110 protein-coding genes, 1 tRNA gene and 1 other RNA gene (1 of these 112 running past the window's edge) are annotated in these 113277 nt (G+C 60.8%); 48 read left to right on the top strand and 64 right to left on the bottom strand.

What is annotated here, in order from left to right; genetic code table 11:
* On the top strand, positions 1-456 hold the 3' portion of the coding sequence (locus tag BM399_RS04425) for a bactofilin family protein (protein WP_092864715.1). The gene continues 39 nt to the left of window position 1, outside the view; only the last 456 of its 495 coding nucleotides appear in the window; its start codon lies beyond the left edge, outside the window; it ends in the stop codon at positions 454-456.
* Between the two features lie 77 nt (positions 457-533).
* Here BM399_RS04425 and BM399_RS04420 read toward each other — a convergent pair whose 3' ends face one another.
* Positions 534-845 (bottom strand): hypothetical protein, encoded by a 312-nt coding sequence (locus tag BM399_RS04420; protein ID WP_092864712.1) that lies wholly within the window; start codon positions 843-845, stop codon positions 534-536.
* Between the two features lie 182 nt (positions 846-1027).
* Here BM399_RS04420 and BM399_RS04415 point away from each other — a divergent pair, with 182 nt between their 5' ends.
* Positions 1028-1999, top strand: a complete 972-nt coding sequence (locus BM399_RS04415) for a magnesium transporter CorA family protein (protein ID WP_092864709.1) — start codon at positions 1028-1030, stop codon at positions 1997-1999.
* Positions 2000-2001: 2 nt separating this feature from the next.
* On the opposite strand, the gene chrA is transcribed toward BM399_RS04415, so the two are convergent.
* Entirely contained in the window at positions 2002-3330 is a 1329-nt protein-coding gene (gene chrA / locus BM399_RS04410; protein ID WP_092864706.1) for a chromate efflux transporter, read from the bottom strand.
* 615 nt (positions 3331-3945) lie between these two features.
* Here chrA and BM399_RS04405 point away from each other — a divergent pair.
* Together BM399_RS04405 and BM399_RS04400 are read left to right on the top strand one after the other, a co-directional pair.
* Positions 3946-4434, top strand: coding sequence for a septal ring lytic transglycosylase RlpA family protein (locus BM399_RS04405; RefSeq protein WP_092864703.1), 489 nt, complete (start codon positions 3946-3948; stop codon positions 4432-4434).
* 139 nt (positions 4435-4573) lie between these two features.
* The gene (locus tag BM399_RS04400) at positions 4574-5152 is read left to right on the top strand and encodes a septal ring lytic transglycosylase RlpA family protein (protein ID WP_244531062.1); all 579 of its coding nucleotides are present in this window, start codon (positions 4574-4576) and stop codon (positions 5150-5152) included.
* A gap of 40 nt (positions 5153-5192) precedes the next feature.
* On the opposite strand, the gene BM399_RS04395 is transcribed toward BM399_RS04400, so the two are convergent.
* Positions 5193-5591, bottom strand: coding sequence for a lysozyme inhibitor LprI family protein (locus tag BM399_RS04395; RefSeq protein ID WP_092866320.1), 399 nt, complete (start codon positions 5589-5591; stop codon positions 5193-5195).
* A gap of 233 nt (positions 5592-5824) precedes the next feature.
* Here BM399_RS04395 and BM399_RS04390 point away from each other — a divergent pair, with 233 nt between their 5' ends.
* A complete protein-coding gene (locus BM399_RS04390) occupies positions 5825-6622 on the top strand; it encodes a helix-turn-helix domain-containing protein (RefSeq protein ID WP_092866316.1) in 798 nt (265 codons plus the stop codon).
* A 12-nt stretch (positions 6623-6634) separates the two neighbouring features.
* On the opposite strand, the gene BM399_RS04385 is transcribed toward BM399_RS04390, so the two are convergent.
* On the bottom strand, positions 6635-7714 hold the full coding sequence (locus BM399_RS04385; protein WP_092864697.1) for a patatin-like phospholipase family protein: 1080 nt from the start codon (positions 7712-7714) through the stop codon (positions 6635-6637).
* A gap of 347 nt (positions 7715-8061) precedes the next feature.
* On the bottom strand, positions 8062-8967 hold the full coding sequence (locus tag BM399_RS04380) for a metallophosphoesterase family protein (RefSeq protein WP_092864694.1): 906 nt from the start codon (positions 8965-8967) through the stop codon (positions 8062-8064).
* A gap of 48 nt (positions 8968-9015) precedes the next feature.
* Here BM399_RS04380 and BM399_RS21570 point away from each other — a divergent pair, with 48 nt between their 5' ends.
* From BM399_RS21570 to BM399_RS20850, 4 genes are all read left to right on the top strand, one after another.
* Positions 9016-9588, top strand: a complete 573-nt coding sequence (locus BM399_RS21570; RefSeq protein WP_425284053.1) for an NUDIX domain-containing protein — start codon at positions 9016-9018, stop codon at positions 9586-9588.
* A 57-nt stretch (positions 9589-9645) separates the two neighbouring features.
* Positions 9646-10167: a GNAT family N-acetyltransferase gene (locus tag BM399_RS04370; RefSeq protein WP_092864687.1), complete on the top strand. Its 522-nt coding sequence runs from the start codon at positions 9646-9648 to the stop codon at positions 10165-10167.
* A gap of 195 nt (positions 10168-10362) precedes the next feature.
* Positions 10363-12525 carry a DUF1217 domain-containing protein gene (locus tag BM399_RS04365; RefSeq protein ID WP_092864684.1) on the top strand — a complete coding sequence of 721 codons (2163 nt, stop codon included), beginning with the start codon at positions 10363-10365 and terminating at the stop codon, positions 12523-12525.
* 159 nt (positions 12526-12684) lie between these two features.
* Positions 12685-13005 (top strand): hypothetical protein, encoded by a 321-nt coding sequence (locus BM399_RS20850; protein ID WP_143111327.1) that lies wholly within the window; start codon positions 12685-12687, stop codon positions 13003-13005.
* Positions 13006-13076: 71 nt separating this feature from the next.
* On the opposite strand, the gene BM399_RS04360 is transcribed toward BM399_RS20850, so the two are convergent.
* The 11 genes from BM399_RS04360 to glmM form a co-directional block, all read right to left on the bottom strand.
* On the bottom strand, positions 13077-13901 hold the full coding sequence (locus tag BM399_RS04360) for a hypothetical protein (RefSeq protein ID WP_143111326.1): 825 nt from the start codon (positions 13899-13901) through the stop codon (positions 13077-13079).
* A gap of 328 nt (positions 13902-14229) precedes the next feature.
* Complete coding sequence (locus tag BM399_RS04355) at positions 14230-14730, bottom strand: c-type cytochrome (protein ID WP_092866312.1); 501 nt, start codon at positions 14728-14730, stop codon at positions 14230-14232.
* 5 nt (positions 14731-14735) lie between these two features.
* A complete protein-coding gene (locus BM399_RS04350) occupies positions 14736-15548 on the bottom strand; it encodes a quinoprotein dehydrogenase-associated putative ABC transporter substrate-binding protein (RefSeq protein WP_092864678.1) in 813 nt (270 codons plus the stop codon).
* A complete protein-coding gene (locus BM399_RS04345; RefSeq protein WP_092864675.1) occupies positions 15529-17352 on the bottom strand; it encodes a methanol/ethanol family PQQ-dependent dehydrogenase in 1824 nt (607 codons plus the stop codon). The genes BM399_RS04350 and BM399_RS04345 overlap by 20 nt, the downstream gene beginning before the upstream one ends.
* 224 nt (positions 17353-17576) lie before the next feature.
* Complete coding sequence (locus BM399_RS04340; RefSeq protein ID WP_092864672.1) at positions 17577-18374, bottom strand: YdcF family protein; 798 nt, start codon at positions 18372-18374, stop codon at positions 17577-17579.
* 71 nt (positions 18375-18445) lie between these two features.
* On the bottom strand, positions 18446-19735 hold the full coding sequence (locus BM399_RS04335) for an adenylosuccinate synthase (RefSeq protein ID WP_092864669.1): 1290 nt from the start codon (positions 19733-19735) through the stop codon (positions 18446-18448).
* A gap of 98 nt (positions 19736-19833) precedes the next feature.
* Positions 19834-21495, bottom strand: a complete 1662-nt coding sequence (locus tag BM399_RS04330) for a mucoidy inhibitor MuiA family protein (RefSeq protein WP_244531060.1) — start codon at positions 21493-21495, stop codon at positions 19834-19836.
* 179 nt (positions 21496-21674) lie between these two features.
* Positions 21675-22847, bottom strand: a complete 1173-nt coding sequence (locus tag BM399_RS04325) for a phosphoserine transaminase (protein WP_092864663.1) — start codon at positions 22845-22847, stop codon at positions 21675-21677.
* 89 nt (positions 22848-22936) lie between these two features.
* Complete coding sequence (locus BM399_RS04320; RefSeq protein ID WP_092866308.1) at positions 22937-23869, bottom strand: hypothetical protein; 933 nt, start codon at positions 23867-23869, stop codon at positions 22937-22939.
* 284 nt (positions 23870-24153) lie between these two features.
* Positions 24154-24954: an outer membrane protein gene (locus tag BM399_RS04315; RefSeq protein ID WP_092864661.1), complete on the bottom strand. Its 801-nt coding sequence runs from the start codon at positions 24952-24954 to the stop codon at positions 24154-24156.
* A 252-nt stretch (positions 24955-25206) separates the two neighbouring features.
* Positions 25207-26556 (bottom strand): phosphoglucosamine mutase, encoded by a 1350-nt coding sequence (gene glmM / locus BM399_RS04310; protein WP_092864658.1) that lies wholly within the window; start codon positions 26554-26556, stop codon positions 25207-25209.
* Between the two features lie 351 nt (positions 26557-26907).
* Here glmM and BM399_RS04305 point away from each other — a divergent pair, with 351 nt between their 5' ends.
* Genes BM399_RS04305 through BM399_RS04295 form a run of 3 tightly spaced genes read left to right on the top strand, consistent with a single transcriptional unit; the run spans position 26908 to position 29732 of the window.
* Positions 26908-27816, top strand: a complete 909-nt coding sequence (locus BM399_RS04305; RefSeq protein ID WP_092864655.1) for a ParA family protein — start codon at positions 26908-26910, stop codon at positions 27814-27816.
* Positions 27817-27842: 26 nt separating this feature from the next.
* Complete coding sequence (locus tag BM399_RS04300) at positions 27843-28367, top strand: hypothetical protein (protein WP_092864652.1); 525 nt, start codon at positions 27843-27845, stop codon at positions 28365-28367.
* A gap of 33 nt (positions 28368-28400) precedes the next feature.
* Positions 28401-29732: an APC family permease gene (locus BM399_RS04295; protein ID WP_244531059.1), complete on the top strand. Its 1332-nt coding sequence runs from the start codon at positions 28401-28403 to the stop codon at positions 29730-29732.
* A 39-nt stretch (positions 29733-29771) separates the two neighbouring features.
* On the opposite strand, the gene folP is transcribed toward BM399_RS04295, so the two are convergent.
* From folP to BM399_RS04210, 17 genes are all read right to left on the bottom strand, one after another.
* On the bottom strand, positions 29772-30875 hold the full coding sequence (folP, locus tag BM399_RS04290; protein ID WP_092864650.1) for a dihydropteroate synthase: 1104 nt from the start codon (positions 30873-30875) through the stop codon (positions 29772-29774).
* A gap of 80 nt (positions 30876-30955) precedes the next feature.
* Complete coding sequence (ftsH, locus tag BM399_RS04285) at positions 30956-32908, bottom strand: ATP-dependent zinc metalloprotease FtsH (protein ID WP_092864647.1); 1953 nt, start codon at positions 32906-32908, stop codon at positions 30956-30958.
* 151 nt (positions 32909-33059) lie between these two features.
* Positions 33060-34406 (bottom strand): tRNA lysidine(34) synthetase TilS, encoded by a 1347-nt coding sequence (gene tilS / locus BM399_RS04280; RefSeq protein WP_092864644.1) that lies wholly within the window; start codon positions 34404-34406, stop codon positions 33060-33062.
* Between the two features lie 40 nt (positions 34407-34446).
* Complete coding sequence (ybgF, locus tag BM399_RS04275; RefSeq protein WP_244531058.1) at positions 34447-35412, bottom strand: tol-pal system protein YbgF; 966 nt, start codon at positions 35410-35412, stop codon at positions 34447-34449.
* A 179-nt stretch (positions 35413-35591) separates the two neighbouring features.
* Positions 35592-36386, bottom strand: a complete 795-nt coding sequence (locus tag BM399_RS04270; RefSeq protein ID WP_092864638.1) for an OmpA family protein — start codon at positions 36384-36386, stop codon at positions 35592-35594.
* Between the two features lie 188 nt (positions 36387-36574).
* Positions 36575-37096, bottom strand: a complete 522-nt coding sequence (gene pal, locus BM399_RS04265; protein WP_092866301.1) for a peptidoglycan-associated lipoprotein Pal — start codon at positions 37094-37096, stop codon at positions 36575-36577.
* A 1098-nt stretch (positions 37097-38194) separates the two neighbouring features.
* Positions 38195-39532, bottom strand: coding sequence for a Tol-Pal system beta propeller repeat protein TolB (gene tolB, locus BM399_RS04260; RefSeq protein WP_092866298.1), 1338 nt, complete (start codon positions 39530-39532; stop codon positions 38195-38197).
* Between the two features lie 86 nt (positions 39533-39618).
* Positions 39619-40773, bottom strand: a complete 1155-nt coding sequence (gene tolA / locus BM399_RS04255) for a cell envelope integrity protein TolA (protein ID WP_092866294.1) — start codon at positions 40771-40773, stop codon at positions 39619-39621.
* Positions 40774-40966: 193 nt separating this feature from the next.
* Complete coding sequence (gene tolR, locus BM399_RS04250; RefSeq protein WP_092864635.1) at positions 40967-41416, bottom strand: protein TolR; 450 nt, start codon at positions 41414-41416, stop codon at positions 40967-40969.
* 4 nt (positions 41417-41420) lie between these two features.
* On the bottom strand, positions 41421-42137 hold the full coding sequence (tolQ, locus tag BM399_RS04245) for a protein TolQ (protein ID WP_092866291.1): 717 nt from the start codon (positions 42135-42137) through the stop codon (positions 41421-41423).
* Between the two features lie 358 nt (positions 42138-42495).
* Complete coding sequence (locus tag BM399_RS04240) at positions 42496-42987, bottom strand: YbgC/FadM family acyl-CoA thioesterase (protein WP_092864632.1); 492 nt, start codon at positions 42985-42987, stop codon at positions 42496-42498.
* Positions 42984-43928, bottom strand: coding sequence for a metallophosphoesterase (locus BM399_RS04235; protein WP_092864629.1), 945 nt, complete (start codon positions 43926-43928; stop codon positions 42984-42986). The genes BM399_RS04240 and BM399_RS04235 overlap by 4 nt, the downstream gene beginning before the upstream one ends.
* A gap of 121 nt (positions 43929-44049) precedes the next feature.
* Positions 44050-45096 (bottom strand): Holliday junction branch migration DNA helicase RuvB, encoded by a 1047-nt coding sequence (gene ruvB / locus BM399_RS04230; RefSeq protein WP_092864626.1) that lies wholly within the window; start codon positions 45094-45096, stop codon positions 44050-44052.
* 64 nt (positions 45097-45160) lie between these two features.
* A complete protein-coding gene (locus tag BM399_RS04225; protein WP_244531057.1) occupies positions 45161-45565 on the bottom strand; it encodes a hypothetical protein in 405 nt (134 codons plus the stop codon).
* A gap of 62 nt (positions 45566-45627) precedes the next feature.
* Positions 45628-46251: a Holliday junction branch migration protein RuvA gene (ruvA, locus tag BM399_RS04220; protein ID WP_092864619.1), complete on the bottom strand. Its 624-nt coding sequence runs from the start codon at positions 46249-46251 to the stop codon at positions 45628-45630.
* Positions 46248-46775 (bottom strand): crossover junction endodeoxyribonuclease RuvC, encoded by a 528-nt coding sequence (gene ruvC / locus BM399_RS04215; RefSeq protein ID WP_092864616.1) that lies wholly within the window; start codon positions 46773-46775, stop codon positions 46248-46250. The genes ruvA and ruvC overlap by 4 nt, the downstream gene beginning before the upstream one ends.
* On the bottom strand, positions 46772-48877 hold the full coding sequence (locus BM399_RS04210; RefSeq protein WP_092864613.1) for a hypothetical protein: 2106 nt from the start codon (positions 48875-48877) through the stop codon (positions 46772-46774). The genes ruvC and BM399_RS04210 overlap by 4 nt, the downstream gene beginning before the upstream one ends.
* Before the next feature lie 163 nt (positions 48878-49040).
* Between BM399_RS04210 and BM399_RS04205 the strand changes: the two genes are divergently transcribed.
* Complete coding sequence (locus BM399_RS04205) at positions 49041-49358, top strand: hypothetical protein (RefSeq protein WP_092864610.1); 318 nt, start codon at positions 49041-49043, stop codon at positions 49356-49358.
* Between the two features lie 24 nt (positions 49359-49382).
* On the opposite strand, the gene BM399_RS04200 is transcribed toward BM399_RS04205, so the two are convergent.
* The 6 genes from BM399_RS04200 to BM399_RS04175 form a co-directional block, all read right to left on the bottom strand.
* On the bottom strand, positions 49383-50132 hold the full coding sequence (locus tag BM399_RS04200; RefSeq protein ID WP_092864607.1) for a YebC/PmpR family DNA-binding transcriptional regulator: 750 nt from the start codon (positions 50130-50132) through the stop codon (positions 49383-49385).
* 97 nt (positions 50133-50229) lie between these two features.
* The gene (locus BM399_RS04195; protein WP_092864604.1) at positions 50230-51057 is read right to left on the bottom strand and encodes a TIGR00282 family metallophosphoesterase; all 828 of its coding nucleotides are present in this window, start codon (positions 51055-51057) and stop codon (positions 50230-50232) included.
* Positions 51058-51070: 13 nt separating this feature from the next.
* Positions 51071-51646, bottom strand: a complete 576-nt coding sequence (locus BM399_RS04190) for a 5-formyltetrahydrofolate cyclo-ligase (protein WP_092864601.1) — start codon at positions 51644-51646, stop codon at positions 51071-51073.
* 32 nt (positions 51647-51678) lie between these two features.
* A non-coding RNA gene (gene ssrS, locus BM399_RS04185) (6S RNA) lies at positions 51679-51838 on the bottom strand.
* Positions 51839-51935: 97 nt separating this feature from the next.
* Positions 51936-52283, bottom strand: a complete 348-nt coding sequence (locus BM399_RS04180) for a cell division protein ZapA (RefSeq protein ID WP_092864599.1) — start codon at positions 52281-52283, stop codon at positions 51936-51938.
* Between the two features lie 45 nt (positions 52284-52328).
* Positions 52329-52550, bottom strand: coding sequence for a hypothetical protein (locus tag BM399_RS04175; RefSeq protein WP_092864596.1), 222 nt, complete (start codon positions 52548-52550; stop codon positions 52329-52331).
* 279 nt (positions 52551-52829) lie between these two features.
* On the opposite strand from BM399_RS04175, the gene gap reads away from it, so the two are divergent.
* Together gap and BM399_RS04165 are read left to right on the top strand one after the other, a co-directional pair.
* Entirely contained in the window at positions 52830-53840 is a 1011-nt protein-coding gene (gap, locus tag BM399_RS04170) for a type I glyceraldehyde-3-phosphate dehydrogenase (RefSeq protein WP_092864593.1), read from the top strand.
* 76 nt (positions 53841-53916) lie between these two features.
* Positions 53917-54951, top strand: a complete 1035-nt coding sequence (locus BM399_RS04165) for a class I fructose-bisphosphate aldolase (RefSeq protein ID WP_092864590.1) — start codon at positions 53917-53919, stop codon at positions 54949-54951.
* Between the two features lie 80 nt (positions 54952-55031).
* On the opposite strand, the gene BM399_RS04160 is transcribed toward BM399_RS04165, so the two are convergent.
* A complete protein-coding gene (locus tag BM399_RS04160) occupies positions 55032-57371 on the bottom strand; it encodes a L,D-transpeptidase family protein (protein ID WP_092864587.1) in 2340 nt (779 codons plus the stop codon).
* 336 nt (positions 57372-57707) lie between these two features.
* Here BM399_RS04160 and BM399_RS04155 point away from each other — a divergent pair, with 336 nt between their 5' ends.
* The 5 genes from BM399_RS04155 (at position 57708) to BM399_RS04135 (ending at position 62557) form a co-directional block, all read left to right on the top strand.
* Complete coding sequence (locus BM399_RS04155) at positions 57708-58361, top strand: thiamine phosphate synthase (RefSeq protein WP_092864584.1); 654 nt, start codon at positions 57708-57710, stop codon at positions 58359-58361.
* Complete coding sequence (locus BM399_RS04150; protein WP_092864581.1) at positions 58358-59449, top strand: SEL1-like repeat protein; 1092 nt, start codon at positions 58358-58360, stop codon at positions 59447-59449. The genes BM399_RS04155 and BM399_RS04150 overlap by 4 nt, the downstream gene beginning before the upstream one ends.
* 110 nt (positions 59450-59559) lie before the next feature.
* A complete protein-coding gene (locus BM399_RS04145; RefSeq protein WP_092864579.1) occupies positions 59560-60354 on the top strand; it encodes an inositol monophosphatase family protein in 795 nt (264 codons plus the stop codon).
* 118 nt (positions 60355-60472) lie between these two features.
* Positions 60473-61522: a flagellar motor protein MotA gene (locus tag BM399_RS04140; protein ID WP_092864576.1), complete on the top strand. Its 1050-nt coding sequence runs from the start codon at positions 60473-60475 to the stop codon at positions 61520-61522.
* A gap of 6 nt (positions 61523-61528) precedes the next feature.
* The gene (locus BM399_RS04135; RefSeq protein WP_092864573.1) at positions 61529-62557 is read left to right on the top strand and encodes a peptidoglycan -binding protein; all 1029 of its coding nucleotides are present in this window, start codon (positions 61529-61531) and stop codon (positions 62555-62557) included.
* A 200-nt stretch (positions 62558-62757) separates the two neighbouring features.
* Here the strand turns inward: BM399_RS04135 and BM399_RS04130 are convergent, their stop codons facing one another.
* Positions 62758-64581 carry an ABC transporter transmembrane domain-containing protein gene (locus BM399_RS04130; RefSeq protein WP_092864570.1) on the bottom strand — a complete coding sequence of 608 codons (1824 nt, stop codon included), beginning with the start codon at positions 64579-64581 and terminating at the stop codon, positions 62758-62760.
* Positions 64582-64867: 286 nt separating this feature from the next.
* Between BM399_RS04130 and rpmE the strand changes: the two genes are divergently transcribed.
* On the top strand, positions 64868-65092 hold the full coding sequence (gene rpmE, locus BM399_RS04125; protein WP_092864567.1) for a 50S ribosomal protein L31: 225 nt from the start codon (positions 64868-64870) through the stop codon (positions 65090-65092).
* Positions 65093-65178: 86 nt separating this feature from the next.
* Here the strand turns inward: rpmE and rcdA are convergent, their stop codons facing one another.
* Entirely contained in the window at positions 65179-65727 is a 549-nt protein-coding gene (gene rcdA, locus BM399_RS04120; RefSeq protein WP_092864564.1) for a protease adaptor protein RcdA, read from the bottom strand.
* A 381-nt stretch (positions 65728-66108) separates the two neighbouring features.
* Positions 66109-66300, bottom strand: a complete 192-nt coding sequence (locus BM399_RS04115; protein WP_092864561.1) for a DUF1192 domain-containing protein — start codon at positions 66298-66300, stop codon at positions 66109-66111.
* Positions 66301-66446: 146 nt separating this feature from the next.
* Here BM399_RS04115 and BM399_RS04110 point away from each other — a divergent pair, with 146 nt between their 5' ends.
* Positions 66447-67445 carry an NAD(P)H-quinone oxidoreductase gene (locus BM399_RS04110; protein ID WP_244531056.1) on the top strand — a complete coding sequence of 333 codons (999 nt, stop codon included), beginning with the start codon at positions 66447-66449 and terminating at the stop codon, positions 67443-67445.
* Between the two features lie 27 nt (positions 67446-67472).
* On the opposite strand, the gene BM399_RS04105 is transcribed toward BM399_RS04110, so the two are convergent.
* Both BM399_RS04105 and BM399_RS04100 read right to left on the bottom strand, forming a co-directional pair.
* On the bottom strand, positions 67473-68327 hold the full coding sequence (locus tag BM399_RS04105) for a TIGR01459 family HAD-type hydrolase (RefSeq protein WP_092864558.1): 855 nt from the start codon (positions 68325-68327) through the stop codon (positions 67473-67475).
* Between the two features lie 123 nt (positions 68328-68450).
* The gene (locus BM399_RS04100) at positions 68451-70700 is read right to left on the bottom strand and encodes an EAL domain-containing protein (protein ID WP_177228038.1); all 2250 of its coding nucleotides are present in this window, start codon (positions 70698-70700) and stop codon (positions 68451-68453) included.
* A 468-nt stretch (positions 70701-71168) separates the two neighbouring features.
* Here BM399_RS04100 and BM399_RS04095 point away from each other — a divergent pair, with 468 nt between their 5' ends.
* The 7 genes from BM399_RS04095 to BM399_RS04065 all read left to right on the top strand — a co-directional run bounded on the left by BM399_RS04095 (position 71169) and on the right by BM399_RS04065 (position 79308).
* Positions 71169-71912: an SDR family NAD(P)-dependent oxidoreductase gene (locus BM399_RS04095; RefSeq protein ID WP_092864552.1), complete on the top strand. Its 744-nt coding sequence runs from the start codon at positions 71169-71171 to the stop codon at positions 71910-71912.
* Positions 71913-72028: 116 nt separating this feature from the next.
* On the top strand, positions 72029-72934 hold the full coding sequence (locus BM399_RS04090; protein ID WP_092864549.1) for a LysR family transcriptional regulator: 906 nt from the start codon (positions 72029-72031) through the stop codon (positions 72932-72934).
* 204 nt (positions 72935-73138) lie between these two features.
* On the top strand, positions 73139-73669 hold the full coding sequence (locus BM399_RS04085) for an NAD(P)H-dependent oxidoreductase subunit E (protein WP_092864546.1): 531 nt from the start codon (positions 73139-73141) through the stop codon (positions 73667-73669).
* Positions 73666-75231, top strand: a complete 1566-nt coding sequence (locus BM399_RS04080; protein WP_092864543.1) for a formate dehydrogenase beta subunit — start codon at positions 73666-73668, stop codon at positions 75229-75231. The genes BM399_RS04085 and BM399_RS04080 overlap by 4 nt, the downstream gene beginning before the upstream one ends.
* A gap of 54 nt (positions 75232-75285) precedes the next feature.
* Entirely contained in the window at positions 75286-78183 is a 2898-nt protein-coding gene (gene fdhF / locus BM399_RS04075) for a formate dehydrogenase subunit alpha (RefSeq protein ID WP_092866285.1), read from the top strand.
* A gap of 31 nt (positions 78184-78214) precedes the next feature.
* A complete protein-coding gene (gene fdhD / locus BM399_RS04070; RefSeq protein ID WP_092864540.1) occupies positions 78215-79033 on the top strand; it encodes a formate dehydrogenase accessory sulfurtransferase FdhD in 819 nt (272 codons plus the stop codon).
* 32 nt (positions 79034-79065) lie between these two features.
* The gene (locus BM399_RS04065; protein ID WP_177228037.1) at positions 79066-79308 is read left to right on the top strand and encodes a formate dehydrogenase subunit delta; all 243 of its coding nucleotides are present in this window, start codon (positions 79066-79068) and stop codon (positions 79306-79308) included.
* Here BM399_RS04065 and BM399_RS04060 read toward each other — a convergent pair.
* A complete protein-coding gene (locus BM399_RS04060) occupies positions 79305-79790 on the bottom strand; it encodes a cupin domain-containing protein (RefSeq protein WP_092866279.1) in 486 nt (161 codons plus the stop codon). The two genes, BM399_RS04065 and BM399_RS04060, sit on opposite strands and share 4 nt — an antisense overlap.
* Positions 79791-79890: 100 nt before the next feature.
* Positions 79891-81975 carry an elongation factor G gene (locus BM399_RS04055; protein ID WP_092866276.1) on the bottom strand — a complete coding sequence of 695 codons (2085 nt, stop codon included), beginning with the start codon at positions 81973-81975 and terminating at the stop codon, positions 79891-79893.
* 362 nt (positions 81976-82337) lie between these two features.
* Here BM399_RS04055 and BM399_RS04050 point away from each other — a divergent pair, with 362 nt between their 5' ends.
* A complete protein-coding gene (locus tag BM399_RS04050) occupies positions 82338-82586 on the top strand; it encodes a hypothetical protein (protein WP_092864537.1) in 249 nt (82 codons plus the stop codon).
* 91 nt (positions 82587-82677) lie between these two features.
* On the opposite strand, the gene BM399_RS04045 is transcribed toward BM399_RS04050, so the two are convergent.
* Positions 82678-83880: a pyridoxal phosphate-dependent aminotransferase gene (locus BM399_RS04045; protein ID WP_092864534.1), complete on the bottom strand. Its 1203-nt coding sequence runs from the start codon at positions 83878-83880 to the stop codon at positions 82678-82680.
* 304 nt (positions 83881-84184) lie between these two features.
* On the opposite strand from BM399_RS04045, the gene BM399_RS04040 reads away from it, so the two are divergent.
* Entirely contained in the window at positions 84185-84625 is a 441-nt protein-coding gene (locus BM399_RS04040; RefSeq protein WP_092864531.1) for a hypothetical protein, read from the top strand.
* A 111-nt stretch (positions 84626-84736) separates the two neighbouring features.
* A complete protein-coding gene (locus tag BM399_RS04035) occupies positions 84737-85222 on the top strand; it encodes a hypothetical protein (protein ID WP_092864528.1) in 486 nt (161 codons plus the stop codon).
* Between the two features lie 89 nt (positions 85223-85311).
* On the opposite strand, the gene BM399_RS04030 is transcribed toward BM399_RS04035, so the two are convergent.
* Both BM399_RS04030 and BM399_RS04025 read right to left on the bottom strand, forming a co-directional pair.
* Positions 85312-86043 carry an SDR family NAD(P)-dependent oxidoreductase gene (locus BM399_RS04030; protein ID WP_092864525.1) on the bottom strand — a complete coding sequence of 244 codons (732 nt, stop codon included), beginning with the start codon at positions 86041-86043 and terminating at the stop codon, positions 85312-85314.
* Positions 86044-86156: 113 nt separating this feature from the next.
* Complete coding sequence (locus BM399_RS04025; RefSeq protein ID WP_092864522.1) at positions 86157-86384, bottom strand: PsiF family protein; 228 nt, start codon at positions 86382-86384, stop codon at positions 86157-86159.
* 353 nt (positions 86385-86737) lie between these two features.
* Here BM399_RS04025 and uvrB point away from each other — a divergent pair, with 353 nt between their 5' ends.
* The 3 genes from uvrB to BM399_RS04010 all read left to right on the top strand — a co-directional run bounded on the left by uvrB (position 86738) and on the right by BM399_RS04010 (position 90567).
* Entirely contained in the window at positions 86738-89503 is a 2766-nt protein-coding gene (gene uvrB, locus BM399_RS04020) for an excinuclease ABC subunit UvrB (protein ID WP_425284052.1), read from the top strand.
* An 89-nt stretch (positions 89504-89592) separates the two neighbouring features.
* A complete protein-coding gene (locus BM399_RS04015) occupies positions 89593-89886 on the top strand; it encodes a GYD domain-containing protein (RefSeq protein WP_092866273.1) in 294 nt (97 codons plus the stop codon).
* Positions 89887-89988: 102 nt separating this feature from the next.
* Positions 89989-90567, top strand: coding sequence for a type 1 glutamine amidotransferase domain-containing protein (locus BM399_RS04010; RefSeq protein ID WP_092864516.1), 579 nt, complete (start codon positions 89989-89991; stop codon positions 90565-90567).
* 63 nt (positions 90568-90630) lie between these two features.
* On the opposite strand, the gene BM399_RS04005 is transcribed toward BM399_RS04010, so the two are convergent.
* Both BM399_RS04005 and BM399_RS04000 read right to left on the bottom strand, forming a co-directional pair.
* Complete coding sequence (locus tag BM399_RS04005; protein ID WP_143111325.1) at positions 90631-91161, bottom strand: DUF3617 domain-containing protein; 531 nt, start codon at positions 91159-91161, stop codon at positions 90631-90633.
* Positions 91162-91279: 118 nt separating this feature from the next.
* Complete coding sequence (locus BM399_RS04000) at positions 91280-91582, bottom strand: hypothetical protein (protein ID WP_092864510.1); 303 nt, start codon at positions 91580-91582, stop codon at positions 91280-91282.
* A 207-nt stretch (positions 91583-91789) separates the two neighbouring features.
* Here BM399_RS04000 and BM399_RS03995 point away from each other — a divergent pair, with 207 nt between their 5' ends.
* The 3 genes from BM399_RS03995 (at position 91790) to BM399_RS03985 (ending at position 93622) form a co-directional block, all read left to right on the top strand.
* Positions 91790-92236, top strand: coding sequence for an acyl-CoA thioesterase (locus BM399_RS03995; RefSeq protein ID WP_425284051.1), 447 nt, complete (start codon positions 91790-91792; stop codon positions 92234-92236).
* Positions 92237-92254: 18 nt separating this feature from the next.
* Positions 92255-92896, top strand: coding sequence for a SixA phosphatase family protein (locus tag BM399_RS03990; protein WP_143111324.1), 642 nt, complete (start codon positions 92255-92257; stop codon positions 92894-92896).
* A gap of 123 nt (positions 92897-93019) precedes the next feature.
* On the top strand, positions 93020-93622 hold the full coding sequence (locus BM399_RS03985; protein WP_143111323.1) for a histidine phosphatase family protein: 603 nt from the start codon (positions 93020-93022) through the stop codon (positions 93620-93622).
* Positions 93623-93640: 18 nt separating this feature from the next.
* Here the strand turns inward: BM399_RS03985 and BM399_RS03980 are convergent, their stop codons facing one another.
* Positions 93641-94144: a hypothetical protein gene (locus tag BM399_RS03980; protein ID WP_092864504.1), complete on the bottom strand. Its 504-nt coding sequence runs from the start codon at positions 94142-94144 to the stop codon at positions 93641-93643.
* A gap of 281 nt (positions 94145-94425) precedes the next feature.
* Here BM399_RS03980 and BM399_RS03975 point away from each other — a divergent pair, with 281 nt between their 5' ends.
* Together BM399_RS03975 and BM399_RS03970 are read left to right on the top strand one after the other, a co-directional pair.
* Positions 94426-94968 (top strand): hypothetical protein, encoded by a 543-nt coding sequence (locus BM399_RS03975; protein WP_244531054.1) that lies wholly within the window; start codon positions 94426-94428, stop codon positions 94966-94968.
* A gap of 32 nt (positions 94969-95000) precedes the next feature.
* A complete protein-coding gene (locus tag BM399_RS03970) occupies positions 95001-95375 on the top strand; it encodes a hypothetical protein (protein ID WP_092866264.1) in 375 nt (124 codons plus the stop codon).
* Between the two features lie 30 nt (positions 95376-95405).
* On the opposite strand, the gene BM399_RS03965 is transcribed toward BM399_RS03970, so the two are convergent.
* On the bottom strand, positions 95406-96068 hold the full coding sequence (locus BM399_RS03965; RefSeq protein ID WP_092864501.1) for an MBL fold metallo-hydrolase: 663 nt from the start codon (positions 96066-96068) through the stop codon (positions 95406-95408).
* Between the two features lie 189 nt (positions 96069-96257).
* On the opposite strand from BM399_RS03965, the gene BM399_RS03960 reads away from it, so the two are divergent.
* The gene (locus BM399_RS03960) at positions 96258-97604 is read left to right on the top strand and encodes an outer membrane protein (RefSeq protein WP_092864498.1); all 1347 of its coding nucleotides are present in this window, start codon (positions 96258-96260) and stop codon (positions 97602-97604) included.
* 254 nt (positions 97605-97858) lie between these two features.
* Here BM399_RS03960 and ctrA read toward each other — a convergent pair whose 3' ends face one another.
* Entirely contained in the window at positions 97859-98557 is a 699-nt protein-coding gene (gene ctrA / locus BM399_RS03955) for a response regulator transcription factor CtrA (protein WP_045836896.1), read from the bottom strand.
* Between the two features lie 684 nt (positions 98558-99241).
* On the opposite strand from ctrA, the gene BM399_RS03950 reads away from it, so the two are divergent.
* Both BM399_RS03950 and BM399_RS03945 read left to right on the top strand, forming a co-directional pair.
* Complete coding sequence (locus tag BM399_RS03950; protein WP_092864495.1) at positions 99242-99625, top strand: flagellar export protein FliJ; 384 nt, start codon at positions 99242-99244, stop codon at positions 99623-99625.
* Positions 99626-100140: 515 nt separating this feature from the next.
* Complete coding sequence (locus BM399_RS03945; protein ID WP_143111322.1) at positions 100141-100554, top strand: hypothetical protein; 414 nt, start codon at positions 100141-100143, stop codon at positions 100552-100554.
* Positions 100555-100599: 45 nt separating this feature from the next.
* Here BM399_RS03945 and sciP read toward each other — a convergent pair whose 3' ends face one another.
* Positions 100600-100878, bottom strand: a complete 279-nt coding sequence (gene sciP, locus BM399_RS03940) for a CtrA inhibitor SciP (protein WP_045836900.1) — start codon at positions 100876-100878, stop codon at positions 100600-100602.
* 404 nt (positions 100879-101282) lie between these two features.
* Between sciP and mnmA the strand changes: the two genes are divergently transcribed.
* The 3 genes from mnmA (at position 101283) to BM399_RS03925 (ending at position 103511) form a co-directional block, all read left to right on the top strand.
* Positions 101283-102506: a tRNA 2-thiouridine(34) synthase MnmA gene (gene mnmA, locus BM399_RS03935; RefSeq protein WP_092864489.1), complete on the top strand. Its 1224-nt coding sequence runs from the start codon at positions 101283-101285 to the stop codon at positions 102504-102506.
* A gap of 43 nt (positions 102507-102549) precedes the next feature.
* Entirely contained in the window at positions 102550-103287 is a 738-nt protein-coding gene (locus BM399_RS03930; RefSeq protein ID WP_092864486.1) for a class I SAM-dependent methyltransferase, read from the top strand.
* A gap of 147 nt (positions 103288-103434) precedes the next feature.
* A tRNA-Met gene (locus tag BM399_RS03925) sits at positions 103435-103511 on the top strand.
* 195 nt (positions 103512-103706) lie between these two features.
* On the opposite strand, the gene BM399_RS03920 is transcribed toward BM399_RS03925, so the two are convergent.
* From BM399_RS03920 to BM399_RS03905, 4 genes are all read right to left on the bottom strand, one after another.
* Positions 103707-105131 carry a purine-cytosine permease family protein gene (locus BM399_RS03920; protein ID WP_092864483.1) on the bottom strand — a complete coding sequence of 475 codons (1425 nt, stop codon included), beginning with the start codon at positions 105129-105131 and terminating at the stop codon, positions 103707-103709.
* 1 nt (position 105132) lies between these two features.
* Entirely contained in the window at positions 105133-105318 is a 186-nt protein-coding gene (locus tag BM399_RS03915) for a hypothetical protein (protein WP_092864479.1), read from the bottom strand.
* Between the two features lie 135 nt (positions 105319-105453).
* Positions 105454-106410, bottom strand: coding sequence for a PDR/VanB family oxidoreductase (locus tag BM399_RS03910; protein ID WP_092864476.1), 957 nt, complete (start codon positions 106408-106410; stop codon positions 105454-105456).
* Positions 106411-106469: 59 nt separating this feature from the next.
* On the bottom strand, positions 106470-107495 hold the full coding sequence (locus BM399_RS03905; protein WP_092864473.1) for an aromatic ring-hydroxylating oxygenase subunit alpha: 1026 nt from the start codon (positions 107493-107495) through the stop codon (positions 106470-106472).
* 379 nt (positions 107496-107874) lie between these two features.
* Between BM399_RS03905 and BM399_RS03900 the strand changes: the two genes are divergently transcribed.
* Both BM399_RS03900 and BM399_RS03895 read left to right on the top strand, forming a co-directional pair.
* A complete protein-coding gene (locus tag BM399_RS03900) occupies positions 107875-108954 on the top strand; it encodes a GlxA family transcriptional regulator (protein ID WP_177228036.1) in 1080 nt (359 codons plus the stop codon).
* Between the two features lie 45 nt (positions 108955-108999).
* Entirely contained in the window at positions 109000-109884 is an 885-nt protein-coding gene (locus tag BM399_RS03895; RefSeq protein ID WP_143111321.1) for a hypothetical protein, read from the top strand.
* A 54-nt stretch (positions 109885-109938) separates the two neighbouring features.
* Here the strand turns inward: BM399_RS03895 and BM399_RS03890 are convergent, their stop codons facing one another.
* The 4 genes from BM399_RS03890 to arfB form a co-directional block, all read right to left on the bottom strand.
* Positions 109939-110550, bottom strand: a complete 612-nt coding sequence (locus BM399_RS03890) for a class I SAM-dependent DNA methyltransferase (protein ID WP_092864463.1) — start codon at positions 110548-110550, stop codon at positions 109939-109941.
* 49 nt (positions 110551-110599) lie between these two features.
* Positions 110600-111595, bottom strand: a complete 996-nt coding sequence (locus BM399_RS03885) for a glycosyltransferase family 2 protein (RefSeq protein WP_092864460.1) — start codon at positions 111593-111595, stop codon at positions 110600-110602.
* Positions 111596-111655: 60 nt separating this feature from the next.
* A complete protein-coding gene (locus BM399_RS03880) occupies positions 111656-112657 on the bottom strand; it encodes a glycosyltransferase family 2 protein (RefSeq protein ID WP_092864457.1) in 1002 nt (333 codons plus the stop codon).
* Positions 112658-112828: 171 nt separating this feature from the next.
* Positions 112829-113248, bottom strand: a complete 420-nt coding sequence (arfB, locus tag BM399_RS03875; RefSeq protein ID WP_092864454.1) for an alternative ribosome rescue aminoacyl-tRNA hydrolase ArfB — start codon at positions 113246-113248, stop codon at positions 112829-112831.
* Positions 113249-113277: the final 29 nt, after the last annotated feature.

Raw genomic sequence — 113277 nt, 5'->3', positions numbered from 1 at the left:
GAGCCAGTCAAGACACTCACACCGCAACAGCAGCCGATACCACAGATGAAAACTCCGGCTCCGCCGCTTTTCGGCTCCCCGCTTCAGCAGTCGGGATCAGTGATCGACGCACCGACGTCGGTCCTCGGGCAGGACATCACGATTGCCGGTCAGCAGCTCGTTATCAAAACCAAAGGCTCGCTTCTCATTGCCGGACATATCCAGGGCGATGTGCACGGCGAAGCCGTGACGGTCGGCGAAACGGGAAGTGTTGTAGGCACCATCACGGCTCGCACCATCACGGTGCAAGGCGAAGTCAGCGGCGCCCTCAAAGGCACCTCGGTCAACCTCAACGCGACATCGCGTGTCGATGGCGACATCGTCAAGCAGACGCTCTCGATTGACGAAGGCGCGCAATTCGACGGCAGCGTCCGCCGCGCCAAGGACGTTGGCGAGGTCACGCCCGACCTCACCTAAGATCGGGCCCTCATCCGATGCCGGTGATCGTCGCGATTGCAGCGATGATCACCACATCACCGAAATCCTCACTCTCACTAAAAGCGTCCGCGCACCGACGGACTGACCTCGTCGCACGACTCCTTGATGCGGATGTCCTGTCCGATGAACCGGCAAAGGTGTTGCTTGAACAGCGGATCGTTGCGAACCCTGTCGGGCGAAGCCTTGAACCCGTAGTCGTGCGCCACCTGAGCGACGTACTGGTCCTGGCAATACGGCGTCGCCAGCCACCGGCCCTGCACCTGCTGATAACCCTTGTTGCACGCGATCTTCGCCTCCGCAGGAAGCGCCAATCCCACTGATAAGAGCGCGACGCTGCCACCGATCCCGGCGATCCATCGTAGAGCCATGTAGCCTCCTTTGAGACTGAATTGTCACACTTAGAGAGTCTCGCTGCAACAAACCTCATCCACCAAGCTTAGACCTTACGGGATTGTCCGGCGCCGAACGACGTGAAATGGCTGGGCGGCCGATCCAGCCGCCGGGCCGCCGGCAATTGAGAAAGACGCGAATCCAAAAAGGTCGACGCACAATGATCACGGTGTATGACGCAGTTGGCGAGAAATTGGTACCGCGAGGCACATTCGGGGATATCACGACGGCCGTCTGGATCGACCTGATCGACCCGAAGGAAGATGAGGACAAGTTCATCGAGAAGGCGCTCGGCATAGAGGTGCCGACGCGGTCGGAGATGCGCGAGATCGAGGCCTCGAACCGTTTCTATACCGAGAACGGCGCCTACTACATGACGAGCATTATCCTGCACAACAGCGAGCAGGGCGTGCCAATGACGTCCGTCGTCACCTTCATCCTCTTCCGCAACAACCTCGTCACCGTGCGCTACGCCGAACCGCGAGCATTCCCGATTTACATCGCGAGAGCCGCCAAGGGCGATGTCGACTGCGTAACGGGGCCAGGCGTGATGATCGGCCTGTTGGAAATGCTGATCGAACGGGAAGCCGATCTCATCGAGCGCGTCCAGGACGAGGTCGAACGCATGGCGCCACTCGTGTTCGGACAAACCACTGCGAGCCGCAGGCCCCAGAACCGCCGCCTGGACGTCCTTCTCAAATCGGTCGGCAAGGAAGGCGACATAACCTCCAGAGCGCAGGAAAGCGCGATGTCTCTGCATCGGCTCTCGCTCTACTTTGCGAACGCCGCGCGCGAGCGCAAAGACGACACCCGCGTGCTGGCACGGATCGAAGCGGCCAATCACGATATCCTGTCGCTCATGGAGAGCATGCGCTTTCTATCGGCCCGTACGAGCTTTCTGCTCGACGCCACTCTCGGCATGATTTCGACCGAGCAAAACCAGATCATCAAGCTGTTCTCGGTCATGGCGGTCATGCTGATGCCGCCGACTCTGGTCGCATCGATCTACGGCATGAACTTCAAGAACATGCCCGAGCTCGAACAGCCCTGGGGCTATCCGATGGCGCTCTTTCTGATGTTTTTCGCAGCCCTCATCCCCTACCTCTATTTCAAAAGAAAGGGATGGCTCTGACCTCAGCCGAGAAGCGCCAGCAACAGCGAAGCAGCTGCTGAAACGCCGAGCGTCGTCACGATCCCCGCACGCAGCACGAAGAGGAGAAGCGCGGCGAGGATGCCGAGCGTCAACGCCGCGGGATCGAGGCTCGTGATTTCGGGCACCTCGAAACGGAGCGGCCACGCCGCCACCTCGAAACGCGCCCGAAAGAGGACGTGCAGCGAAAACCACAGCGACAGGTTGAAAATCACCCCGACCACCGCCGCCGTAATGGCCGACAACGAAGACTTGAGTTTCGGCGCCGACTTCAACCACTCGACGTAGGGAGCGCCCGCGAACACGTAGAGAAAGCACGGCACGAACGTCGCCCAGAGCGTGACAGCCGCGCCGAGGACACCGAACAGGAGTGATGTCTCCCCGCCGTGCCTGGCCGCTGCGAGAAATCCCACGAACTCCGTGACCAGGATCAACGGACCCGGCGTCGTCTCCGCAAGCCCCAGCCCATCGAGCATCTCGTCCGGCTTCAACCAGCCGTAACCCTCGACCACCTGCTGCGCCATGTAGGCAAGGACCGCATACGCGCCGCCGAAAGTGACGACCGCCAGCTTCGAGAAGAACAGCGCCAGCTGGCTGAGGACGTGATCGAACCCGAACGTCATCGCCACCGCCAACAGCGGCAGCGTCCAGATCGCGAACCAAATGCCGATCACCCTCGCCGTCGAAGCGAGCGGAACCGCCACGGCCGGGACGGGTGATGCCGCCGCACTATCCCTCGCAGGGGCATTGCGCCAGTAGCCGAATAGCCCGGCGGCGAGAATGATCATCGGAAACGGCACGTGGAAAAAGAAAATGGCCGCGAACGAAAAGGCCGCGATCAACCACTCGACGCGTCCCGCCAGCGATCGCCGCGCAATCCTGATCAGCGCCTCGACAACGATGGCAAGGACGGCCGCCTTGATCCCGGTGAACACGGTAACGACGACCGGCACGTTCCCGAACGACGCGTAAAGAGCGGCAAGCGCCAGAATGACCAGCGCGCCCGGCGCGACGAACAACAGGCCCGCAGCCAGCCCGCCGCGTGTCCCGTGCAGTCTCCATCCGGAATACGTCGCGAGTTGCATAGCCTCAGGGCCAGGCAGAAGCGTGCAGAAATTGAGCGCCAGCAAGTAGGTCGCCTCATCGATCCATTTCTTTTGCTCGACGAGCACCCGGTGCATCATGGCGATCTGCCCGGCCGGCCCTCCGAATGACAACAGACCGATCTGCGCAAAGACGCGCAGCGCCTCGCCGAACGATGGATTGGCTGCGGGCTCTATTGGGCGAGCCCGCACTGGTTCGTGGTCGCCCATCTCTGTCTCACGCTCGAAGTCCAGTCCCACGCACAAAAAGCAGCCGAAGCTATACCCGCGACAGGCTCGATCAATGTGAACCCTTCAATGGATCGAGTGGCGAGCAACGGATGACGAGCGCGCCGACCGAAACGTTGAAAATGGCGTATGCAGAGTAACGAAAGCCGCCGCTGCTCTAGAGGATTGAACAGTCGAGATTTTGTGGCGTCACCCCCCTGCCGCGATCTTCGTTCCCTTAACGCGCGTCCAATTCTGCGACCTGGCGTCGCGCAACCTAAAAGTGCACTCAAAATAACTTATAATTTTCCGTAACTTACCGATTATGGTTAAAAGGTGGTATCTGCCATGGGTTGACCTCTTATCCACAGGGTGCTCGTTGTGCCCGGCCAGGACGGGGGGAGACCCCGGTTAGCACGGGCAGCAGGAAGAACTAGGTTCTGGAGTTCTGTAACGGGTCACAGGGGGTCATTCGACTTAAGAGCTACTCTCTCCCAACATTAACGACGGTGCCGCTTCCGAAGCGGTTGCCCCGTGGTCGCCTGGTGGCGTGCCGCGGGCGGGGGAAACCGCTCATTCGACCCGAACCACTGCTGCTCCTTTAACAAGGAGTGAACTATGCGTTCAACGATTGCGATCGCCGCGTTCGCGTTCGCTGGGGTTACGGCAGCAACCGTCCCTGCAATGGCGGCCTCGTCGCACCACAAGGCGACGTACCACAAGACCTCGTACCACAAGGCTTCCAACCAGAAGCACGCCCACGTTTCCGGCCGCAAGGCCACCAAGAAAGTCGCCGCCCGCAAGTCTGTTGGGGGCAGCGGCGGTTCGCACGGCGTCGCATCTTACTACTGGCAGGGCCAGAAGACCGCTTCGGGCGCCCGCTTCAACCCCGAGGGCATGACGGCCGCTCACCGCACGCTTCCGTTCGGAACGCGCGTTCGCGTCACGAACCAGTCGAACGGCCAGTCGGTCGTTGTCACCATCAATGACCGTGGTCCCTTCGTCGGCGGCCGCGTCATCGACCTGTCGCGCGGCGCCGCCCGGCAGATCAACATGACCGGAGCCGGCCTGGCCCGGGTCTCGCTCGAGGTTCTCGGCCGCAGCTGAGCCTGAGCGTTATCTTTGAATAAGCATCGGGAGGCGTTGGGCAACCAGCGCCTCCCGACGTTTTTCCGCCATCCGAATCACCATAGTCCTCGGCGCTAGGGGAGTATCCGGGGGGATGTGCGTGCGCCGAAGCATTTGTTTGGCATGTGTTGCCGTATGGATAGTCGGTCTGGCCTCGCTCGCCGGGGGAACCCCATCGGAAGCCCAATCACTGGCCGAAGATCTGTCGGGCCCGGCAACTAAGGCCGAGGCGAACAGCCATTGGACCACGGTGACGGCTCCAGCCCGCCCAGTGGGCACATTCGATCACTGGCAGGCGAAAATAACGATCGCAAAGCCATCCTTCGCCAGCGCCAAGCAACCTGTTGCCGCCGCAGCGCCGATCGGCGAACAACCTTACGGCCTTCACGGCCCCGACCCGGCCGGAACGGGGCACGCCCTCAAGGGCATCGCGTCTTACTACGGAAAAGGCGAACGAACCGCGACGGGGGAAGCCTTCAACCCGCAAGATATGACCGCCGCACACCGGACGCTCCCCTTCGGCACGCGCGTCCGCGTCACGAGGGTCGATAACGGCGATAGCGTCGTCGTTCGCATCAACGACCGCGGCCCCTTCAAGCCGGGCCGCGTCATCGACCTGTCCACGAAAGCCGCCGAAGACCTCGGCATGACCGGCATGGGCTTAGCGGCTGTCAATCTTGAGGTTCTCGACCGCTAAGCCGGTTCGCTTGGGGAAGTTTGCGCGGGGGGAAGGTCGCTCAGCGCTCACTGCGCCGGTAAGCCTGCTCGAGACGGGATTCCAGCACGCTGATCTGGTCGAGATAAGCGCCCCTGATGCAATCAATGTCCCGGCCGCAGCTATCGCGGGCATCCAGAAACCGGCGCTGGTACATCTTCAAATCGTTGCGCTGATAGCGATTGTCGTACGCCGCCTTCAACTCGGAATATAAAGCGTTCATCCGCTCGTCGAGCCCGGCCAGCCGGTCGCTTCTGCAAATCGTCCGCTCGGACGCCGTACGCGCGCGCTGGCAATCGAATTCCTGTGCGGCTGCCGGGCGAACCGCACCGGCGATGATGGCGAGCGCAAGCAGCGACCCAACCGAAACTGCTGCCGCCAACTTCGAAGTTCCCGACTTGTATATGATTGCTTCCGACATGTGCCCATTTCCTAAGTTTTCGCGCGTCTCTTGGCGCGGGACGCCCACCCCAGCGGTGGACATCCCGACAATGCTGAAACCGGTCTGGAAACGTGAGGCCGTTAAGCGCCACTTGGCGGCAATGGGAGGAAGCCGGGTTATTGCACCCGGATTCCGATTGCGTCTTACCGGAAAAAATCGGTATTTTCCCGCACCGGCGACGTCCGTCGCCCGGCTTCAAAACCAAGCGGCCAATGAAGAAAGCTGTCGCCCAGCCTGCGCCCGCCACCACTCGCCCCGAGGCGCTCGAGCGCATCAAGACGGCAATGGTCGAAAAGAAGCTGACGCAGGCTGAACTGGCCGACGCTGCCGATTGCCATGAAAAAACAATTCAGAATCTCCTCGGCGGACGCTCCGTACGCGATCAAACGCTGTTCGACGTCTGCATGGTTTTGGGCCTCGATTTTCACGGCCTCCGCGACGCCTGGCATGGCGAGTCCGTTGCGCTCGAAAGCGCGGGCGGACCGCTGGAGCTGAGAGGCAACGGCGGCGGTATCGCGCCCATTTATATGGGGGCCTACACGCGCGCCGCCGTCGACCATTACATCGGCAGTTATCTGACGCTCAGACGATCGTTCTCGCTGGCCGACACGATTATCGCCTATCGCACCGATATCGCCTGGGACGCGGAGTGGCCGAGCCTTCTCTTTCAGGAACGCGACCGGCCGGACGCTCCTTACGCCCATCGCGGCCGGCTCTACATCCCGGCCTCGTCGAGTTTCATCCACCTCGTCTCGCTGACCAAGGGCGCGATGCGGATGGTCGTCGTCTCGCAACTCGATCGCGCCGGCGAGATGCGCGGCATCATCACGACGCTGAACAAGCAACGCGCAACCTTCATCCCGGTCGCGACGCCGATACTCTACGCCCAGCGCGAAAACTTCGATGCCGATGCCTTCGGCGAGGTGACGCCGAAGAACCCGGCCTATGGCGAATACAAACGCCTGCTCGATGAAACCATCGCCGAGGGCTACGCGCGCCTCGTAACCTGATCGACCTGAATTCTACTTCTGGCGTTTGCCGCCGACGCCCCGCTTCTGAACCGGCCGCTTGCCGAGAACCGGTGAGCGAAACGTGATGCCCTCGTCGACAGCCGGGAAAAAGTGGTTCGCGAGATTGACGGTTTCGAGCCTTCCAACAGCCGAACGCGCAACCCCCAGCCACTTCTCCGCATAGTCGCGGCCCGCACCATGAAGGTACGTGATGATGTCCCAATCGGGCTTCACGGTCGTCTCTGGATTGAGCGCGCCTGTAACGGGCCCCCCGTCGATCAGGTGAAAACGGTGCCGGCAAATCGGCGCCAGGCGTCCTTTTGCGAGCAGTGGTCCCGATGTCTCGCGCACAGCTGTTATGACTTCGATATCGCGCAGCAGCGGCGCGTTGAACGTAAGACGGTTGGCATGGATCGAAATATCGCGCGCAGTCGTCGGCAACCGATCGTTGGTGCGCGGAGCAACCATGACCAGCAGCGTATCGCCGATCGGACTTTCGCTCGCGAGCGTCACAAGGTCGGGATTTGCCGAGAAGCCGCCGTCCCAATAGGCCGCGCCCTCGATCTCGACGGCATGATGCATCACCGGCAGACAGGCTGACGCGAGCACCGCATCGACCGTGATCTCGTGTTCACGGAAAAGGCGCGCCCGGCCGGTCGCGACATGCGTGGCGGCGATGAGCAGATCGACCGGCGACTTGGCTCGGATCAATTCGAAATCGACATGCTCGGTGAGCAGACGGCGCAGCGGATCGAAGCCGAGCGGATTGAACTCGTAAGGCGACAGCATCGACGCAAGATGCGATGTGCGCACGAGCCCGTTGAGAAATGGATTGAGCCGCGTCAGATCGGGAATGGCGGCGTTGTGGATGGCGTGCCAGATTTTGTACATCTTCTCGCGCGCCTTATCGCGCGAGCCTTCGGCAAGCCCTGCCGCGAGCGCGACCGCATTGACGGCGCCGGCGCTCGTTGCGCTGATCCAGCCGAACTGAAGCGTATCGTCCTCTAACAGACGATCGAGAACGCCCCATGTGAAGGCGCCATGAGCTCCGCCGCCTTGTAAGGCCAGATTGATGTAAGCAGATTTTGGCAAAACCGCATTGCTCCCCGCAGGCCAATAAAACACCAAAGGCCAGCGTGACTCCATATCATTAACGCGCGCGGCAGAGGTATGTCATCGACGCCGCGGCAGAAACGACTGGGCTATCACCAAGCTTAGTCACTAGCGTGTAAATGTTACACTTGCTCGTTGCGCGAATTGCTTGCTCAACGCTTGTGCGATCAGCGCCTGCAATGTGCTCAACGCGTAAGCCTCAACTCGCGAGACTCAGGAATGGTGGTCGCAAATCGAGCTGATGCGTCAGCTTGCAGCACGAACGCCACGAGATTCGAGCGCGTGGCATTTGGCCGCTAAGATGCGAGCAAGCCACATTATCGAAATCATATTCCGGGCGTCAGAACCGTCTCGCTGATTTTTCTGACGGGCGAATCCGGCGCATCGATTCCGCGCACTACGTGGCGGATACGAAGCCCGTTCTCGCTTTTGAAGAACGTGAAGAGGTTATAGCTTGCCAAAGGCTCTTCGCCATATGTGACAGCGGCTGACGCCGACGCGACGCCCACGACCGGAATGGACTTTGTTCGAGATCTGAGCCAATCGACCCGCGTTTTGTGATTGTGGCCGTAAAGCACAAGCTCGGCGTCGCCGCGCTCGAGGAGATGCGCGAAGTGAGCGGCATCGCTCAGCGCGCGCCTGGGCGGAGCCAGATTGGGAAGCGGCGGATGGTGGATGAGCACGACACGGACGATACCCTCTTCGCCGAGAGCCGTAAGCTGCTCGCCGGCAATCTCCAGCTGATGGGCTCCGATCCGCCCGCTGGCGAAGAACGGCGGCGTTTCGACAGCGGAATTCAACCCGATGAGCCCGATCGGACCGACGCGACGCACGAACGGAAACGCCAGCGTATCGTTTTCCCCACCCATATATTCCGCCCACCGAGCGACGCCCGGATCGCCGTACAAGCTCGAATAGATGTCGTGGTTTCCCGGAATGACGGTCACGTCCTCGGGCGAGCCGATGGATCGGAGCCAATCGAGTGCCGCTTCGTATTCCGACGGCAGGCCGAGATTGATGAGATCGCCCGTGATCACGATATGGCCGACGCGAAGCGCCGTAGCATCGGCAATGAGCTTATCGGCAATCTCGCCCTGATGAACGCGACGCCGCTTGCGAAGCCAATTCAAATACCCAAGCACGCGTTTGGCATTCCAATATTGCCATCGGCTCCCGAAAACGGGCGGCAGGTGCACATCGGAAAAGTGCGCGAGCGTGAAAGTCTCGGTCATATTTGGGAATGCGGTAGGTAAGCTGCTGGAAGCACACTGTAGCACACCGTGGTAACTAGCAAATGCCTAGCGCCTACGAGAAAAGCGAACGGCCGCGACGCAAAGGAGAGTTCGACGTTGAGGGAAGATAGATTTCTGCTGGGCCCCCTCGTCGCCCGCGCTTTCCAGCAATACTGGCGATTTACACGCGGCATCTACTTGTCCGTCGAGGCGTGTGTCATAGACGACGCGGGCCGAACGCTGATGGTGCGCCAAGACGAGAACGGGGGCTGGAATCTGCCCGCAACGACCGCCCAGAACGGTGAGACCCTCGAGACGGCGGTCCGGCGCGGCCTGCGCGACATTGCAGGCATCGAGGTTAATGCAAAGCCGGAATTGCGTGGATTTTATGCCGGGATCCGGGACCGCCGGACAGGCCAGATAAGTCCGAGAGGGGAGCGAGGCCAAACGGGATTGTACGTCGTCCGCGATTGGCGGCGGCTTTCGATCCCAAACACTCCGGCGACAAGTACTCCGGCGACAAGCTTCTTCCCGCTCGGCTCCCTCCCCGCCGGCCTCCCGCCAATGACGGCGGAGCGAATTCGTCGCTCGCATGAGGGTCGCACAATTTCCCAAGTATGATAGAAGCCCCGCCTGCCGGACGTTGCCGGCTTCCTCGAGCTGCTTAGAAGTCCGCGCATGTCACCTTCTCTCGTCATTCGTAAAGCACGCCCCGACGATATCGCCGAGATATCGAAGCTGCATGCGCGCGTTTTCGGACCCGGACGCTTCGCGCGCTCCGCCTATCGCGTGCGCGAAGGAAAAGGGCATCTGTCGCGGTTCTGCCTCGTCGCCTCGATCGGCAATGAGATCGTGGCATCGATCCGAACGACGGAGATCACCATCGGAGGCGCCAAAGGCGCCGTCCTGCTCGGGCCCGTCGCAGTCGACGCCGATCACCGGAGCTTTGGTCTGGGCAGTAAGCTGATAACGGCGGGCGTCGAAGCTGCGCGCAGCGGCGGCGCCAAGGTCGTCGTCCTGGTCGGAGATCATCCCTACTACGGCCGCTTCGGCTTCGCAGCCGTGCCGCCCGGCCAGATCGTATTTCCAGGCCCCGTCAATCCGTTCCGCATTCTGGCGCACGAACTGGAACCGGGCGCGCTTGCCAGCTACCGCGGGCTCGTCATTGCAGAGCCGCCCGGCGAAAAGCTAGACTATTAAGCCGGGCGAGCCGCGGCGGTAACGTCATCGTAACCTGGATCTGTCGACCATCTTCCGGGTGGCCTGAGGCGGCTGCCGGTGACGCACGAGTTGTATCTGGTTTTCATGCGGCGCTGATCGCGGGCCTTGGCACGCCGGTTGAGCTGTGAGATTCCTGATACACCAATTCGAGTCGATTGAAGCCGAAAGCTCGCGATGATCTCAACGTATCTCCTCTATCGGACCTACGCCGCGGACTTGCCAAAAACGCTTTCGCGCATTTCGGCCCAGAGCGACGTTTCGAACGCCGCGAAATATTATCAGGCCAACATCGACAAGGTGAAAACGGTCGATGAGTTCCTGAACAATCCGCGCCTTTTCAGCTACGCGATGACGTCATACGGCCTGAGCGATATGACGTACGCCAAGGCCTTCATGAAGAAGGTCCTCACCAGCGACCTGACCGACAGCAAAAGTTTCGTCAATAAGCTCACCGACACGCGATTTTTGGAATTTGCGAAGGCCTTCCAATTTTCGACCGACGGCACGCTCGCGACCCAGCCGACCCTCGCGCAGAATTCCAAGGAAGAAAGCGATACGATCGGCTTGTACACGCAGCAGCAGGTCAACAAGGGCATCGCCGCCTCGACCGAAGCGACGTACTATCAGGCGGCCATCGGCAATATAACATCCGTCGATCAGTTGATGGCGAACCCGCGGCTGCTGAATTTCGCCGTGACCGCCTACGGCTTGAACGCGAACATCACATCGGCCGCAACGATCAGAGCCGTCCTGACGAGCGATCTTTCCGACCCGAATAGCGCCGCCAATACGCTCGGAAGTTCGAACTCGAATTATCAGCTTCTCGCCGCCGCTTTCAATTTTGCAACAGACGGCAGCGTCAACGGAACGGCCCAGTCGAACGACAAGATCATCAACACGGTCTCTCAGTACTTCAACGCAACCGGATCAAGCGCGACCTCTTCCGCAGCGACATTCAAAACGCAGTATTATAATTCTGCCATTTCAAGCGTGACTTCCGTCGACGATTTCTTGGCAAACAGCACACTGTTTGACGTCGCGATGACGTCCGTTGGTCTCAATCCCAACACTCAATCGAAAACGCTGCTGCGCCAGATCCTGACCAGCGATCTCGACGACCCGGGTAGCGTCGCAAATCAGCAGACCAACGCCGTGTTCAAGAAGCTGGCGGCGATGTTCAGCTTCAACACCGACGGGTCGGTCAAAGACGGTGCGGCACAGACATCGGCGCAAGTCAGCAGCCTGTTGGCTTCCTATTCGGCCAATTACAATGCTGCCCAGACAGCATCGAACAACACGGCCACCGCCGCTTACAAGGACGCGGTCGCCGGTATTTCCAGCGTCCAGGATCTGCTGAACAGCTCGGCTTACAACTACATCCTCTCCGCCTACGGGCTGGATCCTCTGAAGACGACGAAATACACGATCACCAAGATCCTGCAGAGCGACCCAAGCGACCCGAACAGCTTCGCGAACCAGTCGCATAACCCCGCCTACATCGCGATGGCGTCGGCGTTCAACTTCGACTCGAACGGCAAGGCCAAGACCGCGGCGGTAGCCCAGACGGATTCGAATTTAACCGCGACCGTCAAACTCTATATGGCGCAATCCGGCACATCGACGACCGCGCTGGATCAGGCCGAGGCCGATAGCAATTACTACGCAACGACCATCGCCACGATCAACAACGTCGATGATCTTCTGAAAGACACCAAGCTCGTGAATTTCATGCTCAGCGCATACGGGCTGAAGGATGCGAAGCTATCGACGAGCGATTTGCGCACCATCCTGACGAGCGATCCGTTGGATCCAAAGAGCTATATCAACAAGACCGTAAATTCTAAGTATCGTCCGCTGGCCGTCGCATTCAACTTCGGAACCGACGGCAAGACCCTCACCGTTCCGGCGGGAGAAGCACAATACCGCAGCCAGATGATAGCGACCACTGACGGCTACCTCCAGCAGACGATGGAAACGCAGGCCGGCGATCAGAGTGACGGTGTCCGCCTCGCGCTTTATTTCCAGCGGAAGGCTTCGGGTATCACCTCACCCTACCAGATTCTAGCCGATAAGGCCCTGGTGCAGTTCGCCCAGACAGCCCTCGGCCTATCCTCGATGATGTCGGCCGCCGATATCGACACCCAGGCGAAGATGATAACCAAGCGGCTCGACCTGGCTGATCTCCAGGACCCGGCGAAATTGAACAAGCTCATCGCTAAGTTCGCGGCGCTCTACGATGCGCAGAATGCCGATACCAGCCAGTCCGCCGTCCTTCAGATCCTCCAAGGAAATTCGAGCTCCAACGGGATCATAACGATTAATCCGATCACGACATAAGTCGCTCCCTCGCCGGTCGCTCTACGCTTTTTGTGCCATTAATGCAGCAGACTGAAGGATCCGGTTAAACGGTCTTTTAGTTGTTGGTCGGCAGGATTAACGTCTGCAGCAGGGAATGCGTCTTCCTCGACGCCGGGCTCCGATGCGAAGGACCACGCGATGAGATCTTTTGCTCTCACCTCACTTGCCACGGCAGCAGCCCTCTTGGCGGCTGGAACCGCTTCAGCCGGCTATCGCTCCCAGTCAGGGCCGCGAACCGCATGCTGCGGCGTCGTATGGGCTCCTGTCGATCGCCGGGGGCCGACGTTCCCGGCCGACGACTTCCTGCTCCCTGACTCGGCGTGGAACGGTCACTCGCCCAGCACCGCCGGCACAGCCGGACCCAACTGGACACTGAGGCAGCCGGTGTTCGGCCCGCCGTTGCCGACGCTGCCGACACCGAGGCGCAGGCCGTACATCATCCTGAACGAGACCGACTGAGCTACCACGCGCGCACACGAAAAAGAGACGTGAGTTCCCTCACGTCTCGAGTACAAGCAAGCGCGTAGCAGTCAGAATGCTCGAAATCGAAATCGCGCCGGAACGTTGGTATCGCGGCTATTGCCGCCACGGACACCGCCGTACCAAGCTGCGCAAAGCCCGATAAGAAGTCCTATCCCGGTCAAAAGCCCCGAAAGCTCCGTCGCCTTCTTCGCCTTGTCGAGCGCGGCAATCGCATCGGTGTAGGCCTGATCTACGCGCGTTTGCGCCTCCGCAATCGGGATGCCCGCCTTCGCCGCAATAATCGAAGAGACGAGGGTACGATCGGCCGGCGCAAGATGCTCGTTACCGAACGATCTCATGAACACCGCCTCGATCGTCTTTTCCTCCTCCGGGGTGAGAAGCTGGACGTTCGTCACCGGCTTTCCTTCCGGCGGCGTCGAGAGCGTAGAAACGATGGCCGACAAAGGGCTCGATGAAGTACTCGAGAACTTTGCGATTGCCGACGATCCGGCATGAAGCGCGGCCGAACCGATCCCCGCTGCGATCAATCCGCCGAACAGGACGCACACACCCCAAGTGACGAGACCCTGAAGCCCATCACGAAATTCAACTTCGTCAGGCGGCACATCGCCGACGCGCGGACGCACGCGAGCAGCCACAAAACCAGCGATCAGGAACGACGCTATCGTCACGATGAGCGCCCAAGCCGCCGCGACGGACAAAGCGAGCCCGCCATACGACTGGCCCGGCCAAGGCGATAGGAGCGAAAGTCCCCCAGCGACGCCAAGCGACATCAAGACGAAGGAGAGTGCCGATCCGGCAACTGCGCCCGCCAAAATACCCCTCCAACTGAGGAACGGGCCCGTTTCGCGCATATCGATAACTTCGACCATCGCGGCATCTCCATCGATCATCTAAAACCCAAAAGGCCCAGAAGAAACGAAATGACCACGATTAATCCGATCAGATAAATGATCTCGTGCACCGCACGTCTCCTCATATAACGCCGGTCTTTCAACACGGCTGGAGGGAGGTTTGTTCCGGAAACGACGCGCGTTTGGAGGCGCCCCCGTGAGCGTTGAACACCGTTCCTGAAATCTTATGCTCGTTTTGCCCACAGGAAGCCGCGCTACGCCTGCGGCATTCCTCTGAAGGAGCCGAGATAACTCAATGGGCTACGCGACAACCCCACATCGGGGACAACGAACGTGGCCGCTCTCTCTACTTCGCCTGTTTGGTATCCGATGCGGTTCCTGGGACGGGAACTGAAAGCGAGCGCACGAACGCCGCGACCTCCCAAACCTGCTCGTCGGGCAGAAATCCGCGGAACGACGGCATCCCGTTCGGCCGCCCCTCACGGATGGACGCCGCAATATTCTCGATCGACCCGCCATAGATCCAGATATTGTCCATCAATGCCGGGCCCATGCCGCCGCCGCCATTGGCATGGCAGCCGACGCAATTCATCGCTGAGTAGAGAGCTTTGCCTTTCTCGATTGCCGCCGGATCCTCCTGCAATTTACGGCCTTCGGCGCTCGTCTGCGCGATAGGCTCTCCGCCTCCGGGCGCAAGTGGAACCAATGAAACTTGCGGCTCGGGATTCGTCGGCTGCTTGTAGGCTGGTTTGTCGTCCGCTGCTCGAGACTCGTACCCCACAAGCAAGATGCCAGCCAGAAGCGCATAGAGAAGCGCAAAGCTCAGATAGGGTAGAAATCGTTTCATCGGAATCACTCCGCCGCTGCGGATTTCTTCATTGCAGAAGTCTGAATGTGATAATCCGCGAGAATATTGCGAATGTCCGCTTGCCGCCTGTCGAGAGAACGATTGATCTCCTCGGCAAGCGCCATATCGGGTTTCCGCACGCCCATCGAAATGGAAAACGTCATGTCCGGAATGTCGCTGATGTGGGTGACGCGTAACGGCGGCGTCTGCCGGGCCGCATAATAATCCGCGACAGGCCCCCACACGACCGAGATATCGACATCGCCACGCGCAATGCCTTCGACGACCGGAAGAAGCGGGTCGGGCTTCGACCAGTCACCAAAGACCATGTATCCTTTGATGCCGTTCGTGATGCCACGGCGCGCCAGCTCCGTCATCGGCGGCGTATTCGCTCCATCGTTGCCGACGAGCTGAACGCCGATGCGTTTACCGCGCAGGCTTGCGTCGTCGAACGACGTTATCGGAGCCGAGGTCCCCGCAGGCTGAACGAACGCGTAACTCGCCGTGTAATAGGGCTTCGTCGGGCGCACGCGTTGAAAATCGACGGGCACACCGGGAACGACATCGCAAAGCCCGGCGCCAAGACCTTTGCGAATGAAACCGCGCCACTCAGGCGTCCAGACGAACGTCGCTGTCGCCCCCATGTCGGCCGCGATCAGCGTCGCGATACGATTTTCGAAGCCTTCGCCACGATCGTTCGAGAACGGCATATTGTTAGGATCGGCACAGAACTTCAATTCGCGCGCGTGTGAGGGAGCGGCCGAAAGAGCCACAGCGCCGATTGCAAGGAGAAACGCTCTATTGAACCGAGAAGACATAGAGCGACCCTCCCTTAGTCGTATGCTCAGGAAGATCTTTCACGGCATTGACGAAGCCGAGCGCGGCGGTGCCATCGCGCTTATCCAATCCGCCGGCGACGATCGCTCCGGCCCAGCCGCCGACACCCGATAGAATGGAGACATATTGCTTGCCGTCGGGCCCCCGCCACGTCGTCGGCTGACCGATGATGCCGGATCCCGTCTTGTACTGCCAGAGGACAGCGCCGGTCTTCGCATCGACGGCTTTGAACCAACCTTCCATCGTTCCATAGAAGACGACGCCGCCTGCAGTCGCGAGCGCGCCGCTCCACACCGGAAATGACTCGTTGATTTTCCAGACCGCCTTACCCGCCTGAACGTCCCACGCCGTCATCTCGCCGCGGTGACCGCCGGGACCGGCCTTCATGTGTACGTCGGCGCCGACGTAAGGCGTGGCCGCGATATAGCCGACGTCTCTCTCGGTAATATCCATGCAAAGATTATTGTGCGGAATATAGAGAAGGCCGGTCTGCTCCGAGAATGACGACGGCTGCCAATCCTTGCCGCCAGGCGGCGCGGGGCAGACATCCTTCGTTTCCTGATCGACCTTCGGCACCTTAGCCTGATTATAAATCAAGCGGCCCGACATCATGTCGACGGTTTGGCTACTGGTGATCGGCACGAACGGAGTTGCCGCCAGAACTTCTCCCTTCTCACGATCGATGATGTAGACGTAGCCATTGCGGTCCGGATGAACGAGGACCTTTCGCTCCTTGCCGTTCCAATTCATATCCAGAAGGATGCATTCGTTGACCGCGTCATAGTCCGAGACGTCGTGCGGGCTGAGCTGATAAAACCAGCGCGCCTGCCCCGTATCGGCATCGCGTGCAAAAATCCCGGCAGTCCAGAGATTGTCTCCTGGACGCATCGACGAATTCCACGGGCCCGGATTGGACGTGCCGTAATAGATCATGTTGAGTTCGGGATCGTAGGAAACCCAACCCCAGACGGTGCCGCCGCCTTGCTCCCACATACCGGGCGGCCACGTCGCGACGCCGAGATCCTTGCCCTGGAATTGCGGATAGAACGAATTGAAACCCGCTCCGATCAAAACATCCTTGTCGGGACCGGTGCTGAAAGCTTTCCACAAAACCTTTCCCGAGCCCTGATCGAGCGCCGCGATCCAGCCGCGTACGCCCATCTCGCCCCCGGAGTCGCCGACGATGACTTTGTCCTTGGCGACGAGCGGCGCCATCGTCATCGTCTCGCCCTGGTTGATGTTGCCCATCTGTGTGCGCCATATCTCGGCGCCCGTGTTGGCATCGACAGCGACGGTATTGCCGTCCAGCGTGTTCAGGAAGAGCCGGCCATTGGCGAAAGACAGGCCGCGATTGACGACGTCGCAACACGCGACGCCCTGCGAAGCGGCGAGTGGATGCGGCTCATATTTCCATTTGAGCGGCGCGCCGGGCTTCGAGAGATCGAGCGCATAGATGATGTTCGGATAGGGAGTGACGACGTAAAGCGTGCTGCCGATGACGATCGGCGCCGATTCTTCACCACGGTCCACACCCATCGAGAAGGTAAACGTCGGTTGAAGCTTCGATACGTTCTCGGTGTTGATGTCGTCGAGCGAGCTGTAGCGTGTCAAACCGGTGTTGGCGCCCGGCATCTGCCACTCGTTTCCGCCTGCTGTCGCAAAGGCCGGAGCTTTGGGTGGCGATATGTTTTGCTGGGCTAAAGTTTGAGCGAATGCGGGAAGCGAACAAATTGCAAAAAGCGGCAAGCTAAAAAATAATAACTTGTACTGCTTGAAATTGTGCATCGGCGTATCCCCAAATATTGGGCGTGGCCGGTGCCGAAAAGAAGAACGCGTAAGCCGCGAAAATTCACACTCACTGCGCAACGGCACCCTTTGAGTGCCACAACCTGTCGTGTCAATTCAGGTTCCAGATCAGATCCTTTTTGCGAAAGGTCACCCGGTCTACCGTTAAGCGGAAGAAAACAACTGTCCGGCGTCCAAGATCCGCAGCTTGCGATCGCGCTCGATCAAGGCCCAGGAAAGAGGGACGCGCTTCGCCCCGACGCCCAATACGCGAGCAATCCAATCCACTCTTTGGCCGCAAGATCTGTGAGCGTCAATCCAGCGGAAATACTGTCGAATGGGCGAACGGCATCCGACCTGCCGCGCGTCCGGAAATCCACCGGATAAGGCACGACATCGAATCCGGCCTTCCGAAAAACCCCGACCGAACGCGGCATATGGAAAGCCGACGTGACGAGAAGCCACTTATCGGATGGTTGGGGATTGACGAGCGCCTTCGTGAACATCGCGTTTTCGTACGTATTCCGCGAGTTGTTCTCGACAACGATGCGGCTTGGCTCGATGCCGGTATCGATGATGTACTTGGCGATGACGGAGCCAATGCCCTCGCCGCCGAACAGAGATCCGCTGCCTCCCGTGAAGATCACCTTCGCATCGGGAAGCGCGTGAGCGAGGCGCACCGTCTCGATCAACCGTTCCGCGGCCTCATTCAGCGCCAAGCCGCCTCGGCTGTCTGTGAGCGCGCCGTCTTCAAAACCACCCAAGAGAATGATGCCGCTGATCTTCTCCTGCGGGACATCCATCACCCGCGGCTGAAATCGCTGCTCCAAGGGCAGGATAAGAATATTCCCGCCGGGCAGGATGCCAAAGAGAACGATGATCCCAAAGCCGAGAGACAGCAAAAACGCGCCCGGCTTCGGACGCTTGAATTGAAGAAAAAGGACCCCGCCGGCGAGCGCCAGGAACGCGAGGCTCGAAGGCTGGATGCAGAAGAAGATGATCTTCGATGCAATGAAAAACACTGCAGTCCCCTAACCCTCGACCGTCGAACCTAGGCCCCGATGCCCTAGGCTCCTCACCTCGCCTCTCAGCCTCAGACGAAAGGATCCTTCATCAGGATCGTGTCGTCACGCTCCGGGCTCGTAGACAGCAGCGTGACCGGGCATTCGATCAGCTCCTCGACGCGGCGAACGTACTTCACGGCCTGCGCCGGAAGATCGGCCCACCGCCGCGCGCCTTGCGTCGATTGCGACCAACCCTCGAAATCCTCATAGATCGGCTCGACGATAGCCTGCGCCGATGAACTCGCCGGCAGGCGATCGATACGCTCACCGTTGAGCTTATAGCCGACGCAGATGCGGATCGTCTCGAAACCGTCGAGAACGTCGAGCTTGGTCAACGCAATGCCGTCGATGCCCGAAACCTTCGCCACCTGACGCACGAGCACGCTGTCGAACCAACCGCAGCGCCGCTTGCGCCCCGTGACGGTGCCGAACTCGCGCCCGCGCTCGCCAATCTTTTCACCGACCGCGTCCAGAAGCTCGGTAGGGAACGGACCCGACCCGACGCGCGTCGTGTAAGCCTTGGCGATCCCGAGCACGTAACCGACGTGACCCGGACCGATGCCGGAGCCCGTCGCCGCTTGCGCCGCAACCGTGTTCGATGACGTGACGAAAGGATAAGTCCCGTGATCGACGTCGAGCAGCGCCCCCTGTGCGCCCTCGAACAGGATGCGCTTGCCCTGCCGCCGTGCCTGATCGAGCAACTCCCACGATACGTCAGAGTACGGCAGAACTTTCGGCGCAATGGCGATCAGCTCCGCCATGAGTTCGTCCTTGACGACTTCGGGCTGGCCGAGGCCGCGGCGAAGCGCGTTATGATGAGCGAGCGCCCGGTCGATCTTTGCTCCAAGCGTCGCGGGCGACGCGAGATCCTGCAGGCGGATCGCACGGCGGCCAACCTTGTCTTCGTAGGCGGGGCCGATGCCGCGCCCTGTGGTGCCGATTTTCTCCGTGCCGGCCGCCGCCTCGCGAACGACATCGAGCTCGCGGTGCAAAGGAAGAATGAGCGTCGCATTCTCGGCGATGCGCAGATTTTCCGGCGTGATCTTGATGCCCTGCTGCGTCAGCCGCGCGATCTCATCCGTCAGCGCCCACGGATCGACGACAACGCCGTTGCCGATAACCGAAAGCTTGTCCGGCCGTACGACACCCGAAGGCAACAGCGAGAGCTTGAATGTCTTGCCGCCGATGACGAGCGTGTGCCCGGCGTTATGACCGCCTTGGAAACGAACCACGACGTCGGCACGCTCCGACAGCCAATCAACGATCTTGCCTTTGCCCTCGTCTCCCCATTGGGCTCCGACCACCACGACGTTTGCCATTAACTTGAACCTTCTCACCTTCTCATGATTTGGCCCCGGCATCGGCCAGGGCCCCGCGGCAAGTCCGCTAGCTTAAACTCAAGATTTGCCCTGCAGCCTCAGGGGCCGTAGGTGATCGACTTCGCCGCCGGCCAGGACACGCGATAGCCGTACTCCAGAATTTTTTCCTCGTCCGGCTCGAGCTTCGCCTGGAACGCGATGATACCGCGCTTGTCGTCGACATTCTGCATCGTGGGCGAAACCCGGCCCGTAAGATCGACCTTGATCTCTTCGTTCTGCGCGACGGGAATACGGTCGAGAATGGTCACGTCCATCGCCCGCTCGTGCATGTTCTTTACATTGACCCGGAAGTTCCGGCTATCGATGTGCGATGTCGAAATGAGCCCGGTCTCGCCGCGCTTCTCTTCCAGCACCGCATGCTTGATCTTCACCTGGTCGTCGATGCCGAAGCCGAGATCATGTTCGCTGCCCGGACTGAGAAGGGGCAAATCGCCGGTGCCGACAAACGTGCCGTCGCGGAACAGATAAACCGTGCCGGGCAACAGGGGCGTGCCCTTGGCGAGCTTCAGCTTCGCGTAAAGGTAGGCGCTGGTATCGACCTTTGGCACGGCGCGGCAGCTCAACGCCGGCTCGATCGCCTCCGACGCGAGAAGCACGCGCTTGGCTTCACCGGTTCCAGCGACGCTCGCCCGCCCGGGAACCTCGAACGTCGCCTCGAACGGCGCGCTTTGCAACTGCGCGACGGTTTCTTCTACACTGACGGCCTCGGGCGCCGCCTCCGCAAGCTCGCCGCCGAGTGCGTCCGCCGCAGCGATATTGCGGTGCTTCGCCATCAGCCGCTGCTCAGGAAAAGGAGGAGGCGCAGCAGCAGCCACCGGTTTCGGTGCCTGTTCGAAATCCACGAATTGCGTTTCGAGGTACGGCGCCGACGAACTGTCGCTCGGCCGCGATGTCGAAAGTTTCAGCGAAACGTTGTCCCAATTTTCTCCCGAACTCTGCGTAATCGCGGCGCGCCGGTCGAGAGATAGTTTCGGCGGTTCCGTTTTCGAACCCGTCACGAGCCGCGCATCGTAAAGGGGCGCCCAATGCGCATCCGGCACCTGATAGCGAACGCTCAAATCTGCTTCGAGAGGCGTTTGCGCAACGACGTGAACGCGCACTTCGGTCTGTTCTGTCCGTGCAGGCGCCAATGCCGCCAGCTGCTTCTCGGCGTCGGAAATCTGCCGGTCGATCTCACGAATTTTCTGCTCGGCATCGAGTGCGAGCTTGCTCGCGTCACCTGTCGCTTGCGCAATGAGCGCCAGAACTTTCGGCCAGTCTTCGAGCGGCGTCGCCGCCGGTGCGGGTTGCGAGGAAGAACGCGCCGGAAGTTGCGCGAGATTGGCGATGAGCTTCTTTTGCGTCTTTGCGGCCTGAGCCTGCGCGTCGACAGTCGTCTTCTGATCTTTGAGCGCCTGGATCGAGTCTTCTAAAATCTTGCGCTGCTTGTCGGCGGCTTCGCTCTCGGCACGCTGCAGAAGTTTCCTCGCCGTATCGACCGAGCCGATGTCGAGCTTGCCCGTCGCCTTGCCTTCGACGCGCACGGAACCCGGCACCGCACGCGCGGGCACGTCGCCGATGACGATCGTATGCTCGCCCCTGTCGATGTGCACCTTGACGATGCGCGTGACCTCGGCACCCGACAGGTACACCGTGACGTCATCGACCACCGACGTCGCCGGGACGTCGGCCGCAAGCGCGCTCAACGGCGTGGCGGCCATGAAAGCTGCCGCAAAGACAAAACGCATCTCGCTGTGACCCTTGGTTGTTTGATAACGATGCCCGGATGAACCGCCCTCGGCGAGGTGCGACCCCGGCCGATTATGGCCGATGCAAAGCGCGATAAAAAGGCATTGACAGGGCCGGAGTTAACCAGAATACGCGGAGGGTTCCAGGGAAATCAGGCCGAGAGCGCCCCCGCGCGAACTTTCGCATACGCCCAATCGAGCCACGGAAGAAGTGCGGCGATATCGTCGGTCTCGACCGTAGTGCCGCACCAGATCCTGAGCCCCGGCGGCATTCCCCGATAAGCGGCGATATCGAAGGCCGCCGCCTCGTCCTCGAGCAGTCGCACCATATCGCGCATGACATCGAGCCGCACGTCCTCCGAAGCCTCGGCAAGCGCGGTCTCGGCAAATCGCATCGCGACGGAGGTATGCGAGCGCGTCCGCGGATCGGCGGCGAGGGCCGCGACCCAGGGCGTCCGGTCGATCCAATCGTAAAGCACCGAAGAACTGGCTTTGCTCCGCGCGGTCGTTCCGGCGATCCCCCCAAGCCCTTCGGCCCACGCGAGCGCATCGAGATAATCTTCGACGCACAGCATCGACGGCGTATTAATCGTCACGCCCTGGAAGACGTCCCAAAGAATCCCGTCATGGTTCGTCAGCCGGAAAAGCTTCGGTATGGGCCAGGCCGGACGATAGGAAACGAGGCGGTCGAGCGCGCGGGGCGACAGGATGAGCATGCCATGCGCACCCTCTCCGCCAAGCGCCTTCTGCCACGAAAAGGTCAGCACGTCGATTTTGCCGACGTCGACGTCTTCCGCAAATAGCGCCGACGTTGCATCGCAAAACACGAGGCCGGCGCGGTCATCGGGGATCCAATTGCCGTCCGGCACCTTCACGCCCGTCGTCGTGCCGTTCCAGGTGAAGAGCACGTCGCGCGAAAAATCCACAACGCTGAGATCGGGAAGATACCCAGGATTGCCTTCGAACGCACGCACATCGGGAAGCTTCAACTCGCCGAACACGTCGCGCAGCCAATTGCGGCCGAACACGTCCCACGCCAGCACATCGGCGCCGCGTTCGCCCAGAAGATTCCACATCGCGAGCTCGAACGCGCCGGTGTCGGAACCTGGAACGATCGCGACCTCATAACCAGGCGGCAGGCTGAGAATGTCCCGCGTCCGGTCGACGGCGAGCTTCAGTCTCTCGCGCCCATCGGCAGAGCGATGCGAACGCCCGACGAGCGCGCCCTCCAATGCATCCGGCCGCCACCCGGGGCGCTTGACGCACGGGCCGGACGAAAAGAATGGTCTTCGCGGTTTGCTCTGTGGCTTTTTGAGTTCGGGCATCGGGGGCTCTTAGCACGAAGGCCGCAAAAGAAAAAAGGCGGTCGCGAACGACCGCCTTTCGGCACCAAGCAACACTTGGGGTGCACGTTCTAATCGAACTTGATACGGATGCCGGACCGGAACTGCTGCAGGACGGCGTCCTTGTAAACGATTTGATTCCCGCCCGAGGCCGACGGAGCGATCGACGAAATCGCGCCCTGTTCCCAAAGCATCTGCCAGCCGTTGTCCCAGATGATGGATTCGGTGAGGTTCGTGGCGACGCCCGCCTGTACGGCCGCAGCAAAATTGATCTGGTTCTTGCTGGTGGCACCCTTCTCCGTCGAAGAGTCCGCTGGAAGCGAGGGATTGCCTGAGCAGGCAGGCGGCGTATACGGGCCATCTATGGAGTTGGACCCACCAATACACGTGGCCGATTCCGAATAGGACCTCTGCAGCCTTCTCCAGGAGAAGCCGCCGCCGCCGCCGATGTAAGGAGTAAACCGGGTTCCGGTGTTGAAATCGTAGATCAGGTTCACGAGGCCGGTCGTTCGCGAAAGTTTCACCGTGTCGGTTCGCGAAATGGAATAGGTGTTTGTATCGATGCCGCCGATTGTAGTGTTGGGCGCCGAGTTCGTAGCGAGATACCCCAGCCTGTAATCATCGGAGATCTGATAGTTGGGCGTGTAATCGATCGCGACTTCGGCCCGCAGAGACGGTGTCAAATAGCGGCCGAACGTCAAACCGAAGATCGGCGACATCGGCAGGTCGCCGCTGTCTTTCGCGAAGTATCCGGGGGTTGAATCGCCCAGATAATCGACATCCGTGTCTTTGACAGACGCGCTTTGCGAGATGTTCCCGCCGAACGTCAACCCGACATACCAATCCGAGTCCGCATCATATGTCGGCACGGGAACGGGAGCCGGAACGGGTATCGCGACCCCGCCGCCCATATCCTTGACGCCGCCCCAGTCCGCGGCCATTGCAGGCGCTGCACTGGCGGCAAGCAGAAAACACGTGGCGATCCACGTCTTCGCAGATTTCATCTTCGATCCCTCAAATCCGGCACGCATGCATATGCGCGCCACTCAAGACTCTGCTCAACGCTACGCTTGCGCTAACCGAGCCCTAGGAGGGAACAGCGGTTTCGGTTGGGTGTCCGTGGGCTCCTCGGGAAGGAGGAGCCCACTACGCTTCACGGGGGAGGACACGCAAACGCGAAACACGCACAACAAACCACACCTTTGGCATTCCGGGCGGAAACAGGCGCTACGCCCCTGTTTCCAATTCTTCTCGGGGGGCGCGCACGACAGGCGCCCCTGACAATTGCTCAGTTCAGGTCGTACCGAAGACCGACGCGAAGCTGGTGAGCGGTAATGTCCTTTAATTTTTCAGTAGACGTCACAGTGTCTGCATCGAACGAAGCCGTTTCCGCTTTGCCGAGGTAGAGGAAGCGATATCCAAAATCGAGGTAGAGCGCGTTGCCCGAGCTGACCGCGACCGGCTCGTCCTTCATGCCGCTGACGTAGGTCGTCTGACCGCCGCGGATGCGCCAGGAGACACCGGCCATTGCCGCTGCCGCGAAGTTATTGGTGGACTTTCCATCAAATTCGGTTGTGCAACCGCACTGCTCGAACGTCCCTGACGACGTCGAATTGTGCGCATAACCGATGCCGGCGCCGATGTACGGAATGAAGCGGCCACCACGGTTGAAATCGTAATAGAGGTTGGCCAGGACGACGGTGCTGCTCAAGTCGAACTTCGAATTGCCGACGAGGTTGCCCGGAGAATAATAAAGCGAGGACTCGGAGGTGGAATCGAAAATATGGTCGACCGTGATATCGCCACGGAAACCGCGTCCGAAATAGCGGCCGATGCCGCCGCCGACGCTCCACGCGCCGTCTTGGCTGGCGTTTCCGACCTCACGGCCGCTGAAGCTCACCGAAGGGGTCGTGAACCAGTTATATCCGCCGTCGGCCCGGATGTACCAGCCAGCCGACGCAGCCGGCATGGCCTCCATGATCGGAGCGTCCTTGAGACTGGTGCCGCCGAGGTCGGCAGCCGACGCACCCAGAGCACTGCCGAGAACGAGTGCCGCGCTGACAACGAGTACATTGCGCGTAAAAAGCATGTGTCTTCCCTTCTGGTGTCGGCTCGGCGCGCGAAGCGGCGGGCCGGTACTAAAACCCATGCCGAATATTACCAATAAGGTTTAAGGGGAGCTTAACCGGCGTCGAAATCTGACACGCCGGAGCACAAGCAAAAGTCCTAACGAGAAGTTAACATGATGCGCGCGCGGATGATCCTGCGCAGCCCGGCGCCACACGCCGAAGCGGTCCTGCCGCCGCGAATTGACCGCCGCTATTTGAAAGAAAAACCGAGCTTACGCCGCCGCTGCCGACTTAACCGCGTCGCAGATATCGCCGACGATGCTCGACACGATCTTCTCGTCGTCACCTTCCGCCATCACACGGATGACAGGCTCCGTGCCCGAAGGCCGAATGACGAGACGGCCATTCTCTCCGAGCTTCGCTTTCGCGCCCTCGATGGCCTTGACGACGCGCGTATCCTCGAGCGGACGCCCGCTGGCATAACGCACGTTTCGCAAAATCTGCGGCAGCGGCTGGAAGCGATTGCAGACTTCCGACACCGTCTTCCCCGTGGCGACGACACACGCCAGAACCTGCAGTGCAGAGACCAATCCGTCGCCCGTCGTCGTGAAATCGGAGAGCACGATGTGCCCCGATTGCTCGCCGCCGACATTGAACCCGTGCTTGCGCATATGCTCGGTGACGTAACGATCCCCGACCGGCGTCCGCGCGAGCGTCAACCCTATGGAGCGCAAATAGCGTTCGAGGCCGAGGTTGCTCATCACCGTCGCAACGATGCCGCCCGCCGTAAGCTTGCCCGTCCGGTGCCAGCTTTCCGCGATCACCGCCATGAGCTGATCGCCGTCGACGATCTCGCCCTTCTCGTCCACGATCACAACGCGGTCGGCGTCGCCGTCGAGCGCGATGCCGATGTCGGCGCGAAGCTCTTTCACCTTCTCGACGAGCGCCTTCGGCGACGTCGAACCGCAATTCAGATTTATGTTGCGGCCGTTAGGCTCGACGCCGATCTTGATGACCTCGGCGCCGAGTTCCCACAGCGCTTCCGGCGCGACCTTGTATCCGGCGCCATTCGCGCAATCGATGACGATGCGCAGACCCGCGAGGCGCAGCTGCTTCGGCATCGTGCGCTTGGCGAATTCGATATACCGCTCCTGCGCGCTCTCGACCCGCGTCGCCCGCCCGATGCGGTCGGCTTCAACAAGCATGGATTTGGAATCGGAATCGATCAGATCCTCGATCTGCTTTTCCATTTCGTCCGACAGCTTGTAGCCGTCCGGATCGAAGAGCTTGATCCCGTTGTCATTGGAAGGATTGTGGGAAGCCGACAGCATCACGCCGAGATCGGCACGCAGCGACCGGGTCAACATGGCGACGGCCGGCGTCGGCATCGGTCCGAGAAGGAACACGTCCATGCCCACGGACGTGAAACCCGACATGAGCGCCGCTTCCAGCATATAGCCGGAAAGCCGCGTGTCCTTGCCGATCACGACGCGGTGGCGATGTGTGCCCGAGCGGAACACGGTTCCGGCCGCCATCCCGACCTTCAACGCAATCTCCGATGTCATCGGATGCGTGTTGGCGAGACCGCGAATGCCGTCCGTCCCGAAATAGCGGCGTACCATGCTAACCTCCCGTCGTGCCGGACCGGCGATTGCGCGCAACTGGCCCAAGTCGACGATCCGAAAAAATATCGGCAAGCACTAGGCGATCGCCTGCGGCGTGCTTCGCCGTCCCCTTAGAGAGCATAGATGCCCGAGCAAACACTACCATTCCATTCCGTTGGTTGAATTGCCGCAAATTTTACACTGGATTCCACTGAGGGTTGCACAGGCGCATCCCATCGTTCCACATTGTGTGCTTTTGAGACCCGTGTTGGACCGGGTCATGGAATCGGCCCATAGGTCGGCTATTGATGTGGCGCGCGCTTCAGGGGCAATGTCATTTTAGCGAGCGCAATCTGAGAGGTATCGATAATGGCAGTCTTTCTAGCGGTCGCTAACCGCAAGGGCGGCGTCGGCAAATCCACTTGCTCGGTGATGCTGGCGCACGGGCTCGCCGTCTACGGTGGCAAGCGCGTCCTGCTGATCGACCTCGACTCTCAGTGCAACGCATCACTGATCCTGATGGGCGGCCAGGGCTGGAACGAAGCCCGCAAGGCCGGCAAGACCATCGCCGACTACTTCTACGACCTCTTCGACGGCATTCCCGCCAACGCTCGCGATTACGTCGCCAAGAACGTCGGCGATGTTTCCCTGGCGAACGGCAAACCGGCCCCGATTTCGCTCGTCCCCGGTTCGCTCCTCCTGGAGGACATCCAGGGCGAGCTCTACCTGAAGCAGGCAAGCCAGAGTAACGTGCCGGAAGTCGTCGCCAACCGCGTCCGCGGCCGCATGGAAAGCCTTATCCGCCGCTTCGAAGGCGACTATGACGTCGTCATTCTCGACTGCGCGCCGGGCCTCTCGTTTGCAGCGCTCGCGGCCCTCAAAACGGCCGACAAAGTCATCGTGCCGTTCCGGCCCGATTACGTCTCGCAGCTCGCCGTCGATCGCGTCGCCATGCTGATCGAGGACATGCGCAATCTCGACGACCTGGCCGCAATGCCGGCTGAGGACAGGCGTTACGTCTGCCTCGCAAACTACGTGCGCAACGACGACCGGGACTATATGATGATCGAGGAAATAAGCCTCGTGCATCCGGTGCTCGAGACATTCCTGCCGCAAAGGAATGGCATCGCCAATGCCTTCGACTACATCGGTCAGTTGCGAACGATCGACGTGAAGTATTCCGATGCCGCAGGCGACGTCAAAGAGCTTCATCAGGAAATCGCCCGCTTGGTCGAAACCGTAGCGGCGAAGAAGAAAGCCACGGTCTCTGTCTCTTAACTGCTGAAGGCGAGAAAACGTCGAACATGAGCAAAGGCAAACAGCTCTGGCCCGGCGACGAAATGGCGACGTTCTTTCGCGCCCACATCCGGCGTGAAACGGCGCTCGAGGGTGAAGCGGCCGAGCGGCTCGCGCTTGCGCTGACGAAAGCGGTAAATCGCATGCTGGTTCGGGAGATGCCCCCCGAACTTCCGCCGGAACTCTCGTCAGAGCTTCCCTCTGAACGTCCATCAGAAACTCTCGAAGAACCCGCCGTCGAGGCCCGGAAGACCAGGAAAGCCACAGCCCCGGCCGAAACGCAGGACCGCCACGACCGCGCCGAGAACTTCAATCCCTACCGCTTCTCCGCGCTTGTCACGCTCTCCAAGCATGGCCGCGAAGGACTGATGACGCGCCTTCAGGAAATCAAATCGGCGGAAAATCTCCGCGCCTTCGCCGAAGCGCAGCACGTTCCCGTCGAGCCGTCCGTGAAGCGGACCGACGACATCCGCAAGGCCATCATCGCAGGCGTCGAGCGTCGCCTTGCCGACCGCAAAGCCGCGGCAAGCTGATAAATCCCTCAAGAATAAAAAGGACGCGACGTGGTGGCCGAAGCGCCGACTGACGCAAAGCAGCCGAGCCTCCGCCGCTCCATTGGAACCACACAGCTGGCGCTCTATGCGCTCGGCAGCATGATCGGGTCCGGCATCTACGGCCTCATCGGCAAAGCGGCCGGCGAAGCTGGGTCTGCCGTCTGGCTGTCCTTTCTCGTCGCCCTCGTCGCGGCACTGCTGACATCGCTCTCCTATGCCTCGCTTGGCTCGCGCTACCCGCGCGCAGGCGGAGCCGCATACGTCACCGACCGCGCATTCCGCCGTCCAAGCCTCAGCTTCACCATCGGCCTCGCGCTTGTCGCATCCGGACTGACGTCGATCGCGACCCAGTCGAAGATCTTCGCGGCGATCCTCGCCGACATGGCGGGCATCGAAGCCTTGCCGCCGGCCGCCATCGCGGCGGGCTTTCTCCTGATCCTCAGCGGCATCGTCTTCCGCGGCATCCGCGAAAGCATGTGGGTCAACGTCGTCTGCACGCTGATGGAGGTATCGGGGCTCCTCCTCGTGATCGCGTCGGGCATGTCCTATTGGGGCACGGTCAGCTACTTCGAAACGCCGCCGGACCGCGCGGACTTCGGACTGCCTCTCATTGTGCTTCAGGCATCCGTGCTCACGTTCTTTGCCTTCATCGGCTTTGAAGATGCCGTCAACGTCGCCGAGGAATGCAGAGATCCCGCGCGCACGATCCCGCGAGGCCTCGTCATCGCGACGCTCGCCGCGGCGGTTCTCTATGTGGCTGTCTCGGTTACGGCCGTGTCGGTCTTGCCGTGGCAGGAACTCGCCGCAGCCCCCAGCCCACTGACGGCCGTCATGCAGCGCACCCTCCCCGATATGCCGGCCGGGCTGATGAGCTTCATCGCGCTCTTCTCAGTGGCGAACACGGCACTCGTCAACTACGTGACCGCATCCCGATTGATCTACGGCATGTCCGGACAGGGGCTTCTGCCGGGCTTCATGGGACGCGTGCACCAGACGCGAAGAACGCCCCACATCGCAATCTGGCTTCTCTTCGCATTGCTGCTGCTCCTGATCATGGTGGGAGACATCGCCGATCTCGCCGCCGCGACCGTCCTGCTGCTGCTCGTCGTGTTCATCTCCGTAAACGCGTCGCTCATCGTGTTGAAGCGCCGGCAAGGCGAAGCGCCGGGGCAATTCGAAATTCCCTTGATCCTGCCGATCGCCGGCATCGTCGTCTGTGCGGGGCTTCTCGTCACCCGCATGGCGAGCACCGATTGGCGCGCCCCGGCCGTCGCGGGCGCGCTACTCGCGGCAATCCTCGGCTTCTACCTCGTCCTTCGAATGATGAAGCTGACAGTCCGATAGCGAGAGGCGCCGCATTCGGCTGCCTCAGTTCAGGGCCGATCAGTCGAGCCCCTTCTCCGTACCCGCCGCGCAAGCGCGCCAAACTTCTATGGCCTGCTTCGTTTCCTTGACGTCGTGAACGCGCACGAACTGCACGCCGGCGGCAATGCCCGCGATGGCGCAAGCCAGCGACCCCGGCACCCGATCCTTCGCATCTTCCACATTGCAGAGCTGACCGATCATCTTCTTCCGGCTGACGCCGAGAAGCAGCGGAACGCCGAGGCCGTGATAGAGCGACAACCCCGCCATCACGGCGACGTTGTGATGAAGGTGCTTGCCGAAGCCTATGCCCGGATCGGCGACGATCTTCGCCTTGGGGATACCGGCAGCGACGCAGGCCTGAATGCGGCCTTCGAGATAATCGAACACATCGAGCACGACGTCATCGTACTGCGGATTTTCGTTCATCGTTTTCGGATCGCCCTGCGCATGCATGAGAACGATCGGCAGTCCGGTTTCGGCCGCAACCTCCAAGGCTTCTGGATCGTGCGTGAACGCCGAGACGTCATTGAGAATATCGGCGCCGGCTGCAGCCGCGCGCCGCATGACCTCGGCCTTCCGCGTATCGACCGAGATCACTGCATCGGTCTTGGCGCGCAGCCCTTCGACAACGGGAATGACCCGGCGCAATTCTTCATCGAGCGCGACCGTATCGGCATTCGGCCGCGTGCTCTCGCCGCCGATGTCGAGAATGTCTGCCCCCTCCTCGACGAGTCTTAGGCCCTGCGCGATCGCGGCCTCGGTCGTCGCGAACTGGCCGCCGTCCGAGAAGCTATCCGGCGTAACATTGACGATGCCCATGATGCGAGGGCGCTCGAGCGATAGCCCGGCGACCCGCGCACGAGGTTCCGATAGCTCTTGAAGGATGTCGGCTGCCGATAGCGCCTCGCGTCCCCAATCGCCGCTGAACGCGTCTCCGAGAATGACCTTCCGCCGTTTCGTTTCAGGCGAAGCACGCGTCAGGACGTCGAGCGCCGCGAACGAAAGCCGGGTCCCCGCGAGCGGCAAGCCCTTCCATTCCGGAACCTCGGCCTCATCGATCGCGCGCCGCGAACTCCGATCCCAGAAAATCGCACTAGGCTGCAGGTAGACTGATCGTTTCATTTCGATTGAATTCCACTCACGAAAAAGCGGCCGCGATACTATCGCGGCCGCCGGGAAATTTGAGGACCATCGTCCAACGATTACTGCGGCTGCGGTTCGGGCTCGATATCGATCCCGCCCTTGGGCTCGCCCCGTGGTCGCGGCGGCTGCCGGCCTGCAGACGGAACAGCCGAACCGGCCGGACCCTTGCTGCCGTCATCGTCCGACGGACGCACGATCTTTTCGCCACGCATGATCCCCTGGCACTCGTCGCCGTTGATCGTCTCGTATTCCATCAGCGCCTGAGCCATCGCCTCGAGTTCGGCCTTGTGCTGCGTCAGCACTTCCCAAGCGATCTTCTCGCCCGTCGTCACAATACGACGGGTTTCCTCGTCGATGAGCCGGGCTGTCTCTTCGCTCATGTTCTTCTGCTGCGTGATCGAATGACCGAGGAACACTTCCTGCTGGTTTTCCGAATAGAGCAGCGGCCCGAGCTTGTCGCTCATGCCCCACTCCGTCACCATCTTCTTGGCGATGTTCGTCGCCTGGCTGATGTCGCTCGAAGCACCCGTATTCAAATGCTCGCGGCCATAGATGATCTGCTCGGCGACACGGCCGCCGAAAGCCATCGCGATCTTGCCTTCGCACCACTGCTTCGAATAGCTGAGGCGATCCCGCTCCGGCAAACTCATCGTTACGCCCAGCGCCCGGCCACGCGGAATGATCGTCACCTTGTGCAGGGGATCGTTGCCCGGCACGACGAGATTGACGATGGCGTGGCCCGCCTCGTGATAGGCAGTCGCGAGTTTCTCTTCCTCGGTCATGGCCATCGTCTTGCGCTCGGCGCCCATCATGACCTTGTCTTTGGAATCCTCGAACTCCGCCTGCGTCACGAGCCGCTTGTTGCGCCGCGCGGCAAGCAGCGCCGCTTCGTTGACGAGGTTCGCGAGATCGGCGCCCGAGAACCCGGGGGTTCCGCGAGCAATGACCTTCGGATCGACGTCGGGAGCAAGCGGCACCTTCTTCATGTGAACGCGCAGAATTCTCTCGCGCCCGACCACATCCGGATTGGGAACGACGATCTGGCGGTCGAAACGGCCAGGCCTGAGCAACGCCGGATCAAGCACGTCGGGACGGTTCGTCGCCGCGATGATGATGATGCCTTCGTTGGCTTCGAAACCATCCATCTCGACGAGCAACTGGTTGAGCGTCTGTTCGCGCTCGTCGTTGCCGCCACCGAGACCGGCGCCGCGATGACGGCCGACGGCATCGATTTCGTCGATGAAGATGATGCAAGGCGCGTTCTTTTTCGCCTGCTCGAACATATCGCGCACGCGGCTCGCACCGACGCCGACGAACATTTCGACGAAGTCGGAGCCCGAGATCGTGAAGAACGGCACATTGGCTTCGCCGGCAACGGCGCGCGCGATCAACGTCTTACCGGTGCCGGGAGGACCGACCAGCAAGCAGCCGCGGGGAATGCGGCCGCCAAGCCGCTGGAATTTCTGCGGGTCGCGAAGGAACTCGACGATCTCCTCGAGATCGGCTTTCGCTTCGTCGACGCCAGCAACGTCCTCGAAGGTGACGCGGCCGTGCCGCTCCGTCAGGAGCTTCGCGCGAGACTTGCCGAAGCCCATTGCTCGGCCGGAGCCCGACTGCATCTGGCGCATGAAGAAGATCCACACGCCGATGAGCAGCAGCATCGGAAACCAGCTCAGAAGAATGCTTGTTATCGACTGCACTTCATCCTCGGCAGGCCGCGCTTTGAACTTCACACCCTTCTCGCGCAGGCGGGTCACGAGGTTCGGGTCTTCCGGAGCGTAAGTCGAGAACGCCGCATCGCTCGAGCTTGCGTCTTTTTTCGTTCCGGTGATGCGGTTGCCCGCGATCACGGCTTCCGACACGTTACCCTTATCGACGGCGTCTAGAAATTCCGAATACTGAATTTCGTTCGACCGGCGGGCCGTGCTCGGGTTGCTGACCAGATTGTAGAGTGCCAGCAATAGGACGAACAACGCCGCCCAGATCGCAAGTTTCTGATAATTCGGGTTCATTGGTTTCCTTGATGGCGCCGTCGGCACCAAAATGGCGCGTGCTCGGTGGCACTGCTGCCCCCAAAGTGAGAGCTTAACATAGGTGGCGGCCCATCTCCGCACAAGTTGTGCGTTTACTCAGGTTCCCACGCGCTACAATACGTCCAAATCCTTAAAATGTACCCGCTGCCAAGGGGGTAAGATTAAATTCGGCGGGGTCGAGCGGCTCGGCTCCCACCAGGGCAAAAGGCGCCAGTGAGGGCGCTGCAACGAATTGTTCTCCCGCCCAAAATGACGGGAGCGCCGCCGACGCGCGCGCGGGCGGCAGCTGGCGGCCGCGAAGCCGCGGCAGGATTGCCCGGTACGCGGCCAGCCCCAATGGTTTGACGGTAATGACAGAGCCCTGCGACCCTCGGTCCCCAGTTTCCGCAGACCAGCGCAGCACAAATCGACTGTCCCAAACTCGGACGGCGCCCGGCCGAAGTTCGATCGCAGTCTGATCGAGGCGGCCAGCCTCCCGCCAGATGCGAATGAACCGCGGCCCCCCCGAGATCATCGCGCCACCTAGTGTTGCAGCAGCCTTCCCGTCCCGTTGCAGGTGCGCCGCCAGGGCCTCGATTTCAGATAGCCTCGGCTCGGGACTATCGCCTCCATAGCGAGCGATGAGGCCCGCCAGCACCTTCTGCCGGAGGTAGGCCGGACCATCGTCGAAGGCTCGCCGGTCGAGCGTCGCGAAGATCTCATTGCCGAACGAAAGCGCAAGCGACGCAATAAAACGCTCCTCGGCATAGACGAGTGCATCGCGAGCGTCGCCAAGGCGGCGCGCCGATGTGGCAAGCGCTTGCGGCGACAGTCCTGCATCGTGGAAATTGGACAACGCCGAACGTACGCGCGTGCGCTCGAAGCGGTCATCGGCGTTCGTCGGGTCTTCGACATAGGCAATGCCGCGCGCGGCGACGGTCGCGACGAGACGCGCTTTTCCAAATCCGAGCAGAGGCCGCGCCAGAATAACCGGAGACGTCTCGGCGATAAGCCTTTCGGTCCGCATGCCTGAAAGGCCATCGATTCCCGCGCCGCGCTGCAGCCGCATGGCAAACGTTTCGGCCTGATCATCGAGATGATGAGCCGTCGCAACCGCAACGCTGCCAGCAGCGAATCCGCGCGCGTGTTCATCCAGAAGACGATAGCGCGCTTCCCGCGCGGCCATCGGCACGCCCGTTTGCGGCTTCACGTCTTCCCAGGTCAAAACGGTATGCGGCAAATCCAGGCGTCGGGCAGCCGCGCCGACCTGTTCGGCCTCGAAACGCGCCTCGGACCGAAGACCATGATCGACGGTCGCAACGGAGATGGACGGCGCCGGCGATTTCGAGCGTGCCCGCCATTCCGCCGCGAGAACCATTAGCGCCATGCTGTCCGGACCGCCGGACACGGCAAGCACGATGTGGCCGAAGCGCGCCAGCCGCTCGAACGCGGCGTCCGCTTCAGCATCGGTGACCGGCAACTGCGAGCCTCGTGTCACGGATATTCAGCTCGGCGGAGAATTCGCGCCCGCCGCTCCTTTATTGGCAGCCGATCCGCTGCCGCTCACTCTGCGCGCGCGACTTCACGTTTTGCGGCGCTGTCGGAAATTTTGATGCGAGCTCGGAAAAAGACGAGCACGCCGCATCTTTTTGTCCAAGCCGGTCGAGCGACATTGCGAGCTTCAAGAGACTGTCAGGCGCCTTCCCGCTTTGCGAATACGTCTGATAGCCCTTCAGGAAGGAGCCCGCCGCCGCCTTGTATTGGCCGCGGACGAAATAAGTTTCGCCGAGCCAGTATTGCGCGTTTCCCGAAAGCGAGTCGTTCGGAAACTTCTTCAAAAAATCGCCGAATGCCGTTTCCGCGGAGCCATAATCGCGCTGAAGCAAATAGCCATACGCCGTCTCGTAAAGCTGCTTCGGATCGCCGCTCGTCTCGCTAGCGGCAGGCAAGGCGGCCGTCGCGACTGGCGCCGGCAATCCACCAACGCCACCGCCGTGGTCGGGCTCGGCCGCTTGTCCATGGCTGTCGAGTAGTCCGCCGATGGCATCGTTGCCGGATGAAACCGTTGTCGATCCGAAGCCATCGACGGTCGCGTCCGCATGATCGGTCGCGCCGGTCTCAGTGCCGCCTTGAATTTCCGAACGGCGCGGTACGCCGCCCATGCTGCGAACCTGATCCGAGAGCTGCTGCACTTGCGCCGAGAGCGCACGAACCTGCGTCTCTAGTCCTTCGATCCGCGCCGGGTCCGCGGAAACGGCCCCGCCGGACGAAGGGAATGGCGCAGCGGTCGAGCCGCCGCCTTTGGCAAGCGATTCCAAAGTTCCGACGACGACCTGCATATCAACGAGTTGCTCTTCGAGAGCTTGAACCCGGGCCTTGAGCCCGGCATCGCCGGAAGAAGCAGCAGCAGTTGCCGCCGCACCGCTTTTCGGCGGGCGCGCGTCGCTCGTTTGCGCCAGCGCTGGAACAACCGTTAGGGCGAACGCCAGCGCTACGATTTGCAATCGCAAGCCACTCCGAAGGATCCCCGCAAGCTTGGCCATTCCCGGCTCTACCCCTAATGTTCGATCGAATGTTAAATCGCTAACGCTGCATGACGCGACGTCCGGAGAAGCTTACCCCAGCACCGTCTGCACCTCCACCTACGCCGGGTCGCAGGACCCATCAACTGGGGAGCGAGGACTCACTGCGAAACCGAATCGGCCGGATCCGCCCGCCGAACGCTTACCGGGCTGACCGAACCTTTCCCGGACGAAGCTGACATTGCTGACTTCGGCCAGCTTCCGTCGAAATGCCATTCCTTGATGAAGACCTCGGCATTCCGGTTCTGCGCCTGACACATCGGACCATCGCAGACAGCCAAACGATCGGCGTCGCCCGCCGCCTTAACCTCGATGCGAGCTTCCGCGATTCCGCCCTCGATAAGCCGGTCACGCACCACCTGGGCACGTTGCAGCGAGAGAATTTCTGTCGCGCTCCGCCCGCCACCGTCGTCGGCCCGGCCAATCACCACGACAGTGAGATCGGGACGAGCCGTCAGCCAGCGTGCCTGACGCTCGATTATGTTGCGCGCTCGCCCGCCCAGGATCGCGCTATTCTCGGCGAAGAACACGCGATCTCCGACATCGAGAAGAAACGCGCGCCGGAACTCGGCCGCCCGCTCGGCGATCCCCGCCTTGATCGCTGCACGTTCTTCCGGAGTGCTCTCGCCGCGATCGAGCGCGGCCAACGCACGCTTTGCCCTTGCCGCTTCGACCGATCCGGGAAAATCGCTGATCACGCGAGCCAGGAGACGGCGGCCCGATTCTTCCGCGTGATCGGAAAGAGCATCCAGCCCGTCTTCGACGAGTTCCGCGGCCGTTTCGCTGTCCGCAGCCTGATCCTGAGCAAACACGCGAGGTGCAACGAGCACAGCCATCAGGCCAAGCACCACACAGAGAACGCCCACCGAAACGTTGGAAGTCCGCAAATTCAACATCGAATACCGGCGCCGCACCAAAGAAAGCCTCGGGCGCGGTTATGGGAGTCCAATTAGGCCAAACTTTGCTGAAACCGCGTTACTCGAAAGCTCTGTGGGAGTGTGGCTCAATTGAGCCAACTCCGGAGCCGCAGCCACGTTCGATGCGCGGCTATGCGCGACGTGGCAGCAGTTCGGCGGGGCGACGGTTAACGCTGGCTAACCACGCCGGCGCTGCCACCACTGTTGAGCACCGTCTGAGCGCGGCGATTCTGCGACCAGCAGGAGATGTCGTTGCAAACCGCGACCGGACGCTCTTTGCCGTACGAGATCGTGCGGATGCGCGCGCCATTCACGCCGTGCTCGGAAAGGTAGTTGCGCACCGTCGTTGCGCGACGGGCGCCGAGCGCGATGTTGTATTCGCGCGTGCCGCGTTCGTCGGCATGGCCTTCGATGGTGATCGTGTATTGCGGGTATTGCGCCAGCCACTGAGACTGCTTCGACAGCGTCTGCGCAGCTTCCGGCGTCAGATCGACTGAGTCGGTCGAGAAGTAGACGAGGTCGCCGACGTTCTGTGTGAAGTCGCGCTGAGAACCGGGCGTCGCGTTGCCATACTTGCTGCTCAACCCGTCAGGCTGCATGTCCTTGTTGGCGCACGCGCCGACAGTCGCGGCAAGAATCGAAACGGCGGCAAGGCGCAGACACCAGCTCCGCGCAAACGTGGCCATCATTTCGCAAATCCCCTTCGTATCGATCTCATCTCTCGCGTGAGTTGCACACGCTTCGTCCGCTGAGAGAGATAGCTGTTTCATTCCCGCATAGAGAATCGTTCAGCCCAAAATATGGCCGATTCCCCTGTTGACCACCCGTCACTCACAAAAGCGCGCTCAGGATGTTCTGGATCCACTGCGATCCCTTCTCTCGTGAACTCTTAGCATCGCGATACGAGGTGTGCGTGCGACTAATTCGGTTTTGAGCAGATTTCTCGACGTTTTCCCGCCCCAAAAGCGCGCGCAAAAATCGCTTGGCTTTCGAGCCTCTGCTGACGGCGATGTAGATTGGAAATCAGTCTTAGACAAATCAGTCTTAGACAAAGTGACCGGTCGAGCAGATCGCCGAACACACCGGCAAAGCTCACCAAGGCACACCTCACGCACCGGAACGCGCCCGAGAACGGCACTCTAAAAAAGCTCAAGACCGAGATGGTGGCGAGGTAGTCGCCAACAACTCGGTCTTGAAGATTAGGATGAAAAACGCAGTACTTTGCAAACAAGAAGCACTTAGCGTGCGACCTGCTCCGAAGCCGCAGGCCCGCCGAGCTTAAGCGGCTGGTGCTCAACTTCTTTCCGGCATGCACCGAGAGCAACAGCTACAAAAACGGTAGCGAGAACAAATGCGCTTTTCATAGGTAGTCTCCTTTGAGACAGAGTACTCGTTATTAACGAGCAACCTGGTCGCTAGCGGTCGGGCCGCCGAGCTTCAAAGGCGTATGCTCAGCCTCACGGCGGCATGCGCCGAGGGCCACAGCGGCAACAACTGCTGACAAAAGGATCAGCCCCTTCACACCCTGCATGGTCATATCTCCTGATACGATTCCGGCAAAAGCCGTACTCTGGGGTACCGGGAGGGCGCGTTCCGATCAAGAACAGAGGCAGCAATTCCCAAGTTTTCCAAGCCAATAGGTGCGAAAATGCAACGGGACTTAGTGGGGAAAAGTCAACACTTTTTGGACTACGGTTAAGATGCGCAACCTATTGATATCGCGTATCTTTGTTTGTCTCGAACAGAGCGTCGTTAATAATTGGACAGCTTCGTTCGTAAATAGGGTGTTAATTCAGAAGCGGTGACCAAGCGGGGTCCGAAGCGAACGCCGGAGTGTCCACCTTTCGCTCGTTGTATCCGGTGATATCGACCGAGAAAATTCTCGGCCCCCCATTGCCCCCCTGCGACTCACGGAAGAACATCAAAACCCGCCCGTTCGGAGCCCAGGTCGGCCCCTCGTTGTGAAAACCTTCCGTGAGGATGCGCTCGCCCGACCCGTCCGGCTTCATGACGCCGATGATGAACTGGCCGCCCGACTGCTTGGTGAACGCTATATAGTCGCCACGCGGCGACCAGACCGGCGTCGAGTAGCTGCCGTCGCCCAGCGAGACCTGACGCTGGTTCGAGCCGTCCGAATTCATGACCCAAAGCCGCTGCGCCCCGGTCCGGTCGCTTTCGAAGACGATCTGGCTGCCGTCCGGCGAGTAGCTCGGGCTCGTATCGATGCCGTCCGACTGCGTGAGTCGGCGCGGCTGCCTGGATCTGAGATCCATTTCGTAAATGCTGGAACGGCCGTCGGGCGTCCCGAGGCTCATGATCACGCGTTGCCCGTCAGGCGAAAAGCGCGGCGCGAAGGTCATGTTGGGAAAGTCGCCGACGAGCTCCCGGCGTCCAGTTTCAAGGTTCATGATGAAAACCTTCGGCTGGTCGCCCGTGTAGGACATGTACGTGATTTCCTGGTTCGTCGGAGAGAACCTCGGCGTCAGCACAAGTTCTTGGCCCTGCGTCAAAAGCCGGACATTGGCGCCGTCCTGATCCATGATCGCGAGACGCTTCACGCGCTTCTCTTTCGGACCCGTTTCATCGACGTAGACGACGCGCGTATCGAAGTAGCCTTTCTCACCCGTCAGCCGTTCATAAACGCTGTCCGCGATGAGGTGGCCGATGCGGCGCCAGTTCCGCGCAGACGTGGAAAAGCGCTGGCCGACGAGCTGCTTTCCGCCCGCAACATCCCAGACCCTGAACTCTGCGCCGACCTTGCCGTCTCCCGCATTGACCACCCGTCCGACGACGAGCGCGTCGGCTTGAATGGAGCGCCAGTCGCCGAAGCGCGGCGCAGCATTGACGTCCCGAACCTGCTCGAGAAACGATTGATGATCGAGCGGCCGGAAGAGCCCCGAACGTTCGAGGTCCGCTTCAACCACGGCGGCGATATTGCTCGCCAGCTCCTGATCGTCGCCAAGAAATGTCGGAATTGCGATCGGGATCGGCGCGATCGTACCTTCCGTCTGCGTGCCTTTGAGCTGCGCCATCGCGGGAGGCGCCAACCCTGGGACGAGCCAGACGCAAGTGGCGACGAGCGTCGCAACGGAAAACAGCCTTTTACGGCGGACTTTCAAGGTCATGAATGGTCTCTCATGCGTCTCAGTGCGATTCGGAATTCCCAAGGCCATGTTTCGCTTCGCGGTCGAATGAAGCAACTTTTGGGCGTTTACAACATTTCACGCGGATCGAAAGTCCAGTCGATGTACTTCCACCCGCCCTCGTACTTGTCCGGAGGCAGGCGGAACGGAGCGCACATCCTGACAGCTCTGAGCGCTGCTTCGGCATAAACTTGCCCCGCCGTGGTCGATGGTGCGGACGTGACGCGCGGCTCACCAACGAGCGTGCCGTCCGCGTTCAGCTCCCAATGAAGCTCGACGACCGGAACCTCGCTGCCGCCGCCCGTACCCGGCGGACGCCAACAGCCGTTGAGCTGCGACTTCAGCATCCCCTTCAGGAGATCCTGCTCGCGCGCGGAAAGAACCGTATCGGAGCCCGTTTGCGTCCCGGCTTCCTTGCCGAAGTTCGTTGCCGTCGAGCTTGAGCCTGCCGCCTGCTGCCCCTTCTTCCGCTTGTCCTTGTCGAGAAGAGCTTTGGGCGTAGCGTCGTCCGGCGACTTCTCGAGCAGAGAAGCGATCTTGCTCGGATCGAACTGCTTCTTGGCGGCTTCGGCTTTCTTCTTGGCCTCTTCCTGTTTCTTCTTCTTGAGTTCGGCAGCCTTCTTCTTCTTGGCCTCTTCTTCGGCTTTCTTCTTGGCTTCGTCTTCAGCCTTTTTCTTGGCTTCGTCCTCGGCCTTTTTCTTCGCCTCCTCGTCAGCCTTCTTCTTGGCTTCCTCGGCCTTCCGCTCTTCGTCAAGCTTCTGTTCCAGAAGCTTTTTTTCGTCAGGCGTCGGCCCCGGAGCAGGCTCCGGCGGCGGCGGTGGTTCCTCGATCTTCTTGGCTATTGGATCAGGCTCGGTCTTCGCCGGCGGTGGTGGCGGCGGAGGCGGAGGCTCGGCAGCTTGAGGCGGCTCGGGCTCCGGTGGCGGCTCGACCTTTGCGACCTGCTCTTCAGCGGGCGGCGGAGGTGGCGGCGGCGGCGCGTTGTTCGGCTTCGCCGTGTCGTTCTTGCTGTCGTCGGGCTTCGGTTTGTCGTTCGCCTTGGTCTCGAGATTTTTCGCGTCCTCAGCTCCCTGCTTCAAGCGCAGGAACTCGGACGGCGTGATGATGTCCGCTGAGATCGCCGGCGTATCTGGTGATATCGGCGGTGCCGTAGGCAACGAAAAGAGCGCCCACCCGAGGAGTGAAGCGTGAAAGAGGAGGGACAGAACGAGTCCGAAGGGCACGGTCAGCACCCACCTTCACTGAAAGACGGCACGTAAGCGCGCACGCAATGGTGGCGAACCGCAGGGCGAACCAGGATACGCGTCGTCGGCTGCGAGCAATTCGACCGACGCATCGGCAGAGCGCTTCGCGTGTTCCTTGGCCGACGCGCATCCTGGTTCGTCATACGTATCGTCCTTTAGAGATTACGAGCGCTTAGGAGCCTCCCTTTTCTCCATTGAGAACGAACGACAGCTTCTTGAACCCGCCTTGGTTGATGCGGCTCATCACCTCCATCACCGTGCCGTAGTTCACGCCCTTGTCGCCGCGCACGAAGATCGTCTCGTCGTAGCCGTTGCCCGCGATTGCCTTGAGTTTCGTCGCCAGGTCGTCGATCGGAACCTGCGAGTCGCCGATGAAGACGTCGCCATTGGCCTTGACCGTTACCGCCACCGGATCCTTCTTCGGAGGCTGGATCTCTTGCCCCTTCGATTCCGGCAAATTGACATCGATGCCCGTCTGCAGAAGCGGCGCCGCAACCATGAAGATGATCAAAAGCACGAGCATCACGTCGACCATCGGCGTGACGTTGATTTCGCTCATCGGCATGTGCCGGCCGCGACGCCGGCGCCCGCTGCCACCGCCCGCTTTGGCGCTCATCCCCATCGGCTTAAGCCCTTACGTCGATCTGGCGAGATACGATCGCCGCGAATTCATCGGAAAAAGCATAGAGACGCTGCGAAATCGCAGCCGAATCGGCCGAGAACTTGTTGTAGAAAATAACTGCCGGAATGGCGGCCATGAGGCCGAGTGCCGTCGCGAACAAGGCTTCCGCGATACCAGGTGCAACAACCGCCAGCGAGGTGTTCTTCGAAACCGCGATCGACTGGAAGCTCGTCATGATGCCCCAGACCGTACCGAACAGGCCGACGAACGGCGCCGTCGAACCAACGGTCGCAAGAAACAGCAAGCGCCGGTCGAGACGTTCCATCTCCCGGCTGATCGTGACGTCCATCACCTTCTCGACGCGCAGCTGAATGCCACCGAGCGCGCGGATGTTGCCTTCGACCGAGCGCTTCCACTCGCGCATCGCGGCAACGAAGAGCGCCGCCATGGTGATCGTCCGCCCGCGCGACAGGTTCGCGTAAAGCTCGTCGAGCGATTGACCCGACCAGAACAATTGCTCGAAGCGGTCGCTCTCGATGCGAGCACGCCGGAAGGCGAGGAGCTTTTCGAAGATGATCGCCCACGACCAGACGGACGCGATGCCAAGCCCCGTCATGATGATTTGGACGGTAAGGCTCGCATGCAAAAACAGTTCGATGAACGAGACGCCGCTCGCTCCGACCGGGGCAACGGCGCTTTGGGCGACATCCGCGGGATTCATTTCACCATCCATGTCGAAGAATTGCGATACCCGTACGGAGCCGCACGGGCCGTTGAATTTCGGCAGCATTGGGACGCGCCCGGCGCGGGCCCGATGAAGTTTGCGTATGACGGCGTAATGACGTCCACCCCGGCAGCAAGCGCCATCGCCCACCACACTCATTCGCATCCAGAGCTTTTGACGCCCAATATGACGAAACGAGGGCTTGATGTAGCCGATGGCAATGACGCATCGTCGTGTTTATCCACGAAAAACGCGGCCATTTACCTCATGATGAGCCATGACGACCGGGGTCACGAATGTCAATCGGCGTGTGGACGCGCTTTGATGGCGCCGGCGAAATATTGCGCGCCGAGACTTACGTCCGGGAATTTTTCGCCCCCGCCGCATGCGCTTGGAAGGCTTCGCGCACAGCGTCGCTCAAGCGGAGCGGCTTCCCTGAAATCGACACGAGCACCACGACGACCTCGGCCGAAACGAGACGCATGCCATCGCGACTGATCGTCTGATCGAGCGTTACGCTGGCCGCGCCAAGCTCCTTGACGCGCGTTTCGACCTCCAGGAGATCGTCCATGCGTCCGGGACGCGCGAAGTCGAAGCTCATCCGCCGAACGACGAAGGCCGCGGGTTCGGTGCTCTCGGAACCGTCGATCAAACGCCGGGCGTCGGTGCCGAGAAGGCGCAGAAAATCGGTGCGGCCGCGTTCCGCGAAGCGCACGTACGAGGCGTGATAGACGAGGCCGCCTGCGTCGGTGTCCTCGAAATAGACGCGAACGGGAAGAATGTGCCGCTGACCGCCCGCATCGCGAACGATGCGCCCGGCAAGATCGGGCCACTGCTCGCGGGTCAAACTTCGCCCCCTTCGGACCCGCCAAGCTCAATGACGACGATTTCGGGCGGAGAGCCGAATCTGATCGGCAACGACGAGCACCCAAGACCGCCCGAGACGATCATGTGCCGCTTGTCCTCGACGATGTGACCGTACGCATAACGTGATCCAAAACGCGACGGCACGATGGGCGCATATCCGAATATCCGAACCTGGCCGCCATGCGTGTGACCGGCGATCGTCAAGGAAACCCGGTTAGAAACCTTCGGAAAGATATCTGGCTCATGCGCCATCAGGATCACCGGAGCGCTGTCCGTCACCTGCCGGAGCGTCGCCGGAAGATCATCGACGCCGTGATAGGCGATTTTGCCCCCTTGCACGAACTCGTCGTATTCTTCGTTTCGCGGCCAGAACGCCCATTGATCGCCGAGACCAGCGAGCCAGAAAGCTTGCCCATCCTTCTCGAGGCGCACGGCATTGTTCTCGTAGACCGGAATGCCGACCACTTGCAGCGCCAATCCGGCAGGCGTCGGGCCCGCGCGTTTTTTCTGCACGTCGCGCGATTCCCACCAGTCGTGGTTGCCGAGAACCGCATGGACGCCAAGCGGCGCCTTGAGCTTACTGAGAACGGTCGCCCAAGCGCCACTGCTCACGGCCCCCGAATATTTCCCGAGCCGATGACCGACGACGTAATCCCCGAGCAGCAGTATGGCGTCCGCACCGAGGCTGTTCGTCTGCTCGACGATGACTTCGAGACGCTCGACCGACATCCAGGGTTCGCAAACGTGAAGGTCCGCGAGCACCGCAAACTTCAGCTTGAGACCCGGCGTCCAGTTGGGAGGCGTCAAGTTGTACGAAGTCACTCTTTCGCGGAAGGCTTCGGCGAGCGCGTAACCGCTGAGCGCCGTCGAGCCGACCCCGGCCACGCCAGTCAACTTCAGCAAATCGCGGCGACTGATCAAACCCGTTTTCCCTCGAACCGTGCAGCGGAAGGACGAAGCCTTCCCTCATCCTGGCCTGAGAATGCTGTCGAATCCGTGAACTTCGCCACCCCAAAGCGGGCCAAGACGGGCGAGAGCGGCGTTAAGTCCCGTCCTCGTCGTCCTCAAAAATAGGCAGTTCCGGCGTGGCCGCGCGCGCGGGCCCGTTAACCCCAAGATGGCGATAAGCCTTGAGCGTCAAAACCCGCCCGCGGGGGGTGCGGCCGATGAACCCTTGCTGCAGAAGAAAGGGCTCCACGATCTCCTCAAGCGCATCCCGAGGCTCGGAAAGCGCCGCGGCCAGCGTTTCGATACCGACCGGCCCGCCTTCGTAGTTGTGAAGGATGCACCCGAGATAGCGGTGATCGAGCGCGTCCAGCCCCTCGCCATCGACCTCGAGCATCGTCAGCGCCCGGTCGGCGACCTCGGCGTTGATGACGACCGCCCCTTCGACCGACGCGAAATCGCGAACGCGGCGAAGAAGACGCCCGGCGATCCGCGGCGTGCCCCGCGAGCGTTTGGCGATTTCACGCGCGCCGTCGGGAGACATCTGCGCGCCGAGCACGCGCGCACCGCGGCCGACGACCAGTTCGAGTTCCGCAATCGAATAGAAGTTGAGGCGGACGGGAATCCCGAAGCGATCCCGCAACGGATTGGTCAGCAGTCCCGCCCGCGTCGTCGCGCCGACGAGCGTGAATTTCGGCAGATCGATGCGCACCGACCGCGCCGCCGGCCCCTCGCCGATCATCAGATCGAGCTGGAAATCCTCCATGGCCGGATAGAGTATTTCTTCGACAGCCGGATTGAGCCGGTGGATTTCGTCGATGAAGAGCACGTCGCGCTCTTCGAGATTGGTCAGGAGCGCCGCGAGATCGCCAGCCTTCGAGATCACCGGCCCCGACGTTGCCCGAAATCCGACGCCGAGTTCCTTCGAAAGGATCTGCGCCAGCGTCGTCTTGCCGAGACCCGGAGGACCGGCAAAGAGCACATGGTCGAGCGCGTCGCCCCGCCCGCGCGCCGCCTTGATGAAAACCCGAAGGTTGGCGCGCGCCTGCTCCTGCCCGACGAATTCGTCGAGCGATTGCGGACGTATCGTCGCCTCGAAGGCGTCGACGTCTTTTCGCGCGCTGCTGACGAGCCTGTCGGTCATGGTTTGTTCGTGAGGCTATTCGCCAGCGCCGTCAAGTCGACCGGCTGACGTCTGAAGCCCGATTTCAGTGTTTGAGAATGCCGATCGTCATCAGCAGCGCCCGCATGCCGATGAAGAGAAGACCCGCGACGAACGCCAGGAAAGGCACGCCCGCACTCGCGTCCAACGGGAAAATGATTGCCGCCGCCATGAACCCGAGAACACCCGCAACCGCCGCCTCGAGCCAGCCGTAAGTGCCGTTCTGCAAAACGAACGGCGTTAAGCCCAGCGCCGAAACCGTCGCCGGAAAAGCGCTCCAGACGAACGCGTCGATCCCGGCCTTGCCAAGGCCTTCGCCGCCACGCGAAGGCAGCAGGAAATCGGTTGCCGGGCTGAGAAGCATCAGCCCGAGATCGATGATGCCCGCAAAGAACGGAACCGCCAGCGAGGTGATCAGCACCATCCAGAGCGCGCGTTGTGTGTTGCTCAAAGTAATGTTTCTCATAATTAGCGAACTGTTCCGATGAAGATTTTGCGGGGCGCGCGCGCGCTCTAGCGAGCCAGTTCCTTGAGACTACGCTTGATGAGCCCAGCCGTATCCGCCGCATCTCCAAGCTCTTTCGAAGCAATGGCGACCGCGGCACTGGCCTGGGCCGGGTTGTAGCCGAGATTGGTCAGCGCCGAGAGGGCTTCCGAGAAGGCCAATCCCGCGGAGGAGCCATTCGGCTGCAGCGTCGCATGGCCGGCCGCCGGGATGGCATGGCCTCCGATCGCCAGCCCCGGCGCCTTGTCCTTCAATTCGGCGACGATGCGCAAAGCGAGCTTCTTGCCGACGCCCGGCGCCTCTTCGACCGCGGCCCAGTTGCCGAGCGCCACCGCGCTCGCGAGATCCTGCGGCGACATGATGCCGAGAACGCTCAACGCGACTTTCGCGCCGACACCCTGGATCGACTGCAGCGTCCGGAACCAGCTCCGCTCGAACTCGCTCTGAAACCCGAAAAGCCGGATCGCATCCTCGCGCACGTGCGTATCGATCGTCAGCGCCACGTCGTCGCCCGGCTTCAAATTGCGCAGCGTCCGCGACGACGCCTGCACTTCGTAGCCGACGCCGTTGACATCGATGAGGACATAGCTTTCGCCGACAGCGTCGACCTTGCCTTTGAGCTTGCCGATCATGTGGAAGCGACCTTGGTTGCAACGGCCGCCAGGCGCTGCCGGCTGACGCGGTGATGCGCGTGCGTGATGGCGATCGCCAGCGCATCGGCTTCATCCGCGCATCCGAACGTCGCCTTCGGCAGGAGAAAGCCGATCATCGCCTGGATCTGTTGCTTTTCAGCGTGTCCCGCGCCGGTCACCGACTTCTTGATCAAATTCGGAGTGTATTCGGCGACGCGCAATCCGAGCCGCGCGGGAGCGAGCAGAACGGCGCCGCGCGCCTGTCCGAGCTTCAACGTCGAACGCGGGTTCTCGTTGACGAAGGTCTCTTCGACCGCGGCTTCCGACGGGCTGAAGCTCTGGATGACGCTCGTCACGGCATCGAAAAGCGCGGAAAGCCGATAGGCGAGATCGTCGTCCTTCGGGGGCGTGATGACGCCGGACGCGACGTACCCGAGCCGGACGCCGTCGCTTTCGACGATGCCCCATCCCGTCCGCCGCAAGCCGGGGTCGATGCCGATAATGCGAATCGTTCGTCCATTCATGCTCTCCGCATAGCACGAACCGCATAGGGCGCCGAAGGCGTCATAGGTGGCGGCGGCAGCGGCGGCGGCTTCGTCGCGTCGGCAACCTTGCCCGTCAGAATGGCGTCGAGGGCCTCGGCAACGGCGGGCTCAGTCCAGTAGCCGGTGTGGCCTCCAATCCCCATCACATGATTGTCGACGCGAAGCCCCGGCGGCGGGTTGATGCGCCCGCCGATGTAATCGTCGACACGATAAAGATTGATCCAGCATTTCAGGCTCGCGGCGATGCCGAGCGGTGCCCCCTTCGATGCCGAGTACTCATGGAAATATTTTTGATAGAGCGTGCCGAGCGGCGAGCCGAACGTCAGCAGCGCCGGCGAAGCGTCGCCCAGTCGCGCGTAATGCGGGCCGTTATCACGCAGGAAATCATACACGATGACCGAGCCCTGGCTGTGCGCCAGGAAGATGACGCCGTCGTATCCCTGGTTCTGCACGAAATGTTCGAGAACGAGGTTGAGCCGCCCCTGGAGTCGCTCGCGCCGCAAATGGCGAAAACGCGAGCGAAATGCTGACGGGATGAAGTACGCGGCCGTCTCCTGCCGCGGCTGATAATGGTGGTCGATGAGATCGCGCGCGACGTTGACGACGTTCGCAATGCGCCGCCCGAAGAAGAACGGAAGCGCCAGCGCAACGACAGCCGCGACCGGAAGAATGTAGCTGCGCAGCGTCACGAAGACGTGGTTGCTGTCGAGATAGGGCTGCACGAACACCAGCGCCATGACGACGATGAACGCCACGATCAGCAGCGCGACCAGAAAGGGATTGAACAGGAGCCTCGGCATGTTCCGCGCCGTGTGCTCGAGATCGGAAAGCCCTCGTCGTGCCCGCAAATGCCTGAGTTCGATCAGAATGCCGCCGCCGATGATGAACAGCATCACGGTCAGCGCGGCAGCCGCAAAGATGAATTTGAAGCGGCCGATCCAGTCGAGTTCGATATTGGGAACCTGCACGAGCTTCGCGACCGCGCTGGTCCTGTCGATTTGATGCGCCTCGATCGCGCGCTCGATGAACGGCTTTGCTTCCTTGAGTGTCGTGATCGTCTCGGCGCGATTGAGGATCGGATAGATCGCGCTGACGACGACCGTCGTCCAGAGCAGGAATTGCATGATCAAAATGGCGATGCTCGTCGAGACGGTCGCCAAGCGCGAGTGATCTCCCGTCTTCAGCGCACGCAAATAAGCGAGGCCGAGCAACGCCGTGGCGAACAGCATCACGCCGCCCCAGATGCGCCAGCCCCAGATGATGACTTTGTAAAGTCCGTTGATGTAGCAAGCCGCCGCCGACGACCCGGCGATTGCGCAATCCACCGCATGCACGCCAGCTCCGCGTTCCGGACCAATCTCGAGATCAGGAACGATTTTAAGCAGCGGCAACAGCACGTCGTAAAACGTCAGCACAAAAACCGCGAGCGCCGCGATGGCGAGCCAGAACACGGTGTCGTACCAAGAGTAATCCTGTTGCCGCGTAATCTTGTAGAAGACGTAGAGCGATCCGACGAACATCATCGCAGTGACGATCAGCACCTGCGATCTCACGTCCACGACGTCGGTCGTCAGAGTTGCGGGCTCGAAAAGAAAAAGACCACAGATCACCGACGTCACGATCGTCAGCGCCGCACTCGGGCCGCGAATGAGCCAGCCGGCGATCCAGAGTATTTTCCTGAGAAGCCACGAGATCGCATCCCGTGACCGGTCGAGCATCGCGTCCACGAGGTGATGAGATTCGAAGATGACGCGGAAGAGCTGCAGCAGCGTGTTCACGCGGCCTTCCTGAACCGTCGTCAGATCGGCCCAGTGCAGTTCAACCGCCTCGATCTCGATGCCGCTGGTGTGCGCCGCGCCCCGGCGAATGACGGGAAATACCGGCGCCGGCGTCCCGATCTCGGGCTCGGCCATCCGGTTGTATTCGTTGGCGGGCGAAACGCTGTAGCCCGGCCGCGTCTGAGCGAGAGTATCGAGAACGGCGTTGACGCAATAACCAGGCTCGGTCTCACCGACGCCATGGACAACGACAAGCCCGACGCGAACACGGCCCCTTCCCCCCGATGGTCCGTCCGCCGCCATTCATTCCCCCGTACGCAGTATGCTGCCCAATCATAATGCCTTTGACGCGATCCGCGATACCCCTCGGAACCCTCCAGGGGCCTCGTCAGAACACGCGATTTCGGCTTAAGTGTTGCCGATTGACCAGCATCCTTCGTAACCAATCCGACTTGATGAGGACGTCATGGACCCGACATTTTCTCATCCGCACTGGATTGTGGCGGGTTTACTGCTGATCCTTGCCGGTTTCTGGTTATTTCGGTGGTCCCGGCGCAACAGCGCGGCAGGCGAAATCGCCGCCGCCACGACTGAAGCTGCCATTAACAAACTTTTGAAAAATCCTCCGGCGAAGGTCCCGGCCGGGGCGCAAAGCCCGGCGAAGAAGCGAGCGGCCGCGAATTTCCGGAACGCCATGGCCCAACTCGCCGGCATCGTCGGCCTGTTGATGCTCATTGCCGGACTTGTCTATGCAGTGTTCGGAATATTCTATCCCGGAGAATAGCGGCAGCGGACGATCGCGTTTCCGTCAAGCCGCCGTCAGCTTCTTCATGACGTCGTCGGAAATTTCGAAGTTGGCGAAGACGTTCTGCACGTCGTCATCGTCTTCGAGCGCCGCCAGCAATTTCATGATGGATTGAGCGTTGTCCTCCTCGACCGGCGTCGTGAGGTTAGGCTTCCAGATCGCTTTGACGCTTTGAGCTTGGCCGAGCTTCTTCTCGAGTTCGGCGGCAACAGTGCCCAATGTCTCGAACCCGCAAGCAATGACGTGACCATTTGCGTCCGACACGACGTCGTCGGCTCCGGCATCGATCGCAGCTTCGAGAACGGTTTCGGCCGAGCCCGCTGCTGCCTTGTACGTGATCTCGCCGACATGATTGAACATATGGCTGACCGCGCCCGTCGCACCGAGGTTGCCGTTGTATTTCGTGAACACACTGCGCACCACGCCACCCGTGCGGTTGCGATTGTCCGTCAACGCCTCGATGATCACAGCGACGCCGCCCGGCGCATAGCCCTCGTAGCGCACCGCCTCGTAGTTCGCGAGATCGCCGCCCTGCGCCTTCTTGATCGCGCGCTCGATATTATCCTTCGGCATGTTCTCGGCCCGCGCTTCCTGAACGGCGAGGCGCAGCCGCGGATTCATATCGGGATCCGGCGTTCCGGACTTGGCGGCGACAGTGATCTCGCGGGCAAGCTTCGCAAAGAGCTTCGAACGCATCGCGTCCTGCTTGCCCTTGCGGTGCATGATGTTCTTGAATTGCGAATGGCCGGCCATGCTCGTGCTCGCTTGACTTGGAAATATGCGCTGATCTTAAGCCCGTCTTTTGCGCAACGGCCGCGCCCCGGTCAAGACATCGGCGGCAAGCTCGTCTTCAGGTGTCCGACCAGAACGCTGGAACGGCCATCTCGAGGTGCGGGCCGAGGCGCAAAGGCCCGGCGTTCACGGCCAAACCCGTTTTGTCATCGATATCGACCGCAAATCCCGAAATTGTTCCGGGTCCGGTGGCCGGCTCGTATCGGCCGCGCGGAATGCGGGTCAAAAACCGGTTGAGCGGCTCCTCGGAATCCATGCCGAGCACCGAGTTGTAGTCACCGCACATGCCCGCGTCCGACATATAGGCCGTACCGCTCGAAAGGATGCGGCCGTCCGCCGTTGGCGTGTGCGTGTGCGTCCCGACGACGACACTGACGCGCCCGTCGAGGAAGATGCCCATCGACTGCTTCTCGCTCGTCGCTTCGGCGTGAAAGTCGACCAGGATCGCGTCCGCGCCGTGCTTCAGCGCGCACGCGGTAATCTCATTGTCGACCGCACGGAACGGGCAGTCGAGCTCGGTCATGAAAACACGCCCCATGGCGTTCACGACGAGAACATCTGCCCCGCTCTTGGCCTTGAGCAAGGTCGCACCCTTGCCCGGCGTTCCCTTGGGGTAATTGAGAGGACGGATCAGCCGGTCGTGACGCTCGATGAAGACCAGAGCGTCCTTCTGATCGAACGAATGATTGCCGAGCGTCACGCAATCGGCGCCGGCATCGATGAGATCGTTGAGGATCGCCTCTGTAATCCCGAAGCCGCCGGCCGAGTTTTCGCCGTTGATCACGACGAAATCCAGTCCATAGCGTTTGATGAGGCCCGGCAATGCATCGCAAACCACCGTTCGGCCAGGGCGACCGACGATATCGCCGAGAAACAAAAGACGCATCAAGGATTCCGGATCAAGGGTCGAGGCAACGTTGCGGGCCTGAAGGCGTCAGAACCCAGTCGAGTTTCTCGTCATAGCTTTCGACCGGCACCGCGTCGACCCTTTGTTCATCGTAGGCGATGCCGACCGCGACGATCGGTTTTAACGCCCGCAATCGCTTGAGCGTCCGGTCGTAGAAACCGCCGCCATAGCCGAGCCGGTAGCCCCGTCCGTCGAATGCCAGGAGCGGCACCAGAACGACGTCCGGGTCGACGGCCGGCTTATCCTCGAGCGGCTCCGCAATCCCCCAGGCCGCTGGCGCCATGGCGTCGCCGGGCGACCACGATCGCATCAGAAGGGGCTTCCCACGGCCTTGCATCACGGGGAGAGCAAGCCGGAACCCTTCGGCCTGCAGCCACGCCATAAGCGGCCCCGGATTGATCTCGTCGCGGATAGCGGCGAAACCCGAGACGACCGCATCGGCCTTGATCCCAAGAAAATCGAGGCCCTGAGCCGCAATCTTGCGGCTCGCCTCCGCTCCGTGACGCTCAAAGGCGTCTTTACGCCGAAGAAACGCTTCGGCCCTCAGCTCTTTCTTTGCGTCTGGCATAGCTTCCGCAGTCAAACGCTCTTTCCGTCGAAATAAGTGCCGCGAAGGCCGTTGGGAACATGATCCCGCGTGGTCCCTACGATTGTAGGTGGGCACCATGTGTCCGAAGCCACGGCTCCGGACAGGGACAGCACCCGTGCGGATCTTATAGGCCCCCGGGTCATTTGTCCCTGACGAGCCCCGCAGCATGACTGATTTAAGTTAGGTGACGGGAAAAATCCAGGGTTACCGCCGGATTGGCTGTCGATTCCCGCTGCTATGGAGGCTGCCACGAGGGATGTACGCCGTACTAGCCTTTGGCGCGCCGCCGCACGGGCTCGAGATCTTCGTCCTCGTGGTCCTCGTCGGCCTCTTCGCCGGATTCGTCCCTGATCGAGCGAATGGCGGCCGATCTGGCAGCCGGCGAGCTGCCTTCGAGCAATTCGTCGACATCCGCCCGCGCGTCGAATAGCTCGTCGGTTACCATCAATGCTGCCATCAAGATTAATCGCTCGTCGCCGATGGCCCCGTGTTCGCGCACGACCGCATCGAGCTTCGAACTCAAATAATCAACGATATCGGTGAGGCGCTGAGCGTCGTGCTCTTCGCACTGGAAGCGATAGGTGCGTTGATTGAAGGTGAACGGGACTTCGGCCATTCTATCCGGCAGCTCCGCCGCTCTCCCCTTGAACGACGCTCACAGTCAACCGCTCTCGTGCAGACTATGAAGCGAATCGAGAACCCAATCAATCCGGTTCAGCGCATCCGCAGTCCGCTGCTCGAGCTCCGCGATCCGTTGCTGCGCGGCCGCGAGTTCAGCCCTGAGGCGCGCGTTCTCCGACCGCAACTCAACGTCGCCAGCCGGTTTGCGGGCCGACTTGACGTCGTCCGCGCGTTTCATCTTAACGGTGTTGCGTTCAGTCATGGCCTCTAATCGCCCTTTCGGGCGACACGATTGACGCATCTATCACCTATGCTTGCCCTCTACGTTACGTGGCGAAGGTAAACGCAGTCAATAAACGAGACCGTGTTGTACCCCGTTGAACGCAAAGATTTGCAGGCGCGGACGTCCCATCGACGGAGCTGAATGATTGACAGCGGCCCATTAAGTGACGTTAAAGACCCGCAATTACTGGCGATAACGGAGATGAGACCTACATCTCATCAACCCCAGCATAAAATCTTACCCGGAGGACCCCCGAGAATGACTGTGAAGGTGGCGATCAACGGTTTCGGCCGCATCGGCCGTAACGTGCTGCGCGCAATCATCGAGAGTGGACGCACGGATATCGAAGTCGTCGCCATCAACGATCTCGGCCCCGTCGAAACGAACGCGCATCTGCTGCGTTACGACAGCGTGCACGGGCGTTTTCCGAAACCGGTAAAGGTCTCAGACGACACGATCGACGCGGGCAGCGGACCGATCAAGGTTACCGCGATCAAGAATCCGGCTGAGCTTCCTCACAAAGCCCTCGGCGTCGACATCGCGTTCGAGTGCACGGGCATCTTCACGTCGAAAGACAAGGCAAAGGCGCACCTCGACGCGGGCGCGAAGCGCGTGCTCGTTTCGGCTCCTGCCGACAACGCCGACCTGACGGTCGTCTACGGCGTCAACGACGACAAGCTGACGAAGGACCATCTGATCGTCTCGAACGCGTCGTGCACGACGAACTGCCTCGCGCCAGTCGTCCACGTGCTCCATAATGCGATCGGTCTTCAGCACGGCTTCATGACGACGATCCATTCCTACACGGGTGACCAGCCGACGCTCGACACCCTGCACAAGGACCTCTATCGCGGCCGCGCTGCAGCGCTGAACATCATCCCGACGACGACCGGCGCCGCCAAAGCCGTCGGCCTCGTCATCCCCGAGCTGAACGGCAAGCTCGACGGCGCGTCCATGCGCGTGCCGACGCCGAACGTTTCGCTGGTCGACTTCAAGTTCGTCGCCAAGCGCAACACGACGGCCGAGGAAGTGAATAACGCCCTCATCGAAGCGTCGCAGTCGAACCGTCTCGCTGGCATCCTGGCGATTACGAGCGACAAGCTGGTCTCGATGGACCTCAATCACGACCCGGCTTCCTCGACGGTGGCGCTCGATCAAACCAAGGTGATCGACGGGAACTTCGTTCGCGTCGTCACGTGGTACGATAACGAATGGGGTTTTTCGAACCGCATGGCCGACACGGCCGTTGCGATGGCGAAGCTGATCTAGCCGAATTCTGACGGGCGCTGCGAACGGCGCCCGTTTTCATGAGTAATCAATTTGAAAGCGGCCTACGGAGGCAAAAATGAGCGAAAGACTTGAAGATATCGCCCGCGCTCTGGTTGCGCCTGGAAAAGGCATTCTCGCTGCCGACGAAAGCACGAGCACGATCAAAAAGCGCTTCGACACGATCAAACTCGCCTCGACCGAGGACAGCCGCCGCGATTACCGCGAGATGTTGTTCCGGGCGACGGAGGGCATGAAGAATTACGTTTCCGGCGTCATCCTCTATGACGAGACGATCCGGCAGAAGGCGAAGGACGGCACGCCGCTCGTCGACATCATGAAGGCGGCCGGATCCATTCCGGGCATCAAGGTCGACGTCGGCGCGAAGCCCCTCGCCGGCCCGACCTCGAAGATCGAGACCGTCACCGAAGGCCTCGATGGCCTGCGCGAACGCTTCGCCGAATATCACAAGCTCGGCGCTCGCTTCGCGAAGTGGCGCGGCGTCATCACCATCGCCGATGGCTTGCCGAGCTGGAACTGCGTCAAGGCCAATGCCCACGCACTCGCGCGCTACGCAGCCCTCGCCCAGGAAGCCGGCATCGTTCCGATCGTCGAGCCTGAGGTGCTGATGGACGGCCCGCATTCGGGTCACGACATCGACGAATGCTATCGCGTGACGGAATGGACGCTCCGCACGGTGTTCCGCGAACTCTACGACGCGCGTGTCCAACTCGAAGGCATCGTACTGAAACCGAACATGGTCATCGCCGGGCAGAAATCAGCGAAGCAGGCGAGCCCCGCCGAAGTCGCCGAAAAGACCATCAAGTGCCTGAAGGAAACGGTGCCGTCAGCCGTCCCGGGAATTGCGTTCCTGTCGGGCGGCCAGTCCGACGAAGCCGCCACCCAGCACCTGTCGCTCATGAATGCTTCGGGTCCGCTGCCCTGGCCGCTGACGTTCTCCTACGGCCGGGCGCTGCAAGCCGCAGCGATCCAGGCGTGGGGCGGCAAGCCGGAAAACGTTGCAGCCGGTCAGCGCGCATTCACGCATCGCGCGAAGATGAATAGCCTTGCCGCTCTCGGCAAATGGAACGCGACGCTGGAGAAGGCGGCCTGATCGCCACCAATCGAAATTTGGCAAACAAAAAAGAGCGGATCGACGATCCGCTCTTTTTTTGTGTCTCGGTCACTACCGGTTTAGTTCAGGAAGATGTTCGAAAGCGCATCCTGAATGGTGCCGCCCGTACTCTTGCCTTGCGGCTTCTGCTGCTTCGCAGACGCGCTCTTCTTCTGATTCTGGTTCTTCTTCGAAGGCGGCGGAGCATCCATCATGCTATCGGAGCCCGCATCGGCACCAACTGTCGCGCCACCCGCATCGTTGGACGCGGTCGGCACGCCGTCGCGCGCACTCGTTTCAGCCGGATCGAAGGCCTCGGGTGCCGTATAGCGAACCGGACGCCCGCGCAGCGCCGACATGATCCGCCCGTCATGACCGTAGAGGTCTGCGTAGCTCAAGAGACGTCCATCGTCATCGACGCGAGCCGTGAAGTAGACGAGATAGACCGGCACTTCCTTTGAAAGCGTAACGCTCGCGCCGCTGTCCCAGAGCTGGCCAACTTTTTCAGGCGAATAACCCTTGTCTTCGGCAAGAAGAACTTCAGCCGTGCGCCGTGGCTCCTCGACGCGCATGCAGCCATGGCTCAAGGCACGATAGCTTTGGGCGAACAGGCCGCGCTCGGGCGTATCGTGCATGTAAACATCGTGCCGGTTCGGGAACCGGAATTTCACGAGGCCAAGCGGATTATCTGCGCCAGGCGGCTGCGTGAAGCTGTACTGGCGGATATCGGCAGTGCTCCAGTTGACCGAATCCGGATCGACCGGCCGGCCGTTGTAGTAGACCTGCAGCTTGTAGGCTTCGAGCACGCGCGCGCCGCCGCTTCCGCCGCCACCGCCGAACAGCTGATCGAAGAAACCGATGCCGGTGCCGCCGCCCGACGCGCTTCTGAGGCGCGGCAGAAGCTCCTTGGACTTGATGCCGTCAGGCATGCCCCAGCTCGGCTTGAAGATCACGAACTGCATGTTCGCTGCCAGCACAGGCGTCGGCCAAGACGGCTGGCCAACAATCATCTTCTGTTTGAGTTCGAGGTGGTTGCCCTTCCAGATTTCACTGGTGAACTCGGGAATGTTGTTCATCACGTAGAGCGGCCCAAGATCCACCGGCAGCCAGCGCCAACGCTCCATATTGGCGATGAGCCGGTCGACGTTCTGCTTGGGATCGGCGCGCTTCGGCTCTCCCGCCTTGTTCAGAGCCGTGCGCACGCGGTCGCTCAAAATGCCGTTGGCCTTGAGACCATTGTCGCGCTGAATGCCACGCACCGCATCGACGAGTTCGTCGTCATAGACGCGCTCGTCCTCTGGATTTGCCGCAGGCATCTTCAAGCGCTGGCGCAAGAGTGCAACCTGATCGTCTTCCGCGCCGGGTTTTAGCTGCTTGCCTTGCGGCAGCTTGACGAGGAGCGCCGGATCGACGGGCTCTTCTTCCTGCTTCGGCCCGCGCGCTTTCAGAAGCGCCTGACGCAGGCGCTCGAAGCCGACGTGCTTCGGATTCAATCCACGCAGATAAGCGTCAGGCTCTGCAACGCTCGCGAGTTCGCTGATGACGGTCTTCGCGTCCTTCACCGGCGGCTTCATGTCGAGAATGTTGCTCAGCGCCACAGGATCGAGACGGCCCCCGCGCGCGAAGCGAGCATATTTCAGAGCGGCAAGCGTGAGCTGAACGTCTGCGGCACCGAGCGCTTCCGCACTCGCACCGCTCGCTATGTTCGCCACGACAAAATCGGAAGGCTCAAGCCCCCAATCGTCGGCGCTCCGGAGCGTCGAAATGACAGCCTTGGCTTTATGCGTGAAGCCGCTGTCGTTCACCCAAAGCGGTTCGGTCCGCGAATTGTAGAAGTCGCGCGCCGCTGCAACGTCGACGGCAATGTTTTCCCGCCCTCCGAGCGCCTTGTCGCCGAGCTTCGCTCGCGCAGCCGCCACGATCGGGTTGACGGGCGGCGCGACGGGAGCCGCAACAGCGGGGATCGGTTCGGTCTTCGGCTGGGCGGCGCTATCCGCCGGTGCAGCAGCCGGCTCAACAGCGGCGGGCGCCGGAGTCGCGTCGGGAGTGGTAGCGGCGGGAGTAGTGGCTGCTGGAGTGATGGCAGCTGGCGCTGCATCCGATGGAGGCGGCGCGGATACGCTCGGGCTAGCGGGTGCGGGCATTTCGGTCGGCGGCGTTACCGCAGCGGTCGCCGGAGGTGTTGGTCTCGAAGCCGGAGGCGTTTCAGGTGTTGTAGCAGCAGCTGCAGCAGCCGCGTCTTTCGCAGCGTCCGAAGCGGGAATGGCGCCGGTCGTTGTGTTCGACTGCGGAAAATACGTCGTCGTTCCGCTCTCTGATGAAATTTGAACAGGGGGCTCGGCCATTGCAGCCGAATTGACGCCGATTGAACCGATACCCAGCAAGCTGACGCCCAGAAGGCGAAGAGAAAATGTGATCATTCCCCGTGTGGCTCCGATAGGCGAGAGGCGCGGCGATGCCAGCGTTGCCGACACTACGTGAGCCCTCAAGTTGGCGGAAAAACGCCGAAACTCAGAGATGGGGCGACATTGGCCCGTTCCCCCAAACTGGTAAACTGCCAAAGCCCCGGATTCCGGCGAAAAAACCCGTCTGTGACTGAGAAAACTCGAATCGTCTTGAGTATAGCGCCGATTACTGCAACCCAGGGCCCCAAACCACGTTGGCAAACCACCTTGCCAATCCACGTTGAAAGCCGCCCGCTTCTTGTTTCCGCCGCAATCGGCTTTGAAGAGCGGGCCTGAACCGGAGCCTATCGCTTGTCGAGCGCCACCAGCCTCTACCTTGACTTCGAGATCGACGCGGGAACTCCCGCAGCGCACGCGTTGAGCCTGCTCGCCGCGGCGTCCGGCGCCGCCACCATCGCGAGCGTTCTTATCCGCCCCACTGATGGAACGTCTGTGGACGAAGCACTGGCCCGCAAGCTCGTTGCAGAGGCTCAGAAGAGGAACATCGCGGCCCTCGTCACTTCAAGCCTGGAGGACGCTACGATGCTCGGTGCCGACGGCATCCACCTGCCGTGGTCGCGCGATATCGTCCGTCAGTTCAAAACGTTGAAGCTATCGGCGCCGGCCGGAACGGTCATCGGAGTGGATGCCGGACGCAGCCGCCACGATGCGATGGAAGTCGCCGAAGCGGGTGCCGATTACATTGCGTTTGGCGTTCCGCCCCACGTCGAAGACCGCGCCAAAGCCGCCGAGCGCCAGCTCGACCTGATCGCGTGGTGGAGCGAAGTATTCGAAATCCCGTCGGTCGCCTTCGATGTCGATGATCCGGAAGCAGCACATAGTCTCGCCGCAGCTGGCGCCGACTTCGTTTCCGTTCGCCTCGGGCCACAGGATACGGAAGCAGCAGCCGTTGCGCGCATTCGCGAATTTTCCGAGGCCATAAGGACTCCGGAGCCAGCGAGATGACAGCACGCGCGACGAAGTTCATCGTACCGCTAACAGTCTTGGCGCTCGCCGGCTTTGGCGCGGCTGCACCGCTCTTGGCGGACAGCAGCTCGTGGTTCTCGCGCGATACCGAAACGCCCGTGCCGAAGCTCGCACCCTCTCCAAAGAAGGAGCCGCAATCCGCGCCTCCGTCGCAACAGGGAACGTCCGAAGTCCAGAAGACAATTCCCTCGACCGTGCCGGCGACCGGCGACGACGCGGCCTATACGGCCTTCGATCAGGGACAGTACCTGACGGCGCTCAAGCTTGCGGAAGAAGCAGCCGCGCGTGGCGAAGCGCAGGCCAACACGCTGATCGCGCGGATCTACACGGAAGGTCTCGGCGTCCAGAAGGACGACAAGAAAGCCTTCGAATACTACAAGCGCGCGTCTGATCTCGGCGACATGCAGGGCACGTTCGCGCTCGGCATCTCGTACGCCGAAGGCCGCGGCGTGAAAAAGGATCGCAAAGCCGCCGCCGAGCTGTTCGAAAAGGCGGCGCTGACCGGCCACGCCGAAGCCAATTACAATCTCGGCCTTCTTTTCCTCAAAGGCGATGGCAAACCCGAAAACCCCATTCGCGCCTACCAGCACATCCGCTACGCCGCCGAAAAGGGCTTGCCTCAGGCGCAGTACGATCTCTCCGAACTTTATCAGACCGGATCGGGCGTCGCGGCCGACGCGCTCGAAGCCGCCCGTTGGCTATCCCGAGCCGCCGAGCAGGGCTATCCCGAGGCGCAGTACGATTACGCCGTGAGATTGATCCAAGGCATGGGCCTTACGAAAGACGAGCCCAAAATCCCAATTCTGATGAAAGCCGCGGCCGACAAGGGCATCGCGGGCGCCCAGAATCGTTTGGCCTACATTTATTTCGACGGCATCAAGGTAAAGAAAGATCCGGTCGAAGCCGCCAAGTGGCGGCTCATCGCCAAAAAGCATGGTTTCGAAGACGAAGAGCTCGACGCGCGGATTGCGAACATGCCCAAGGCCGACCGGCAGAAAGCGGAAGCCGAAGCATCCGCCTGGGCGGACCGTATTGGGGCCGATCCCGGCATGGCCGAACTCCAGTAGCCATTCACGAGGCTTCGGCACGAGGCTTTGGCCTTTCAGTCGCCTTGCCACAGGGTCGAAGAGCAGTTAGAGCCCGGCTCTCCCCTTTTGCGCCCGTCCGGATCAACGAAATGAATAACGTATCGCCGACACTCAACGTCATGATCTCGGCCGCACGCAAGGCGGGACGCAGCCTCTCCCGCGATTTCGGCGAGGTGGAGCACCTGCAGGTCTCGATCAAGGGACCGGCCAATTTCGTCTCCGCCGCCGATCACAAGGCCGAAGACATCATCTTCAAGGAGCTGTCGAAGTCCCGCGGCACCTACGGCTTTCTCATGGAAGAACGGGGCGAGATCGTCGGCGCCGACAAGACGCACCGCTGGATCGTCGATCCGCTCGACGGCACGACGAACTTCCTGCATTCGAACCCGCTGTTCGCTGTCTCGATCGGCCTTGAGCGCGAAGGCCAGCTCGTTGCGGGCGTCATTTACAATCCGGCGAGCGACGAGCTCTTCACGGCCGAAAAAGGCAAGGGCGCGTACATGAACGATCGCCGCCTGCGGGTCGCGGCGCGCAAAAGCCTCGGCGATGCCCTCGTGACGACCGGAATTCCGCACCGTGGCCGCGAAGGCAAGGCGCGCTACCTGAAAGAGATGGACCTCTTGATGAACGAAGTCGCGGGTATCCGCCGGACGGGCTCCGCCGCGCTCGACCTCGCCTTCGTCGCAGCCGGGCGGTTCGACGCCTACTGGGAGCACAATCTTCAGCCGTGGGATGTTGCGGCGGGCATCGTCATCGCCCGCGAGGCCGGCGCCTTCGTCACCGATTTGGCCGGCAGCGACAAAATGATGGAAACTGGCGATATTATCGCTGCTAACCCCTACATTCACAAAGCTTTGGGGTCATTCCTCTTCAATAAAGGCTGAATCGTGCCGCATAGCCGCGGGGCGGCCGCCACTTTGGCATGATGTTGCCCGTTTTCGATGGAACAGCCTTGCGCTAAGGTTCTGCAGGACCAGCGGGGCGTTCCGGAGGCAAGGACGAATGGCGAAGATCCGCCCGGGCGATGCTTCGGCACTGGCCCCGGTATCACGGCGGTTGACACCACCCGGTGTCTTCCTGCTGCGCATGACGATTTTTTTGACGTTGGTGGGTTTTCTCGCCGCCATTCTGTTCGATCAATTGAAGCACTCGTTCCTGAACAATCCTGGCCTCAACGGCCTGATTGTCGGGGCATTGGCGCTCGGCATCGTTTACGCCTACCGCCAGGTCTTCCGCCTCTACCCCGAAATCCGTTGGGTTAACGCCTTCCGCATTTCCGACCCCGGCCTCTCGATCAGCGCCCGCCCCGTGCTGCTCGCGCCGATGGCGACGATGCTGCGCGACCGGACCGGCACCCTTTCGCTGTCGACCGCCGCGATGCGCTCGTTCATGGATTCGATCGGCTCCAGGCTCGACGAAGCCCGCGATACCGGCCGCTACCTTGTCGGCCTGCTCGTCTTTCTCGGCCTGCTCGGAACGTTCTGGGGCCTCCTCGAGACGATCCAGTCGGTCGGCGCCGCCATCGACACGCTGGACAGCAAAGCGACCGATAACGTCCAGCTCTTCAGCGACCTGAAGGCCGGGCTTTCGGCGCCGCTGAAGGGCATGGGCACCGCGTTTTCGTCATCGCTGCTAGGCCTTTCGGGTTCCCTCGTTCTGGGCTTCCTCGAGCTTCAGGCGAGCCACGCCCACAACCGCTTCTACAACGAGCTCGAGGAATGGCTGTCCGGCATCACCGAGCTGACGCCCGCCGGCACCGGCGCCCATACGAATGATTACGTCAATCGCCAGCTCCTGTCGGCGGTTGTCGAAATGCAGCGCTCGCTCGAGGACTTCGCGAACCGCGTCGTCGATCAGGCAGCCGTGCCCGCAAAAGCCGTGGCCCCCCAGGACGACGTCCGGGACCTCGCGCGCGGCGTCAACCAACTCGTCACGCAGATGCGCTCTGAGCAAAAAGTCGTCCGCGAGTGGGTCGATGAGCAGGCACAAAGCCAAGCCGAGGTCGCCGCCATGCTGCGCAACCTTGCCGACGCCATGAAGCGCGGAGTGTAAAGGCGCATGGCACGCGGACGGTCCCGTCGCAGCGGTGAATACGGGGAGTTCTGGCCTGCCTACGTCGACGTGCTGTCGACACTGCTTCTCGTCGTCACGCTGTTGATGTCGATCTTCATGATCGCCCAATACTTCTCGGCCCAAGAGGCAACGGGAAAAGACTCCGCCCTCCAGCGTCTGACCCAGCAGATCAGCGAGCTGACCTCGATGCTTTCGCTCGAGAAAGGCAAATCGCAATCGGCCCAGGACGATCTGGCGGCCCTGCAAGCCTCCCTCTCGTCCGTGAAGGCCGAGAATGAGAAACTGACTGGCGCAGGTCTCGGCGCCGATGACCGCGCCAAAGCGGCGGAAGGCCGGATCGCGGCACTCGGCGCCGATCTCGACAAGCAGAAGAACATTTCCGCCGAAGCGCTGTCGAAGGTCGACCTGCTCAATCAGCAGCTCGTCGCCTTGCGCCGGCAGATCGCCGCTCTGAGCGACGCGCTCGATGCTTCACAGAAGAAGACGACCGAGAGCGACAAGACCATCAAGGACCTCGGCGCCCGCCTGAACACCGCGCTCGCACAGCAGGTGCAGGAACTGAAGCGCTATCGATCGGACTTCTTCGGCCGCCTCAGAGAACTACTGAAAGATCGCAAGGACATCCGCATCGCCGGCGATCGCTTCGTGTTTGAATCGGAAGTCCTCTTCCCGGCCGGATCGGCGACGCTGACGCCGGAGGGTGACGCCGCGATGGATCAGATCGCATCGGCGATCCTGGAGCTTCAAAAGGAAATCCCGCCCGACATCGACTGGGCGCTGCAGATCAACGGCCACACCGACATCCGCCCGATCTCGAGATCGGCATTTCCATCGAACTGGGAACTGTCGACCGCACGCGCCTCGTCCGTGGTCAAATATCTGATATCGCGCGGTGTCCCGCCTGATCGCCTCGTAGCCGCGGGCTACGGCGAATTTGCGCCGATCGATCCGGGCCTGACGGAAGAAGCCTTCCAAAAGAACCGCCGCATCGAGCTGAAACTCACGAACCGCTAGCGTGACCGGCCACAAAGCAAAAGCTTGGATTTATGAGAGTCTGAGCGTGTCCGCGAGCCAATGGATCAGCTCGGCGTTGTTGTACGAGATATCGTACGCGAAACAGCCAAACAGAACGACAATGACCGTCAGTGCTTTCATGACAGCAATCATCAGCACGCGGATGTTAATGAAACGTTAAAGAACGTCCGTCGAGCCGCCTACTCGGCGGCTTCGCGCCCGAATTGAAGCTCGGCGAGATGCGCATAAATCCCGCCCCGGCGGACAAGCTCGACATGCGTCCCGGCTTCGACGATCCGCCCCTTCTCCATGACGAGAATGCGATCGGCCTTCTGAACCGTAGCGAGCCGATGCGCGATGACGATGCTCGTCCGGTCCTTCATCAGGTCTTCGAGCGCGCGCTGGACAGCCCCTTCGCTCTCGGCGTCGAGCGCGCTCGTAGCCTCGTCGAGCAGCAGGATCGGCGCGTTTTTCAGAATGGCGCGTGCAATGGCGATCCGCTGACGTTGGCCGCCCGAAAGCGAAGTACCGCGTTCGCCGAGCTTGGTATTGTAACCGTCCGGAAGGCGGCGAATGAAGTCGTCCGCCTGGGCCGCTGTCGCAGCCCGCCGAACTTCCGAAAGCGTCGCTCCCGGCGTTCCGTAACGGATGTTCTCCGCGACCGTATCGGCAAAGAGGGCAACGTCTTGCGGCACGAGCGCGATCTGACGGCGCAGCGCCGCGACGTCGGCATCCCGTACATTCACCCCATCGACGCGAACGATGCCTTCGTTGGGATCGTAGAAACGAAGGAGCAGGTTGAAGATCGTCGACTTCCCCGCACCCGAAGCGCCAACGAGCGCCAGCGTCTCGCCGGAATTCGCGCGAAACGATACGCCATCGAGCGCCATCTCGGCGGGGCGCGTCGGATAGGCGAAGCTCACGTTCTCAAATGCGATAGTGCCAATTGAAGGTTCGGGCAAAGGCGTCGGATGCTCGGGGGAACGGATATCGGGTACCGTCGCCATCATTTCCGAAAGCCGCTCGGCGGCGCCGGCAGCTTGGCTCATTTCCCCCCACACTTCCGACAGCTCGGCCAGCGCGCCGGCAGCAAAGAGTGCGTAAAGAACGAATTGCCCGAGCCGGCCGCCGGTCATATCGCCGACGACGACCTCGGACGCGCCATACCAAAGCACACCCGTGACGCTCACGACGGTAAGCAAGATAGCGACGAAGGTCAGCGCCGCGCGGGCAAGCATCCGCCGCCGCGCCGCGGCAAACGTCCGCTCGACGGCGCGCGCGAAGCGATCGGAAACCGTCTTCTCGTTCACGTACGCCTGCATCGTCCGGTAGGCGCCGAGGTTTTCAGAGGCGTAAGCCGAAGCCTCGCCGAGCGTATCCTGAGCCTGCCGCGACAACCGCCGCACGACGCGCCCGAATCCGACGAGGGGAAGAACGATGATGGGAATGGCGAGGAACACCAGCGCCGACAGATTGGGGCTGGTTATGAACATCATAACGAGCGCGCCGATCAGCATGATGGCGTTGCGCGCCGCCTGACTGAGCGCCGTCCCGGCGACGGCCTTGATCTGCGTGGTGTCCGCCGTCAGCCGGCTCATGATCTCGCCGGAGTGATTGAGATCGAAGTAGGCGGGGCCGAGCTTCGCGAGCTGCGCAAAGACCTTGGCTCGAAGGTCGGCAACGACCCGTTCTCCGATCCAGTTGACGAAATAGAAGCGGGCCGGGCTCGCGACCGCGATGACGAGGCCGATGGCGATAATCGTCAGGAAGTAGTTGTTGATCAGCGTTGAATCGTTGCCGCCGAAGCCGTTGTCGATCATCCGGCGGACAGCAAGCGGCACCGAAAGCATCGCAATCGCCGAGACGACCAGAGCGATGATCGCGCCCCACAGGGCGCCCTTGTGACTGAGGATCAGCGGCTTCAGCGTTAAGAGCGGCTTGAGCGCCAAGCGCTTCGACTGCCGCGTGTTTTCATGGTCGGGCTGGGCCCGTTCCGAGCCCTGATCTGCTACGTCGCTGCTCATCGGCCTTTTTTGGTCCAAAGCTTGGGGAAACAAGATATTTCAACCCTGAAGCCGGCCCGGACCATGCCCCACCGGGCAGCTAGGCTCAAGAGACAATGGGCCGCTTTTTGGCCTGGAAGGCTTACAGTTTCCTCAGGTTAGGCGCGACTTGAGGCCGTTATCTGGCCTTGTGCGGCAGGCTTATCTCGGCTAAAGAACGCGGCAATTCAGTCCCCTCTGCACAAACCGGGGCCGAGGCTCGCCAGAGCTTCGCCGTGAAAATCGCATTCAAGACGGACACAAGGCCATGAAGAAAGACGCCGACCTTCACCCGGATTACCACGAGATCAAAGTGGTGATGACGGACGGAACGGAATTCACGACCTATTCGACCTATGGCAAGGCCGGCGACAAGCTGACCCTCGACATCGACCCGAACACGCATCCGGCCTGGACCGGCGGCGACGCGAAGTTGATGGACCGTGGCGGCCGCCTGTCGCGCTTCAAGAAGAAGTTCGAGGGCATGTTCTGATCGCCAAAGGCGTCGAACGCACTCTCTGGAAAAGCAAAGGCCCGGTCGCGAGACCGGGCCTTTTGCGTTCGTAGCTGAATTTGAATTCAGCTGAATTTCACTGAAAACGCGCGCTCGAGCAGGCCCACCTGCTGTGCAACCGGATTGACGGCCGCTTGCGGCGTCTCGGCAGCGGAAGGCTTCGCCAACACGCGATCGAGCTGCGAGATGCGATCGTGAAGCTGGAAGCTTTCCTCGATCAGGTTCTGCAAACCTTGCGGAAGCTCGGTGTAGCCTTTGACGTGCGACGGCCGGCCGAAAGCCTGCAGCTTCACGCGGCGGCGCTTCTTCTGAGCCTCTTCGTCGGTGATCTCACCCTCACGCAGCGCGCGACGGATCAAGAGCCACGAAGCAAGGTCGAGCAGCCGAGTTGTAAGCCTCATGCTTTCGGTGGCATAGAGCACGCCCACGCCGCCTACGAGATCCTTGGCCTCTTTCCGGCCCGGTCCATCAAGGTAGCTTGCCGTGCGCTCAACGAGCGCCATGCCTTCCTTGAAGATGTGGTCAAACTGCTCGGAGGACTGAAACCGCTCACCGAACGAGACCGTTGTGGCGCCGCCCGCAGGCGCGCCGTCCACGCGATATACGTTACTCATGACCCTCAACGATACAAACGCTTACCCGTCCGCAACTGCTACCACGAACTGACATTAGTGCACCATAGTTAAGAAGAATGCCCAAAACGGGGCATCTATCCCCACTTCCGGCGAACCTCCTGTGGACAATGCAAAAAAAGAGCCGCCCTCAAAGAGCGGCTCGAAGGTCAACAGTGAGGCGTCAACAAGCGGCAGAGGGACCGCTTTTATCCAGATGGCCTGGATCGAGTCTCAAAATGGCCGGATATGCTTAAAGTTCAGTTAAGTGAAACCATCCGCGCACGGTTCCAGCGTTAGCAAATCGAGACATTGCGCCAAATTGGTCCAATCCCAAAATCGGACACCGCAAAGCGCATTTCAAATAGATGCTTCAGAGCTGCTTCACGATTTGAAAAGTGCGCGCGCCGCGGCTTCGTGCTGGCGCTTGCGATCGAGCTCCACGTTCACGCGCGCGACCTCCGCGTTGAGATCCGCGATCCGCTTTTCAAGCTCGGCGACCGACAGCGTTTCGAGATTGTCTCCGATAGCAGCCCCGCTCGGCTTCTTTCGCGGCATCAAATCATCGAGGTCCATGACTGTTCCTCCAATTTTTCTTGTCCGTCAGCTTATTTGAGACGCGAAGGGGCGTCGAGAGTTGGTCGCCGCCATACGCGCACGCTTGCCCCGCTTGGCATCCCAGTGCATTCCTCTCGGCTATCTTCAATGAGAAAGCGAGCGAGATGAGTCTCCCGACATCGATGAAGGCCGTTGTGATCGCGGGATCGGGCGGCCCCGACGTGCTGAGCTTGACTGATTTGCCGGTGCCGCAGCCCAAAGCGGGCGAAGTCCTGATCAAGGTTAGAGCTGCCGGAGTGAACCGGCCGGACGTGCTGCAGAGGCAGGGAAATTATCCCCCGCCCAAAGGTCATTCCGAACTTCCAGGCCTCGAAGTCTCAGGCGTCATTGCCGCGCTTGGCGAGGGAGCCGGTCAATTCGCCGTTGGCGACCCGGTTATGGCTCTCGTTCCGGGCGGCGGATATGCCGAATTCGTCGCCGTGTCCGAACTCAGCTGCATCAAAAAGCCGGACGCGATCTCGTTCACCGAAGCGGCAGCGATCCCCGAAACGTTCTTCACCGTCTGGTACAACGTGTTCGACCGCGGCCACCTGAAGGCACGCGAGAAATTCCTCGTCCACGGCGGCACGAGCGGCATCGGCGTCACCGCAATCCAGCTCGCGAAGGCATTCGGCGCAACCGTCTTCACCACCGCCGGCTCGGATGAAAAGTGCGAAGCCGCCCGCGCCCTCGGCGCCGACGTCGCCATCAATTACCGGACGCACGATTTCGCGCAGGTGATCAAGAGCGAGACCGCGGGCAAGGGCGTCGACGTCATCCTCGACATGGTCGGCGGCGATTACATCGAGAAGAACATTCGCTCGCTCGGAGACGATGGCCGCCTCGTCAACATCGCCTTTCAGAAAGGATCGACCGCAACGGTCGATTTCATACGCGTGATGCTGAAACGGCTGACGCTCACGGGATCGACGCTGCGCATTCGCACCGCCGAGGTGAAAGGCGAAATTGCCCGCAGCATCGAGGAGCACGCTCTGCCGCTCATCGTCTCCGGCAAGATCAAGATACCGATCGACAGCACCTATCCCCTCGCTCGCGCAAGCGAAGCGCACGCACGGATGGAGAGCAGCGCGCACATCGGCAAGATCGTGCTGACCGTCGCCTGATCGGCCAGTCGAGCGATCGCGATCGGCCTACCAAACCAAACTTTGCATGAGAGCGACCGGCTGCGGCCCACCCGCTGGGAATAGCCGCCCGGCCGCTCCCGTGAGGGCCTCGTCCGAGCCGACATGGATGCCGCTCGCGATGAACACCGAACGAATGCCAAACCCCGCCGCTCCCGCGATGTCTGTGGCGACGCCGTCGCCGATCGCGAGCACGCGGTCCTTGGGAACGGGAACTCCGCGGATATCAGATCCCGTACGCAGCGCCAGATCGTAAATTGGCTGGTAGGGCTTTCCGGCATAGCTCACGTCGCCGCCCAGCGCCGCGTACGCGCTCGCGATCGCACCGGCGCAATAAATGATCCGGCCGCCGCGCTCGACCTTCAAGTCGGGATTGGCGCAGACCATCGGCACGTCGCGCGCCTTGAGCTTCTGAAGCAGCTCAGAATAATTTTCCGGCGTCTCGGTTTCATCGTCGTAGAGCCCCGTGCAGACGGCGACGTCCGCATCGTCCGCGGATGCCCCAGGCACTGCGCCAAGTCCGGCGAAGATCGGCAGATCGCGCGATGGCCCGATGTGCAGGATAGGCCGGCCCGCCCAAGCTGCGATGAGGCTGCGCGAGACATCGCCCGAACTCACGATGCCATCGTAAGCGGAGCGTGCCACGCCGATACTGTCGAGCTGCCGGGTCACGCTGTCATGGGGACGCGGCGAGTTGGTGACGAGAAGCGCAGTGCCGCCCTGCTTCCGGAAAGCCTCGCAAGCCGCAACCGTCGATGCAAACGGCCGAACGCCATTGTGCAGTACGCCCCAGATGTCGACGAACCAGAGGTCGGACGAGGCCGCGAACGGAACGATGGAAGAGAACAGCGGAATGGCAGACATACGGACCTTGCCCGAGGTCCTTTACGCGATATGCGATATGCGACCTCGATTTGCGGCCTATAAACGAGCAGGAGCCGGACTGTCATCCGGCTCCGTCGTCACAGTCGGCATGGTTCCGGCTGGTTACGCCGCCGCCGAATGCTTGGCCGGACGACTCCCATCGATGTTGACCTGGCGGGGTGCGCCGAAGAGCGGTCCCTGGCCAAGCAGAATGCCCGCATCGAGCAAGCGCTTCTGCATCGCTGCATCCGTGATACCGCTCGCTATCACCGATAGACCCGCCAGCGTTACCCGCTGCAGGATTTCATCCGCCGGCACGAAGCGGTCGCGTGATCTCATCCCCTCGAGCAGCGGTTGTGCGCCGAACCTGACGAATCGGAAGCCCGCTTGTTGGAGCGCGGCAAAGTCCGTTCCCATGTGCGTGACTTTGTCGAGCGCAAGCCGGAATCCGAACGAATGCATGTCGCGCAGCGCCTGCCATGCGGCCGGAGTGAACTCGTCGACCGCGTGTTGCGAGAACGTCAACACGAGCTGAGCGGAAATTCTCGGCCGGACTTCGTAGGCGTGAGCGAAGGATTCGAGGAATGCCCTGCTCGTGACCGACGAGCCGAGAAAGCTCGTCAGCAGCGAACCGCCCTTGTCGCGCGCATCCATTCGGGACGCGAGAGCCGCGGCGCGATTGAGACGCGAGATATCGAAACGCGTATCGAGATCGCCACCGACCAGCGTGAAATCGTGCTCGCTTGCGTCATGCGCTTCGCCGGAGGCCGAACGCAGGTTGGCCGTCATTTCATAATGGCTGACGGAATGCTCCGCGATTGTCACGATCGGCCCGAGCGTCACGTCGATCGCGTCGTCTTCGATCGCGCGAGCGATCGAGGCGATACGCGGCGGCAATTCCGGAGTAGGCGCCGGTTCAGCACTGAATTCCAGGATAGGCAGTTCGGGAAGCGTCAGCTCTGGAAGCGGCGGAGCATCACGCTGAGTGCTGCCCGGATTTGCGCGCTCCATCTCGGCAAGGCTCAGCCCACTTAGATTTGGCTCATGACGGCCCAATTCAGCCTCAGCTTCTTCTTCGCGGAACGCAGCGTCGTCGACGGAATCTTCGGGCTCGAACCCGGCAATGCGCTCCGCAGTCGCCGGAATGACGAGTTCTCCGAGACCCTGCGACTGAACGGGCTCCGCCGCTGGCGAAACCGGTGCAGGTGCGGCCGCCTGCATCGATGCTGCTGGGGCCGTCACCGAAGCCGGAGCCGGTGCGGGCTTCGGTGCCGGTGTGGCCGCATCATGCGTTGGAAGGAAATCGCCGAAGCCCGCGGGCCGCTGGCGCATGCTGGTTGCGACGGCCCTCAGCGCACCGATGGAATCTTCCAGCGCGCTGGCGCTCGGCTTCGGCAGCTCATTCGCACGCGAAGACTTCGGCGCGCGCAGCGCCTCGGCAGCGTTCACCTCGTCAGCGAGTTCTTTGATCTTCCGCTGCACCAGCTCGAGATCGCCTTCGATCGTCATCGCCACGCCGCCCTTCGGCATCGCGTTGGCCGAAGCAGACCAGCCCGGCGGCAGTGTGAGCCCTTTGGCCGGTGGCTGCTGCGGCTGAACATCGACGCGCCGCCGGAATGACCAGCGCTCGCGGCCGGTTTCGGGAACCGGCCTTTCGCTCGCCGGTGCCGAAAAGACCGGACGGCCCTTGGACTCAGCAGCGGGTTTTGCGGGAGTAGGTTCGGCAGCGGGCTGCATCGGCGCATGCGGCGCTGAGCGGCCTGCCCTGTCGGCGTCAACGGATGCGAGAGGCCGGGCACTCGAAAGACCGGCAGCTGCGTGATGCGGCTGGGTCGCGGCCCCTGACTGCGCAGGAGCCGCCGGTTCGGCGCGCGGAACCAAATTGCCGATATCGCGGCTCAGTTCGCGAATGCGCGATTCCGGCGTGCTCGAAGCTGCCGGAGCATTCACGGCTGCCGGTGCGCTCGGAGCTGACGGAAGCGACGGACCGGGCGCGGCCACCGCTGGCGCCGGACGCGCCTGTGAGACCTTCTGCTTTGCGCCGTTCAGCTTCACGTCATGGCGCGCCTGCCCAAACTCGGCTCGTGCAAGTTCCGCCTTGAGAGCCGCAATCTGCGCCGATTTCTGCACCTGCTTGTGAATCAGCATCAACAGCGACAGCGCAACGGCGCCAGCGGCAATCGAGATCGGCATGGAAAGGCCGAGCTGCGAAAAGCACATCATCGTAATCGCCGCCGACACGATCAGGATTGATGCAACGATAAGCCCATCGCGCGATCGAGGCTCGCGCGGCGCGTCGACGGCCTGACCGGTCGCCGGACCGATTGATGGCTCCACGGGGCCATTCGCCGACCCATTCGCAGGGCCAGCCATTGGACCTCGCATCGGAGCTGGCCCGGCACCCTGTCCGGGAGCTTGCCCGGCGCTTTGAGAGAGAGCCTGCGACGGCGCAAGCGTGTCGGATTGATCGACACTTGCTTGCGGCTTTGAATTGTCCTGCTTTGTCATGGTGTTCCAGGCTGCCTTCGATTCGTCTTGCCTCAACCTTCGCAGACAGATGAAGGGAAGCAATGTACCGGCGGCCGCTATCACCACCTTTTCGCGCGGCATCGCCACAACCAAGCAAATCATACTCCCGGCGGGGCGCGCCGGTCACATGATTCTATGCTTCGAACATATCGCCGGCGGCGGTGCATAGCCGCAAAAGCGCCCTTGACCCGTCTCCCACAAACCCGAATCGGCGCGCTGTTTAGATCTCGTTAGGCGAATCGGCGTGCTATTGTCCGACCGACGGCGCCTCTCGCGTTTGCCGGTTAGCGTATGTCAGGAGGGGAAGAGCGCATGTACATGGATCGAGTAGGTGCCAGCGTCGAAAGTGAAGTCTCGAGTGAACTTGCGCGCGCACGCATCCTGATCACGGGCCTGACTGGCATCGCCGGCGTTGACGTTGCACGTGCCTTCGCCGATCTGAAGGCCCGGCTCGTTGTCCATACGACCGACCTTTCGCCCGAACTGGTCGAACTCGCCGCCCTGCTCTCGCAAAGCGCCAGCGAAATTCGCCTCCACACCCTCGACATATCGACGGCCGATTGCGCCGCGAAATTCGCGCAGACGTCGGCCCAGGCCTATGGCGGCCTCGATGTTGCAATCAACATGGCGACAATCTCCTCCGCCGAGATTCAGGCGATTCGTGGCGAAGGCGATCTCGAAGCCCTCGTCTCGGCGAAGCTGGCGCCGCTCGCACAGCTGACGCGCGTCGTCGCCAACCGCATGAACCTCGTACTGAGCGAGGGCATGGTCCTGAACGTCTTGAAAATGCCCGAGCCGCAAGATCGCCGCTCGGCCGCCGTCGCCGGTTTTGCCCGGACAGCACTGGCTGCAATGATCGCCAACGAAGCGCGCGAATGGGCGGGTAAAGGCATTCGCATCAACGGCGTCGGCCCTCGAGCCTTCTACGACGGCAGCCGCTCTGGCGCTTATCTCACGAACGAGCCGGACGTGGCCACTTTGGCGCTCCACCTCGCCTCGCGCCGGGGACGCTCGCTCTCAGGTCACGTATTCGATGCGGGCGGCCTCGACTTCTGAGCTCGCCTCCGGCTTCCTGCCCGCTGTACGGGCCGATCGAGCCTTGAACGGGCTGCTCGATTGCATTTGATCATCGAACCGTCGATGATTAGCCCTCTCTCGGGAGAGAGAGACGAATGGACATCCGCCAGCTTCAATATCTGGTCGCCCTCGCCCGCGAAAAGCATTTCACGCGCGCAGCCCAGGCCTGCAACGTCACCCAGCCGACGCTCTCGGGGCGTATCCGCCAGCTCGAGCTCGAGCTCGGCGTGCCGATCGTCGAGCGCGGACAGCGTTACCAGGGCCTGACCCAGGAAGGAGAGCGCGTCCTCAAATGGGCGCAGCTCATCCTCAACAACTGGGCCTCGATGCATCAAGAGCTGGCCCACCTGGCGATCAGCGATTTCGGCCTGACCGGGCGGCTGACACTTGGCGCGATACCGTCGGCATTGCCGATGCTCCCCTACCTCACGCGCGACATTCAACAGCTGCACCCGCAGATTAACTTCACGATCATGTCGATGAGCTCGGAAGAAATTCTGCGCGGGCTCGAGGATTATTCGATCGACGCCGGCATTACCTATCTCGACAACGAGCCGATCAACGGCCTCGTCGCGACGCCTCTCTATACCGAGCACTACTGTCTTTTCATCCCCGGCGGCCACGCCCTCGCCAATCGCGAGACCGTGACGTGGCGCGAAGCCGCCGAATTGCCGCTCGGACTGCTGACTTCGAACATGCAGAACCGGCGAATCATCGACCGGGCCTTTCACGATGCCGGATGCCGCCCGTCGCCCGCGCTCGAGACCAACTCGGTCATTAATCTTTATTCGAATGTCAGGCTGATGCAGCTCGCCAGCGTGATGCCGCATTATCTTTTAGACCTGCTCGGCAGCGACACTGAATTGAAAGCCATTCCCCTCGTCGAACCGAAGGTTGCCCATAGCGTTGGCCTCGTAACCCAGGACCGCGATCCTGTCGCACCCCTCGTGCGCGCCTTTCAGGCGACTGCCGCTAAATTTTCAGTAAACATTATTTCCTGAAGGGAAATAGACACTTAGTCGCCCGTGTTTGCCTCAAACTGTGAGTTTCACCTCAGTTATTGCGTCGCCTCATAGACGGTATCTATAGTGAGATCGATCATATCGATTTGAATAACGAGACCGGATGACACACTTAACGTCACGCGGCAAAGTGGCCTTTCAGATCACGGCGACCGCCAACAAAACACTGAGGAAACGCCACACATGGCGAAGAAAGCCGTAAAGCAAACGAACGGCTCACGGGTGGATCAATTCCCGGCCCCGACCCCTGCGGAGGTCGCGGCGCTGGCGTCATGTGCACGCCACGGAAACAAGCCTGACGAGCTTCTTGAGATTTTCCACGACTTGCAGCACCAGCTCGGCTACGTGCCGGACGCGACGTTGCCGGTCATCGCCAAGGCATTGAACCGCTCGCGCGCCGAAATTTACGGGGTGCTGACGTTCTACCATGAATTCAAGCGTCATCCGGTCGGCAAGCACGTCGTTAAGATCTGCCGCGCCGAAGCCTGTCAGTCGATGGGCACGGACGCGTTGTGTCAGCACGCTGAGAAATCATTGGGCACGTCACTCGGTGGTACGACGGCTGACGGAATGGTCACCATCGAGCAGGTCTTCTGCCTCGGCAACTGCGCGCTCTCGCCCGCCATCATGGTCGGCGAAAAACTTTACGGCAAAGTCGATCCTAAACGTTTCGATGAGATCATCGGCGGACTCGAGAAGGAAGCCGCGGAATGATCAAGATCTTTGTACCACGTGATGCTGCGGCCCTTTCTGTCGGCGCCGATGAAGTTGCAGCCGCAATCGCCTCAGAAGCGAAAAAGCGGAAACTCCAAGTCGAGATCGTCCGCAACGGTTCGCGCGGCATGCTCTATCTCGAGCCGCTCGTTGAGGTGACGACTGCGAACGGTCGCGTCGCCTATGGCCCAGTCGCGCCAAGCGACGTTGCGAGCCTGTTCGATGCGGGTTTTCTCGAAGGCAAGGCCCATGCGTTGGGCCACGGCCTCACGGAAGAAATTCCATATTTCAAAAATCAGGAACGGCTGACGTTCGCGCGCTGCGGCATCACCGATCCTCTTTCGATCGAGGACTATCGCAGCCACGGCGGTTTCGTCGGACTGGCGAAAGCCCTCCAGATGAAGCCGATCGACATCGTGACGGAAGTGACGACGTCGGGCCTTCGCGGCCGCGGCGGCGCCGGCTTCCCGACCGGCATCAAATGGAAAACGGTTCACGATCTCCCGGCCGGTGAAAAGTACGTCGCCTGCAACGCCGACGAAGGCGACAGCGGCACCTTCGCCGACCGCATGCTGATGGAAGGCGACCCATTCTGCCTCATCGAAGGCATGACGATCGCGGCCATCGCCGGCGGCGCGCAGAAGGGATACATCTACGTCCGTTCCGAATATCCGCACTCGGTGCACGTCCTGCGTGAAGCAATCGAGATTGCGCGTCGCGCCAACTGGCTCGGCGACAATATTCAGGGAACGAAACATTCCTTCGATCTTTTCGTACGCATGGGTGCAGGCGCCTACATCTGCGGCGAAGAAACCTCCATGCTTGAAAGCATCGAGGGCAAGCGCGGCATCGTTCGTTACAAGCCGCCGATTCCCGCAATCGAAGGCCTGTTCGGCAAGCCGACGATCATCAACAACGTGATGAGCTTCGCGGCCGTACCGATCATCATCGACAAGGGCGGCGAGTTCTATCGCGACTATGGCGTCGGACGCTCGCGCGGCACGCTGGCGTTCCAGATCGCAGGCAACATCAAGCAGGGCGGTCTCGTCGAGAAAGCCTTCGGCGTTACGACGCGTCAGCTGATCGAAGACTGGGGCGGCGGCACGGCGACTGGCCGTCCGGTTCGTGCGGTCCAGGTCGGTGGCCCGCTCGGCGCGTACATTCCTGAATCCAAGTTCGACGTTCCGATGGACTACGAGGAATTCGCCAAGGTCGACGCAATGGTCGGCCACGGCGGCCTTGTCGTCTTCGACGATACTGTCGACATGGCCAAGCAGGCGCGCTTCGCGATGGAATTCTGCACGATCGAAAGTTGCGGCAAGTGCACGCCCTGCCGCATCGGTTCGACGCGCGGCGTGGAGGTGATCGACAAGATCATCGACGACATCGATCGCACGAAGAATTTGGCACTGCTCGAAGATCTTTGCGTGACTATGGCCGACGGCTCGCTCTGCGCAATGGGCGGTCTGACGCCGTTCCCAGTCATGAGTGCGGTTCGTGGATTCCCCGAGGACTTCCACAAGCCGTCGCCGAATAAGTTTCTCGCGGACGCTGCAGAGTAATTTCAGGATTAGAATCCTCAACGAGGACGATCGATGAACCACCACGTCAAGCCGATGACTCTCATCAAAGAGATCGACTACGGCACGCCCAGCCCAGAGATCACCGACGCCACCAAGATGGTGACGCTCGAGATCGACGGCCAAGAGATCACGGTTGCCGAAGGCACCTCGATCATGAACGCCGCAATGCAGCTCGGTATCCAGATACCAAAGCTCTGCGCAACTGACAGCCTCGACGCTTGGGGCTCGTGCCGCCTTTGCCTTTGTGAAATCGAAGGCCGCAGGGGCACACCCGCTTCGTGCACGACGCCCGTCGCGCCCGGCATCAAGGTCACGACGCAGAATCCCCGTCTCGCGAACATCCGCCGGGGCGTCATGGAGCTTTACATCTCCGACCACCCGCTCGACTGCCTGACCTGCGGCGCCAACGGCGACTGCGAGCTGCAGGACATGGCGGGCGCCGTTGGCCTCCGCGAAGTGCGCTACGGCTACGACGGCGAAAACCACGTCTTCGCGAAGCGCGCCGACGGCCAAGCCAACGATATGTTCAAGCCGAAGGACGGCTCGAACCCCTACTTCCAGTTCGATCCCTCGAAGTGCATCGTCTGCTCGCGTTGCGTTCGCGCCTGCGAGGAAGTTCAGGGCACGTTCGCACTGACGATCGACGGCCGCGGCTTCGCTTCGCACGTCTCCGCCGGCATGGACGAAGAATTCCTGGCCTCCGAATGCGTATCCTGCGGCGCCTGCGTGCAGGCCTGCCCGACCGCGACACTGATCGAAAAGTCGGTGCTCGACCTTGGCCAGCCTGAGCACTCCGTCGTGACGACGTGTGCCTACTGCGGCGTCGGCTGCTCGTTCAAAGCCGAAATGCGCGGCGAGGAAGTCGCGCGCATGGTGCCCTATAAGGACGGCGGCGCCAACGAAGGCCACTCGTGCGTTAAGGGCCGCTTCGCCTTCGGATACGCGACCCACAAGGAGCGCGTGCTGACGCCGATGATCCGTGAAAAGATCACCGATGCGTGGCAGGTCGTGTCGTGGGACGAGGCGATCGACTACGCCGCGAAGCGCCTCAAGGAAACGCAAGCGAAATACGGCAAGGATTCGATCGGCGGCATCACGTCGTCGCGCACGACGAACGAGGAAGTCTACGCCGTCCAGCGCATGGTCCGCGCCGCCTTCAACACCAACAACATCGACACCTGCGCCCGGGTCTGCCACTCGCCGACCGGCTACGGTCTGAAGCAGACGTTCGGCGAATCCGCCGGTACTCAGGACTTCAAGAGCGTCGACAAGACGGACGTGATACTTCTCGTCGGCGCCAACCCGACCGACGCACATCCGGTCTTCGGCTCGCGCATGAAGAAGCGCCTTCGTGAGGGCGCCAAGTTGATCGTCGTCGATCCCCGCCGGATCGAACTCGTCCGCTCGCCGCACGTCGAAGCTGCCTACCATCTGCAGCTTCAGCCTTCGACGAACGTCGCTATCATGAACGCCATCGGTCACGTCATCGCGACCGAGAACCTCATCGACCGCAAGTTCGTTAAGCGCCGCTGCGAGCCGACCGACTTCTTTCGTTGGGAAGAGTTCATCAAGCGGCCGGAAAATTCTCCGGAAGCCCTTGAACCGATCACCGGCGTCCCGGCAGAGCAGGTCCGCGAAGCAGCCAGGCTTTACGCAACCGGCGGCAACGCCGCGATCTACTACGGCCTCGGCGTCACCGAGCACAGCCAGGGCTCGACGATGGTCATGGCCATGGCCAACATCGCAATGGCGACAGGCAACATCGGGCGCGAGGGCGTCGGCGTGAACCCGCTGCGCGGCCAGAACAACGTGCAGGGCTCGTGCGACATGGGCTCGTTCCCGCATGAACTGCCCGGCTACCGCCACGTCTCGGTTCCCGAGACCCGCGCCGTCTTCGAAAAGGAATGGAACGTCAAGCTCGCAGCCGAGCCGGGCCTTCGCATTCCGAACATGTTCGACGCCGCCTCCGACGGTTCGTTCATGGGCCTCTTCATCCAGGGCGAGGACATCGCCCAGTCCGACCCCAACACGCACCACGTCGAACACGCGCTGTCCTCGATGGACATCGTCATCGTGCAGGATCTCTTCCTGAACGAGACGGCAGCGTTCGCGCACGTGTTCCTGCCCGGCACGTCGTTCCTCGAAAAGGACGGCACCTTCACGAACGCCGAGCGCCGCATCAATCGCGTGCGCAAGGTGATGCGTGAGAAGCAGGGAATGCCGGAGTGGGAAGTCGTCTCCCGCATCGCGACCGCCATGGGCCATCCCATGCGCTATAACAATGCGGCCGAGATCATGGACGAGATTGCTCGCCTCACACCGACGTTCGAGGGTGTTTCCTTCGATCGGATCGATGAGCTGGGCTCGATCCAGTGGCCGTGCAACGAAGAGCACCCGACGGGCACGCCTGTCATGCACACGGAAGAGTTCACGCGCGGTAAGGGCCGCTTCATGCTGACGGGCTTCGTCCCGACGGCGGAACGCTCGAACCGCAACTTCCCGCTCATCCTCACGACCGGCCGCATCCTGGCGCACTACAACGTCGGCGCCCAGACGCGGCGTACGGACAACGTCGCATGGCACCCCGAGGACATCCTCGAGATCCATTCGAGCGACGCGGAACTGCGCGGCATCAAGACCGGCATGAAGGTGTCGCTCGCGAGCCGCGTCGGCGCCACGACGCTGACGGCCAAGATCTCCGACCGGATGCCTCCGGGCGTCGTCTATACGACGTTCCATCACCCGGTCACGGGCGCCAACGTCATCACCACGGACAACTCGGACTGGGCGACCAACTGCCCCGAGTACAAGGTGACGGCGGTGCAGGTGACCGTGTCCAACCACCCGTCCGAGTGGCAGGCCGAGTGGCAGGAGCGCGAAGTCGAGAACAAGCGCATCGGCAAGGAAAAGAAGCTGGAACCGGCCGAGTAATCTCGGCCCGCCAGCCTGGAGTTGAATTGCGATGAATGTCGTTCCGAAGGACGTCAAGCAGCCTCAGGGTGGAGCGGAGCTTTGCTCGCGCCCCGCCGTGGGCGAGCTGCAGACGGCCTCCGGCACGCAGTCCGTGACATGGCAGCTCCCCGAGGAGGTGCCGGTCGCGCTGCAGATCAACTCCGAGCCCTACACGGTCATGATGTCGACGCCGGCGGATCTCCGCGATTTCGCCGTCGGCTTTCTCGTCGGCGAAGGCATCGTCCCGGATCCGTCCAAGATCCAAGGCATCCTCGTGATGCCGGTCGAAGGCGGCATGGCCATCGACGTCGCCGTGCCTGAGACTGCGATCGAAACATCGCGCCTCGCGCGCCGCACCATGGAGGCCCGCACGGGTTGCGGCCTCTGCGGCGTCGAAGACATCGAATCCGCCGTTCGGCCATTGCAGCAGCTCGGCCGGACATGGTCGCCAAGTCCTGATGCGATACGGCGCGCCGAGCGGGACCTCTTCGACCACCAGCCGATGAACCGCTTCAACCGGTCTGTTCACGGCGCAGCTTGGGTATCGAAGGACGGCGAGATCCGCTTCGTCCGTGAGGACGTCGGACGCCACAACGCCCTCGATAAACTCATCGGCGCCCTCTACACGCAAGGCATCGATCGGACGGACGGCTTCGTCTTGATGACCAGCCGCTGCAGCTTCGAGCTGGTGCAGAAATCAGTCACAGCGGGCATCCAGGCTCTGGTGACCGTCTCCGCGCCGACCGTCCTCGCCCTTGAACTCGCCAAGAAAGCCGATCTCTTTCTGGCGTCTCGCGGGCCAGGTGGCCCCGTCGTATTCCATTCCTGATCAACGCAATCCAATCTCAATCGAGAAACCTGATGCAAGCTTCCGATCTCGTCCGCATGGCCAATCAAATCACGGACTACTTCGCCGTCTACCCGAAGCCCGAAGCCCTCGACGGCATCTCCAAGCACATCCATGCCTCGTGGGAGCCGCGCATGCGCAACGCTCTGAAGGCCCACATCGATGCCGGCGGCGAAGGCTTGTCGCCGTTGTTTCTCGAAGCGATGGCCGATTACTTCAAAGGCCCCAAAAGCCCGGCGAAAGCGGCTGCGCGCTAATAGGGCGTTCCGTCCTTGCGCGTGAATAGCCAGCGGCCGTCCGCGCCGAGGCGTGCTTCGATATCGTCCGCAGGGTAGGTCCCGGTATCGCCGGGCGAGCGATCCCCGATTTCGAGATAGACGACGTCGCGATCCGTCCGATTGACGAGCTGATGCGCGACGCCCGCTGCAGGAAAGCCCGCGCACATGCCAGGGGTGAGTTCAATCTCGCCCACGTCCGTTATCAGCGTCGGCTGTCCCTCGATGATATAGACGAATTCGTCCTGTTTGCTGTGGCGATGAAGAAGTGCGGATTCGCCGCCCGGCCGGAGCCGGGTGAGATTGACGCCGAAGTTCTTGAGGCCGAACTGGTCGCCCAGCGCACGCTTCTCCCGCTTCAACATCCGGGAATAGAATGGCTCGGGATAATTCGAGGGCTTCGTTCTTGGTGGAACCGCGGCTGCCTCGACCGCCAACGGAAGTTCCCTCTTTTCCGCAGACATTTTCATCTCCGCAATGAATATCGCGAGTCACGCTAGCAGCTCTGCAACGAAAAAGGGCGGTGCGGACCGCCCTTTTCCATTCGAATCCGAAACAGTGCCCTTACTCGGCAGCCGCACGGCTGGCAGCGAGGACCTGGTCCTTGAGCCGTCCCGACACTTCCGAGAGATGATCGAACCCGAAGGTGAACGAGCCGACACCGGCCGTCGCCGATCTGAGATCGATGATCAGGTTATCCATCTCCGCTTCCGGAATATGAGCCTGGATCAAATCCCATCCCGGCCAATCCGGACGTGCGTCGAAGCCGAGGATCTGGCCGCGCCGTTGCGAGATGATGCCGTTGATCCGCGCATTGGACTCCGACGGCACCGCGATCGATACGGCCATGATCGGCTCGAGCAGAACCGGATTGCACTTCGGCAATCCTTCCGTCATGGCGAGTCTTCCCGCCTGCCGGAACGCCATGTCGGAGGAGTCGACCGAGTGGAACGACCCATCCGTCAGCGTCACCGCAACGTCCACGACGGGAAAGCCGAGCGGACCTTCGGTGAGATAATCGCGCACGCCGATTTCGACCGAGGGAATGAAGTTCCTCGGAATGGCCCCGCCTGTGATCGTTTCGCTGAAGGTGATGCCGCCGCTTCTGGGTAGCGGCTTGATGTCGAGTTTCACATCGCCGAATTGGCCATGCCCGCCGGACTGCTTTTTGTGCCGTCCGCGAACTTCGGTCGACGATCGTATCGTTTCCTTATACCCGACACGCCGCTTCTCGCGCACCACTTCGATGCCGTACTTGCGCAGCAGCCGCTCGAGCGCCACCCGAAGATGCATCTCGCCCTGTCCGTGCAGCAGAATTTGATGCATCTCGGCATTGTGTTCGAGCATCAGCGACGGATCTTCGTCGATCAGCTTGGCAACGGCGGACGAAAGCTTCACCTCGTCTTTGCGATCCTTGAGGCCGAGCCCAATTGCGAGCGCCGGTTGCGGTGCCTCCGGTACGCGCAGTTGCGCTATCGCCGTCTTGCCGACTGCGATCGTCTCGCCCGAGTGAATGGAATCGAGCCGTCCCAGCGCCACCGTTTCGCCCGCCTTGGCGGGCCCACGCTTGATCGCCTCTTCGCCGCGAATGGTGAAGATACCGGCGACGCGCTGCTCATGCCCGCTGCGGCCGGTCACCGTCGCGCCATCGGCGATTTCTCCCGCGAAAACGCGCGTATACGATAATTTTCCGCCCGACTTCGTATGCACGCTCTTGAAGACGTACGCCGCGGATTTGAGACCATCGAGATTCAACCGCTTCGCCGTATCCTCGACGGTCGGACATTCGTGACGAAGCGCCTTCAACAGCCGAAGGATTCCGTGCCCGTGCTCGGCCGAGCCGATGAGGACAGGACATATCAAGCCATCGCGAAGCTCCTTGGAGAGGTCGTCGAAAACGCGGTCGTTCGGCGGCGGGATATCCGCCAGCAACTGCTCCATCAGTTCGTCGTCGTAATCAGCGAGCTTCTCGAGCATCTGGAATCGCGCTTCCTTCTCGCGCGCTTCGATCGCCGACGGCAGCTCGATGATCTTGCTCGATGCATGTTCGCGGTAAACGTACGCACGCTCCGACGCGAGATCGACGAAGCCCGTTGCTATCCCGTTTTCCCAGATCGGCATCTGGCGCAGCACGAGCGGTTTGGCGCTTGCCGGCTGCAGGCTCGGAATGACGTCGTGAACCGGAATGGGCGAGGTATCGATCTTGTTCAGGAACACGATGTGCGGAACGCCCGCATCATCGAGTTGCTTGAGAATGACTTGGAGGGCAGAGACGCGCTTCGGATCGGCTTCGCAAACGACGACGGCCATATCGCAGGCAGGAAGCGCGAGTGTGCCCTCATGCGCGAACTCGACGGAGCCCGGACAGTCAATAAACGTGAAATTTTCACCGAGAAATGCAGCGTCCGCGACGTTAAGGCCGACGCTCATCGCGTGCTCACGGGCCTCTGGCGAATTATCGCCGACCGTCGAATTTTGTGTGATCGAACCGGCCCTAGAAATGCTGCCGGTGCGGGCGAGTATGGCTTCGAGAAGTGTCGTCTTACCGCTGGCAAAGGGCCCGACGAGCGCAACGCATCGCGCGCCTCGGACCCCAGCCCTGGTACTTTGATTGCCGTTCCCGCCCTTCGGGCCATCTGAGCTCGTCATGATTGCCTCCGATGTTGCGAGGCGCGCGACCATGCAAGCCGCGCCCCGCACCTCGGAAGAGAGCGGCTGGAGGAATGCTCGCTCCAAAGCGGTAGAGGCACAACGGGAATCACCGCACAGTTTCGTGAAAAATTTATTGCAACGCGGTAGAATTACTCAATATGCGGGGATCTATTACTGCGCCGCCAAAGCTACTTCTCGCGATATCCTTCCGGAGGGGTCCGGAAAGACAAAAATAACTTGAATAACTTTAAACTTGTCGCATTGTGAACTCTTCCGGCGTTTCGCGCGTTCATAGGGCACTGGCGAGAAATACGGAACGAGCCAGAGGGATATTGGCTCAGGAAATGCGAGGCTGGGTTATGAGTATCGAAACACTGATGTCCGCGGCCAACGCTGCCGGATATGTCATGGCCGCCGAAGAACAACTCCCCGACGCTTTCGGCGCCGAACCTCAGGTGTTTGAATTCAAGTCGCAGCCGCCGACGGCGATTGCGATTTGGCGACCGGTTGTTCCTGCCGTCGATGGTAAGCCGCTTACCGGCCACATCGCCAACGCGTGGGACTGGTTCACCGATCGCTTCGTTCATCACGGCGCAACGCCGGCCTGAGAAACGAACAACGCCCAGCGCTGAATTTGAAAAGCGCGCGACCGAGGTCGCGCGCTTTTTGTTTCGCAAATTTTGATCTCAAGTTTTGATCTCAGGCGAGATTTCCGCAGAAGCGCTGAATGCGCGTGCAGGCATCCTTCAACGACTCCGTCGAAGCCGCATACGAAACGCGGAACGACGGCGATCCTTCGAATGCCGCTCCGTGGACGACCGCGACGCCTTCTTCCTCGAGCAAAGCCGTGACGAAATCTTCGTCGTTCTTGATCACCGTGCCCGTTTTGCTCGTCTTGCCGATCAACGCCTTTATGCTCGGATAGACGTAGAACGCACCCTGCGGCTTCGGGCACTGCAAGCCCTTTGCCTGATTGAGCATGCTGACGACGAGATCGCGGCGCTCAACGAAGATCTTGTTGTTGGCGGCGATGAAGTCCTGCGGCCCGTTGAGAGCTTCGACACCGGCCCACTGCACGATCGACGACGGGTTGGATGTCGACTGCGACTGCAGTTTGCGCATGGCATTGATGAGCACTTCCGGACCCGCCGCATAGCCGAGACGCCAGCCGGTCATGCAATAGGCTTTCGACAGCCCGTTCATCGTCAGCGTGCGGTCATAGAGCTTCGGCTCGACTTGCGCCGGCGTCGCGAATTTCAGTCCGTCGTAGAGCAGGTGCTCGTACATATCGTCCGTCAACACCCACACGTGCGGATGCTTCAGCAGAACGTCCGTCAGAACTTTCAGATCGGCAGCCGAATAGGCCGTACCCGTCGGGTTGGACGGCGAATTGAAGATGAACCACTTCGTCTTCGGTGTAATCGCCTTCTCGAGTGCTTCCGCCCTGAGCTTGTAGCCGTCTTCGATGGTCGTCTCTGCGAAGACGGGCTTGCCGCCGCCAAGCAGAACGATGTCGGCGTAGGAAACCCAGCACGGCGCGGGGATGACGACCTCGTCTCCCGGATTGAGCGTCGCGAGCAGCGCGTTATAGAGCACCTGCTTGCCGCCCGTGCCGACCGAAACCTGGCCCGGTTTGTAGTCGAGGCCGTTGTCGCGCTTGAACTTGGCTGCGATCGCCGCCTTGAGTTCGGGTATGCCGTCGACGTCCGTATACTTCGTCTTGCCCTCGTCGAGCGCGCGCTTGGCGGCGTCTTTGATGTTCTGCGGCGTGTCGAAATCGGGCTCACCGGCCGACAACGAGACGATGTCTCGCCCTTGCGCCTTGAGCTGCCGCGCTTTCATCGAAACGGCGATTGTCGCGGAGGGTTGGATGCGGTTCAGAGTGTCGGCGATGAAGCCCATGTTGAAGTGGCCTGTTATCGGATTGAGTTATCGGGATTGAGATCAAGCGTTTCGCGACGCGAAATAAGCGGCGCGGACCGTAATTGCAATGTTTCCGTGCTGCAAGGCAGCGTTTTCCCTGGCGCAGGGCAGCCGTCGCAACCTCTGATGCGATCGCGCAACAAATGCACCAAAATCATCCCGCAAGCGCCATTTGATAAGCTTGCGCCACAATCCGAACCAATGGCCGCCCAGAAGCCCGGTTCAACATTCTCCGAACGTGATCTGCTTACCAAGTTGATGACGAGCGGGAGGAATTGAGACGATGCCAGCCAGCGTTAAGCCGGAAGCTCGTGCGCGTCGACGGAACGGCGTGGCGAAACCCAAATACCGGCGCCGCCTGTGGCGTCCGATAATCGACATTGTCATCAGCGGGTTGGCGTTCGTTCTGGTCTCGACGATGTTCGTGGCGCCCGTCAGTGCCGGAACGAGCCCCGCCGCATTCGCGGGCATCCAGCTCGCCGTCAGCCCGGCAGGCGTGAAGGCTCTCGCCGAGCAGGGCCCGCTGCCCATCGTCGCCATAGCGACCGCCAGTTCCCCGGCCGAAGCGGTCTACCGCCAAACCAGCCAATCGGCCGCCTGGGGATTGCTCGGGGTCGCATTTTCCCTGATGGCCGCACTGAACTTAGCGTTTCTTAGGCATCTTCGCCGCACTTATGCCCCGAATCTTGCCGTTTCCCCCTGCCGGGATACGGTATGCGGCTGATGTGGCGTGACGCGCTATTGAATTGCCTTAATCTCGACTGTACCTCTGGAGGCGGCGAGCGGGCATCTGCGCCGTTTTCGCCAACCTGATAGGAATGCTGGAGGCCGAAGCATGACGAAGCAGGAATTGAGACCCTTCTGGTTGGGCTTGACGGCCGGCGCTGCTGTTGCCGCCATCGCTGGCGCATTGTTTTTCGCCAACAGCGAAACCGTCCTCCGGAAGAGTTTTCAGACTGCCCTCAACAAAACCAGCGTCGAGGCCAAGCAAGTCGCTTCAGCCAACGCCCCGATCTCTGGTTCGGAAGACTTCTGGCTGACCGCCATGCGCGACGGCACGGCCCCCGTCACCAAGACGATCTCTGTCGGCGACCAGATATCGATGAACCTCGGCGGCGTCCGGCGCACGCTCGAAGTCGCAACCGTTGCGGACTTCTCGCCCCAAATCACCCAGATCGACACATCGTCGGGACCAAGCCACTTGGTGCTCGTGACGGCGCGTGACCTGGGCGACACGGCCGCTCGACCGATTCGCTTCGTCATGGAAATCCAGCAGGGCGGCGCTCCTGTCGTAGCTGGCCGCACCGGCCGCACGCTCTGACGACGAGCTGACTTCCTTTTTTCAGCAAGTGCTGACGATGGCGGCCGGCTCCCCGCAAGGGGAGTAGCCATCGCCAATCATAGAAGCCCTCACCAAGGCTGCTGTTCCTTATCCTGAAAAAAGCCGCCGTTCGGCCCCGCGCTATCCAGCATCGCGAGCCAAATCGCTGTTTCCGCGCCTTCTTCTGGAGAGCGAGGCGCCGCCCCGCCTCCCATGGCGGTCCTGACCCAACCCGGGGAGCAGGCGTTGACTTTCACATCTACACCCGACGCCCCCGCTTCAGCAGCGACAACGCGCGTTAGAGCATTCAGCGCTGCCTTCGAGACGCGATAGGCCGGATAGCCAGAGCCCATGTTGGCGAGCTGCCCCGCAAGCGACGACATGTTGACGACGCGGCCGTAGCCCCGCGTGAGCATGCCGGGAATGAGCGCGCGCATCGTGACGGCCGCTCCCAACACGTTGGTCTCCCAGGTGCGCTCGAAGATGTCGTCCGTCATGTCGAAAAAACTCGAGCTGAAGCCACCCGGCCCATCGATCAGAATGGCGGCGTTGTTCACCAGGACGTCGATCGGCGGCGACGTGAGCTCGAGCTCGCTAAGTGCAGCCGATAAACGTCCCGAGTCCGCCAAGTTGAGAACGACCGGCGTAACGGTGACGCCCACCTTCTCGAAATCTTCTGAAGCGGTGACTGCTTTTTCGCGCGATCTCACACCGGCGAGAACATGGAAACCCTGGGCCGCAAGTTGACGAGCGATCTCGAATCCGATCCCCCGGTTGGCGCCCGTGACGAGCGCAGTTTTGGAATTCTCCGTGTGCGCCATGACGCACCTCCACGCAATGAATACCACATCGCCAGCGCATCTTGCCGCCATAAGGAAAAACCCCACCGGGGACGGTGGGGTCTCTCACTTAGACGATTATGCGATGACCGGTATTAGTATTTCTTCTCTTCCGGTTTCATCATGTCCTTCGAATGCATCATCTCCTGCTTGCAGTGCTCGCGGAATTTCTTCCGCTCCTTGCCGTGCAAGCCCTTGGCGTCCGCCTGCTTGGAGCACTCCATGGACGCAGCCGACTTATCGGTGGCGGCGGCGAATGCGGCTCCGCTGCCCATCACGAACGTGGCGGCAACTGCAGCAGCAATCAATCGGGTGGTGATCATTTAAGTCTCCGTATTCGCTGTTTGGGTTATTGTCCGCCAGAACCGGCCAAACGGGTCGGCCGGAAGCGGCCCCCAACTCCCAACCGGATAACTCCCAAACTCCAAGTTGGTCCCGCTTCGCTATCACTGCGAGAAGAACGACCGAACTTACTCTTCCGTAAGGAGAATTTTGGGGAACCAATTCGCTCCGAATTTTGTCGTATTGCGGAGGCGTGACACTGTAGCTTCAAATCGGCATTTATGACTAAGGCCTCCTTTCCTATATTCAGTCTGTGTCAGCACCAACAAAAACACCCGGTCCGAAAGCACCTCGCCCTTCCCGCGGCAAGTCGGGAAAGCCGACTCAGCCTCCTATGGAGACGGAGGCCGGAACGCCGGGCTTTGGAGAAGCGGGTTCCTATTTCGCACCTGCCGACTTTTCGCCGAAGCGCGGAGCGACGGGCCTTCCGAGCCTGCCTGCGCTGCGCCAGTCCGGTCCGCGCCCGCCAATGGGCAGCGAAAGCCTGACCGATAGCCTCACCGCCCTTCTGACCAAGCCGCAGGAGCGCTCCGAACGGGCGAATGAGCTGCTGTCTCGCCAGCCACTGATGGCGACACACCCGATCGTCTCGGGCGGCATGCCGACGTTCGTTCCCCACCGGCCTGAGCGGCCCGAGAAAAGCGAAGGCGGGGTCCCGTTCAAAATCGTCTCGGAATACGAGCCGAAAGGCGATCAACCGCAAGCCATTGCGGAGCTGGTCGAAGGCGTCGGCAAACACGACCATAACCAAGTGCTGCTGGGCGTAACGGGCTCCGGCAAAACCTTCACGATGGCCCACGTCATCGAGCGGACGCAGCGTCCGGCGCTCATCCTCGCGCCGAACAAGACGCTCGCAGCGCAGCTTTACGGTGAGTTCAAGAGCTTCTTCCCCAACAACGCCGTCGAATACTTCGTTTCTTATTACGACTACTACCAGCCCGAAGCCTACGTGCCGCGCACCGACACCTATATCGAGAAGGAAGCGTCGATCAACGAACAGATCGACCGTATGCGCCACGCCGCGACGCGCGCGCTCCTCGAGCGCGATGACGTCATCATCGTCGCGTCCGTGTCGTGCATCTACGGTATCGGCTCGGTTGAAACCTATACGGCCATGACGTTCACCGTTCGCGTTGGAGAACAGCTCTCGCGCGACCAACTGCTGGCCGACCTCGTCGCCCTTCACTTCCGCCGCAACGATCAGAATTTCGTCCGGGGCACGTTCCGCGCGCGTGGCGACACCGTCGAAGTTTTCCCGGCCCACTTGGAGGACCGCGCCTGGCGTTTCTCGATGTTTGGCGACGAGATCGAGTCGATCGTCGAGTTCGATCCCCTGACGGGCAACAAGACCGACGAACTGGCGCTCGTGAAACTCTACGCGAATTCGCACTACGTGACGCCGAAGCCGACGCTGCAGCAGGCGATCAAGTCGATCAAGACGGAGCTGAAGCAGCGCCTCGAGGAACTCTATGCGGCCGGCAAGCTTCTCGAAGCCCAGCGCCTGGAGCAGCGCACGACGTTCGACATGGAGATGATGGAGGCCACCGGCTCGTGCGCCGGCATCGAAAACTATTCGCGCTATCTGACGGGCCGCAACCCTGGCGATCCGCCGCCGACGCTGTTCGAATACCTGCCCGACAACGCCCTCGTCTTCGCCGACGAAAGCCATGTGACGGTGCCGCAAATCGGCGGCATGTTCCGCGGCGACTTCCGGCGCAAGGCGACGCTCGCCGAGTACGGCTTCCGCCTGCCCTCCTGCATGGATAACCGGCCGCTCCGCTTCGAGGAGTGGGACGCGATGCGGCCGCAATCCGTATTCGTGTCGGCAACGCCCGCGAGTTGGGAACTCGAACAAACAGGCGGCACCTTCGCGGAACAAGTCATTCGCCCGACCGGCCTCGTCGATCCGCTCGTCGAGGTGCGTCCGGCGAAATCCCAGGTCGATGATCTTCTCGACGAAGTTCGCCAAGTCTCGCAGAAGGGCTATCGCACGCTCGTCACCGTGCTGACGAAGCGCATGGCCGAAGACCTGACCGAATACATGCACGAGAACGGCGTGCGCGTGCGCTACATGCACTCCGATATCGAAACGCTGGAGCGCATCGAGATCATCCGCGATCTTCGCCTCGGCGCTTATGATGTTCTGATCGGCATCAACCTTCTGCGCGAAGGTCTCGACATTCCGGAATGCGCTTTGGTCGCCATCCTCGATGCCGACAAGGAAGGCTTCCTGCGTTCCGAAACGTCCCTCGTGCAGACGATCGGCCGCGCCGCGCGTAACGTCGACGGCAAGGTCATTCTCTACGCCGACCAGATCACCGGGTCGATGGAGCGCGCGATGGCCGAAACCGATCGGCGCCGCGAGAAGCAGCTTGCTTGGAACGCGGCGAACGGCATCACGCCGGAAAGCATCAAGCGCAACATCCAAGACGTCCTGCAATCCGTCTACGAGCAGGATCACGTCACCGTCGATGCCGGCCTCGCGGACGGCGACAACGTGCAGGTGCTCGGCCACAACTTGCAGGCCGTCATCGCCGATATGGAACGGCGCATGAAAGAGGCTGCAGCCGATCTCGAATTCGAAACCGCAGCGAGACTGCGCGACGAGGTCAAGCGCCTGCGCGAGACCGAACTCGCCATCGCCGACGATCCATTGGCGCGGCAGTCCGAAGTCGAAGACAAAGCCGGCAGCTTCAAGGGTTCGCGAAAGTACGGCCCGAGCGCCAACGTCCCGCCGCGACCGGCGTCCGGCTCCCGCGTGCAAACGGAATACGAACCCGTGCAGCCGACGTACGCGCAGTCGACGTCCCGCGTTAAGAAGCCTTCGCTCGACGACATGGGGCCGGGCACCGACCGGCCAGTCCCGGCTCGCACGCAACACGTCGATAGCCGCGTGAAAGCCGGCGCATTCGGCGAGAAGATTGCAGGCCCGCATAAGCCGACGCTCGACGAAATGGGTCCGCACGCGTCCCTGCCTTTGAAATCCGGCGAAAAGCCCTCGCGGATATCGATCCCGACGCGGACCCGCGAATACGAGGGCGGCACGGAGAAGAAGAGCCGCCGCGGCCGCCCCAAGAAAACCGGCCGGCCCGGCCAGTAGCAGCAGGAGCCGTAGATTTTCCTACATTTGATCGGTTGCGCGATCTAACATCCGCGACAACGGGGAGCACCGCCACAATGGAGGCTCTCATGGCAACATTTATCATTCTTGCCAACTTCACGGACAAAGGCATTCACGACGCAAAAGACACGATAAGTCGTGGCGACAAGTTCAAAGCCATGGCCGCGAACGCTGGCGTCACGGTCAAAGACATCTATTGGACGATCGGGACCTTCGACTCCGTCGCGATCTGCGAGGCGCCCGACGACGAGACGGCCACAGCGTTGGCATTGAGCGTCTCCACCCGCGGCAATGTGCGAACGCAAACGCTGCGCGCCTTTTCGTTCGAGGAAATGGGCAGAATCCTCAATAAAATGGTGTGAGCGACATCGGCTGAAGCGCCTCAAACCGCCCTTGCCGCAGGGCGGAACTCCGATGAGCCCGATTGGTTGTTTCTCAGTTGCAAGGCAATCGAGGACCCTCCAATGCCCAAGATCTCGAAAGCAAAAATTCTTATTCTCGCGACCGACGGTTTCGAGCAATCGGAACTCGACGTTCCGCGCGAAAAGTTGAAGGCGGTCGCCCAGCTGGTGCATGTCTGCGCACCAAAACAGCGAAAACAAAAAGACTCGATCATCGGCTGGCAAAATCAAGACTGGGGCAAACCCGTCAAAGTCGACATGGAACTGGGCGAAGCGTCAACCTCGCTCTACGACGCAATCGTGCTGCCCGGCGGTCAGATGAACCCCGACACGCTGCGCCAGAACCCCGAAGCGATTAAGCTCATCAAGGCGTTCCTCGCCGACGGCAAGGTCGTCGCCGCGATCTGCCACGCACCGTGGCTGTTGATCGAAGCCAACGCCGTCCGCGGCCGCAAGGCGACATCCTACACCTCGATCAAAACGGACATGATCAACGCCGGCGCCAACTGGGTCGACGAACCCGTGGTATCCGAAGACGGCATCGTAACGAGCCGTAACCCCGGCGATATCGAAGCCTTCGTCGCGAAGATCATCGAAGAAATCGAGGAAGGAAAACACGACCGCGCCGTGCTCGCCGCGTAACGATAACTGCGGCCGTCCTCAAGGCGGCGGCCGCAGCACCCTCATCGAATTTCAATTCAAGTGCTATGGCCGCCAGGGCGTCTTCGCCACGCCCAGCGCATCGATCATCTCGCCGGTGTTGACCGTGAGCCCACCCGGCATTTGCAGGTCACCTGCCTTCACTCCGGCGGGACAAGCATCCGAGAGCCATTTCGCCTTCTGCGTCGTGACAATTTTATGAGGCGCGCCGAGACCGCTGATCTCTCCGCTGATGGTCATCTGATAGGCAGATTGGAAATCGCCGGTGATCACAACGTGCGACGTCGTCTTCATGGAATCCATCGTACACGTCGTGTCCCAAACGTAGGCATCGCCGTCACGCTTGATCTCACGCTCGGAGCACATGCTTTGCATCGCGTCCATTCCCGCATCCATCATGACTTTATCCGTCGCCGCGTCGATGCAGGCATGGAGCGTCATCACCGGCGCATTTTCTTTATGCGTCATGAGGATTTCCCAATAGCCAGGCTTGCGCGCCGGCAGCTCGATCGGATCGGCGGCGGCGGACACTGCGAAAGCAAGAAAGAGAACGGGCGATAACGTCCGGGAAGTCATTTTCAAGTTCAAGGGTCATGCTCCGGGCTGATGGCGTCCATGTCGCGCCAATTTTCCCGAACTGAAACCCGTTCGCCAGTCGAATTTTTGATTGCGATCCGGTCTTGGACCCGCGAGGTCAGCTTGCCATCGAGCGAGGCGGCTTCGTGCGCGTCGTTTCGATGCTCTTTAAAATCAGGAGCAGGGTATGGCGAACGGCCTCGTCGACAGTTTCGACGATATGGCCCGGTTCGGTCAGGTTGGCCGGGACCCACACAAGTTGCCGATCCACCGCCCGCCAGCTGCCGAAATAGTTCCGGCCCTTCATCACCGTCACGCCCGTGCCGGAAAGGCCCTCCCGTACGGAAAAACCGCTCAGCGCAACTTCAGGGATGTTCGCGAGTTGCTGCAGCAGTTCGCGATCTGGGGTGGCGGACGTCATGGCGGTATCGCAACTCGAATCAGTTGTGAGGCCTATTCGCCAAAATTAGGCAACGAAGGTTGCGTAAGGATTGACGATGTGCGCCGGTTTTGAACCTTGGGCGCTATGCTGCGCATCTTCCCTCCGCCCCTTTTTGCCCTTTTGGGGGCTGGAAGGAGGCCCCATGACAGATCGCGGCATCGTCCGCATACAGAAAGGTTCGCGGACATGACGGTCGAGACACCCGAAAAGAAGCGGCATCGAACAGCCCCACATCTGCCCATGCCGTCCGGCGATCCGGTCATTCGCACCATCGCAATGCCCGCCGACACCAATCCCGCGGGCGACATCTTCGGCGGTTGGATCATGTCCCAGATGGATCTCGCCGCCGGCAGCGCCGCGGCACGCGTTAGCCAGGGACGCTGCGCCACCGTCGCCGTCGAGGGCATGAGCTTTCACGAGCCCGTCAGAGTCGGAGACGAATTGACGGTCTGGGCGCGCATGATCAAGCGCGGACGGTCCTCGATGACGTTCGACGTTCAAGCCTGGAGGCGGCCGCGCGACAGCGAATCCCAAACGTGCGTTACCCGCGCCCATTTCACATTCGTCGCCCTGGATGAGAGCGGCCGGCCGAGGGCCTTGCCCGACTCCGCCGATGGCGAGGCGTGGGTCTAGTTCAGCCGGAGAAAAAGCATGAAATGCGTCTCTGCCCTATATCGGCGCTTCGCGGCGGCGGCACTTCTTGTAACGGGCGTCGCCGCGATGACAGTCCTCTCGCAGACCAACGGCGAATGGGCCAGCACCGCCTCGGCGCGCGAGCAGGCCAGCGACTATGCACCGATCCAACACTTCATGGGCGGACCGAAGCGCATCATCCTGATGCGCCACGCCGACAAGACCGACGATCCCGAAGACGAGGATTTGTCCGACACCGGCCATGCGCGCGCCGAACATCTGGCGACCTATATTCCGCAAACGTTCGGCAAACCGGATTTCATCATCGCCACATCCCATTCGAAGCATTCGAACCGCCCGCGAGAAACCGTCCAGCCGCTTGCGGACGCGCTCGGAATGAATGTGCTGCACGATTTCGAAAATCGCGATTTCGCCGATCTTATTCAGGAGATTTTCGACGATCCCGACTTCAAGGGAAAAACCCTCGTCATCTGCTGGCATCACGGAAATTTACCCGCAATGGCGGCGCTGCTCGGCGCCCCCGCCGGTAGCTATCCCGATCCGTGGCCGGAGGACGCCTACAACCTCGTCCTCGATTTGCAATACGATCCGAACTCGGGCCGTGCACCGACCGTCAATCGCGTCATCGAACCGTTTTGAAGATCTGCGAGATCATTGCAAAGTCCTCGCGCTTCGACGAAAACGCGTGCGCGGCGACAACTGGGGACGCTTGCGCCAATGGCGCAACGCGCGAATGACGGAAACTCACGGAAGGAACGGCATTTGAAAGAGTCTGCGGAACCGGGCCGCGGTATCAAGGCATGGCTGTGCGCACGCGCCAAATCGCTCTGGGCAGCACTGCGCGGCACCACTGCCGAAGAGATAACGGCAACGCATCACCCCGCGGGCGGACCGGGCCGGATCCTGCTGATGCGTCACGCCGAGAAGACGGGAGATACCAGCGACATCTTGCTGTCGGCCGAAGGCACCAAGCGCGCTCAGCGTCTCGTGACCTACATCCCCGAGACGTTCGGCCGTCCCGATTTCATTTATGCGGCGGCCCGCTCGAAGCGCTCGATCCGTTCGATAGAAACCATGAGGCCCCTCGCCGCCGCGCTCGGTATCGAAGTTCAGCACCATATCGAGGACAAGGCCTTCAAGAGCCTCGTCGCCGAGATCTTTTCAAAGCCCGGCTATCACGGGAAAACGATCGTCATCTGCTGGCACCACGGCAAGCTGCCGGAGATCGCGGCGCTTCTCGGCGGCCGTGAGGGCAGCTATCCCGCCTCATGGCCCCAAGACGTCTTCAATCTGATCCTGGATTTCCGCTACGATCAGAAATCGAACGCGCCGCCGACCGTCTGTCAGATCGTCGAGCCGTTCTGAAAGCAGGCGCCAGTCAGCTCAGCACTTCTTCAGCGTCGCAGCGAGTTCCCGGAAGACGTCCGGATTTCGCGGAAGAACCTTGACGGACTGATCGCAGCCCTGCCCGGCAACCGCCATGTGGGCTTCAAAGAATTGCCCCGAGAGCTGCACGTCGAAGCCGTCGGCCGTGACGATGCCCGAAACCGTGCCGCCAATGTCGTTGATCTTGTCCTGCCATGCGCCCGTAACCTTCTCACCTTCCACGGAAAGATCGGTCGCGGCGTGGAGCTTGAAGTTCGAACCGTCGTCGCAACGCAGCGTCTGCCGCATTCCCTGCACGCCATCCTTGCGTTCGACGTAGGTCACGACACATTTGAAGTTGGACGCCGGCCCCGACATGGACGTCATCGTCGCCATTCCCACCCAGCGCCCCGCGAGGCTCGCGAGCGGGTCGATCGGCGCAGCCGCCCGGTTCTCCGTAGCAATTAGGCTTGAAATACTTGCAACAACGACATACGTGCCAATGCGGTACGCCCGACCCATGACTCAACTCCCTCAACATTGATATTGGCTATGGCGCACCCCGAGTCCCGCCCACGGCAAAGCCGCTGTTTTCTGAGCGCCACCTACAATACCGGGAGTTTGAAATCGGATCGCGACCCTTTGTAGGCCGTATTTGGGTAACTCGCGGGCTACACGTCGTTTTGGAAGCTGCATCGCTCCCGGGCGGATGTACCCCCCCACTGTCGCCCGGCGGCAACACGTTTGAACGCGCAGCAGCGCCGTGCCCATATGGCTCGCAAATCGGCTTACATCAGACAATAATGTCGCCGCTTCGGGGGCTCACCGTTTGGAAGGAAGAATACGTGGTGCGCAATCACAGACTTGCAGCGTCAATATCGGCGTGGGCCTCCGTCGTAGCGGTCGGCGTGGCCTTATCGTTCAACCCCGCTATCGCGGCGTCGGACAATCCATTCGTCGAACTCGCCGGCACGTGGTCCGGATCGGGCACGGCCCGCTTCGATAATGGCAAGACGGAAAGCCTCCGCTGCAAAGGCTATTATACGAACAACGGCGGCCCGACCAATCTCGGTCTTTCGATCCGCTGCGCCAACGCTTCCGCAAAGGTCGAGCTCAGAGCCAATCTCACCAATGCCAACGGCACGGTGAGCGGCGACTGGGAAGAGCGCACGTACAATCAGTCCGGCACAGTCGCGGGACGGGCAACGCCCAATCGGATGAACCTCGCAATCAGCGGCGGCATCAACGGTTCGATGTCGGTCGCGATTTCGGGCGGCTCGCACTCGGTCACCGTCGCGACGAGCGGGCCGTCGTTCAAGGGCGTCAACATTTCGATGTCGCGTTAGCGGAAAAGCCAAGCCAAAGGATGAGATTCTCTATGCGCGCAAAAATGCTGGCAGCTGCCGCCGTCGCGGCCGCCTTCACCACGGCAATCCCGCCCGCTGCGGACGCTCACATCGGCCGCCTCCGCTCGAACTACAAGCAGGGCGAGGTAATTACCGCTTACAGCCGCTTCGGCAACGGGCAGATCTCGAGCGTCGTCCGGCGGGCGCCAAGGTGGGGTTGGCAAGTCCAGCTTCCGCGCGGCGCTTGGGTGGACTGCAGAAGAAGCTGCGAAGAAACGCTTCGCGTTCAAACGGTCGACTTCTTCGGCAGCGACGATAATTCGATCTCGAGCGGCGGCTACGGCACGCTCCAGCGCGAATGCGGAATTTTCGGCTGCCTCGGCGGCTCATACACGTTTTCGTTCTGATTCGATCTGGCCGCCGAAGTCCGCGAACTTTTAGACCAGAAACGGATTGGTCAGCCGTTCCGGCCCGAACTGGCTCGGCGGACCATGACCGCAAATAAACGCAATGTCGTCGCCGAGCGGCAGAAGCTTCGTCTTGATCGACGATATTAATGCTTCGTGGTCGCCGTAGGCAAAATCGGTCCGCCCGATCGATCCGCGGAATATCACGTCGCCGACCAGCGCAAATTTCTGCCGCCGGTCGAAAAAGACGACGGACCCCGGCGAATGTCCGGGGCAATGAAAAATCTCGAACTCGTGTCCGGCCACGGTGACCTTGTCGCCCTCGTCCAGCCAACGATCGGGTTTGACATTACGAACACCGGAGATGCCGTACATCTCCCCCTGCTTCTCGAGCGCATCGAGCAGCACGGCATCGTTCCGATGCGGACCTTCGATCTTCACGCCAAGCCGGTCGCGGAGATCGGCGGCGCCGCCCGCGTGATCGATGTGGCCGTGCGTCAGCAGAATTTTCTCGACGGTAATTCCCGCTTCTTTGATTCCCCGTTCGATTCGATCGAGATCCCCGCCCGGATCGACGACAGCTCCGACCTTCGTCGCGTCGTCCCAAATCAGCGTGCAATTCTGCTCGAATGGCGTCACGCGGACGATCGCGGCTTTGAGTTGGGATGAAGGGTTGCGGCGCGCATCACTCATAGGTCTAACTCCGAATTGCTCTGTGGTTTTAAAACAATCCACCGCTCATAGCGAAGCGTCCCGTTGGCGCGACGTCTTCCTTAGTCCGCGAATCAGATAACGATATCAATGAGTGGGCCATATGGGCCCCGTAAATCGCGCATTCAAGCCCACTGACAAGCCGTTGGCTGACGCCTCTCGGAGAGAGCCATGATTAGAAATCGTGCCAGTTTCGCATTAGTCGCCGCAGGCACATCGATTGTCGCCGCGGGGCCCGCTGCTGCCAATGACTGGGCAGGACCGTATATCGGTATCGGCGGTGGCTACGGGATGACGAACACCCGCACTAGCAACTCGTTTCTGACGGAATTCGATGAGGATCCCATCGCCGTCAAATCGATGAAGGACGGCCAAGCAGGTACGGGCGGCTTCCTTACTCTCAGCGCCGGCTATGATCACGCCCTGTTCGGACCTCTGGTCGTAGGCGCTTTCGTCGACTACGATTTCTCGGACATCGATACCCACTTTTCCAGTCTCCTTCCGCCCGACATAGGGCACTTTAAGATCGGGGATCAGCTTTCGGTTGGCGGCCGGGTCGGCTATCTCGTCGCGCCGTCGACACTCTTTTTCTCGACGTTCGGCTACGCCCGTTCCGATCCGAGTGACGTATCCATCAATTTCGGCTCCGGCCCGATCCGCGCGAATCTCGGAAGCTTCAACGGCTACTTCCTGGGAAGTGGTGTTGAAACATTGATCGGTAATGGCTTCAGCCTGAAGGCAGAGTACCGATATACATCGATGCGGGCTGAGGAAATTGCGCTCGAAGATGTCCTCACCGAAAGGTTCAAGCCGAAAATCCAGACAATCCGGATGTCGCTGAACTATCGCTTTGGTGACGGCAAAAAGGACGTTGTCGACAATTCGATCCCGCCGATCACCTCGAGCTGGACCGGCCCATACTTGGGCTTCGGTACGGGCTATAGCGTGGCCAACAAGCAGGAATCCTTCGGCGCGGATGCAGGTCCTTTCAACAATCCTGTCAGCAATGACGGCGGCTTCATCTCGGCATCTGTCGGCTACGACTATCAGTTCAGAGAACGGTTCGTCGTCGGTGCGTTCGCTGACGCCGATTTCTCGAACCTGAGCTACAACGACAGCAATTTTGCTAGTGACGGAGTTGATAGCCAAGAACTTTGGAGCAGCCACGGCGGCTTCAAAAACATCCTGATGGTCGGCGGTAGGCTCGGTTACCTCACCACTCCCGACACCTTGCTGTTCGTCAGCGGCGGCTACGCGAACGCGGGAATGGAACAGACCACGATCAGCATTCTCGGCGAGGGCTCGGGGGTGATTTACGATTCAAAGCGCTTGTCGGGCGCATTCATCGGCGCCGGTGTCGAAACAAAAATCTGGGATTCGCTCTCGCTCAAAGCCGAATACCGCTACATCGACCTCGAGAGCGAAGAATTGCCGCTATTCGCAATGTCAGGCAGCCTGGCGGCGCGCATCGACCCCGATATCCAGACGGGCCGCCTGTCTGTGAACTGGCGCCCCTGACGCTAGCGGGTAAGGACGCTCGCCGGTAAGGCACTGCAGAAATTCCTTCAGGGGTCCTCGTGGGCCCCTGATTGCGTTTAGGCGACAATGACTGAGAGAAAGTGCGGTGGCGCAGTCCGTCGGCAACGGCACCCAGGTCGCCGAACCATTTGAAGCAAACCCGCTCGAAGGATTTGCCGAAGCCAACCCCATAAACACGACAAGGGCCATCATGGCCCCTGTGCGCGTGAACGAAACTATTCGAACGCGATTGATTAAGCGGCTTCCGAACCTTCATGTCCCGGATCGCGCAGCACATATCCGCGGCCCCAGACGGTTTCGATGTAGTGTTTGCCGCCAGTCGCTGCCTGAAGCTTCTTCCTGAGCTTGCAGATGAAGACGTCGATGATCTTCAGCTCCGGCTCGTCCATCCCGCCGTAGAGATGATTAAGGAACATCTCCTTGGTCAGCGTCGTGCCCTTCCTGAGCGAAAGGAGCTCGAGCATCTGATATTCTTTACCTGTCAGATGTACGCGCTGGTTATTGACGTCGACTGTCTTGGTGTCGAGATTGACGCGAAGGTCGCCGGTTTCGATAACCGATTGGGCGTGTCCTTTCGAACGGCGCACGATCGCTTGAATGCGTGCGACGAGCTCATCCTTATGGAAGGGCTTCGTCATGTAGTCGTCGGCGCCGAAGCCGAGACCCCGAACCTTGTCGTCGATACCTGCAAGACCCGACAGAATAAGAATCGGCGTTCCGACCTTCGCAACGCGAAGTGTCTTCAGAACTTCGTAACCGCTCATATCCGGGAGGTTTAGATCTAGGAGAATGATATCGTAATCATAAAGCTTACCTAGATCGACGCCCTCTTCGCCGAGATCCGTCGTGTAAACGTTAAAACCTTCCGACTGAAGCATAAGCTCGATGCTCTGCGCCGTGGCACTGTCGTCTTCAATGAGTAGAACCCGCATGACCGTCCCTCTGGTGCCCTATACGATCCGTGTCCGCGCTATGTCTGTCCTTCGCTCAAAGAAAACGCACAACAATCGAGCTAAGCGATCGTTAGGAAGTTAGCGACGAGAGGTTAACAAACCCTAATTCGCGTTAGCTAATTCACCATGCAGCGACTTGCCGGTGTTCTGGCAGCAACTACTGGAGACATGGCTTCCGCGAAGCGGGTCGCGCCGCTGCCGGTCGCGAGGCAAAAAGATGCCTCGTTCGCGCCAGAGCATGGCCCGCCATTACATCAAAATATTAGAACTGCGCCCCTCTTGACCGCCGACAGATCTTCCGCAAGGCCCGATTCCGAGGCGCCCACCCCGTTACCTGACCTCTCCGATCGCTTCTGACCTGCATTCGGCTCGAATCAAGAGCTAACAGAATTCGGAAGAATGCCCTAGACCGCCTCGAACTAAATTTTGCCCCCAAACGAGACGCGTCGTCAGAAATAGTTACCCGTTGCTTTACCGCAACTTAAGTGCAGTATGTCATACATATTTTTGAGGGTCTTCGGACTGCTGGTGCAACGCGGCGGCCCGTCGGCATTAACGCATTTCTTCATGGTTGCTGTAGCAGCAAAGCCTTATTCTTGATTGGCACGCTTCTTGGGTACCTGAGGACTGAGATAAGTTCGAATTTGTTTGGGGTATCGGACGATGAAGTCACGTGACCTGGCCATGCGCCTGAAGCGTCGTGAAGTAGAAGAGAAGTCTAGGAAGGTTGACGACCTGGAAAGAATTATTCGCGAATTCGATCAAATGGCGTCAGATCTCGAACGCCAGATCCAACTCGAGGAAGATCGGACGGGTATTCGCGACCGGGCACACTTTTCTTATTCGACGTTCGCGAAAGCGGCAGCCCAGCGCCGTGACAACCTCAGACAGTCGACCGAAGGCCTCCGCGAGAAACTCGCAGCCGCCGTTCGCGAACGCGACGATACGGTCGAGCAATTCTCTCGCGCCGCCCAGCAGGCCGCCAATCTTGATGATCCCCGCGCCGGCCGTCGTGACCGGCCGTTCGGAATTACAGCGCTTCGCTGAATAAGCCCGGCCCACCGCCGGACAAACCTATGACTCCGGGCTCTGCGTGCAAAGCCCGGGTCCCTCCGCATCCTGGCCTCGAGCGACGAGCCCCCGGCCTCCAAGACCCCGGCGACGCGGCCCGCCTGAAAGACGCCGCCTTTCTCCCCTCCAATTTCTGTTGGCTTCGCCGTTTAAGCACTTGTGACCTCTTGCTCAAATCGGGCGAGGCGGGCACGAGTTGCAACTCGCATTTGTGTTCATCAAATGAGTCTATGTGAGCCGCCGCTCGGGGAAAAATGCCTGTTCGCCGTCCATCAATATTGGTGCCGGCGCTGCTCACGATAGCGGCGTTGACGGGTTGCGCAGGCAATGCCCCAGAATTGCAATCACAATTGCAGTCTCTGAGCATCCCGTCGACCAGTGAAAATACCCCGACCGTCGCCGCGTTGCCGGGCGAACCCCAAGGCGGCAAGCTAATATCGGGCGCGACTGGCTCGGCGACTGAGATTTATTCGAGGTTGGCGCGAGGCGCGATGACCTGCTGGTTCCCTGTCGGCGGTCCGCTAAAAAAGGATTACGTCTTCCACGCGACCGCGGACGCGCCCTCACGCGGCGGCAAAGCCGAGATCGTCATTCATGAACGTGATTCGTCGCAGCCCAATCCGCGCGGACCCAAAGCCTTCGTCATCGCCATCCAGCCGACCGGCGACTCTTCTGCCAATCTGACAGCTGAAAACCGGAAAATGCCGAACCCCTTCGCCGCCGCTATGACGGACGATATCTCGCGTTGGGCGAAAGGCACGGATGGATGCGCAACAACCTCTCCAACTCCCGGCTGGATCCCCGCGCCGCCGGAAACGGCGAACGCAGTACAGCCGGTGAAGAAGAGTAAGGATCAAAAGCCCAAGGTCAAAGCTGCTCAGGCCAAGCCGGCCCAGCAACCCTAGACTTTTCTCTGATGTGTCGATCCGCAGGCTTCAGGTGACTTCTAGTCAGTCACGATAGTCCTGCAGACGCGTTGCGCGCAGCCCGGGCAAGCCGTGCTTGTCGATAGAACGCTGCCACGACAGAAACTCGTCGACGGTCAACGTATATCGCTCGCAAGCTTCTTCGATACTGAGAAGACCACCGCGGACAGCGGCAACCACCTCAGCCTTGCGGCGGATGACCCATCGTTTCGTATCCCGCGGGGGAAGGTCTGCGACCGTGAGCGGCGACCCATCGGGTCCGATCACGTAGCGCCCGCGCGCTCTCATTTGCTGTTCGGTCATGATACTCAATACACACTCTTTGACCAGGGTTAGTTATAACCGCATGCGATTAAATTAGCACTAACCCATTGAGTGAAAAACATATAAATGGGCGTGCCAATTCCACATTGCATCCGCTGAAACGGGCCCCTTCGAGGCGCCCCGTACCAAACTGAAGCAGTGCGTCAGCTAGGACGTCTTCCAGCGAAAATTGGGCCAAACACGGGGCCTGCGCGCCACGCCGCCTTGCAGACGGCCGATTTGATAATTATTGATGGCTGAGACCAATACCCGCTGAGATTACAAACGTCCCCTCTAGGACAATTCTCTGAATCTCTTGGATCTTTTGAAGGATAGCGGCGCCGGGATATTGTTGTAGGAGCTTTTCCGTGCTCCCTTGCCAGGAACCCGAGCCAGTCGATCGCATGAACCAGTTCGAAACAACACCTGCCGCCAGCAGTGCATCTCGCGCCCCAATTCAGACGGCCGCAAAGAAAAAGCGGGTTGTCGTGGCGATGTCCGGCGGCGTCGACAGCTCGGTCGCCGCGGCGATCATGAAGGCGGCCGGTCACGACGTCATCGGCGTCACGCTGCAGCTTTATGATCATGGCACCGCGTCGGGCCGCAAAGGCAGCTGCTGCGCCGGCCAGGATATCCACGATGCCCGCCGCGTGGCGGAAGCCCTCGATATCCCGCACTATGTCCTCGATTACGAAACCCGCTTCGCAGCCAAGGTCATCGAGACGTTCGCCGAGAGCTATGTCGCCGGCGAAACGCCGATCCCCTGCGTCACGTGCAATAACGAAATCAAGTTTCGCGATCTTCTCGACACGGCCAAGGATCTGGGCGCCGAAGTCCTCGTAACGGGTCACTACGTTCAGCGGCGCGATACCGAAGACGGTCCTGTTCTCGCCCGCGCCGTCGATACGGACCGCGACCAGAGCTATTTCCTATTCGGCATCACGAAGGAGCAGCTCGCTTCGCTCTGGTTCCCGATCGGCGGGATGCAGAAGTCAGCGGTGCGCGACCTTGCCCGCTCTTTCAATCTCCCGGTGGCCGACAAATCCGACAGCCAGGACATCTGCTTCGTTCCGACGGGCAAGTACACCGACGTGATCGAGCGGCTGAAGCCGAGCGCACTCGATTCCGGAAATATCGTGCACCTCGACGGCCGCATCCTCGGCCGGCACGACGGCATCGTGCATTACACGGTCGGCCAGCGCCGCGGCATCAAAATTCCGGCTGCGGAACCGCTTTACGTCGTCCGTCTCGACGCCTCCAAGAATGAAGTCGTCGTCGGCCCGAGATCCGCCTTGCAGACGGCGGCCCTAATGCTCCGCAACGTCAATTGGCTCGGGGAAAAGCCTCTGAGCGAGGTCGCGGAAGGTGGCCTCTCCCTCTATGTTCGCATGCGATCGTCGCAGACGCTCCGGCCCGCCATTCTGACCGTCGAAGAGAACGGCGCGGTCCGAGTCGAGCTTGCTGACGGCGAAGAGGGTATTGCGACGGGACAGGCGTGCGTGTTTTATGCCGATGCCGGGACGGAGGGACGTGTCCTCGGCGGGGGTTGGATTGCAAAAACGATCAAGGCCACGAATGCCACCGGTGAGGTGGCTAGGAACAACACGATGGCCGGCGCGGGCCGCTAGGCACATCGCATGAATTCGGTTGCGGACGAATGGAGATCGGGCAGTGAGCGATAACAAGCCTTCGGGCTTCCACGCCTCGTCAGGAGCGCGTGCGGGAGCACAGAAAAGGCGTTCGGAAGCGAAGGTTTTGCAGCTCGATGAAGGCCAGGTCCGCGACGCATACCGTCGCTGGGCCCCAGTTTATGATTATACCTTCGGCGCGATCTCGACCGCCGGGCGCCGCCACGCCGTCGAAATCATCAATTCCGGTGATGGACGCGTGCTCGAAGTTGGCGTCGGCACCGGCCTCTCGCTCCCCGAATACAAGAAGCATTTGGACATCGTTGGCATCGATCTCGCGCCGGAGATGCTCGATAAGGCGCGCGAACGCGTCAAATCCGAGAAGCTGACGAACGTCTCGGGCCTTTACGAGATGGACGCGAGCAACCTTCGCTTCCCCGATAACTCCTTCGACAAGACGGTCGCGATGTATGTGATCACCGTCGTGCCCGATCCGCAGAAGGTCATGCAGGAATTGTCGCGGGTGACGAAGCCGGGCGGCGAAGTCATGCTCGTCAACCACTTCAGCCAGGAAGACGGCGTCCGCGGCTGGGTCGAGCGCCAGATGGCGCCGTTCGCCGATCTCGTGGGCTGGCACTCGGTCTTCGACGTCTCCCGCGTGATGGTCTGCCCCGAACTGAAGCTGATAGACCGTAAGGCGCTGCGGCCCTGGGGCATTTTCACGATGATGCGCTTCCGCAAGGAAGGGGAAGTCAGCCAGCGCCCGGTTGCGGCGGAATAGCCCGCGGAATACGCGAAATTAGTGTCCTTCCCGGCCCTATCGCATTTTGTTGGCACTGATGTGCCGCCGGGACGGAGCGCCGTGTTGACAGAAAGCTGCGGTGCTCCCTATAGACGGTCGCCTTAGTGCCAGCATGCTGGCCGGTGTGGCGGGATAGCTCAGGTGGTTAGAGCGAAGGTCTCATAATCCTTAGGTCGGCGGTTCAAGTCCGCCTCCCGCTACCACTCACACCCTTTGAAATTTCACCATTATCCGTGCCCCCTCGATCCCGACCGGATCGAATGGGGCGAACAACGCCAATAATGCGAACGGAAGCGCACGCAAAAGCCGGCGCACACGAGAAATAGCATTCAGTGAAAATGCGAGCGGCTTTGAAAATCAAAAAAAAGCGCCGGCACAATGGCCGGCGCTTTGCAACGTTACGCGGCGTATCCACCTCTTCCGCCCGGCCGCAACAAACTCTTGGTCAAGACATAGTGGACCAATCCCGCCGCGATGCATGACGGGACCGACGCACTGATCACATTGAACAGGGCGTTGTGTGCGGTGAGCGACAGCGGGTTGAAGAGCGCGTAGTAGACGAGCCCGCCGACGATGAGCGCGATGAAAGCGATCCAGTTAACTCCGCCCCAGAACGCGTAGTCTGTTCCAGGCTCGTCGCGGTAAAGGTCGCGTGAGTTCACCTGCCCTCGCCGCAACAGGATGTAATCGACCGCCGTAACGCCGGAGAGAGGCGCGAAGCCGAGCGCAGTCCACGCAAGAAATACGAAGAAATTGTCGTAGATCTGGGCTGGGAAGAACGAGACGATGATCACCGGAATGAAGAGGGCGCCCGTCAAGACACCCCAAGGGATGTTCTCGAAGCGCCGCCCTCCCGCCTGTCGCATCGCGAGGCACATTCCGTAGAAGATGCTGACGATCGCAGTGATGTTCGCCAAGCCGATGAACAGCAGCGCGATGACGCCGATGGTCATTCCGCCGAGCGGGATCATCCAAGCCGTGGGATCGAAATTGCCGAGACTCAGCGCCGCCAGCAGTCCGATCACCTCGCCGACGACCGCTGCCGCGAAGATGCCGGTGATATTCGGCCACAATGCTGCACGCGGCGTCTTGGTGAAGCGAGCGATATTGCCGAGGATCGGCCACCATCCGAAACTCGCGGCAAGATTGATCTCGACCGCGACCATGAAATTCGTGCTCGGATCGTCGAACGGCTGCAGCGGGGCCGCAGCAGCGATGGCGCTCCATGATTTCTCGGCGAAGAGAAGTATCAAGATACCCGCGCAGAGCGCGAGTTTTCCGGGCCCCACGATCCGGTTCAACCATTTGACCGCAGTCGGCCCTTTCCAGAGAAGCACCCAGGAAACCGCGATGGCGATGATCGCGAATGCCGTCACCCCGAGATCGTTCGGACCTATGGTCGTTCCGGCCGTGCTGTTCGTGACCTCGCTGATCGCGCGGCCGAACATGATCGCCAAGACGGACGACCAGCCGACACCGTAGATCGCGAGAAAGATGCACACGAGCATCAGCACGCCTGCACGCCCGAAAACGCTGCGCGCAAACGTAAATTGTTCGACGCCGTATTTGCTCGTGCCGAGGCAAACACTCACCGACACGATCGCGACGCCGATGACGTTGCCGATAATGATGGCCGCGATGCCATCGCGCGCACCGACGAACATCGCAGTCGTTCCACCGAGGAGAAAGGCCCAGGTGGCGACCGCGATTCCGATGTTGACCCAAGAGTGGTCCAATAGTCCGAGCTGACGTTCTTCTTTTAGAACCGGGAGCGTGCCGAAGGCAGAACTGGCGCCCGTAAAATTCGTTGCGGATCCAGCCATGTCAAACCCCCGTCCGGATGACAGCTGTGATCGCAGCGATGAGTATCGCAAAACTGAACCAGAGCACCAATTCCCACCGGGAAATGTCGGCTCTGGCAGGATCTTGGTATCCGTCCCGGAGAACGATATCGAGCCGGCGGTTCAACTCTTTCTGGATTTCACTTTCGTGGACTACAGATTCCTTCATTGGCACCCTCCCTGAATTTTTAGTTTTTTTAGGACAGCACGTCGGAGACCCCTTTAAGCGAGATCGCGCCACTGGCGCTCTATTGCATCAGTCGTCATTTTTTCGGCGGCTCGCCTCCCTTCGTCGCGATTGGTGTCAGATATCCAAAACGAGCACGTCGCTTCGCGCGCGCGAGCAGCAGATCATCATCGTATTCTTCGTCTGCCGTTCCTCCTCCGTGAGCAGCGTATCGCGGTGATCAACGACGCCCTCGATAACCTTCGTTTCGCAAACGCCGCAGATTCCTTGGCAGCAGGAGTGGGGAACGGACGGATCGACATTCAGAAGCTCCGTCAGAATGGTTGATCCGGCAGGAATGACGATGCGGCGTCCCGAGCGCTTCATCACCACCTCGAAAGGCTTATCCGAAGCACCACCATTGACCGGGGCCGCAGATGTCGAAGCTGCAAAGCGCTCGACGCGCAGCGCGATGTCGTGGCGCTCGCCGCACAAGGCTGCGAGTTCGTCGAGCATACGATTGGGCCCGCAGCAGTAGATTTGTGCGCCGGGCTTTGCTTGCCTTACGATTTCTCCGATGTTCAGCTTCCCGATCTCAGCTGGGGCAAGCGTGACATTCGCCTGCGGCAGCCGGCGGACTTCATCGAGCAATCCCATCGATGCGAGGGACTTGCCGGCATAGTAGAGATGCCATGAGCTTCGGTCGCTGACCGCCTCGGCCATCGGCAGGATCGGCGTGATGCCGATACCGCCTGCAATGAAAATATAGTCTTGGCCCGGCTCGAGCCTAAAATGATTGACGGGCGGGCTGACGTTCAGAACGTCACCTAACTTGAGTCTGGAGTGAATCTCGCGAGATCCTCCGCGTCCGCCCTCCGCTTCCTTGACGGCTATTCTGTACTGCGAACCATCGCTCCCTCTGGCGTAAAGCGAGTATTGCCGCATCAGGCCAGAGGGTAGGCGAAGCTTGATGTGCGCTCCGGGCTCCCAATCCGGGAGACGCCCTCCCTTTGGATCGGTCAAAGTCAACGAGATCACCTGATTTGCCTCGCGCCGCAGGCAGTCGACGCGAAGCCGAAGGTCAGTGTCTGACATCTTGAAATCCACGAGCCGTGCCGATCGCACAGTTGAATTGCGGATAGTTTCGAGACCGCCTATTCGGCGGCCTCGCTCTGCACATAGCCAAATCGCTCTTGGATTTTGTCGACGACATCCATCACCGCACGGCGATAGTTGAGCGTCACGATATCCGCCGAGCAGGAGAACTCGCGCACGCGGCCGTCGAGCGGCACTTCTTTCGGCACGATCTTGCTGACGATCGGCGTATCCTCCTCGAAGACCTTTGTTTCGAGCGCGAGAATGTCGTCCGCTGTTCCGTGCTTGAAGTCGGAGCATGTCGCGCTGCCCCAATATACGATGCACTTCTCGGGCCCGACCGGAGACGGAAAGTCGACCAAGTAGCGATGCCCGCCTTCACCGTAGTCGTAGAGAATGGTCGCGAGGCCGGGCGCGTAGACATGATAGTGCATCCACGAGTCGCCCATCGAGGAGAACTCGGACCCTTCCACTCGCGGATAGAAGATGGTCGTCGAAACTTCGCGGCCGCTACGATGGATCTGCATGGAATCGACGATCGGGCTGACGTTACCCATCGATCCCGCGTGCACGAAAGCAAAGTGCGCCATATCGTTGAAATTTTCAGTGGCGGCCATGAAGCCGATATCCATCGGAATGGGCGCTGCCGCGCGCCAGTCGAGCTCCAGATTTTGGATTTCCGGAGGATTCGGAAGATCGAACATCGGTTCTTCGAGGCACGTCCATATATGCGCGAAGCGTTCGATCACTGGATATGCTCGAATGGCCGGCGCATTTGGCGGGAACTTCGAAGCATCTGGAAGCGCCGGAATTCCGGTGCATTTTCCGCTGCCGCCGTCGAACGTCCAACCGTGATAGGGACAACGAACACCGGAATCGCACACCTCGCCGCCCGCCAGATCTCCTCCGCGGTGCACGCAATATCGATCGGTCACGCGAGCCTGACCGTCCTTGTCGCGAAAAACAACGAGATCGCGCCCCAAGAGAACAGCAGCCTTTGGTTTTGAGATATCCTGGCTGCGAGCGACGACAAACCAACAGTGGTGATAGGCCTGTTGCAGTGCGGCTTTGGAATAGCGGCTCACTGTTAAATCTCCCGATCCGTGCTTTTTTAAACCATTGCATTCGTCTGAGTTCGCACCGGCGTCTCCGAATGAAAGGCTCGCCGAAAGCTGCAGAGTGTCTGCGAAACTCCGCTGCTCTGGATGTCAAGATAGGTTGAGGTCCTGAGGCGAGCTTGCCATAATGCGCAGCGGAGATGCGCCATATGACAAGTACGCGCGCGCTCATCATTTTAATCTGAGTACGCGGCTGATCCCGCACGTCTCAGGACGCACGAGTTGAACCGCAGCTTCAGAGCCGCTCAATTTCGGCAATGATGGGGGAGGTCTGGTGGAGCACCGAAAGACACCTGGTTGTGCCGTAAACGAGCTGCCTCCGAGCAGCGGCCAGAAGATGCATCCGATGCTAGCCGCTGCCTATCAGGTCAGAGTTCTGGTTCTCCCAGGCTCGACGGAACTCGATCTGACACTCCACCAGGAATTGTTCCGCGTTGCCAATGGACTTCTCAACAAGAGCCTGTTCTGCGTCGATATTCTGACAATTGACGATCAGAATGTTACCCTGGCGAACGGCCGGGCGATCATGCCGACAGCCACACTTAATCTCTCCGGCGAGTGTGCCCTTTCCATCGTCCTCTCCCACATCAATCCGGATCCTGCGCTGATCCCTGTTATCCATAGCGCGGTCAGGAAGCTCGCAAAGACATCAACGCTCATCGCAGCCGCCGATCAGGCGCCGCTCCTTCTCGCAAGCGCGGGTTTATTGGACGGCAGGATCGCAACATGCCACGTCGATCTGATGCTTGCGGCACGTGAGAGCTATCCCGCGGTAGAATTCGTCGATCAGCTATGGATCCGGGATGGCGACTTCCTCACATATCCCGGCCATCTTTCGACGGTCGACACCATGGTCGAGTACATTGGCGAGATACTCGGTGCGGAATTCGCGGAGGCGCTTTCTGCGGAATTGATCTCCCACTCGCCGCGATCTCCGCGCTTGTCTCAGCGCAGCACGCGAAACACAGTCGAAGGAAACAACGATCGGCGCGTTCAGAAGGCGGTCGACATAATGCGATCCCATATCGAAGCGCCGCTCAGCATTCCGGCCATCGCGGAAAAGGTCGGCGTATCGACGAGATCTCTCGAGGTCCTTTGGCGGAATGTGCTCGGATCTTCGCCACAGCTTTTCTACATGCGGGAGCGCATCAACCACAGCTGCTCGCTGCTCTTGTTCAGCGGCCTTTCCATCACCGAGATTTCGTGCGCCTGCGGATTTAGTTCCGGTGCGTCGTTCTCGCGCGCCTTCGCCGATCTGACCGGGCTCTCTCCGCGCGAATATCGCAGGAAACACGGCAATAAGATCGCGCCCGCGGTGCTTCTGAAAAATCGAATGACGCGTCGCGCACAATCCGTCGAGGCAGTTGCCAGCGGCGCCGCGAAGCGAGAGCCGCGATCGACCTTGAAGGGCACCCGCGTATCCTGAACGCGCGCCGAGACGAATACAGAGGAGAGCCCTGGAATGGCTTGCATGTCACTCGTTGAAGGAACAGAAACCGGCAAGCGGACGGTGCCGGAGCAGCTCATCGGCTGCTGGAAAAGGCACAACATCGTCTTCAAGAACGGAACGGTGGACCGCACAACACGTGTCCTCTGGCTTCAAACGGCATCCGGCGTCGCCGACATTCGCATTTCAGCGGATCGTCCCGATATGCGCCACCGCACAGGGCTCGCGAGCTGCACCCGGGACGAACTGTTGGCCTTGGCCGAACAGGACTGCTTTGCCGCGACGACCCTGTTCGATCCGGCGGGAACGCCCTACCCAACGGCGATCTGGCCAATTTCGCTCGATCTCTTTCGCTTTCAGCCGGTCGTCAGTTTTCCAGAACCAGGCTGGCTCGAGTGGAAAGACAATGGAAGCGTGATGATGGAATACGCACCAAGCGGTGCGTACGAGGAGGACTGGCGCCTGCTCGAGATGAAGCCGCCATTTGCGATCCATCTTATGAAGGTCGCCAACGACGCCATCGAGTGCCTCTATGTGGTGGGCAACCATGCGGTGCGAGCCAGAAGCCGGCGTCGCGCCATTACACAGCAGCTCCCGCTCGTCGATATAGCACGTCGGCTGGGCAATGACCTCGCGCCGATCCGCGAAATGCTCGATTGCGAGTTCTCATACGCTGAGAGAGATGCTGCATCGAAAGACTATGTCATCGAGCTGTCGACGCTTCCCTGGCTCGAAGGACAAAAGCTGAATTGCAACTGGGTCTTGAACATCGCTGGGGGCCAAGTCTTCGCCCGCGATCCGGACGGGCACGCCTGGAAGATCGAGTCGCTGTGGCGGTCGGAGTCTGCGAAACTGAGGGAGAACAGATCCGGCTCTAGCCCGTCTCTCGCGACCACTCACACTGCTTGAATCATCGAAGTTTTTGCACTTGGACAAAGTCGGTCCTCGCTCGGACGGACAAGACTAGGTCGCCGCTGATCGCGCGAGCCACGCCGTACGGCCGCCGGCTAGCGGATCTTCAACCGCGTGAGCGATGACCTCGAAGCCCGCGGCCGCAAGCAATGCCCGGTACTCGGCGGCGTCGAGGCTGGCATGATAAAGCGGATCGCCGCGATAGGAACCAATCGCCTCTCCATAAGCCGGCCCCGTATTGAACATCAGCAGCGCCGGCGCCGACGCGTGCTCCGCGAACAGCGGGAACATCTTGCGTTGATCGTCGGGCTTGAGATGAAAGAAGCTGTCCCAGGCGAGGACGCCGTCGAAGCGTTTGCCGAGCGAGATGGATCGCATGTCGGCAACGATCCATTCCTGGTCGGGCATGCGGCTTCGACATAAGGAGATGAAGGTCGGCGAAGCATCGACCCCCGTCACGCGGAACCCAGCCTCGGCGAGATGGCGCGCGATCGGCACGCCCGCGCCGCAACCGAGATCAAGTATCGCTGCGCCGTGCGGAAGAGCCCCGACAAATTGATCGAGCCACCGTTTGTCATTCCACCCCGCGTTGCGGCGATCGGCATCCCAAGCCAGCGCGTGGCGTTCGTAATGAGTGATGATGCGGTCGGAAAGGTCAGTCATCGGATTTCCTGGATGGGCCCAACTTCACGATCCGATATGCCGGTGCCGCTTACGGAACCCGCTTGCGGATTGACCGGTGCCACCGGTCTAAATGCCGGCGCATCCCACGCTGTGGGACCTCACTTTTCTTCGGAGCGGGTGCGGGCTCTTTCGGCGGATCGCGTCTGAAGTCCGGCAGCCCATTGTGTCTGATCGCCTCGATCACATCATGATATGCTTGCGGAGACGATTGTTTCGCGCCCTTGCGCTGTTTGTCCTGAAATGACGAGTAGATCTCAGTATCGATCCATGCATTTGCGTCATGAAGCGTGCGGTAAACGAGCGCCTTCTGGAGGAACAAGCTGCCCCCTAAGGCATGGGCTCCCTGGGCCAGGTAGCCGTCTGCGCAATCCTTATAGGCGAGCCTCCTGTTGGGCTTGAGGTACTTCAGGACAGCTCGCCGGAACATCATCGATGACGTGGATGTCCAATGCCACCCGGGTGTTGTCGCCTTGATATATAGAAGGCCCGGCTCTTCGGGGTCGCGAACTTCGAGATAATTTCCATAACGCTGCATCCCAGCGGCATAGATGTCGCCCCTCACACCCATTCCAATTATTCCACGTTCGGACGTCAGGTATTGATCGGTTGAAACGATCGGGCACATGACGCCGGCGCCCAAATGCGCGGCGAGCGCCTCTTCCAGAAACGCCTCGGCGTACCTGTCGTCGGGATCAAGCAAGCAGACGAAATCGCCCGTTGTCTGCTCAACGCCTGCGAAGAAGGCCGGGATTTGCCCCACATTTTCGCCAAGCGTACGAATCGTCACCCGGCTGTCGTTTATCCCGGCGACGATTTTGATTGCCGCGACCCGATGCGCAGCATCCGATCCGTCATCGACAACGACGCATTCCCAATTCTCATGAGTTTGATCGAGGATAGAGAGTATAGCGTCTCGGAGGTGGTCCGAATAATTGTGGTGCGTGACGATGACCGAAACCAGCGGATTTTCCCACTTCGCGCGGTCCAGCCCACTCGACGCTTCATCGAATTCGATGACTTGCATTGACCCTCGTAGGCTTGAATTCAGCCTCAGGTTTAATCGCGGCGACAATCCCGCCGCGGGCTAAGCTACACGCTTGCGGATGGACTTTCGCCACCGCTCTAAATGCCGGCGCATCCCACGCTGTTGTGGGACCTCAATTTTCTTTGGAGGGGGTGCAGGCTCTTTCGGCGGATCGCGTCTGAACTCCGGTAGCCCATTGTGTCTGATCGCCTCGATCGCATCTGTAAATGCTTGCTCGCTCCAACGGTGCGCACCCTTGCGCTGCATATCCTGTCCCGATGCATAAATGTCAGCATCGATCCATGCATTTGATGCGTGAAGCATGCGGTAAACGAGTGGTTTCTGGAGGAATAAGGTCCCCCCTAACGCATGAGCTCCCTGGGCCAGGTAGCCGTCCGCGCAGCCCTTGTAGACAAGCTTCCTATTCGGCTTGAGGTACTTCAGTGCAGCTCGCCGGAACATCATCGCTGACGAGGACGTCCAATGCCACCCTGGTATTGACGCCCAGACGAACAGGATCCTCGGCTTTTCGGGTTTGCGCGCTTCGAGATATTTTCCGTAGGGCCGCATCCCAGCCGTATAGAGGTCACCCCTCAAACCACTTCCAATAACCCCGCGTTCGGTCATTAGGAACTGTTCGGTTGAAACGATCGGGCACATGACGCCGACGTTCAAATGGGCGCCAAGCGCTTCTTCCAGAAAGGTCTCGGCATATCTGTCGTCGGGATCAAGCAAGCAGATGAAATTGCCGGTCGTCTGCTCAACGCCTGCGAAAAAGGATGGCACCTGCCCCACATTTTCGCTGAGCTGATGGATCTTTATCCGGCTGTCATTCAACTCGCCGACGATACTGGTAAGCCGTTCCCGATGCGGAGAATCCGATGCGTCATCGACAACGACGCATTCCCAATTTTTGTGCGTCTGATCTAGGAGGGATCGCAGCGCGCCCTCCACGTAGGCCGAGTAATTGCGGTATGTGACAACGACCGAAACGAGGGGCTTATGCCACTTCTCGCGGACCAGCCTGACCCCGGAGGGTTCGCCAACACCGATACCGTGCATTGAGCCCCACCCTTTATACCCGCCAGGAATATATCTCCGGCATATGGTTGGCACAAGCGTACCACCGAGGGTAATGGCTAAATCGGCTGTGCTAGAGCACAACTATTGGGGACATTCGCGGGAAAAGAACGGCGCGCAGAGCTTCATCTGCATTGCGCGATTCTAAACCGATCAGTCGAAATCGACTTTCTGGCTGCGCATCTTCTTGACCCGCCCGCGCACGGTCTTGGCCTTGATCCGCTCTTCTCGCGCGCCGCGGGAAGGCTTCGTCTTGATCCTGAGCTTCGGGCGTTCCAGCGACGTCTCGATGAGTTCGATGAGCCGCGATCGCGCATCGGCTCTGTTCTGTTCCTGACTGCGAAAGCGATCGGCCTGAATAACGATGATCCCTTCGAGCGTCAAACGGCGCCCGGCGAGGCGTTTCAGCTTGTCACGCGCATAATCAGGAATGGATGTGTTGGCCCGGAGATCGAAACGCAGCTCCACCGCTGTCGAGACCTTGTTGACGTTCTGTCCGCCTGGGCCCGACGCCCGCACGAACCGTTCCTCGAGTTCCGATTCTGCGATCTCGATGGCGTCCGTCACGCGCATGGCTCGTCAGCCCTATTCCTAAGTCGACC

It is taken from the genome of Hyphomicrobium facile (assembly GCF_900116175.1).
GTDB lineage: Bacteria > Pseudomonadota > Alphaproteobacteria > Rhizobiales > Hyphomicrobiaceae > Hyphomicrobium_B > Hyphomicrobium_B facile.
This window is presented reverse-complemented; position numbering and strand designations above follow the sequence as displayed.

What these genes read in the sequence shown, in the direction of transcription:
- BM399_RS04330 (WP_244531060.1), bottom strand. Translation starts at nt 21,495, where the DNA reads ATGGCCGCCACGCCGTTGAGCGCGCTTGCGGCCGACGTCCCGGCGACG.
- BM399_RS04420 (WP_092864712.1), bottom strand. Translation starts at nt 845, where the DNA reads ATGGCTCTACGATGGATCGCCGGGATCGGTGGCAGCGTCGCGCTCTTA.
- BM399_RS04100 (WP_177228038.1), bottom strand. Translation starts at nt 70,700, where the DNA reads ATGGCTGGCCCTGCGAATGGGTCGGCGAATGGCCCCGTGGAGCCATCA.
- gap (WP_092864593.1), top strand. Translation starts at nt 52,830, where the DNA reads ATGACTGTGAAGGTGGCGATCAACGGTTTCGGCCGCATCGGCCGTAAC.
- BM399_RS04090 (WP_092864549.1), top strand. Translation starts at nt 72,029, where the DNA reads ATGGACATCCGCCAGCTTCAATATCTGGTCGCCCTCGCCCGCGAAAAG.
- BM399_RS04110 (WP_244531056.1), top strand. Translation starts at nt 66,447, where the DNA reads ATGAGTCTCCCGACATCGATGAAGGCCGTTGTGATCGCGGGATCGGGC.
- BM399_RS03890 (WP_092864463.1), bottom strand. Translation starts at nt 110,550, where the DNA reads ATGACTGACCTTTCCGACCGCATCATCACTCATTACGAACGCCACGCG.
- BM399_RS04315 (WP_092864661.1), bottom strand. Translation starts at nt 24,954, where the DNA reads ATGCTTTTTACGCGCAATGTACTCGTTGTCAGCGCGGCACTCGTTCTC.
- BM399_RS03980 (WP_092864504.1), bottom strand. Translation starts at nt 94,144, where the DNA reads ATGGGTCGGGCGTACCGCATTGGCACGTATGTCGTTGTTGCAAGTATT.
- BM399_RS04210 (WP_092864613.1), bottom strand. Translation starts at nt 48,877, where the DNA reads ATGGCGGCGGACGGACCATCGGGGGGAAGGGGCCGTGTTCGCGTCGGG.
- BM399_RS04055 (WP_092866276.1), bottom strand. Translation starts at nt 81,975, where the DNA reads ATGACGAGCTCAGATGGCCCGAAGGGCGGGAACGGCAATCAAAGTACC.
- BM399_RS04390 (WP_092866316.1), top strand. Translation starts at nt 5,825, where the DNA reads ATGAAGAAAGCTGTCGCCCAGCCTGCGCCCGCCACCACTCGCCCCGAG.
- BM399_RS04365 (WP_092864684.1), top strand. Translation starts at nt 10,363, where the DNA reads ATGATCTCAACGTATCTCCTCTATCGGACCTACGCCGCGGACTTGCCA.
- BM399_RS04065 (WP_177228037.1), top strand. Translation starts at nt 79,066, where the DNA reads ATGCAAGCTTCCGATCTCGTCCGCATGGCCAATCAAATCACGGACTAC.
- BM399_RS03900 (WP_177228036.1), top strand. Translation starts at nt 107,875, where the DNA reads ATGCTAGCCGCTGCCTATCAGGTCAGAGTTCTGGTTCTCCCAGGCTCG.
- folP (WP_092864650.1), bottom strand. Translation starts at nt 30,875, where the DNA reads ATGAAACGATCAGTCTACCTGCAGCCTAGTGCGATTTTCTGGGATCGG.
- BM399_RS03960 (WP_092864498.1), top strand. Translation starts at nt 96,258, where the DNA reads ATGATTAGAAATCGTGCCAGTTTCGCATTAGTCGCCGCAGGCACATCG.
- BM399_RS04405 (WP_092864703.1), top strand. Translation starts at nt 3,946, where the DNA reads ATGCGTTCAACGATTGCGATCGCCGCGTTCGCGTTCGCTGGGGTTACG.
- BM399_RS03910 (WP_092864476.1), bottom strand. Translation starts at nt 106,410, where the DNA reads ATGTCAGACACTGACCTTCGGCTTCGCGTCGACTGCCTGCGGCGCGAG.
- BM399_RS03975 (WP_244531054.1), top strand. Translation starts at nt 94,426, where the DNA reads ATGTCGCCGCTTCGGGGGCTCACCGTTTGGAAGGAAGAATACGTGGTG.
- BM399_RS04095 (WP_092864552.1), top strand. Translation starts at nt 71,169, where the DNA reads ATGTACATGGATCGAGTAGGTGCCAGCGTCGAAAGTGAAGTCTCGAGT.
- BM399_RS04195 (WP_092864604.1), bottom strand. Translation starts at nt 51,057, where the DNA reads ATGCGTCTTTTGTTTCTCGGCGATATCGTCGGTCGCCCTGGCCGAACG.
- BM399_RS04305 (WP_092864655.1), top strand. Translation starts at nt 26,908, where the DNA reads ATGGCAGTCTTTCTAGCGGTCGCTAACCGCAAGGGCGGCGTCGGCAAA.
- BM399_RS04000 (WP_092864510.1), bottom strand. Translation starts at nt 91,582, where the DNA reads ATGACGTCCGCCACCCCAGATCGCGAACTGCTGCAGCAACTCGCGAAC.
- BM399_RS04270 (WP_092864638.1), bottom strand. Translation starts at nt 36,386, where the DNA reads ATGTTGAATTTGCGGACTTCCAACGTTTCGGTGGGCGTTCTCTGTGTG.
- tolB (WP_092866298.1), bottom strand. Translation starts at nt 39,532, where the DNA reads ATGACCTTGAAAGTCCGCCGTAAAAGGCTGTTTTCCGTTGCGACGCTC.
- BM399_RS04370 (WP_092864687.1), top strand. Translation starts at nt 9,646, where the DNA reads ATGTCACCTTCTCTCGTCATTCGTAAAGCACGCCCCGACGATATCGCC.
- BM399_RS04300 (WP_092864652.1), top strand. Translation starts at nt 27,843, where the DNA reads ATGAGCAAAGGCAAACAGCTCTGGCCCGGCGACGAAATGGCGACGTTC.
- BM399_RS04080 (WP_092864543.1), top strand. Translation starts at nt 73,666, where the DNA reads ATGATCAAGATCTTTGTACCACGTGATGCTGCGGCCCTTTCTGTCGGC.
- BM399_RS03965 (WP_092864501.1), bottom strand. Translation starts at nt 96,068, where the DNA reads ATGAGTGATGCGCGCCGCAACCCTTCATCCCAACTCAAAGCCGCGATC.
- BM399_RS04360 (WP_143111326.1), bottom strand. Translation starts at nt 13,901, where the DNA reads ATGGTCGAAGTTATCGATATGCGCGAAACGGGCCCGTTCCTCAGTTGG.
- BM399_RS04165 (WP_092864590.1), top strand. Translation starts at nt 53,917, where the DNA reads ATGAGCGAAAGACTTGAAGATATCGCCCGCGCTCTGGTTGCGCCTGGA.
- tolR (WP_092864635.1), bottom strand. Translation starts at nt 41,416, where the DNA reads ATGGGGATGAGCGCCAAAGCGGGCGGTGGCAGCGGGCGCCGGCGTCGC.
- BM399_RS04140 (WP_092864576.1), top strand. Translation starts at nt 60,473, where the DNA reads ATGGCGAAGATCCGCCCGGGCGATGCTTCGGCACTGGCCCCGGTATCA.
- chrA (WP_092864706.1), bottom strand. Translation starts at nt 3,330, where the DNA reads ATGGGCGACCACGAACCAGTGCGGGCTCGCCCAATAGAGCCCGCAGCC.
- BM399_RS04025 (WP_092864522.1), bottom strand. Translation starts at nt 86,384, where the DNA reads ATGATCACCACCCGATTGATTGCTGCTGCAGTTGCCGCCACGTTCGTG.
- uvrB (WP_425284052.1), top strand. Translation starts at nt 86,738, where the DNA reads ATGGAGACGGAGGCCGGAACGCCGGGCTTTGGAGAAGCGGGTTCCTAT.
- BM399_RS04205 (WP_092864610.1), top strand. Translation starts at nt 49,041, where the DNA reads ATGGACCCGACATTTTCTCATCCGCACTGGATTGTGGCGGGTTTACTG.
- BM399_RS04415 (WP_092864709.1), top strand. Translation starts at nt 1,028, where the DNA reads ATGATCACGGTGTATGACGCAGTTGGCGAGAAATTGGTACCGCGAGGC.
- ruvB (WP_092864626.1), bottom strand. Translation starts at nt 45,096, where the DNA reads ATGACCGACAGGCTCGTCAGCAGCGCGCGAAAAGACGTCGACGCCTTC.
- glmM (WP_092864658.1), bottom strand. Translation starts at nt 26,556, where the DNA reads ATGGTACGCCGCTATTTCGGGACGGACGGCATTCGCGGTCTCGCCAAC.
- pal (WP_092866301.1), bottom strand. Translation starts at nt 37,096, where the DNA reads ATGATGGCCACGTTTGCGCGGAGCTGGTGTCTGCGCCTTGCCGCCGTT.
- ftsH (WP_092864647.1), bottom strand. Translation starts at nt 32,908, where the DNA reads ATGAACCCGAATTATCAGAAACTTGCGATCTGGGCGGCGTTGTTCGTC.
- BM399_RS03995 (WP_425284051.1), top strand. Translation starts at nt 91,790, where the DNA reads ATGACGGTCGAGACACCCGAAAAGAAGCGGCATCGAACAGCCCCACAT.
- BM399_RS04190 (WP_092864601.1), bottom strand. Translation starts at nt 51,646, where the DNA reads ATGCCAGACGCAAAGAAAGAGCTGAGGGCCGAAGCGTTTCTTCGGCGT.
- BM399_RS20850 (WP_143111327.1), top strand. Translation starts at nt 12,685, where the DNA reads ATGAGATCTTTTGCTCTCACCTCACTTGCCACGGCAGCAGCCCTCTTG.
- BM399_RS03880 (WP_092864457.1), bottom strand. Translation starts at nt 112,657, where the DNA reads ATGCACGGTATCGGTGTTGGCGAACCCTCCGGGGTCAGGCTGGTCCGC.
- BM399_RS04180 (WP_092864599.1), bottom strand. Translation starts at nt 52,283, where the DNA reads ATGGCCGAAGTCCCGTTCACCTTCAATCAACGCACCTATCGCTTCCAG.
- BM399_RS03895 (WP_143111321.1), top strand. Translation starts at nt 109,000, where the DNA reads ATGTCACTCGTTGAAGGAACAGAAACCGGCAAGCGGACGGTGCCGGAG.
- BM399_RS03920 (WP_092864483.1), bottom strand. Translation starts at nt 105,131, where the DNA reads ATGGCTGGATCCGCAACGAATTTTACGGGCGCCAGTTCTGCCTTCGGC.
- fdhF (WP_092866285.1), top strand. Translation starts at nt 75,286, where the DNA reads ATGACTCTCATCAAAGAGATCGACTACGGCACGCCCAGCCCAGAGATC.
- ruvA (WP_092864619.1), bottom strand. Translation starts at nt 46,251, where the DNA reads ATGATCGGCAAGCTCAAAGGCAAGGTCGACGCTGTCGGCGAAAGCTAT.
- BM399_RS04045 (WP_092864534.1), bottom strand. Translation starts at nt 83,880, where the DNA reads ATGGGCTTCATCGCCGACACTCTGAACCGCATCCAACCCTCCGCGACA.
- BM399_RS04030 (WP_092864525.1), bottom strand. Translation starts at nt 86,043, where the DNA reads ATGGCGCACACGGAGAATTCCAAAACTGCGCTCGTCACGGGCGCCAAC.
- BM399_RS03970 (WP_092866264.1), top strand. Translation starts at nt 95,001, where the DNA reads ATGCGCGCAAAAATGCTGGCAGCTGCCGCCGTCGCGGCCGCCTTCACC.
- BM399_RS04380 (WP_092864694.1), bottom strand. Translation starts at nt 8,967, where the DNA reads ATGACCGAGACTTTCACGCTCGCGCACTTTTCCGATGTGCACCTGCCG.
- fdhD (WP_092864540.1), top strand. Translation starts at nt 78,215, where the DNA reads ATGAATGTCGTTCCGAAGGACGTCAAGCAGCCTCAGGGTGGAGCGGAG.
- BM399_RS04040 (WP_092864531.1), top strand. Translation starts at nt 84,185, where the DNA reads ATGCCAGCCAGCGTTAAGCCGGAAGCTCGTGCGCGTCGACGGAACGGC.
- BM399_RS04010 (WP_092864516.1), top strand. Translation starts at nt 89,989, where the DNA reads ATGCCCAAGATCTCGAAAGCAAAAATTCTTATTCTCGCGACCGACGGT.
- BM399_RS04160 (WP_092864587.1), bottom strand. Translation starts at nt 57,371, where the DNA reads ATGATCACATTTTCTCTTCGCCTTCTGGGCGTCAGCTTGCTGGGTATC.
- ctrA (WP_045836896.1), bottom strand. Translation starts at nt 98,557, where the DNA reads ATGCGGGTTCTACTCATTGAAGACGACAGTGCCACGGCGCAGAGCATC.
- BM399_RS04355 (WP_092866312.1), bottom strand. Translation starts at nt 14,730, where the DNA reads ATGAAACGATTTCTACCCTATCTGAGCTTTGCGCTTCTCTATGCGCTT.
- BM399_RS04135 (WP_092864573.1), top strand. Translation starts at nt 61,529, where the DNA reads ATGGCACGCGGACGGTCCCGTCGCAGCGGTGAATACGGGGAGTTCTGG.
- BM399_RS04035 (WP_092864528.1), top strand. Translation starts at nt 84,737, where the DNA reads ATGACGAAGCAGGAATTGAGACCCTTCTGGTTGGGCTTGACGGCCGGC.
- BM399_RS03945 (WP_143111322.1), top strand. Translation starts at nt 100,141, where the DNA reads ATGACCTGCTGGTTCCCTGTCGGCGGTCCGCTAAAAAAGGATTACGTC.
- BM399_RS04335 (WP_092864669.1), bottom strand. Translation starts at nt 19,735, where the DNA reads ATGGCAAACGTCGTGGTGGTCGGAGCCCAATGGGGAGACGAGGGCAAA.
- ruvC (WP_092864616.1), bottom strand. Translation starts at nt 46,775, where the DNA reads ATGAATGGACGAACGATTCGCATTATCGGCATCGACCCCGGCTTGCGG.
- BM399_RS04395 (WP_092866320.1), bottom strand. Translation starts at nt 5,591, where the DNA reads ATGTCGGAAGCAATCATATACAAGTCGGGAACTTCGAAGTTGGCGGCA.
- BM399_RS04050 (WP_092864537.1), top strand. Translation starts at nt 82,338, where the DNA reads ATGAGTATCGAAACACTGATGTCCGCGGCCAACGCTGCCGGATATGTC.
- BM399_RS04150 (WP_092864581.1), top strand. Translation starts at nt 58,358, where the DNA reads ATGACAGCACGCGCGACGAAGTTCATCGTACCGCTAACAGTCTTGGCG.
- BM399_RS04325 (WP_092864663.1), bottom strand. Translation starts at nt 22,847, where the DNA reads ATGCCCGAACTCAAAAAGCCACAGAGCAAACCGCGAAGACCATTCTTT.
- BM399_RS03950 (WP_092864495.1), top strand. Translation starts at nt 99,242, where the DNA reads ATGAAGTCACGTGACCTGGCCATGCGCCTGAAGCGTCGTGAAGTAGAA.
- BM399_RS04115 (WP_092864561.1), bottom strand. Translation starts at nt 66,300, where the DNA reads ATGGACCTCGATGATTTGATGCCGCGAAAGAAGCCGAGCGGGGCTGCT.
- rpmE (WP_092864567.1), top strand. Translation starts at nt 64,868, where the DNA reads ATGAAGAAAGACGCCGACCTTCACCCGGATTACCACGAGATCAAAGTG.
- BM399_RS04350 (WP_092864678.1), bottom strand. Translation starts at nt 15,548, where the DNA reads ATGTCTTCTCGGTTCAATAGAGCGTTTCTCCTTGCAATCGGCGCTGTG.
- sciP (WP_045836900.1), bottom strand. Translation starts at nt 100,878, where the DNA reads ATGACCGAACAGCAAATGAGAGCGCGCGGGCGCTACGTGATCGGACCC.
- BM399_RS03885 (WP_092864460.1), bottom strand. Translation starts at nt 111,595, where the DNA reads ATGCAAGTCATCGAATTCGATGAAGCGTCGAGTGGGCTGGACCGCGCG.
- mnmA (WP_092864489.1), top strand. Translation starts at nt 101,283, where the DNA reads ATGAACCAGTTCGAAACAACACCTGCCGCCAGCAGTGCATCTCGCGCC.
- BM399_RS04005 (WP_143111325.1), bottom strand. Translation starts at nt 91,161, where the DNA reads ATGACTTCCCGGACGTTATCGCCCGTTCTCTTTCTTGCTTTCGCAGTG.
- tolQ (WP_092866291.1), bottom strand. Translation starts at nt 42,137, where the DNA reads ATGAATCCCGCGGATGTCGCCCAAAGCGCCGTTGCCCCGGTCGGAGCG.
- BM399_RS04015 (WP_092866273.1), top strand. Translation starts at nt 89,593, where the DNA reads ATGGCAACATTTATCATTCTTGCCAACTTCACGGACAAAGGCATTCAC.
- BM399_RS04200 (WP_092864607.1), bottom strand. Translation starts at nt 50,132, where the DNA reads ATGGCCGGCCATTCGCAATTCAAGAACATCATGCACCGCAAGGGCAAG.
- BM399_RS03990 (WP_143111324.1), top strand. Translation starts at nt 92,255, where the DNA reads ATGAAATGCGTCTCTGCCCTATATCGGCGCTTCGCGGCGGCGGCACTT.
- BM399_RS04345 (WP_092864675.1), bottom strand. Translation starts at nt 17,352, where the DNA reads ATGCACAATTTCAAGCAGTACAAGTTATTATTTTTTAGCTTGCCGCTT.
- arfB (WP_092864454.1), bottom strand. Translation starts at nt 113,248, where the DNA reads ATGCGCGTGACGGACGCCATCGAGATCGCAGAATCGGAACTCGAGGAA.
- BM399_RS04085 (WP_092864546.1), top strand. Translation starts at nt 73,139, where the DNA reads ATGGCGAAGAAAGCCGTAAAGCAAACGAACGGCTCACGGGTGGATCAA.
- BM399_RS04320 (WP_092866308.1), bottom strand. Translation starts at nt 23,869, where the DNA reads ATGAAATCTGCGAAGACGTGGATCGCCACGTGTTTTCTGCTTGCCGCC.
- rcdA (WP_092864564.1), bottom strand. Translation starts at nt 65,727, where the DNA reads ATGAGTAACGTATATCGCGTGGACGGCGCGCCTGCGGGCGGCGCCACA.
- BM399_RS03915 (WP_092864479.1), bottom strand. Translation starts at nt 105,318, where the DNA reads ATGAAGGAATCTGTAGTCCACGAAAGTGAAATCCAGAAAGAGTTGAAC.
- BM399_RS04145 (WP_092864579.1), top strand. Translation starts at nt 59,560, where the DNA reads ATGAATAACGTATCGCCGACACTCAACGTCATGATCTCGGCCGCACGC.
- BM399_RS04175 (WP_092864596.1), bottom strand. Translation starts at nt 52,550, where the DNA reads ATGACTGAACGCAACACCGTTAAGATGAAACGCGCGGACGACGTCAAG.
- BM399_RS04130 (WP_092864570.1), bottom strand. Translation starts at nt 64,581, where the DNA reads ATGAGCAGCGACGTAGCAGATCAGGGCTCGGAACGGGCCCAGCCCGAC.
- BM399_RS04105 (WP_092864558.1), bottom strand. Translation starts at nt 68,327, where the DNA reads ATGTCTGCCATTCCGCTGTTCTCTTCCATCGTTCCGTTCGCGGCCTCG.
- BM399_RS04060 (WP_092866279.1), bottom strand. Translation starts at nt 79,790, where the DNA reads ATGTCTGCGGAAAAGAGGGAACTTCCGTTGGCGGTCGAGGCAGCCGCG.